The sequence below is a fragment of the Xanthomonas arboricola pv. populi genome, assembly GCF_002939945.1.
GTDB classification, from domain to species: Bacteria; Pseudomonadota; Gammaproteobacteria; order Xanthomonadales; family Xanthomonadaceae; genus Xanthomonas; species Xanthomonas arboricola_A.
The window spans coordinates 1-109,916 of record NZ_MDEB01000004.1; the positions used below are offsets into that span (position 1 = coordinate 1).

The following is a 109,916-nucleotide window of genomic DNA, read 5'->3' on the forward strand; positions in this document are numbered from 1 at the left end:
TGCCCGGAGACCTCTAGTTATGGATGGATCAATTTTACGGGGAGTCGACATGTCGACCCATACCTGATCGGGAAAAACGGTGGCGCGACAGAGCGTACGGATGTGACGCAGTCGTTCTGGGTGCGTGACAACCCGCCCGTTTCGGTGGAACAGCTGCCTGCGGAAGTCGCCCGTCCAACTGCTATCGCAGTGGAGGCGATGAGCTGGGATGACGATCTCGCCTACCGAGTAGCTGGTGGGTCTTATGGCGTCCTACGCAGTGTGGTTGAAGGTGTCGTTGGCATAGGCGTGCTGGCGAAATCGTTTGCCGGTGCCGGCATGTACCAAATGGGCTTGTCAGCGCAGTTGGGTTTGGTAGACGCGCATGCCGCCGACGGTGAGGTTGTCGGCAGAACCGTTGCGGGAATAGTCGACTTTGCGCGCAATCCAATCAACACCACAGTCAACTACGTCAATAACAGCCTCGCTGCGGCAGATCGACTTGAGGCCAGCGGCGATCTATTTGGCGCATCGGCAGAACGCTCCAGCATGGTATTCAACATCGGCACCGCCGCCGTGGACGGTTACGGTTTGGCACGTGTAGCGGCGCCTGTTGCAGGTCGAGTGACAGGACGACTGTTAAGCGACCTGGGAGACAGTATGATGGGTGCAGGATCGCTGCGCTCGCAAATTGGGGCGGTCGGTGATGTGTCTACGGTAAAGCCGTTTGGCGTTTCACCCACAACAGCGACGACTGCAGTCTCTTCTGCAAGCAGTTCAATCCCGAGAAGGTTGTATCATTATACAAACGAGGCTGGGATGAATGGAATATTGGATTCCCAGTCTATGAACCCATCACTTAAAGCATTGAACCCTAACGATGTACGTTATGGAAATGGACAATATTTTTCAGACATTGCGCCAGGGACTATGAACCCTGCACAGTTGTCACGAGCATTCATAAATAACCCATTTCAAGGTGCGCGATACACGCACTTTATTGAGATCGATACTGCGGGCCTGAATGTAATTCAGGGGAGGCCCGGTGTATATGTTGTTCCGAATGAAGTTCCTTTGGATCTGGCTGGAAGAATTCCAAATAACGGAATGGTGGTCATTAAATGAAATACTTAAAAGTAAAATGGATTCATTCATTGGATTCCGAGCCAGTATTTATTTACAGCGAAATTGATGAAAATTCGTTAGAAATTAGGAAGGTTGAAATTTATCTCGATGGTCGAATCGGGTATGCGAGTAAATCTGAGGTGTCAGGAGGGTCAAATTTAAGTATTGAGCCGCTTCCTTCTATGAAGGAAATTTCGAATGATTCACAATTTGAGCCTATCGAAATTAGTTGTGCGGAATTTGAGGGCATTTGGAGTAACAGAAAATTGTAGCTTATCTAATCTTGCCTGTAATGGTAATTATATTGTAAGTGGAATATAATTTCTGATGTAGGGCTAGTTTCAAAAAATGCCTAGCCCTACATTAAATCTCTATTGAGTAGAAGCAATTCGCTCCTGCATCGCATAAATAGTAGTTGTCGCGGATGCCGCGAGCGCACGCGACGCATAGAACAGCCGATCAATCAGATCCCCATCCAACCCAGGCTGTCCACCTTGGTGGGCTCCTTCGCTTGCGTGCAACACCTCCAGTAGTCCATGCAGACCAAGCACGCAGTGGTCCAGATGAGCGCAGTGCAGGGCGAGACCGAAGTTCATCGGGAGCTCCGATCAGTGAATGCCGCTACTTCCTTCCGCACCTCGTGCCTCGGCCAGACGACGGAAGAAAAAACATCCTCTCGTGCGTCGCTGCGGTTGGATTGGACGTCGTCGGTCTCGGTCTGTCGGTCGACAGACGATGGTGATGCGTTATCGCTTGAACGTGCGAATCTAGAGCGCGCCATGCTGGACTCCTCGGATAGGATGGAGTCCGTCACCACGCTGCTAAACGCAGGTGACGGACGATGCGCGGTTAGCAGACCGGTCCGAGGGCCGGCAGACCTTGCGGCCTCCGCGCACCGCCCGCCATAAAACTGGCAAGCATGTGCCCATCGCATAAACAACAGACATAAAAAAACGCCTGTCATCGCTCGATGGGCGCTGGTGCGCCTCGGAGAGTTCGGGCTGCTAAACCCGGCTGCGGGATTGACCACAGCGATAACGATGCTGCTCGCGGGTGCAGATGCTGTCAAGCAGGGACGGCAAGGCGGCGTTTTGTTAGTCCTACGGCATCCCGATGGGCGGGGTGTATCAGCCGGTGGACGAGGACGGCAACCCGCTGCCGCTGCCCGACGATGGCCTGGAAGGGCTGCAGCTGCTCAGCGTGGTCAACTACCAGGACGGCACGCCGGCCACCGGCTACGACGCGGCTGGCCGCCTGCGCGGCTACCGCTACTCGCTGGTACGCAACGAGCAAGGCAGCGGCATGACCACGCCGGAGGGCTACACCCACACCTACCGCTACACCTACCAGGGCGCGGAGACCTACCTCACCCAGCAGGTCATCGGTACCAGCACACACAAGGACTTCAAGACCAGCAACAGCACCAGCACCTACGATACCTGGGGCAAGCTGCTGTCGGTGCGTGAGAACACGCCCGGCGGCAAGGTCGACGACCGGTAGCCGGTGCCGCGTTGGATGTGCCGGACGTCAAGGCAGCTACCGACCATGCCGATACGTTCAAGGAGTTTGATGTCGGGGAGGCGGCAGGCTCGAGGTGCTGCCACCGGCGTCTTACCAGGGTTAAAGCGAGCTGATCAATAGGCGCAGTCTTTGGAAGTGTGACCATTGCCCCGGAAAAATCTTTCATTGCAACCTGTGCCAGCGCTTGACACACCTCCCGGTGGAGGACTTAAGATTCACGCCGTCATCACAGGGGGATGCGACGGGCTCGCTTCGGAGGGGAGTGACTATCAGGATCGATAGTCACGCACGAGCGCTGCAACGGCGGGTCCACAACGAACCAAGGTTTTACCCATCATTCTCTAGGTCGTCTGGCCTGGCATGGTGGTCTGCGTCTCATGGATGTGGCGATGCCGTCTGTCGATAAACTCTCTATCTACTGGGCAAAAGACCCGGCCAATCCGGAACTTGCCTGTCAGCTGTGCGATGCACTGATCGAAACGGGTCAGTCCGCGCGCGCAGAAGATGTGATTGCCGCATTGCCGGCCGATACAGCATCGCTCGCAGGCGTGCAATTTCGCGCAGCGCGACTGGACCTGTTGGCTGGCCGCTACGTGGAAGCAGAAGCGCGCTTGCAGCCACTGGCCGAACGCCATGCCGCGCCTGCCCTGGACCATGACATCGCTTTTGCGCAGCTGTGCCAGCAGAATCTGGACGGCTCCGCCGCCACGCTGCAGAAGGCGCGCGCACGTCACGGCGATAACGCGGAGTTCGCTGTGCTTTCCGCACGTATCGCCCTGATGCGCTCCGATTACGCATCCGCCGACAAGGCGCTTGCCGCCGCATTGGCGTTCACCCCACAGCATCCAACCGCATTGGGCTTGAGTGCGTTGTGCGCACTGGATTCAGGCGATACAACAAGTGCCGTTGAGCAGGCACATCGCTGCCTTACGCTCTTCCCAGATCAGCACGAAGCGCTGCTGACTGCCGGTGCGCTGGCGCTGTACGCGCAAGACGGCGCCGCGGCCGGCATGCATTTCGAGCGTGCGCTTGAGCGCTTTCCCATGTCCGGCCGGGCACTGTCTGGCTTGGGCCAGGCGCAGATGTTGCAGGGCGCCTTGGCACCGGCCAAGGTATTGCTGACGCAGGCAACCCAGGCCATGCCGGACCACATCGGCACCTGGCATGCATTGGGCTGGCTGCATCTGCTGGACGGGGAGCGGTTGGCTGCCGAGGCCTGTTACCGGCGCGCCTACGCGCTGGATCGCAACTTTGCCGAATCGCATGGTGGCCTGGCAGTGGTGGCATTGCTGAACGGGCAGCGCGAAGAAGGCGAAGCGCATCTGCGGCGTTCGCTAAAGCTCGATCCCGGCAGCATCAGTGGCCGCTACGCACAGTCGCTGTCGCTTGCTGACCAGGGCGAGCAGGCGCAATCGGAGGCTGTATTCGCAGCCCTGATGCGCGAAGGTGCGCTTGCAGGTGCGCATGCGCTTGGCGCGCAAACGCCACAAGAGATTGCGCGACGTCTGCGTGCCCGGTTGTCGTCCAACGCTGCAGCAGCGCATTGACGGCCCGCTTGTGGACGCCGATACCGCCATGCATCTGCTGGCCGAGACCTTGCTCGCCTCGGCCAAGATCTCCGCGCCGATTCTGCTGATCACATTAGTGGTCGGATTGGTGATCTCGGTGCTGCAGGTCGTCACCCAGATCCAGGAAATGACGCTGACCTTCATCCCCAAGTTGATCGCGGTGGGTGCGGTGACCATGGTGTTGGGAAGCTGGATGCTGCTGACCGCAGTTGAGCTAGCCAAGCGCATGTTCGATTTTGCGGCAGGCTTGTGACGATGGAAGCGCTGACCGGCTTGGCTCTTCTGTTTGGTTACGCATCGCTGCGCTACCTGCCGGTGATGGTGCTACCCGGGCTATCACCGCTGGCGTGGGCGCCAATGCTGGTGCGCATCACCACCATGCTTGCGTTCGCATGGTTGACGCTGTTGGCCCTGCCAGATGGCTATGTCTTTCCGACCATCGGTCAACCGATGGCGCTGGTGCTGGCAGCCATTGGCGAACTGTTTATCGGCGGGATCTTCGGCCTGGCTTTCATGATTCCCAATGCCGCGTTGCACACCAGCGGCTGGCTGTTGGACATGCAGGCAGGATTGGGCGCTGGCGCCTTGCTGAACCCGGCAAGCGCCGATACGCAGGAATCGCTGCTTGGCCATGCGCTGATGCTGGCGGCCACTGTGTTGTTCTTCTCGCTCGACTTGCACGTTCTGCTGTTCAGGGGTCTGGTTGCAAGTACCACGGTGCTGCCGCTTGGTCGCATGAGCCATCCGATCAGCGCAGAGGCGTTCTTCGCATTGCTTGGAAGCAGCTTTATTGCTGCGCTGATGGTGGTAATGCCCGTCGTCCTGGGCCTGTTCTTTGTCGATGTCGCGGTGGGCTATGCGTCGCGTTCGATGCCGCAAGCCAATGTGTATTTTCTGGCGCTGCCGCTCAAGGTCGCCGTTGCGCTGGGCTTGCTGGCATTGACATTGGCCTATGCGCCAGAACTGATCGGCCGGCTGTTCGGCAGTGCGCTGGACCAGGCGCCGCAGATGCTGGGAGCGCCCTGATGGCAGACGCCGACCAGGACAAGACTGAGCAGCCGACCCAATCCCGATTGGAAGAAGCGCGCCGCAAGGGTGAAGTTGCCAAGAGTCCGGATCTGACCGCCGTGCTGATGCTGGGGATCTTTGTGGTGGTCACGATGTTGACCGGGCGGGACATCGCCGTGGCCCTTGCCAGCGCCACGCGCAACACCATGCAGTTGGCAGGTGTGCAACCACGTATCGGCGCAGACCTGGTTGCCTGGTTGGTCGAAACCTACAGTGGTTTGCTGCAGGCGATGACGCCGCTGATCCTTGCGTTGCTGGTGATCGCTGTAGTGGCCAATCTCGGCCAGACCGGACCGATCTTCAGCACCCATGCGCTTGCACCAAGCCTGCAACGCATGCATCCCATGAACGCGATCAAGCGGCTGTTCTCGATGCGTGGCTTATGGGAGCTTGGGAAGTTGGTCCTCAAACTCTCCTTATTGGGACTGCTAGCCTATATTGCGGTTGGCCATGCGGCGTCCTTTGTCGGGAAAATTGCGTTGTCGTCACCGGCGCTGCTGGTCGAGCAACTGCGCTCAGGTTTCTGGACTACATCGGTCTATGTCTTGCTGGTGCTGCTGATCGTCGCAGTGGCGGACCTGGCATTCATGCGCAAGGATCACGGCAAGAAGATGCGCATGAGTCGGCGCGAAGTCCGCGATGATGCCAAGCGGCGCGACGGCGACCCGGAAGTGAAATCCAAGCAGCGCCGTCAGATCCGTGAGTTGCTCAAGACGGTGCGCTCGCTGCCGCGCGTGGCCGATGCCGATGTCATCCTGACCAACCCCACCCATTACGCCGTGGCAGTGCAGTACCGACCGCGCAGCATGCGTGCGCCGATCGTGCTGAGCAAGGGACGGGGTTTGCTGGCCGCCCGCGTACGTCGTGCTGCGCAGCGCGCCGGCGTGCCGGTGGTCCGCATGCCGGCATTGGCACGTGCGCTGTATCGCGACTGTGCGATCGATGCACCGGTTCCCGAAGACCTGTTCGATGCCTTGGCGCCGGTCTACCGCACCCTATATGCCAACCGCCGCGGCAGTGCTGCCGCATGAAGGGCATCCTGGCCGCCTTCCTGCAGGACAAGCGCGACCTGGCCTTGGTAGGGCTGGTGGTCGGTATCTTGATGGTGCTGTTTGTACCGGTGCCTTCGGCGCTGCTGGACCTGCTGCTGATCATCAACATCAGCCTGGCATTGTTGATATTGCTGGTGACGTTCTTTACCGAATCGCCACTGAATTTTTCGACCTTTCCGACCCTGCTTCTGATTGCGACGATGTTCCGGCTGGCACTAAACGTGTCGGCAACACGCCTGATCCTGGATGGCGCCGATGCAGGTCGCGTCATCGGCGCGATCGGTACGTTCGTGATCCGCGGCAATTACGTGGTCGGTATTGTGGTGTTCCTGATTTTGGTGGTGGTGCAGTACGTAGTGGTCACCACCGGCGCGCAACGCGTGGCCGAAGTAGCCGCGCGTTTTACCCTGGACAGCATGCCTGGCAAGCAGATGAGCATCGACGCCGACATGAACATGGGGTTGATCGACGAGCACGAGGCTCGCCGGCGGCGTAAGCAGATCGAGAAGGAAGCAAACTTCTACGGTGCGATGGACGGCGCCACCAAGTTCGTCAAGGGCGATGCGATCGCCGGCATCGTCATCGTATTGATCAACATCATCGGTGGTCTGGCGATCGGCATCGCGCAGATGGGGATGCCTTGGACCGAAGCGGTGCAGCGTTTTACGTTGCTGACCGTCGGCGATGGCATCGTGACCCAGATTCCGTCGCTGGTGATCGCGGTGGCGACCGGCATCATCATTACCCGTGCTGCGGCCGACGCGCGCCTTGGTGCTGAGATTCCGCGCCAGATTCTGTCCAATCCGCGTGCGCTGGCGGTGGTTGCCGCGGCGTTGCTGTTGATGCTGACATTGCCCGGCTTTCCCAAGCTGCCGGTGGTCGCGGCGCTGATCGGCGTCGCGGTGCTGATCCGATACAGCCTGATCAAACGCGATCCCAACGCGGACGTGGTTGTCGAGGATGCGTCGCAAGGCCTGTCCGCACAGGAAGAACTGCAGCAGGCCATGCGGGTGGAGCCGATCGAAATCCGCATGGGCGCCTCATTGCACGAGCTGCTGCTGGGGCCGGCCGGGGATTTTGCGCTGCGCATCGTTAACTTGCGCAAGCAGGTTGCCGGCGAGCTGGGATTTGTCATCCCGAAAGTGCAAAGCAGCCTGCGTCCAGAATTGGAGCGCAACCAGTACGAATTGCTGGTCGAAGGTAACCGCGTCGGTCAGGGCGAGATTCATCCGGATCGCTTGCTGGCGATCAATCCAGGCGGTACGCGCGTCAAGTTGGAGGGACTGGAAACGCGCGATCCCGCATATGGTCTGCCCGCGCAATGGATCGCACCTGAGACCCGTCAGGCGGCTCGTGCCGGCGGCTACACGCTGGTCGAACCCGACACGGTGCTGGTTACGCATCTCAATGAGCTGGTCAAGCGACATGGGCCGGACCTGCTGAGCCGCAGCGAGACCGAACGCCTGCTGTCGCGCCTGGACGAGCACCGCGCACCGCTGGTCGCCGAGTTGGTTCCCAATGTACTGACGTATTCCGATGTACAGAAGACGCTGCAGTTGTTGCTGCGAGAGCAGGTAAGTATCCGTAATCTGGAAGCCATCGTCGAAGTGCTCCTGGACGCCGGGCGCAATCAGAAGCAGCCTGACGAATTGGTCGAGCGGGTGCGTGAGCGCTTGGGCGCGACCATTTGCCAGCGCTTTCAGGACGCGCGCGGCGAGCTGCATGTATTGACGCTGGAGCCCGGAATCGAACGGACCTTGATGGGCCAGCAGCGTAGCGGCGAAGGCCGTAGCGCATTGTTCACCGACATGGCGCAGCTTGACGGCTTCATTCGGCAGCTCGCCAAACAGGCCGAGGCGATGATGGGACAGAACCGCCTGCCGGTGCTGCTGTGTCCCTCGCCGTTGCGCAAGCCGTTACGTGCGTTGATTCACCGCTCACTGCCCCACGTCGCCGTGCTGGCACTCAATGAAGTCCCTTCCACCGCCCTGGTCCGCTCGTTTGCGGCAGTGGGCACACCCTTGCAGGTTGCAGCATGAACGACACCATCCAGGCGATCAGTCGTAGTCTGAATGCGGATATCGACGCGTTGACTGCGGTCAGCCAGAACGTGGCGAACCTCAACACGCCCGGTTACCAGGGCGTACGCGCACGTGGCGACTTCGCTGCGGCCACTGGCGCTGCGGCAATGATTGTGCAACGTGGCGATGGCGCCCTGCGGGAAACGGGACGTGGGCTGGATCTGGCGCTGCGCGGCAACGGCTTCTTCGTGACACAGCAGGACGGCCAGCAGCGGTTGCTGCGTATGGGTAGTTTCGTGCGTGGCGCCGACGGCAGCTTGCAGACCCGCCAGGGGGCTGCGGTGCTGACCGATGCAGGGGCGTTGACCCTGCCGCAGTCCGATATCCGTGTCGACGAACAGGGTGGTATCTGGGACGGAGATGCGCTGTTGGCGCATCTGCGCATCGTTGACGTGGCCGAACCGGCACGCCTGATTCCCAGCGAGGGCGGCTATCGCTATGACGGCGTGACTGCGCCGTGGAAGGGAACCGTGCAGCAAGGCAGCGTCGAACAATCCAACGTCGATGCGGCTGCCGAAACGCTGCAGCTCATCGAACTCTCGCGCCATGCCGAATCGGTACAGCGCGTGATATCCCTCTATGACCGAGCGATGGATACGGGCATCAACCGTATTGGCGACAACTGACAGGACTGCCCTCATGATCGACGCTCTCTACATCTCATCCACCGGCCTGCGCAGTCAGCAGCAGCAGATCGATGTGATCTCCAACAACGTCGCCAACATGCAGACGCCCGGCTTCAAGCGCGGACGCGTCAACTTTGCCGAGATCGCCAATGCGCCGGTGCCCGGCCAGGGAATCGGCCAGGCAAACAACGTGCATGGCGGCGGCATTCGCGTGAGCTCCACCTCCGTGGAATTCGGCGCCGGTGCGCTGCAACCCACGCGCAATCCCCTGGATCTTGCCATCGACGGCGATGGTTTCTTCGAGATCGAAAATGCCAACGGCGAGCGGTTCTACACGCGCTCGGGTCGCTTTCATGTCGATGCCGAAGGCTATCTGGCCACTTCCAACGGCATGCGCCTGTCGGCGGGAATTCAGATGCCGCAAGGCGCTGCGGATGTACTGATCTCTTCGGCAGGCGAAGTGAGCGCCAGGCTCGATGGCAGCGAGGAGCGAGCGGTACTGGGTAGCATCGACCTGGTCAGCTTCGTATCGACCGAGGGGCTGGAGTCACGGGGGGAAAACGTGTTTCAGGCGGCGGACCGCTCCGGCGAAGCGATTCCGTTGGCTGCGGGCAGCAACGGCGCCGGAAAACTGCAGCAGGGTTATCTGGAAGCAGCCAACGTCGACATGATCGATGAGATGACCGGGTTGGTGCTGGCGCAACGAGCGTATCAGCTCAATGCGCGCGTGTTGCAGGCATCGGATCAGATTCTCGAAACCATCAACAACCTGCGCCGCTGATGACCAGGATGCTTGCCCTGTTGTTGTTGATGTCTTGCGCCAGTGCGCAGGCCAGCAACATCTCGTCCGATCGACTGATCGCGACGGCGCGTGCGTCTTTGGAGGCATTATCCGGCACGCTTCCCGGTGACTTGATCCTGACCGCCGCTGCGCTGCCGGACTCGCAATTGGAAACGCAGATGGCCGCGACCACGCAGATGACGCTGCAAGCCGGACGGATCGGCGGAGCCTGGCCGCGCAAGCGTGTGGGCGTGCCGGTCCGAGTGCTGGTCGACGGTGTGCCGACACAGACCAGGATGGTGTGGTTCACCGTGCAGTGGTGGCTGGAGCGGCCGACCTATACACGTGCATTTGCCAGTGGCACGCCGGGTGAGCAGGTTGTTGTAGTAGCTAAACGCATGGACGTGGCCGGCGTGCTTGCCGTCGACGAAGTGGCAGCGTCAGGCGAGGCACCAGCGGCGGCACGCTTGAAGCACGCAGTGCGCGCAGGCGATCTGGTGCAGGCGCATGACTTTGCCGCCGCGCCAGCGATCGCGCGACGTGATCCGGTGACCTTGCGCATTCGCCATGGTGCGGTTGAACTGCGCTTGCCGGCAACTGCGGTGGCCGACGGGCAACCAGGCGAGGCGATTGCCGTTTTGCCACAGGGCACGCGCACGCCGGTGCAGGCACGTGTGGTTGCCAGTGGTGAGGTATCCATTGAACACTAGAGACACGCTCATGCTCGCTGCGCTGCTGTCGGCGACGACGAGCCAATGTGCCTTCGCGCAGGAAAGCCTCATCAACCCGAATACGTATCGCGGCATCGCTGCCGACCGACGCGCTTATCGCGTGGGCGATGTGTTGACGGTGAACGTGCTCGAAGCTGCCAGGGCACGCTCCGGTGCAGCCACTGATGCCGGTTCGGACGTTCGCCTGAGTGGCACCGCAGGCAATAATGCCTACCGCGGCAGCTTCGACGCCGGTCTGTCAGGTGCCTCCAAGGGCAGCGCGGAAACTTCACGGGTGGGTGAGTTGCGCACGCAATTGTCCGTACAGGTCAAGGATGTGCTGAGCGATGGATCGCTGGTGGTCGAAGGCGAGCAGTCGCTGTTGATCAACAAGGAAGATCAGCGCATCACGCTAAGCGGCATTGTGCGGCCGGATGACATCCTCGCCGATAACACCGTGTGGTCGCATCGGCTCGCCAATGCGCGTGTGGAGTTCAACGGCAAGGGCGTCGTTGCCGAGTCGCAACGTCAGAGTGTGGCCTACCGGCTGCTCAAGTGGCTGAGGGTGCTATGAACCTGCGTTTGCTGGTGCTCTTGCTAGCGCTGTCGGCTGCATCTGCGCATGCCGCCCCGGTCTCCGATGTCAGGATCAAGGACATCGCGCGCATCGCGGGTGTGCGCGAAAATCCGCTGACCGGTTACGGATTGGTGTTTGGTCTTTCCGGTACCGGTGACTCGGCGCGCAACCGCGCGACCGTGCAATCGGTCGGCAATACGCTGCGCAATTTCGGTGTCAGCGTCGAACTGGGTGATCTGTCCAGCCGCAATGTCGCGGCAGTATTGGTGACGGCCAAACTTCCGGCGTTCGCCGAACCTGGTCAGCCACTCGATGTGCAGGTCGCCTCGGCAGGCGATGCACGCAGCCTCACCGGGGGCACCTTAATGCTGGCGCCACTGAGCGGGCCCGATGGCAAGGTCTACGCCATCGCACAGGGGGCGATTTCGGTGGGTGGTTATCAGTTCGAGGCGATCACCGCATCGGTACAGAAGAACCACCCGACTGTGGGCTGGATTCCTTCCGGCGCCACCGTCGAGCGGGCAGCCGCACTGGACGTTGCGGGCGAGCCGGGAACTTTGAGCATCCTGCTGGACGAAGCGGACTTCACCACCGCCAACCGCATCGCGCAGGCGGTGAGCGTCAGTTTGCCTGGCGTCACCGCAGAAGCGGAGCACGCGGGCAAGGTCGTCGTGCGCTACCGGGGCAATCCCAGTCGTGTGGCTCGCATCTCGCAGATCGAGAATGTACGGGTGACGCGCGAGCGGCCAGCACGCGTGATCATCAACGAGCGGACCGGCACTGTGGTGGCCGGTAGCAATATCCGTTTGGGTCAGGTGAGCATTTCCCATGGTGACTTGCGTGTGGAGATTTCCACGCGTTACAGCGTGTCACAGCCCGATGGGCTGCTAGTGCGTCCAGGCGCAGGGGTACGCAGCGTATTGGTACCGGAGAGCACCATCACCACCGAAGAGCCGATCGCTCCGCTGGTGTCGGTCGCAGAAGGCGCAACAGTGGCCGATCTGATTTCCGCGTTACGTACCGCCAAGCTGACCACGCGCGACGTCATTGCGGTCTTGCAGTCCGTCAAATCCGCAGGCGCCTTGGATGGCGACCTGATCATCCAGTAGGTTACCCATGTCACAAGATCTCACCGTCGACGCTGTGCGCATGGCCTTGAGCCTCAATAAGCTCAAGGCCGAAGTCACCAGCTGGAATATCGCCAATGCATCGAGCCCCGACGCGCCGGTGTTTGTCATTGATCAGAGTCGCACGGATCGCGTCTTGAATGCCGCGGCTGGCGCCAGCCCTGACGACGTTGCAGCACTGCTGCGCAATCCGGATTCGCCCACGCTGGCGATCGTGGACCAGTGCTATGACCGTGAACGCGCCAGTCTGGACGACCTGGTTGCCGAGTCGGTATCAGCGGGGCTCAACTATCAGGCACTAACCGAATCGCTGAGCCGGCATTTCGGCTTGATGCGTCTGGCGGTGACTGGACGGAGCGGCGCATGAGCATCGATGCAATCCTGGATGCAAGCCGTGCGGGCATGCAGAACGAGCGGCTACGCATGGACCTGGCCGGGCGGCATATCGCAGTCGCCAATCAGCCGATCGATCCCCGCCAGCTGACTGCATCGGCCTCTGCTTCGTTCGCCGAAACAGTGGGCCTGGGTGATGGCATGGATGCGGCGCGCAGTCTTGGAACGCGCATGGTTCTGGACCCGAAGAATCCGATGGCCGATGCGCAAGGGCAGGTGCACTACCCGGAGGTGGACATGGTGAGGGAAATGACCAGTCTGATGACGGCCAGCCGGGGTTACGAGGCAAATGTGCGCTCGTTCAACGTGCTGCGCAGCATGGTATTGCGCGCTTTCGAGATTGGAGCCAAGTGATGACGATTGCGGCGATTGGAGCGATTGGACCAGCACAGATGGAGGCACTCGGTGCACCGGTAGCTGCAACCGGCGGCGTGAATTTTGGGGATGTGGTCGCACGTGGCATCTCTGGTGCGGATAGCGCCATCCAGACTGCGGACCAGCAGTTGCGTGCGATGGCCGCAGGCCAGGAGGTAGCGCCGCACGATCTGATGATTTCACTGGAAGAGGCACGTATGCACCTCACGTTGTTGGCCGAGGTGCGTAACAAGCTGGTCGAGGGGTATCAGGAACTCTCGCGGATGCAACTGTAAGGACACTGACGTGCTTTCCTCTTTCAAAGCGACTTATTCGACATTGGCACCGATGCGCAAGCTTGGCCTGTTCATCGCCATGGGCGTCTTGCTGCTGCTGACGGCTGCCGCGATCTGGTGGGCCTTGGCACCCCGACAGGCACTGCTCTTCGGTGAGTTGAAGCAAGCCGACGCCGCCGAGGTCTCGGCTGCCCTGGACGAATGGAAGATTCCACACAGCTACACCGCGGACGGGAGCGGCATCCTGGTGGAACAGGGGGAGGTGCATCCATTGCGGATGCGTCTGGTGTCTGCCGGCGTTCCGAAGGGGGGGCATGTTGGATTCGAGTTGTTCGATACTAATGAATTCGGTGTCACCGAGTTCGCTCAGCGCATCAACTATCAGCGTGCGCTGCAGGGTGAAATCGAGCGCACCATCGCCACGATTCCTGGTGTCGAGGCGGTGCGCGTGCACTTGTCGATTCGCCGCCCAGGTGTGTTCTTGGCCGAAGACAGTCAGTCCAAGGCATCGGTGGCGGTGTCGCTGGTACCCGGTGCAACGCTGACTGCCAAGCAGGTCAGCGGAATTCGCGATCTGGTTGCTTCGGCCGTGGATGGGCTGATGCCGGACGCGGTGGTGGTGGTCGGGCCGACCGGTTTGCAGCTAGCAGTAGGAGTCAACGATGCCGTCGGCGGTGCACAGGGCGACCTGGCACGGCAACTGGGAGCCGATTACGAGCGTGATATTCGCAAGATTCTGGAGGCGCAACCGTCCGCGGCAGGGGCATCGATCTCGGTCAATGTCGCACTGAACTTCGACAAAGTGCGCACCACCAGTGAGCGCACCTTGGTGGCGCCTGGCCAGGACCATGGGACGGTGGTGCGGCGTAGCTCGAGTTCCGATCGTGCACCCGAGGGCGGTAGTAGTGGGGTCTTGAACGAGCAGGTCGAGTACGCACACGGCACCGAGAAGCAGGAAATCACCAGGGCTACCGGACGGGTGGAACGGGTCAGCGTTGCGATTGCCTTACGCCAACCGTTGAGCGATATCGAACAAAGGCACCTGCAGCGTTTGGTGATGGCAGCAATCGGTGGAGATGCTGCGCGTGGCGATGTTGTTGAGATTGGCGTTGGATCCACCGCGATACCCAGCCAACCTCTAGGTCAGCCGGCATTGGCAGCACGCAATACCGATCGCCCGGTTGTTGGTGCTCGTGGCGTTACGTCGGCTTGGCAAGCACGCCCGATGATCTGGCTCGTGGTCGCCGTTGTGCTTAGCCTGATTGTCGGGGTGCTGATAGGAAAAGCGGTCACGCGATCACGCAGCAAGCGCTTGAGCCGAGAGCAGAGCGAACAGGCAGCGCAAGAAATTCGGGCGTGGCTGCTGGGGCCTGCACATGAGCGCGTCTGAAGTCATGCGCAAGTCTGCGTTGCTGGCCAGTGTCATGCAGCCTGGCCAACGGCGGCGGTTGCTGGCGTCCTTGCCGGCTGCCATGGCCACGGAACTGCGTGCGCAGATCGCATTCGTTCGTCGTCACGGATGGGACGAGCCAACGCTGGTCGAGCCGGTGCTGCGCGGACCGGGTCTGACCATCGGAGATGCCGACGGCGGACCGGGTCTTGAAGACATCGTGCAACTGTCGCGTACGCTTGGTGCAGCGACCCTGAGCCGCGTGGTCATGGCAACCGCCTCGGCGGACGCATCGTTCATCCTTGCGGCGCTCGAGCCTGCGCTGGCCAAGACGGTTCGCGCAGAACTCACAGCATCCAAGCCACTCCCGCCAGCGCTGGCTGCTGCCGTGCGTAATGCTGCCCACGCCCAGGCAACAGCGGTGTACCCGGCAATGCAGGTAGTGCCATGAAGCGTCTCGCCGTGTCATCCGACTGCCGTCCCTGGTATGCGCCTGTAGCAGGCGACGGTGACGACGCGACGCCTCCCGTCTCGCAAGAGCAATCCGTGATGGAAGATGCGCGTGCGAAGGGGTATCAGGAAGGGCTTGCACGCGCCCATGAGGAAGCCGCCTCGCTGGCACAGCGCGAATTGGAAAAAGTGACGGCGTCCCTGCAGGCCCAGGCTCACGCTGCGCACGAGGCGACCGAGCGGGTGCGCGTACAGCTGCAGAACCTGATCGCCGGCCTGGAGCAAGCCATCGACGAACAGGCGCAACGAAGTCATGAGGTAGCCGTGGAAGTGGCGTTTCACGCGGTTACGCAGGTCATTGGCGCCGCCTATGCAGATGGTCCCCTGCTGACGGAGCTGTGCCAGCGCGCACTGCGGCATGCCGGCCATCAGGCGGTAGCGTTGCACGTATCGGAGCAGGACTTGTCGCTTTTCTCTAATGTCGCGACCTTGCCGATTCATTGTGATCTTGCGCTACGACCAGGCCAGTGCACGCTTGAGACACGCGCTGGCAGAACCGAGTTCGGGCTCGAAGTCCGGCTTTCGGCGCTACAAACCGCGTTGTTGCACGGCCTGTCCACCTACTCGTCCGTGACGCGCTAATGCACCTGGCCCAGCATCTGACGACAGCCATCCAATCGGCATGCTACGTGCGTCGTTATGGCCGTGTCTGTGCATTTAATGGCCTAGTGATCGAAGCCGATGGGCCCGACGCGCGCGTCGGAGATCTTTGTGAGACGGTGGTATCGGCAGACGGACGTCGCGTGGATGCACAGGTGGTGGGGCTTCGAGACGGAAAGCTGCTGCTCATGCCGTATGGAGATATTGCCGGCCTCGCGCCCGGGGCAAGAGTGGAAACCACGACAAGATCATTGAATGTCCCGGTTGGCAATGCCTTGCTGGGACGCGTGATTGATGCGTTCAGTCGTCCTCTGGATAGGCTGGGACCGTGTGCACTTGAGCGACACTACCCCTTGCATGCAGTGCCACCCAACCCACTGGAGCGGCGTGATATCACTCAGGTTCTCGAGACGGGCATCCACGCAGTGGATAGCTTGTTGACGCTGGGAAAAGGGCAGCGCATCGGTATCTTCGCAGGCAGCGGGGTGGGTAAGAGCACCTTGCTGGGCATGTTCGTCCGCCATGTGAAAGCCGACGTGATCGTGCTCGCATTGATCGGCGAGCGTGGTCGCGAGGTCGGTGATTTTGTTCGTCATACGCTTGGCACGGAGGCGATGAAGCGCTGCGTGGTCATGGCTGCCACTGCCGATCAGCCAGCACTGGTACGTACCCATGCTGTCCACGCCGCACACGCCGTTGCGGAGTTTTTCAGGGACCAGGGCAAGTCTGTCCTGTTGGTAGTGGACTCGATGACCCGGTTTGCCATGGCGCATCGCGAGATCGGCCTGGCCAGCGGCGAGCCGCCGACCTTTCGTGGTTACACGCCATCGGTCTTCTCGTGGTTGCCGCGGATTGCCGAACGCTGCGGAAACTTCGAGCACGGCGCAATTACTGCAATCTACAGTGTGCTGGTGGAGGGCGACGACCTTAATGAGCCCATTACCGATCATATGCGCGCCATTCTGGACGGGCACATCGTGTTGGATCGCACGCTTGCCTCTAAAGGACATTATCCGGCAATCAATGTATTGGCCAGCGTGAGTCGTTTGCTCACCCAGCTCGCCACGCGTGAGGACGTAGAGCTCGCGATGCGTGTGCGTCGTGTACTCGCCATCCTGGAAGATTCGCGTGACCTGGTGGAACTTGGCGCGTATCAACCCGGCGCCAACCCTGTGCTGGACCAGGCCCTGGATGCCTGGCCGCAGCTGGAAGCGGTTCTCAAGCAGGCACAGCTCGCCCCGATGACGCGGTGTGAAGCCTTGAACGCATTGCTGCATGCACTGCCGTCGGAAAATGCACGTGTCTGACGACCATGCGCGGCGACAATTGCAACGGCTGACGGTGCTGGTACGCGTGCGCGACTTGCAAACACGCAAGGCGTCGCTGGTTTTGCAGAGAACGTTGCTTGAAAGCCGGCAGGCACAAACCCATCTAGAGGCATGCCAGCAGCGTGTTCATGCTGTCGCCTGCTGGAAACAACGATCAGAAAACGGCCTGCTACAGCTACAAACTTATCAAGCGGCACTGGAAGTCGAAGCTGTCGTGCATGCAGAGCAGGCGCATGCGTTGCTTGATGCGGACGCTCGCGATGCCCGCGTGGGCACAGCGCGGACCGCGCATTGTGGTGCCTTGGCAGAGGAGCGCTCTGTCGACGAACGCCATCGGCGCTTCTCCGAACAGACGCTGCGGTCGCAGGACCGCGCCGAATCGGACACCTGCGCAGAAATCTGGCTTGCAAGGAGAGCATCCGGTGGTAATTGAATCGGCAATACCTTCACCTGCTACGGTTCCGCCAAAGCCTCAGAGCGAGCCGCACGAAGAACGTCCGTCGAAAGACGCGGCAGGATTCGAACGCTGGCTGACCTCCGAGCGCTTACCAAGCGATGTATCTGCCACGACTCCCGGGCAGACGATACAGGCCGGGATTATGTCGACCACGCGGGCGGTACAAGTTGCCGACCAGGCGCTGGTAATCGACTCCATCGTGTTCGAATGGATGGCAACGGCGACGTATCTGATGTCGTATGTGGATCATCGCGGTCGTGGTCATGACGCGGCGGCGCCGAATACTGATACGGTCAATGGAAACGCATTGATGTCAGCAAGTGCTGGATCTGGCTTCAGTGCAATGAGCCTGCAGGATGTGGCGCATCGCCCATCTATTGCGTCGGGATTACATGTGGCCGGCGCAGGCTTGCCGGTTGCGTTGACAGCGCACGCCGAAACCGATGCTACGCACTTGTCCTATCTGTCCTCAACGACCAGCCCTGATGCGTTGGCTGAGTGGATGACGCGCGCAATGAAAAAAATTTCAGACGCAGAAGGTCGCACCACCTGGTGGGTGCGCGACTACCAACTTTCCGCCGCTCAGATACCGGCCCTGCTGGATGCATTGTTGCACTCTGGGCAAAGCCGACCTGACCGAATCATGCTCAATGGCGCGCTCGTTTGGCAGCGCTCTTCCAATGCTCAAGGGGTCAACAATGGCGATTGATTCGATCGGTTCGATCGTGAACAACGGTAGCGCAAGTGCACAATCGAATAACACCATCGACCAGGATGGCTTCATCAAGCTGTTTCTGTCGCAGTTGCAGTTTCAGGATCCATTGGAGCCGGTGGATAACCGCGAGTTCCTGGCGCAGCTTGCGCAGTTCAGCAATCTGGAGCAATCGCGTCAGCTCAGCCTCAACTCCGAAGGGATGTTGAGCATGAATGCCACCAGCCAGAGCTTGAGCCTGTTGAGTCGCCGCATCGAGGTCACCCAGGCAAGCGGCAACACCGCGACCGGGGTGGTCAAGGCAATCGAGTTCAGCGCCTCCGGTCCTCTGTTGACGGTCGAGACCAGTGCCGGTGTCCTGACGGGCATCCGGCTTCCGCAGATCACGCTGGTCCAGCAATAAGGAGTTACCACATGTTTCAAGCGCTCTATAACTCGCTTTCGGGCCTTTTCAGCTTTTCAAAGAGCCTGGATACGGTGAGTAACAACGTTGCCAACATGAACACCCCTGGCTTCCGCGGCAGCGACTCGTTCTTTGAGAATCTGGCTGGAGAACATGGAACGCGGATCGTCGGCACCGGCCTGCGCACTACGGCAGGCGATCTGCGCCAGACCGGCAATGCGACAGACGTTGCGGTCGATGGTTCCGGCTATTTCGTCCTGCGCGACTCCAGCGGAGGGCTGCATTACACCCGCGCGGGCCAATTCATCATCGATGATCGCGGTGTCCTGGTGGACAGCGTCAGCCGCTATGACGTGATGTCGATCAGCAGCACCGGGCAACTGTCGCAGTTGAACCTAGATGGCTTGCGGACCCTGGATGCCAAACCTACGACAAGTGTGCGATTGAGCGGCAACCTGTCGCCTACATCCACCGGCAGTTCCGTTAGCGACATCAAGGTCTATGACGCGACAGGCACGGTCCACACCCTCAAGGTCACCACCAGTGCGCCGGTGGTATCAGTTGGATCGGGCCGCACCTACCGTGTCACCGTGACCGACGAATCGGGAGCGCAGGTTGGCAGCGGCGATCTACGCTTCAGCACCAGCGGCATGCTGGAAACAGGCTCGGGCAACGTCGAGGTCACGCTTTCTGTGGGTTCTAGCAGCCAGAAGGTAGCACTTGGTTTCGGTACACCGGGTACGTTCACGGGGACGACCAGCCTGTCCGGTCTAACCGATAGCCTGACAGCTACGGTGGAGGACGGTAGTCCCGTACTCGGTATCAATGCGCTGGCGTTCGACAACGAAGGCGTCTTGCAGGTCACCTACAGCTCGACGGAAAAACGCCAGGGCGCGCAACTCGCGTTAGCTGCGTTCCAGAGTGAGAGCAACCTGGAGCTATCCGGTGGACGCATGCTGTCGGGTGTGGACAGCCAGCGCAGTGAACTTGGGCGTGCTGGTTCCAGCGTGTTTGGAAATATCCAGGGCGGTAGCCTGGAGATGTCAAATATTGATCTCACCCAAGAGTTTGCCGACATGCTGATCATCCAGCGTGGCTACCAAGCAAGCTCGCGTGTGATGACGGTAAGCAACGAGATGATCGAGCAGCTCTACAACAGCACACGGGGCGGATGATCGATGAAACGTCTCGGATGGATACTCCCTTCCAGCGCACAGGCACTCTATGAGCTGTTGCAAGTGCGTTTTGGTGTATGGCTCACGGACTGGTCGGTTGCTCATGGACAGAGCGATGAAGGGGGCCGGGTAGCGGTCACCGCATCCGCCGAAGACGTTGCGGACGTCCTGCAATGGCAGATCGTAACGACCAGCGCTGGCGGCCTGTTCGGCATGCGCCTGTGCAACAGGACGCCCTCGGCGCTTGGCGCACTGTTGATGGGGCTTTCAGGCGCTGCCGACGAGCAGCTATGTGGAAGGGTCGGTGAGCAGGCGCTGCAAGCTCTGGCGGACACCCTGGCTGGCAGGTCTACCCTCGAAACATCCACACCCGCCCGACCCGTCGATCCGCTCCGTTTCCTGCTAAGGCACGGGGCATTGCACGCCGCTGCAAGGTGGGGCGAATTTGAGGTCGAGTTGATCGCGGATGCGGTGTGGTGCGCTGCGGAAAGCAATGGTGCCGATATGGTGGAGCTGCATGTGTTGACCACTCGCAGCGCGGCATTGCGCAATCAACCAGTTGCATTGCATGCCGAGTTGTTCCTGGGCGAGATAGAGCTTGGTGAGGTTTCCTCGTTGCGCGTGGGAGAGGTGCTGGTCGTCGAAAGTGATGCCTATGCCCCGCTTCAGCTCATGAATGGGACGCACGTTCTGGCTGCTGCACGCTTGGTCCTTGCGGGCGGGCAGCGTGCGCTTGAATTGCACTGAACGACATATCAAATCAAGGAAACGACCGATGAAAATGGAAACAACCACCGTGACGCACGATCTTTCGATCTTCGGTCACGTCAAAGCGAAGCTGGTGGCGCATGTCGGACAGGTAGAGATGAGCGTTGACGAGATCATGGCACTCAAGAAAAGCGATGTTGTCTCGTTGGAAGAGTCATGCGAAGCGTTGGTCACTCTCATGCTCAACGGCAAGGCGGTCGCCAGAGGAGAGCTGATGGCGGTCGGCGACAAATTGGGTGTGCGGATTCAAGAACTGCTTTGAGCACAGACATGCCGTCCGCCATCCCCTACCGTAGCGATACGGTGTTGAGCGCAGCGACGCTCAGTGCCACGCTCATTTGGACCACCGTGTTGTTGGCGGTGTTCGTCGCTGTCCTGCTATGGCTTAAAAAAAAGGGCCTGATCGCACGGTGGCTAGGCGGCACGCGGCTGTCTGTTGCCGCTGGTGCTATCGTAAAACGCGCTGAATACCGGGTAAGTCGCTCCACAGTCGTGCACTTGCTGGAGATCGACGGCGAGAAGGTGGTGGTCGCCGTATCCAAAGGTCAGGTCAGCATTCAACGCCTAGGTCCGGCAACAGGAGCATCCACGTGATGCGCCGGCACGCTGGTCGCCGCCTCTTGGCTGGATTGATCGGAGTGGGCCTGGTCTTTGCGGCCGTCACTGCCTGTGCAGATCCGTTGAGCGAAGCATTGAACGCTGCAGGCAAACAAGAGTTTTCGTCGACGCTACGCGTTTTCGTGCTGATGACGATGCTCTCGTTCATTCCTGTGATCCTGATCGGAATGACATGCTTTACCCGCATCATCGTTGTGCTGGCTTTGCTCAGGCACGCGCTGGGTATCCCGCAGACGCCACCCAATAGTGTATTGATCACATTGGCGATGCTGTTGACGCTGTTTTCGATGGGACCGGTGCTGGATAAGGTCCAGCGCGATGCGCTCTCACCTTATCTGTCCGACCAGATCACTGCGACGGAAGCAGTATCTCGTGCCACGCCCGCGTTACGCGACTTCATGGTGCGCCAGACGCGTGAATCCGATTTGCTGGCAGTCAGTGAAATGGCGCGCGTTAGCCCGCCGAGGACGGTGGAAGAAATCCGCTTCACCCATCTTGCTGCCGCCTTCATTCTGAGCGAGCTCAAGACCGCATTTCAGATGGGATTTGTCATTTTCCTTCCGTTTCTGATGATTGACCTTGTGGTCTCGGCGGTGTTGATGGCACTGGGCATCATCATGCTGCCGCCGGCAACTGTTAGTCTTCCGCTCAAGTTGCTGTTGTTTATCTTGATCGATGGATGGGTGCTCGTCTCCAGGACGCTGCTGGGCAGCATCTGGTCCTGACCTGCGATGGACAGGGAGGCACTTGTTGCCGAGCTTTGGAGAAGATTCAAGGCCGACCACGACCTGCAAGCCAGAGACTTTCTGGTAACGGAGTATTCGCCGTGGGCAAGGATGGTGGCAGCCGACGTCTATCGACGCGTCGGTCGTCGTGACCTCGATTGGCTGGATCACCTGCAGAATGCGCATGTCGGCATGCTAGAAGCGATGGCCCGCTATGACCCGACACGCACGATTCCTTTCACACTCTACGCTAAACGCCGTGTGCGCGGCGCGGTGCTCAATGGGGTGCGCCAGCACAGGCGTTCGATTCGGTTGGAGGATCGGATTGATATAGTTGCCGATGATATCGGCAGGCTCGATGACTTCATCGGCACGATTCTGCAGATCGCCACCCAGCATCTGGTCGAGCACGCAACGGACGCGTGGCCGGGCCAGGGTCTTGTAGAAGAGCAGTCGCGGCATATTCTGGGCCAGGCAATGCTACAGCTGGCTCCGCGCACGCGGGAAATCTTCATGTCGTACTATTACCTGCACAAGCCCTTCGTCCAGATCGCAGGGGAGCTGGGTGTGACCAAGGGTAGAATCTCCCAGTTGCACTCGCAGGGTCTCGAGATCCTGCGCACACACCTAGGCCGGGGAAGCTTTCAGAAAGGTGACTTTTTGTAGTATCCAGCTTTTGTGTGAGCGCTGGGAGCGCCTGGGAGATGTAGGAAGAGGACATTGATGCTGGCGGGTGACGAGTGACAGCTCTGTCACTCTCCAGCCAGGCCGTTCATCTGCTAGGTGCGCGTGAAAGACATAGAGCGCGCCGCAACTAGACGCCAGGCATACATTCCCGCTGCCAAGCTATCCACTCAAAGTATAGTGTGGAGCTGCATCGTGGCGAAGAAAAAGACGTTGGCGCGGTTTCTGGCCGAGACGCTGCAGAGCGCGGGGGTGGAGCGGATCTGGGGATTGACCGGCGATAGCCTCAACGGCCTGACCGATGCCCTGCGCGAGATGCAGACGATCGAGTGGATGCATGTGCGCCACGAAGAAGTGGCCGCGTTCGCCGCCGGCGCCGAGGCGGCGGTGACCGGCAAGCTGGCGGTATGTGCGGGTAGCTGCGGGCCGGGCAACCTGCACCTGATCAACGGGCTGTTCGATTGCCATCGCAGCCGCCAGCCGGTGCTGGCGATCGCCGCGCATATTCCCTCGTCCGAGATCGGGCTGAACTATTTTCAGGAGACGCATCCGCAGGAACTGTTCCGCGAGTGCAGTCACTTTGTGGAATTGGTGACCAATCCGGCGCAGCTCCCGGAAGTGCTGCACCGCGCGATGCGTGCGGCCATCCTGCAGCAAGGTGTGGCGGTGGTGGTGATCCCCGGCGATATCGCACTGCTGGAAGTGGACAAGCACCTCCCAACGGCCTGGCCGCAGCTGCGCCAACCGCGCATGCTGCCGGCCGCCGAAGATGTGCAGCAACTGGCCGAGCTATTGCAGCAGAGCGAAGCGATCACGCTGTTGTGCGGCAGCGGTTGCGCGGGCGCGCACGATGCGGTGGTGGCACTGGCCGACACCCTGGGCGCGCCGATCGTGCACGCGTTGCGCGGCAAGGAACATGTGGAGTGGGAGAACCCGTTCGATGTCGGCATGACCGGCTTGATCGGTTTCAGCTCCGGCTACCACGCGATGCTCAACTGCGACACCTTGATCATGCTGGGTACGGACTTCCCGTATCGGCAGTTCTATCCGAAGGACGCCACGATCGTGCAGGTGGATCGCGACCCGAGCGCGCTGGGACGGCGCACGCCGTTGCAGCTGGGTATCGCAGCGGATGTGGGCGAAACCATCGCCGCCTTGCTGCCGCAGCTGCAGCGGCGTGAGAAGCGCGACTTCCTGGACAAATCGCTGGCGCACTACCGCAAGGCGCGCGAGGGGCTGGACGATCTGGCGGTGCCGGCTGACCCGGGCGAGCCGCTGCATCCGCAGTTCGTGGCGCGCATGATCAGCCAGATCGCCGACCAGGATGCGGTCTTCACCTGCGATGTCGGCACGCCGACGGTGTGGGCCGCGCGCTATCTGCGCATGAACGGACAACGCCGCTTGCTCGGTTCGTTCAACCACGGTTCGATGGCCAATGCGATGCCGCAGGCGCTGGGTGCGCAGTCGGCGTATCCGGGCCGTCAGGTGATTGCGTTGTCTGGCGATGGCGGTTTTGCGATGTTGATGGGCGATTTCATCTCGCTGGCGCAGCTGCGCCTGCCGGTGAAGATCGTGGTGTTCAACAATGCCTCGCTGGGATTCGTGGCGATGGAGATGAAGGCCGCCGGCTATCTGGATACGGGCACCGAGCTGCGCAATCCGGACTTCGCCGCGATGAGCAATGCGATGGGTATCCTGGGCATTCGGGTCGATGAGTCCGCGCAACTGGAGCGGGCATTGCGGCAGGCCTTCGCGCATTCCGGCCCGGCACTGGTGGATGTGCGCATCGCCACGCAGGAACTGGCGGTGCCGCCGGCGATCAAGCTGGAACAGGCCAAGGGCATGGGCCTGTATCTGCTCAAGGCAGTGATGAGCGGGCGCGGCGATGAGGTGATCGATCTGGTCAAGACCAACATGCGCTGACGCCATCGCTGCAGGCCCGCGCCGACCACGCACTGAGACAGTCCGGTGTGTGAAACATGCAGCGCGCCAGGACCGGGCGGACGATGTCGCAGTCAGCCAGTCGTCCGCACTGCCGCGGCTATCGGCCGCCGCTGAAGTCCCACTGGCGCCAGGCTTCGAACACCATTACCGCAACGGTGTTGGACAGATTGAGGCTGCGGTTGTCCGGGCGCATCGGCAGGCGCAGCCGATGCTGTGGCGGGATCGACTCCAGCACGTCGGCGGGCAGGCCGCGTGTTTCCGGGCCGAACAGGAAAGCATCGCCATCGGCAAACTGCGGTGTGTCGTAACGCACGGTGCTGCGCGTACTCAGTGCAAACACGCGCTTGGGCGCGATCGCGGCCAGGGCGGTGGGCAGGTCGGCATGCACCTGCAGGGTGGCGTATTCGTGATAGTCCAGGCCGGCGCGTTTGAGCTGCTTGTCGCTGAGGTCGAAGCCGAGCGGCTCGATCAGGTGCAGGCGCGCGCCGGTGTTGGCGCACAGGCGAATCACATTGCCCGTATTGGGCGGAATTTCCGGTTGGAACAGGATGACATCGAGGACGGGGGCTGACATGCGCGCAGTGTAGCTGCGCGGGTGCTCAAAGGCTGATGGTGGCGTTGACCAGTGCTTCCAGTTCGACCGGCGCCGGCTGCAGCTGCGGCACCGGCAGGTTGACGATGACCTGGCCCATCAGCGCGCCGATGGCAGCAGCAGCCTGACCGGAGGTGCTCTGCGCGGTGGCAGCGGTGCTGCGGGTCACCCGCTCGGCGCGCTGGTCGGCCGACGGACGCACCTGCACCGCAGCGAGGGTGACGACGCGCGGGCCGGCCTGTTCGGCGGCCAAGGCGGCCAGCTGATCGGCGGACGGACGCACCTGCACGGCGGCCAGGGTGCGGATGGCGCTGGTGCGTTCCAGCGTCTGCTGGGCAAGCTGGTCGGCAGACGGGCGGACCTGCACGGTGTCCAGCGTGGTCAGGCTGGCGGCCTGGGCAAAACCGGCCAGGGTGGTGCCGGCCAGCAGGGCGGCGGACAGGGCAATGCGCAGGGTCTGGGTTTTCATGGCGAGGTCTCTTGGTGTGGGCAATCAGTGGTGTGGTAGTAAAGTAGTACACCGTTTCGGTAAGTGCAACGACTTTCGCGGTGCAATTTTATTTATTCAGTTTGCGGTCATTTTCAGGGGTCGAGGCGCACTGCGTGCGCTGCTTGCCCATGACATGGAGCAAACAGCGTGCCAATAGCAGACCATTGTTTTGCAAGGGATTTACGCGCGGTAGCCGTGTCCGCGTCCGGACACCCGGACGTGTGTACGGGCGCCGGACATCGCTGGAAGCGAGAAAACACGACGATCGAAGCGATGTTCAGCGCGCTGAACGAGTGGCGTGCGGCCACGCGGCGCAACCCGATCGCCGGGCGGCAACTGCGGCACAATCCGGCTTCGTCCTCAGGGGTCTACGACTTATGCGCGTGCTGATGCTGTCTGTTCTGGTTGCCGCCACCACCGCGGCCTGCACCTGGGTGCCAATCGAACAAAGCGGCAAAAACGTGCAGGTGCTGCCCGCAGGCCCTGTACCAGCTGGCTGTCAGCAGCAGGGCGAGGTGGTGGTGTCGGTCAAGAGCAAGGTCGGCTTCTACAACCGCAACCCGTTGCGGGTGCAGGAAGAGCTGGAAACGCTGGCGCGCAACGAGGCGCCGGGCGCCAATGCCAACACGGTCCAGGCGCAGGGTCAGCCGGCCGATGGCAGCCAGCGTTTCAATGCCCTCCGCTGCCCGCTGCGCTGAACCGTTGGGCTGGGGTGCGGCCGTTGCAATTGTAAAGATGCGGTAAAACCAGCCAGCGGATAGACTAGCGCCCCCTCGCCTGACGCCATGGCGCTACTTCGATGCTCTTCCAGAATGTCTCCATCGCGGGACTGGCGCATATTGATGCGCCGCACACGCTGACTTCCAAGGAAATCAACGAGCGCCTGCAACCGACCTACGACCGCCTCGGGATTCGGACCGACGTGTTGGGCGACGTTGCCGGTATCCATGCACGGCGCTTGTGGGACCAGGATGTCCAGGCCTCCGACGCCGCCACCCAGGCCGCGCGCAAGGCACTGCTCGACGCCGGCATCGGCATCGAGAAGATCGGCCTGCTGGTCAACACTTCGGTGAGCCGCGACTACCTGGAGCCGTCCACGGCGTCCATCGTGTCCGGCAACCTCGGGGTCGGCGACCACTGCGTCACCTTCGATGTCGCCAACGCCTGCCTTGCCTTCATCAACGGCATGGATATCGCCGCGCGCATGCTCGAGCGCGGCGAGATCGACTACGCCCTGGTCGTCGACGGCGAAACCGCCAACCTGGTGTACGAGAAAACCCTCGAGCGCATGACCTCGCCCGACGTCACCGAAGAGGAGTTCCGCAACGAACTCGCTGCGCTGACCCTGGGCTGCGGTGCCGCGGCCATGGTGATGGCGCGCACCGAGCTGGTGCCCGACGCGCCGCGCTACAAGGGCGGCGTGACCCGTTCGGCCACCGAGTGGAACAAGCTGTGCCGCGGCAACCTGGACCGCATGGTCACCGACACCCGCCTGTTGCTGATCGAAGGCATCAAGCTGGCGCAGAAGACCTTCCTGGCCGCCAAGCAGGCGATGGGCTGGGCAGTGGATGAACTGGACCAGTTCGTCATTCACCAGGTCAGCCGCCCGCATACCGCGTCGTTCGTGAAGTCGTTCGGCATCGACCCGGCCAAAGTCATGACCATCTTTGGCGAACACGGCAACATCGGCCCGGCTTCGGTGCCGATCGTGCTGAGCAAGCTCAAGGAGCTCGGCCGCCTGAAGAAGGGCGACCGCATCGCGTTGATGGGCATCGGCTCGGGGCTGAACTGCTCGATGGCGGAAGTGGTCTGGTAACGAGTCGATAGTGCCCGGCAGTTACTGTCGTAAGCCGGGCAATATCGCCGCTTAGGTAAAAAAGTGGTATCTAAGTTTCCTTGCAGGAACACTTGCGGTCTGTAAGGAAAAGCGATGATTCAGCGCATCACCGGACACTCTGTTGCTGGCGCTCTTGCAGGGAGCCGTTACCAGGCGTTCGTCCCTGATCCGTTGCCGCCATTGCCGGCACTGGATTTCGCACAGGCGGAGCTGGTGACGCGCAAAGAGCGCGCCGACCAGGCATTGGGGCGATTGGATGGCATCACGCTGATGCTGCCGGACCCGGAACTGTTCCTTTATCAGTACATCCGCAAGGAAGCCTTGCTGTCGTCCCAGATCGAAGGAACCCAGTCATCGCTCTCGGATCTGCTGCTGTTTGAAATGGATGCCGCGCCGGGCGTGCCTGTCGACGATGTCGAAGAAGTGTCCAACTATGTCGCGGCCCTCCATCATGGCTTGCGGCGCCTGCGCGAGGACGATTTTCCGCTGTCGCTGCGTTTGATCCGTGAGATGCATGCGTTGTTGCTGCAGGGTGGGCGTGGTGCCGGCAAGCAGCCAGGTGAATTCCGTCGGAGTCAGGCGTGGGTAGGCGGGGCCTCGCCTGCACTTGCACACTTTGTTCCGCCACCGCCAGATGCATTGCCAGACGCGCTGTCGGCACTCGAACAGTTTCTGCATGCGCCGCAGGGGCAGATGCCGCCGTTGGTGAAGGCGGCGCTTGCCCATGTGCAGTTCGAAACCATCCATCCCTTCAACGATGGCAATGGGCGACTGGGACGGCTGCTGATTACCTTGATCCTGTGCAGCGAAGGCGTGCTGCGGGAGCCCAGCCTGTATCTGAGCCTGTATTTCAAGCGCCGTCGTGCCGATTACTACGACCGCCTCAATGCAGTGCGACTCAACGGTGACTGGGAAGGATGGCTGGGTTTCTTTCTGGATGGTGTGGCAGAGACCGCGCAGCAAGCCGTCGACACCGCGCAGCGCCTGCTGGCCCTGTTGGCACGTGACCGTGCCCGCATTGCCGCTTTGGGCCAGCGAGCAGGCAACGTCGGCCTGGTGTTTGAGCAGTTCGCGCGGCGCGTGGTGTTGGCGGTGCCGCAAGTGGCGCCCACGCTGTCACTGAGTGCGCCCACCATCCGTGCTGCGGTACGCACCCTGCAGGAGCTGGAAATCGTCAACGAACTCACCGGCCAGCAGCGGCATCGTATTTTTGCCTATCACGCCTATCTCGACATCCTCAGCGAAGGAGCGCAGCCGCTGTGAGCGATCGGCTTGCGCACGGCCGTTGCCGACGATGCACAGAGACCCAGCGTATTTTCGATATTGTCGTGGCGATGTAGCTGGTGACTTGCAAGACACACCCAGTCCAAGCTTTAGCAAATAGAGAGATCCATGAACTACCCCGGCTATCCCTTCACTCCCCAGCGCCTTGAGGTGCGTCCCGGCATTGCGATGTCGTATCTGGACGAAGGTCCGCGCGACGGCGAGGTGGTCGTGATGCTGCACGGCAATCCGTCGTGGAGTTATCTGTGGCGGAACCTGGTCAGTGGCCTGTCGGATCGTTACCGCTGCATCGTGCCGGACCATATCGGCATGGGGCTGTCCGACAAGCCGGACGATGCGCCCGACGCGCAGCCACGTTACGACTACACGCTGCAGTCGCGCGTGGACGATCTGGACACGCTGTTGCAGCATCTGGGCATCACCGGTCCGGTCACGCTGGCGGTGCACGACTGGGGCGGCATGATCGGGTTCGGCTGGGCGTTGTCGCATCACGCGCAGGTCAAGCGCCTGGTGATCACCAACACCGCTGCGTTTCCGTTGCCGCCGGAAAAGCCGATGCCGTGGCAGATCGCAATGGGCCGGCATTGGGGACCGGGCGAGTGGTTTATCCGCACGTTCAATGCGTTTTCGTCCGGCGCGTCCTGGTTCGGCGTGTCGCGGCGGATGCCGGCGAATGTGCGTCGCGCCTATGTGGCGCCCTACGATAATTGGCGCAACCGCATCTCCACCATCCGCTTCATGCAGGATATTCCGCTGTCGCCCGCCGACCAGGCCTGGTCGCTGCTGGAGCGCTCGGCGCAGGCATTGCCCTCGTTCGCCGATCGCCCGGCCTTTATCGCTTGGGGCCTGCGCGATATCTGCTTCGACAAGCACTTCCTGGCCGGCTTCCGCAAGGCATTGCCGAATGCCGAGGTCACCGCGTTCGACGATGCCAATCACTACGTGCTGGAAGACAAGCACGAAGTGCTGGTGCCGGCGATCCGTGCGTTTCTGGAGCGCACTCCGCTGTAAGCGCTGTTGGCATACTCGCGCAGGCGCTCGGTAGGTGAGTGCAAGCGGCGCACAGAAAGCGGATGCACGAATGGATGGAATCGGCCATGCCGTCGTTGTGTTGGCCGCTGCGTGTGGATGCCGCACCCGCTTGCAGCGATAACCATTACAACGGCGGCAGCGGATTGCGCTGGGCCTCGTCCACGCCCAGCCAATCGGCCTCGGTCAGTGCGTGCAGGCCGTGCGCCAGCCGGGATTTGTCGCACTGCGCGCTGCGCTGGCCGAATTCCAGCGAGGCCGGCACGGCGGCGCAGGCGGAGGGCCGGCGATCATGGATGCTGCAGCGGCTGTAGCGGCCGATGTCCGCGTCCAGCGCGATGCAGCGCGGCTGCGATTGCGAGGTGCCGCGCATGACGCGCTCGTGCGTGCGCAGCGCATCGGTGAGCTCGATCGGCACCCTGCCGCCCATTGCGGGGTCGGCTTCGCTCCAGTGGAAACTGACGCGGAAGTAGGCGCAGCAGGCGCCGCAGGTAAGGCAGGGATGTGCCATGGAATGCCGGGCCTTGCGCGGCGAAACAACGTAGTGAGCGCGGCATTCTGACCGAACCACGCTGCGATACAAGTGGCGGGTTGCCCCGGCAGGCTAGCGATTCATGCGCGTGCGAGTCGGGGAGCGGCGCGCGATGGAGCGGGCAGGTTGGCTGTGGCGTCGGCATCGGCAGCTTGTTTGCCGTCAGAGCACTCACTGGAGATCGGCTAGCATCGTTGACGCGCCTTTTCCAGGTACCCGATCGCGTTGCAATGCGGCGCACCGCAAAGGGTGCAGGCGCGACGTTGACGTTGACGTTCCTCACTTGAGCTACCAGGGCCAGGCCACCCTGCAAGGCAGTGCTGCGCCGCCGCCTGGCTCGCCTTGCATCCGCGACCTCACCAGCGATCCAAGCGGCCGGTGCCGTCGGCGCATGGGTGATAATGCGGCAATGACTATTCTTTGCAATATCGCCGCCACCCTGCCGGAACTCGCGCGCGAGCGCCCCGAGCAGATCGCCATCCGTTGCCCGGGCCGCCGCGCCGCCAATGGATTTGCCGCCTACGATGTGACCTTGAGCTATGCCGAGCTGGACGCGCGCAGCGATGCGATCGCCGCCGGGCTGGCGCTGCATGGCATCGGACGCGGCGCGCGCGCGGTGGTGATGGTGCGCCCGTCGCCGGAATTCTTTCTGCTGATGTTTGCCTTGTTCAAGGCCGGTGCGGTGCCTGTGCTGGTGGATCCGGGCATCGACAAGCGTGCGCTCAAGCAATGCCTGGACGAAGCGCAGCCGCAGGCGTTTATCGGCATTCCGCTTGCGCAGCTGGCGCGTCGCCTGTTGCGTTGGGCGCGTTCTGCAAAGCAGATCGTCAGCGTCGGCGGCCGTTACGGCTGGGGCGGGGTGACATTGGCGCGCGTGGAGCGCGCCGGCGCCGGCGCCGGCAGTCAGCTGGCCAACACCGGGCCGGACGATGTGGCCGCCATCCTGTTCACCAGTGGCTCGACCGGCGTGCCCAAGGGTGTGGTGTACCGGCACCGGCATTTCGTCGGCCAGATCGAGTTGCTGCGCAATGCCTTCGGCATGCAGCCCGGCGGCGTGGATCTGCCGACGTTCCCGCCGTTTGCGTTGTTCGATCCGGCACTGGGGCTGACCTCGGTGATTCCGGACATGGATCCGACCCGCCCGGCCACTGCCGATCCGCGCAAGCTGCACGATGCGATCGACCGCTTCGGCGTGACGCAGTTGTTCGGCTCGCCGGCATTGATGCGCGTATTGGCCGACCACGGCCAGCCCTTGCCCAACGTGCGCCTGGCCACCTCGGCCGGCGCGCCGGTGCCGCCGGATGTGGTGGCCAAGATCCGCGCGCTGTTGCCGGCAGATGCGCAATTCTGGACACCGTATGGCGCCACCGAATGCCTGCCGGTGGCGGCGATCGAAGGGCGCACGCTGGATGCCACCCGCGCGGCCACCGAGGCCGGTGCCGGCACCTGCGTGGGCCAGGTGGTCGCGCCGAACGAGGTGCGCATCATCGCCATCGACGATGCGGCCATTCCCGAATGGAGCGGCGTGCGCGTGCTGGCGGTGGGCGAGGTCGGCGAGATCACTGTCGCCGGCCCCACCACCACCGACACCTACTTCAACCGCGACGCGGCCACGCGGATCGCCAAGATCCGCGAGCGCAACGCGGATGGCAGCGAACGCATCGTGCATCGCATGGGCGATGTGGGGTATTTCGATGCCGAAGGACGCTTGTGGTTCTGCGGGCGCAAGACCCACCGCGTGGAAACCGCCAGCGGCCCGCTCTATACCGAGCAGGTGGAGCCGGTCTTCAACGTGCATCCGCAAGTGCGGCGCACCGCCTTGGTCGGTGTCGGCGCACCCGGACAGCAGCAGCCGGTGCTGTGCGTGGAATTGCAGCCAGGCGTTGCGGCATCGGTGTTTGCGCAAGTGGAAACTGCATTGCGCGCATTGGGTGCGGCGCATGCGCACACCGCAGGTATCGCGCGTTTCCTGCGCCATTCCGGTTTTCCGGTGGACATCCGCCACAACGCCAAGATCGGTCGCGAAACGCTGGCGATCTGGGCGGCGCAACAGCGTGGCTGAGCTGTCGATGCGTATCGCGCAGGCACGTGGCCGCATCGCCAATCCCGGCCATGCCCGTTATCGTGTGCGTCCTTGCGATGGAGGTGGTGCGTGCGCATCCTGGTAACCGGTGGTGGTGGCTTTCTTGGCCAGGCGTTGTGCCGCGGCTTGCGCGCGCGCGGGCACGAGGTGGTGAGTTTCCAGCGCGGTGATTACCCGGTGTTGCAGACCTTGGGCGTGGGCCAGATCCGTGGCGATCTGGCCGACCCGCAAGCGGTGCGGCACGCCTTCGCCGGCATCGATGCGGTCTTCCACAATGCGGCCAAGGCCGGTGCATGGGGCAGCTACGACAGCTATCACCAGGCCAATGTGGTGGGCACGCAGAACGTGCTCGATGCGTGTCGGGCCAACGGTGTGTCGCGCCTGATCTATACCTCCACGCCCAGCGTGACCCATCGCGCCACCAACCCGGTGGAAGGCCTTGGCGCCGACGAAGTGCCATACGGCGAAGACCTGCGCGCAGCGTATGCGGCAACCAAGGCGATCGCCGAGCGCGCGGTGCTGGCGGCCAACGATGCGCAGCTGGCGACGGTGGCGTTGCGTCCGCGTCTGATCTGGGGGCCTGGCGACAATCATCTGTTACCGCGCCTGGCCGCGCGTGCGCGCGCCGGCCGCTTGCGCATGGTCGGCGACGGCAGCAACCTGGTGGACAGCACCTACATCGACAACGCCGCACAAGCGCACTTCGATGCGTTCGCGCATCTCGCTCCGGGTGCTGCGTGCGCGGGCAAGGCGTATTTCATTTCCAACGGCGAACCGTTGCCGATGCGCGAGTTGCTCAATCGCCTGCTGGCCGCGGTGGATGCACCGGCAGTGACACGCTCGCTGTCGTTCAAGACCGCATACAGAATCGGTGCAATCTGCGAGACCATGTGGCCACTGTTGCGTCTGCCTGGCGAAGTGCCGTTGACGCGTTTTCTGGTGGAACAGCTGTGCACGCCGCACTGGTACAGCATGGAGCCGGCCCGTCGTGACTTCGGCTACGTGCCGCAGATCGGCATCGACGAAGGCCTGCAACGGCTGCGATCCTCATCTTGCAACGACATCGCCATCACCCGGTAAAGACCGCTACATCTTCAGGATACGTCTGCGCCGATTCGGCACGACAATTTCTGGAACCCTTGCCATGCTGCATTACGCCATCATCTTCTTCGTCATCGCCATCATCGCCGCCGTGCTGGGCTTCAGCGGTATCGCCGGTGCGGCGACCAACATCGCCTGGATCCTGTTCGTGGTGTTCCTGATCCTGGCAGTGATCTCGATGTTCCGTCGCGGCAAGGTGTAACGCCCACGCTGCGATACGTCACGGCAGCGGCGCTGCCGGTCGACGCTCACATGGCCCGCTTCCGCAAGGAGGCGGGCCATGTGCGTTGTGGGCGATCTACAATTGAATTGCGGCTTTTTTAAAGCAGTTTTTCGAGATATTGCACGTGCTTGCCGTTGCCCAGCAGCGCATCGCCGATCGGCAGGAAACCCAGCTGCAGATGCAGTGCCAGCGATGCCGGATTGGGCGGGAGCAGGTTGACCTCGCAGACCAGGCGCGGTTGTGATGCTGCACGTGCAGCGTGGATGAGTTCGTCATACAACTGCCGGGCAAGCCCGCGCCTGTGCGCATGCGCAGCGATCACGATGCGGTCGATGTAGACGAAGCGCGCGAAGCGTTGCGCCATCCAGGCAAAGTTTGGATTGGCGTACGCGGCGCATTGATCCAACGCGATCAGCAGGCCATCCGCCGGCGCGACGAGGCGTGCGTGCCACGCCAGTTGCAGCAATGCAGCCAGCCCTTCGGCATCCAGCAACGACAGCTCGGTGGCATGCGCATTGTTGAGCGCGAGCAGTGCGCTGTGGTCGTGCCGTTGCACCGCGCGCACATGGGCCTGGCTCATGCGCCTGGACCCACCGCGCTGCGCAACAGTTGATCGTCTGCATGTCGCTGCAATGCCACGTCGATCTGCGCCAGCGCCTGCTCCGGCTGGGTCGGGCGCAGCTGCCGTTGCTGCGCGCCCGGCAGCAGTGCCACGCCGCGACCGCTGCGATGCAAGGCGATGCGGGCCGGGTCGTCGGCATTGAGCAGGAAGCTGTCGGGGTCGTTGACGTGCCACTGGCCCTGCTTGTCGATGCCGATCAGCACCGGCTCGAAGCGTTGCGGATCCAGCGCATCGAGAATGTAGCGCGCCGACTGCAGCGAGACCTCGTGCTCGGCCGATTTGCCGCCGAAGATGAGACCGACCCGGATCTTGCGCATTGCCTGCTCCTGCCACCTGTGTAATGAGGTCGCCAGCATGCCCGCGGCAGGCGCGCCGAAGGAAGTCCTGCATGACCAACGCACGCGGCCTGGCCACCGAAGCGCCCTGCCATGATCGCCACCCCGGCCTCGGGCCTGCACTCGCCACACCACCGTCAAGCAGTGGCGACATGCGGGGACGGTAGAATGCGCCCATGCCCGGATCCCTGTTCAACTCACTCAAGCCGCTCGCCGGCCAGGCCCTGCAAGCCGCGCTCAACCGCGCGCTGGCACTGGACCCCGATACCCGCGACGCCCTGCTGCCACTGGAGGGCCAACGCATCGCACTGACCCTGGAGGCGCCTGCGCTGGCCCTGCAGATCCGCGTGCACGAGCGCCGCTTGCTGGTCGGTCCGGTGGACCAGGCGCAGGAGCCGGATCTGGCCGTGCGCAGCAGTCTGGCCGGCTTGCTCGGGCAGCTGCCGTTCCTGGCCAACGCGCGCCGCAGCGGCGCGCCGGCCGGGCGGCTCAAGGTTTCCGGCGATGCCGAACTGGCGCGCCAGCTGCAGCAACTGGCCGCCCGCTTCGATCCGGATTGGCAGTTGCCGTTCGTGGCGGTGTTCGGTGAGCTCCTCGGCGTGCAGATCGCCAATGCGGTGCGTGCAGCGCTGCAGCAGGCGCGCCGCAGCGCGGTGGATCTGGCGCAGAGCGCGGCCGAATTCGTCACCGAAGAATCGCGTGACGTGGTGCCGCGCGCCGAACTGGACGCCTTCCACGACGATGTCGACGAACTGCGCGACGACGTCGAACGACTGGCCGCACGCGTGGCGCGTCTGCGCGCGGCCGGAGGTGCGGCATGAAGGCGCTGCTGCGGGCCAGCCGCATCGGCCGGGTGATCCTGCGCTATCGCCTGGACGACCTGCTGCAGGACACCCCGGCCGAGCGCTGGCTGCGCCTGGCCAAGCCGTTCGTGCCACGCGCCAGTGCCGAGATCGCCGCGCAATCGCGCGGAGCGCGGCTGCGGCTGGCGCTGCAGGAACTGGGGCCGATCTTCGTCAAGTTCGGGCAGATCCTGTCCACCCGGCGCGACCTGATTCCGGCCGACGTGGCCGATGAACTGACCCTGCTGCAGGATCGCGTCAAGCCCTTCGATGGCGAAGCGGCGCGGCTGATCGTGGAGCGCGCGCTGGGCCTGCCGGTGAGCGTGGCGTTTGCCGCATTCGATACCGTACCGCTGGCCTCGGCCTCGATCGCGCAGGTGCATGCGGCCACCTTGCCGCCGGATGCCAACGGCGTGCGCCGCGAGGTGGTGGTCAAGGTATTGCGCCCGGACATCGAGCGCCAGATCGATGCCGATATCGCCTTGCTGCAGTCGCTGGCCACGTTGGTCGAGCGCACCCACCCGCGTGCGGACAAGATCCGGCCGCGCGAAGTGGTGGCCGAGATCGAAGGCACCTTGTCTGCCGAACTCGACCTGCAGCGCGAAGGCGCCAACGCCAGCGTGCTGCGCCGCTTCTGGGAGGGCTCGGACGATCTGTATGTGCCCGAGGTGATCTGGTCGCACACCGCCGAGCGTGCGCTCACGCTGGAGCGCGTGTACGGCATTCCGTCCGACGACATCGCCAGGCTCGATGCGGCCGGTATCGACCGCAAGGCGCTGGCGGCCAAGGGCGTGCGGGTGTTCTACACGCAGGTGTTCCGCGACAACTTCTTCCATGCCGATGCGCACGCCGGCAACATCTGGGTCGATTCGGATCCGGAGCGCCGGCTCAATCCGCGCTTCATCGCGCTGGATTTCGGCATCATGGGCCAGCTCTCGCAGGAAGATCAGTACTATCTGGCCGAGAACTTCATGGCGATCTTCCACAAGGATTACCGCCGCATGGCCGAGCTGCACGTGGAGGCGGGCTGGATGCCCGACAACGTGCGCATCGACGAACTGGAAGCGGCCGCGCGCTCGGTGTGCGAGCCGTACTTCACCCGGCCGTTGTCGGAGATTTCGCTGGCCGAAGTGCTGATCAAGCTGTTCCGCGTCGCGCAGCGCTACGAATTGACGCTGCAGCCGCAGCTGATCCTGCTGCAGAAGACCTTGCTCAACATCGAAGGCGTCGGCCGCCAGCTCGACCCCAGGCTGGACATCTGGGCAGTGGCGCGGCCGGTGCTTGAACGCATCCTGCGCGAGCGTTACAGCCCGCGCCGCGTACTCGGCGAGTTGCGCAAGCGGCTGCCGGAAATCATGACGCATGCGCCGGACATGCCGCGCCTGGTGCACAGCTGGTTGAAGCAGCAGGTCGAGGGCCGCCACCAGCTCGACATCCGCTCGGCCGAGCTGCGCGCGCTGGACCTGAGCCTGCGCAAGCTGCAGACGCGCGTGGTCACCGCCATCACCGGCAGCGGCCTGCTGGTGGTGGCCGCGGTGCTGTATGGCCTGCATCCGGATGGCTGGTACCTGGGTACGGTGCCGATATGGAGCTGGGTCAGCGGCGCGGCCGGCTCGGTGGCCCTGCTGGTCGCCTGGCTGCGGCGCTGAAGCACTAGTACTGAAGCACTGCGACAGGTGGCCCGCCGCATCCGGCTGGGTAGCGGCAGTGCCTGCAGCAGCACGATGACGAAGCCGTTCCCGGCGAGGTGGTGATGATCGATCTGCAGGCGTTGAAAGACGAACTGGCGCGGTTCGGTAGCGACAACGATGCGCAGCAGCTGGCGCGCGACCGGCGCATGCTCAACATCACGCCCGACACCGGGCAGTTGCTGGCGGTGCTGGTGCGTGCCACCGCTGCGCGGCGCGTTCTGGAGATCGGCACCTCCAACGGGTATTCGACGCTATGGCTGGCCGAAGCGGCGGTGGCGATCGGTGGGCATGTCACCACGGTGGAACATGCGGCCGACAAAGTGGCCCTGGCGCGGGCCACGCTGGCACGCAGCGGCCTGGCTGCATCGGTGGAGCTGGTGCACGGCGATGGCGGCGCGTGGCTGACCCAGGCGGCCAGCGGCAGTATCGATCTGGTCTTTCTGGATTCGGCGCGTGGCGAGTATGTGCGTTGGTGGCCGGCACTGCGCCGCGTGCTGCGCGGCGGTGGCCTGCTGGTGGTCGACAATGCGCTGTCGCATGCCGACGAACTGGCGCCGTTCACCGCGCTGCTGGCTGCCGATCCGGCGATCACCTGCAGCGTGGTGCCGGTGGGCAAGGGCGAATTGCTGGCGGTGTGCGGCGCGGCCTGAGCGTGCACCGCTGACCCGCCACGACCTCACGCCCCAAGGCGTGTGACTGGTGGGCGCCACATGCTCTGCCAGCGCCGGGGTGCGGTCAATCGCGTAGTGGCGCGGCGATGCAGTGGCAAGCAGTGCCCACGACGCGGATAATCCGCCGGTGAGCACATCCCCGAAGCAATTGCAGATTCTCTATCAGGACGAGCTCCTGGCCGTCGTCGACAAACCGGCGGGCCTGATGGTCCACGACAGCAAGCTGGCGCGTGGGGAGGACGACTTCCTGGCCGACCGCCTGCGCGAACAACTGGGCCGTCCGATCTTTCTGGTGCACCGGCTCGATCGCGCGACCAGCGGCTGCCTGCTACTGGCGTTCGACCGCGAGGCTGCCAGCGCGCTGGGCAAGGCCTTGATGGCCGGCGAATTGGAAAAGGACTATCTGACCGTGTGCCGCGGCTGGCCGGCCGAGCAGCGCTTCAGCGTCGACCACGATCTGGATGGCGGCCCCGGCAAGCCGGTCAAGAAGCCAGCGGTGACCCACTTCCAGCGCCTGGCCACCGGCGAGCTGGAGATCCCGTCCACCGGCTTTGCCACCTCGCGCTATGCATTGCTGCGCTGCCAGCCGCAGACCGGGCGGTTCCGGCAGATCCGCCGGCACATGAAACACCTGTCGCACCACATGATCGGCGACACCAGCCATGGCGATGGCCGGCACAACCGCAGCTTCCGCATGCTCGGCATCCATCGCATGCTGCTGCACGCCGAGCGCCTGGGGTTTCCGCATCCGGCCGATGGACGGCGCATCAGCGTCACTGCGCCGCTGGATGTGGAGTTTGCGAAAGCCTGCGCGTTGTTCGGGTGGGAGATGGCGGGATTGGGAGTCGTGCCGACGGCGTGATGTGGCGTGCCTGGTCCAGAGATCGAGACGTCCACTCGGCATGCAAGAAATCTGCGCGAGCGTCCCCTCACCCCAACCCCTCTCCCGCGGGCGGGAGAGGGGCTCAAGCGCGACGCTCACTGCTCGCCTTCCCCCGCGTTCCCGCCTTCCCTGCTCGCCTTCCGGGTTGCTTCCTTCCCTCGCTTGCGGGGGAAGGTGCCCGAAGGGCGGATGGGGGCCTGATCGCCACCGAGCCTCAGGACCGCGGCTCTCCCCGACGGGGGAGGGCTGCTTCGGTCAGCGAAAAGTTGAAGCACTGCGGTAACCGGCGACGCACTCAAACCGGATCCGCAACCGGCGCAGCGAGCACGCCGTTCCGATTCCCCAATCCCCGCCCTTCAGGGCTTCTGCCCAGCCGCCGGCTCATTGACGATCTTCTCCAGATCCTTCTGCAGATCGGCAAACAGCGGCAGCATCTTCTGCTGGATCGCGCCCATCAGGTTCTGGGTCAGTGCCGGGGTCTTGTCCAGCAGGCTCTGGCCGGCCGAGCTCTCGTAGAACTCGGCCATGGCCAGCACGTCCTCGCGCGAGAACGAGCGCTTGTAGATGTCCACATACATCGGGCGCAGCTCCGACCACGACAGCGCCTTGCGCACGGTCTGGCGGGTGCGCTCCTGGATGCGCTGCAGCTGCGCCTGCTGGTCGGCGTCGAGCTGGCGCTGGGCGGTGAGCTGGGCGAACTGCTGCTGCTGCATCGCTTCGATCTGCGGCAACATCGTGTCCAGCATGGTCTGCGCGCGTGAGGCGGCCAGCAGGCGGTTGATGTCGGCATCGCTGGGCGCCTGCGCAAACGCGGCGGGCGTGGCCAGCGCCAGCGCGGCCAGCACGATCAGGCGACGCGCCAAGGCGCGGGCGGCGGCAACGGAACGGGGCGGTGTCATCGGAGCATCCTGCACAGTCGGGGAACCGGCCGCAGCATACGGGAAGCCGGCGTTCGCGCGCGCGTCCATGCCGGTGCCGATACAATCGGCCCGATGGCCAGCGACCCGATCCAGATCACCCCCAGCCTGACGATCCCGCCCAGCGAGATCGTCGAGCGCTTCGTGCGCGCCAGCGGCGCCGGCGGGCAGAACGTCAACAAGGTCTCCACCGCGGTGGAACTGCGTTTCGACGTGGCCGCCTCGCCGTCGCTGCCCGAACCCCTGCGCGCGCGGCTGCTGTCGCGGCGCGACCGGCGCATGACTGCCGATGGCGTGCTGGTGATCGACGCGCAGCGCTTCCGCACCCAGGACCGCAACCGCGAGGATGCGCGCGAGCGGCTGGTCGAGATCATCAGTGCCTGCCTGTCGGTGCCCAAGCGCCGGGTCGCTACCAAACCGAGTCATGGTGCGAAGCTGCGGCGGCTGGATGCCAAGCGTGAGCGCAGCCATATCAAGCGTGGACGCTCTGCGTCCCACTGGGAGTAAGCGTGAGTCACACCGACCCGTCGTTGCCACCGGTAACACAGGCCAACATCCTGCTGCAGCCCTCTCCACCCAGAATGCCACGCGCCCACGGCCGCTTCGGCCGCTGGCTGGGGCGCACGGCACTGCGTCTGACCGGCTGGCGCCTGCTCGGGCGGCTGCCCGACGAACCCAAGCTGGTGATGATCGTGGCCCCGCATTCGTCCAACTGGGACGGCTTCCTGGGCTTTGCGGCCAAGTTCGCGCTGGGCTTCGATGTGCGCGTGCTGGGCAAGGCGCAATTGTTCTGGTGGCCGCTGGGCCCGCTGCTGCGCAAGCTCGGCGCCATCCCGCTGGACCGCAGCTCGCCGCAGGGCACCATCGGCCAGGCGGTGCGGCTGATCCGCAACTCCGAGCAGATGTGGTACGTGATCACCCCAGAGGGCACCCGCAAGCGGGTGGAGCACTGGAAGGCCGGCTTCTGGAAGATCGCCTCCGATTCCAAGGTGCCGATCCTGCCGGTGTATTTCGACTATCCCAGCAAGACCGTGGGCATCGGCGAGCCGTTCTGGACCGGCACCGACATGGCCGCCGATATCGCCGCCATCCGCATCTGGTACCGGCCGTGGCGCGGCAAGCATCGCGATACGTTGTGAGCGTGCCGCCGCGGCCGGCAAGTCGCTCACGCACCTCACGCACCGCTGTCGAAGGGCGGGATGTGCGCGCGCAGGTGCTGGCAGGCACGACCTTGCATGCCGATCCCGAGTGCCGATGACCGATCGCCAGGACCGCGTCCGTTTGCCGCCGCGCCGGGGTTTTTGTCGCTCCCGGTCGCCTGCATCCATGCCTGGCGTCGCCAGGCACGTTGCGACCTCCATCGAGGGAACACCATGATTGGCCTATCCGCACGTGCACTGTGTCTGTCTATCTCTCTCCTGCTCGCCGCCGGCCCGGTATGGGCGGCCACGCCGATGCTGGTGATCCACGGCGGCGCCGGCGTGGAGAAAGCCGGCCTGTCTGCAGACGAACAGGCGCAGGCGCGCGAGGCGATGCAACGCGCGCTGCGTGCCGGGCACGCGGTGCTGCAACGCGGTGGCAGCGCAGTGGATGCGGTGGCCGCCACCATCACCGTGCTGGAGGATGCGCCGCAGTTCAACGCTGGGCGCGGTGCGGTGTTCACCCATGACGGCAAGAACGAGCTGGATGCCGCGATCATGGACGGCGCCACCGGCAAGGCCGGTGCGATTGCCGGCGTGCACACGGTGAGGAACCCGATCCAGCTGGCGCGCAGCGTCATGGACCATTCCAGGCACGTGATGCTGGTCGGCGATGGCGCCGAACAATTCGCGCGCGAACAGGGCGTCACGCTGGTCGACCCGGGCTATTTCCGCACCGACAAGCGCTGGCAGCAGCTGCAAAAAGCGCGCAAGGCCGAGGCCGGCGACCACCAGGCCCAGGCCGAACTGGATCTGGAAACCGCCAAGCATTTCGGCACCGTGGGCGCGCTGGCGCTGGATCGCGCAGGGCATCTGGCCGCCGGCACCTCCACCGGCGGCATGACCAACAAGCGCTACGGCCGCGTCGGCGATGCGCCGATCGTCGGCGCCGGCACCTACGCCAACAGCCAGTGCGCGGTGTCCGGCACCGGCTGGGGCGAGTTCTACATCCGCGCGGTGGCCGCCTACGACATCTGCGCACGCATGAAATATGCCGGGCAGACCTTGCAACAGGCGGCCGACACGGTGATCGACCAGGAGATTCCCAAGGCCGGCGGCGACGGCGGCGCCATCGCGCTGGATGCGCAGGGCAATGCCGCGTTTCCGTTCAATACCGAGGGCATGTACCGCGGCTGGATCGGCGCCGACGGTACCCCGCACGTGGCGATCTTCAAGGACGAGACGCTGTAGCGCACGCATCCTCAACCGCACCCATCTTCCCAATCCAACGGCACATGCCGACGCTGCGCAAACCCGCTAGCGTGGCCGGCTGCACTACCCACTCAGGAATCACACGCCATGTCGCGTACCGTCGTTCTGGCCGCTGCCATCACCCTGGCACTGGCTGCTTGTTCTGGAAAAGATTCGTCCGGTAAGGAGTCCACCACCGTGCCCGAAAAGACCGCCATCACCCCGGCCGCGGATGCCGCGCCGAACCCGCTGCTGACCGCCAGCGCGCTGCCGTTCCAGGCGCCGCCGTTCGACAAGATCAAGGACGCCGATTACCTGCCGGCCTTCGAAGAAGGCATGCGCCTGCACCTGGCCGACATCCGCAAGATCGCCGACAACCCCGAGCCGCCCAGCTTCGACAACACCATCGAGGCGATGGAGCGCAGCGGCGAAACGCTCACGCGCGTGTCGCGCATCTTCTTCGGGCTGGTGCAGGCCGATACCAGCGAGGCACGCCAGAAGATCCAGGAAGAGATCGCGCCCAAGCTGGCTGCGCATCAGGACGAGATCAATCTCGACCCGAAACTCTTCGCCCGCGTCAAAACCCTCTACGACCAGCGCGACACGTTGAACCTGGAGCCGGAGCAGAAGCGTCTGCTCGAGCGCGACTACGAAGAGCTCGTGCACGCCGGCGCACAGCTGTCCGAGGCCGACAAGGCCAGCCTGCGCAAGCTCAATATCGAAGAGACCACGCTCTCCACGCAGTTCCATACCCGTCTGGTCGCCGCCTCGGCCGCTGGCGCGGTGGTGGTGGACGACAAGGCCAAGCTCGATGGCCTGAGCGAGGGCGACATCGCCGCCGCCGCCGATGCGGCCAAGGCGCGCAAGCTCGACGGCAAGTATCTGCTCACCCTGCAGAACACCACCCAGCAACCGGTGCTGGCCTCGCTGAAGGACCGCCAGCTGCGCGCCGAGGTGCTCAAGGCCTCGGAAACGCGCGCGGAAAAAGGCGATGCCAACGACACCCGCCAGACCATCCAGCGCCTGGCGCAGCTGCGCGCGCAAAAGGCCAAGCTGCTCGGCTTCGACAACTACGCCGCCTACAGCCTGGGCGACCAGATGGCCAAGACCCCGGACGCCGCACTCAAGCTGCTGACCGACACGGCGCCGGCCGCCACCGCCAAGGCACGCCGCGAAGTGGCCGAAATGCAGAAGGTGATCGACGCACAGCGCGCGGATACGAAGACCGGCGATTTCAAACTCGCCGCGTCCGATTGGGACTTCTATGCCGAGCAGGTGCGCAAGGCCAAGTACGACCTGGACGAGGCGCAGATCAAGCCGTATTTCGAACTGGACAACGTGCTGCAGAACGGTGTCTTCTACGCGGCCACACAGCTGTACGGCATCACCTTCAAGCAGCGCACCGACATCCCGACCTATCACGCCGACATGAAGGTGTATGAAGTGTTCGATGCGGACGGCACCTCGATGGCGCTGTTCTACACCGACTACTTCAAGCGCGACAGCAAGTCCGGCGGCGCCTGGATGGACGTGTTCGTCGAGCAGGACGGCCTGACCGGCGCCAAGCCGGTGGTCTACAACGTCTGCAACTTCACCAAGCCGGCCGCCGGCCAGCCGGCGCTGCTGAGCTTCGACGACGTCACCACCTTGTTCCACGAGTTCGGCCACGCGCTGCACGGCATGTTCTCCAAGGTGAAGTACCCCTCGATCGCCGGCACCAGCACCTCGCGCGACTTCGTCGAGTTCCCTTCGCAGTTCAACGAGCACTGGGCCTCCGATCCCAAGGTCTTCGCCAAGTACGCCAAGCACTACCAGACCGGCGCGGCGATGCCGGCCGAGCTGGTGGAGAAGATCAAGAAGGCCAAGACCTTCAACAGCGGCTACGCCACCACCGAGTACCTGTCGGCCGCGCTGCTCGATCTGGCCTGGCACACCCAGCCGGCCGACGCGCCGTTGCAGGACGTGAGCAAGTTCGAAGCCGATGCGTTGAAGCGCTTCAAGGTGGACCTGGCCGAAGTGCCGCCGCGCTACCGCAGCAGCTATTTCGACCATATCTGGGGCGGCGGTTATTCGGCCGGGTATTACGCGTATTTCTGGTCGGAAGTGCTCGACGACGATGCGTTCGAATGGTTCAAGGAAAACGGCGGCTTGAACCGCAAGAACGGCGACATCTTCCGCGCCAAGATTCTCTCGCGCGGCAATACCGTCGATCTGGCGACGTTGTATCGCGATTTCCGCGGCAAGGATCCCAGCGTCAAGGCGCTGCTGGAGAATCGCGGTCTGACGGAGTGAGCGATGGGATGACGCACGTGCGTCGTTGGCGCATGCGTGTGCAGTCGCTGCAGTCAGCAATCGAAACGGGATGGCCACGTGCCATCCCGTTTTTTGTTTGTGGATGCGTGCATCAGGTGATGGTGCTGCGACTGCCTTTGCCGGTGGTGTTTTGCCGTTGCCCTTGGGGCCGCCACCCCGCAGCGGAACTGGCGATAGCGGCGCAATGACCGAAGCAGCATCCGAAGTAACGATCCAGCGGGTGCCATGCCTTTCGTCACTTCCACCCGCCCGGCGCGCAGGCGCATCTTCATCGGGCCATCGCCCGCCACCCCCTTCACACCAACAGGTGCCTCATGAGCCAAGTCACTCCGACCGCCTCACGTCTGCAACGCGCCGCGCGCTGGTCGCGCAAGGAACTGCTGCCGTTGTTGGTGCTGCTGGTGTTGATGACCGCAGCGCGTTCCTCGTTCGCCAATCACTACCAGGTGCCGAGCGGCTCGATGCAGCCCACCCTGGAGCCGGGCGATCGCGTGGTGGTGGACATGCATGCCTACGGCTGGCGATTGCCGTTGAGCAACCGCATCCTCGTCGATGGCGATCGACCGCAGCGTGGCGAGGTGGTGGTGTTCGACTCGCCGCGCGATGGCACACGCCTGATCAAGCGTGTGGTGGCAGTGGCAGGCGACCGGGTCGACTTGATCGACGGTCATCTGCAGATCAACGACAAGCCGTTGGGAGTGGAAGGTGGCGACGCCGAACGCTTCGGCGCGCACCTGGCGCAGTTGAATCTCGGCAATGGCGGCGGCCCGAACATCGCCGGGCTGACTGTGCCGCCCGGCAAGCTGCTGATGCTGGGCGATCACCGCGGCAACAGCCTGGACGGACGTTACTTCGGATTGGTCGATGCAGCGGCTGTCTACGGCAAGGCGGTGGCGGTGTATTACCGACGTGGCGAAGGGCTGGAGTGGCAGCGCCTGTGATGCCTGATGTGGGCTTCCACGCCAGCGGTAGCCACGGGATTAGCGCCCCACGCTAGCGAAGCAGCGCAGTGTTTTATCGGCAGTTATCGCGCACTTTGCTGCGATGGCGATGGCGATGGCCCAGGGCAACGCGCAAACGCCCGCCGCTCATGTGCCAACGCCAGCAAGCACCGCGCTGCACTGGCTAGCGCGTCGTCACCAAGCCATCCGACGCCTGCGTTGCAGCATCCTGTCGCCACCAGCGCAGGCGATTGCCGGGCGCATTCAAATCCACCCGCTCGCCCATGCGCGGCGTTGCCAGCGCAACGCCTGCGCTGTCGGCCAACGCCACGATCCGGTCCAGCGGTTCCTGCCACGCATGCATGGCCAGGTCGAAGGTGCCGTTGTGGATCGGCAGCAGCGTCTGCGCGCCGATGTCCAGATAGGCCTGCAGGCTCTGCTCCGGCTGCATGTGCACATGCGGCCATTGCTGGTCGTAGGCGCCGTTTTCGATCAGCGCCACGTCGAACGGGCCGAGCTGCTGGCCGATGGTCTTGAAGTGCGGGCCATAGCCGCCGTCGCCGCTGAAGAACACGCGTAGCTCGCGGTCCTGGATCGCCCAGGAACACCACAGCGACCGCCCGCTATCGAACAGGCCGCGCCCGGAAAAATGCTGCGACGGGGTGGCGGTGAGTTGCAGGCCATTGAGGGTGATCGCCTCCCACCAGTCCAGCTGGCGCACCTTGGCCGGGTCCACGCCCCAGCGCACCAGCAGATCGCCCACGCCCAGGGGCGCGATGAACACGCCGACGCGGTCGGCCAGTGCGCGGATGCTGGCGCGGTCGAGGTGGTCGTAATGGTTGTGCGAGAGGATCACCCCGGCCAGCGGCGGCAGCTCGTCCAGCGCGATCGGCGGCGCATGAAAGCGCTTGGGCCCGGCGAAGGGTATCGGCGAGGCGCGCCTGGAGAACACCGGGTCGGTCAGCCACAGGCCACCGGCCAGCTTCATCAGCACGGTGGAATGGCCCACGCGATACAGGCTGCGATCGGGCGCGGCAAGCAGCTGCGCGCGTGTCAGCGGCTGTACCGGCAGCGGCGCGGACGGCACCGTGGTGCTGGGCTTGGCGAAGAGGAACGTCCAGATCAGACCGATCTGCTTGCGCAGGCTGAGCACGGTGGTCGGCAGCGGCAACGCATTGCGGAACCGGCCATCGCGAAACTGGGGCGAAGCGGCATAGCGGGAAGAGCGAGAGGAAGCCATTGGGGAGTCCGACCGGGCAGGGGGTGACAACAGGGAAAAGTTACACTGAACAGTGTAGTTTCATCGGGCTGAAAGTAAACTGTCCGGTGTAAAATGACCCGATGTCGACTGCATCTTCCCCCCCGACTGCGCCGCAACGGCTGACCGACCGCAAGCGCCTCGCCATCGTCGAGGCGGCCATTGCCGAGTTCCGCCAGCATGGCTTCGAGGCCACCAGCATGGACCGCGTGGCGGCCACCGCGGGCGTATCCAAGCGCACCGTCTACAACCACTTCCCCAGCAAGGACGCGTTGTTTGGCGAGATCCTGCGCGGGCTGTGGCAACGCAGCGCCGATGCGGTGAATCTTGTTTACCGGCCCGATCAGCCGCTGCGTGCGCAGCTGATCCAGTTGCTGCAGCAGAAACTGCACCTGCTCGGCGACCCGGCGTTTATCGACCTGTCGCGTGTCGCCATTGCCGAAAGCATCCATTCGCCCGAGCGCGCGCGTGCGCTGATCGCGCAATTGGGCAGCAAGGAAGAAGCCACCACCACCTGGGTGCGCGCCGCACTGGCCGACGGCCGGCTGGCGGGCGTGGAGCCGGACGTCGGCGCGCAGCAACTGCAGGCACTGATCAAGGGCTTCGCGTTCTGGCCGCAGATCGCCATGGGCCAGCCGCCGCTGTCGCCACAGCAACGCACCCAGGTGGCCGAATCGGCAGTGGCGATGTTCCTGGGTTTGTACGGGCGCGCCTGATTGCCTGCGATGCGCGTGCCGGCGCGACGCGCCACGTCGAGCGACACCGCGCCGTGTTTCAGCGCTGCATCGTCAATGCGGCGACTGACCCGCACCCAGCCCGCTGGCGGTGGCGGTCTGCCGGCCGCGTTGACACCAGGCCACCATCGGCGAGGCCATCACCGTGGTCGCCAGCGTCATGCCGAACAGCAGGGTGAACAGGTCCGGCCCGATCACACCACTGTCCAGGCCGATCTTGATCACCACCAGCTCCATCAGGCCGCGTGCGTTCATCAGCGAACCCACGCTCAGGCTATCGCGCCAATTGTGGCCGCTCAGGCGCGCGCCCAGGGTGCAGCCGACCAGCTTGCCGGTCACCGCCACGCCGACCACCAACGCAAAGCCGGCCATACCTGCGCCGACGAAGACGCCAGGGCTGGTGGCCTGGCCGGCGACCGCAAACAGCACCGGCATCAGCAGGGTGATCGCCAGGGGTTCGATGCGCCCGGCCAGGTGTTCCAGCAGGCGGTCGTCGCGCGGCACGCAGATGCCGAACAGGAATGCGCCGAAGATCGCATGCAGGCCGATCCACTCGGCCACTGCGGCGCAGGCCAGCACACCGATCAGCACCCACACCAGCGCAGTTGGCGCATAGCCTCCATCGCTTGCGCGCGGCTTGAGCACACGCGCAGACACCGGCTTCAACACGCCGAACACCACTGCAATCAATACCACCGCACCGGCCGCAGTGAACGCAACACCGCCATGGCTGTTGCCGCCGGTCAGCGTGAGCACGATCGCCAGGAACATCCACACCGTGGCATCGTCGATCACCGCCGCGCCCAGAGCCAGGCGGCCGGCAGGCGTGCGGGTCATGTTGCGGTCCTTGAGGATGCGCGCCAGCACCGGAAACGCGGTCACCGACATCGCCGCGGCAATGAACAAGGCGAACGGCCAGAAACCGATCCCCTGCGGTGCAAAGCGCGCAAACAACCAGGGTGCGGCAGCCAGTCCAAGCAGCAACGGCAGCACGATGCCGGACAGGCCCACCAACACCGACGAGCGCACCTGCGCGGTGGTGCCCTCCGGCGCGCGCAGCTCCACGCCGACGATGAACATGAAAAGCACCACGCCGATGTTGGCCAGTCCCGACAGCGGCGGCAAACTGCTGGAGGCGAACAACACGCCATGCAACTCCGGCAGCCACGCGCCGAATGCGATCGGCCCGAGCAGCAGGCCGGCAGCCATCTCGCCGATCACCGGCGGCTGCCCGACGCGCTGCAGCAGCGCGCCGCATGCACGCGCCGCGCCCAGGATCACCGCCAACTGCACCAGCAACAACGTGGTCGGATTCATTGCGTCAGCCCTTGCATTGGTTGAGTCGGCTCGCCCCCCGCAGCGCAGGACGGCTGGGCATCTGGTCAGTGCCTTCCCCCGACTGACCCGCTGTCGATGACTGCAGTGATACCCATCCACAGCATCGGCCTAGTCTATGACGACAACCACCGTGCAGTGGCATCGAGGCGACATGATGCGGCGCAATGCGGAGTGGTCCGCGCTGCACGCCGGAACCAACCGTCAGCGCTGCCTTGCGTGCGCCTGCATGGTTCGATCGAACGACGCCTTCAATGGCGACCCGCACGCCGCACACGGCATCGCCGACGGAGGACGCATGGCGATCTCATGCGTCGTGCCGGCGAGCAAGCTCAGGCGCGATTTGAACTCACGCGCGCGCAGCAGGCAGAAGACTCACCGCTCCGAGTCGCCACTTTCGTCGTACCCGCGTGGGGTAAACAGGTCCGGCTGGATCAGCTCGATAAAGGCGCGTGCCTGCGGCGAGAGATATTTGCCCTTGCGCACCACCACGCCATAACTGCGCGTGGGGAAATAGTCCTTCAGCGAGCGGGTGGCCAGTTTGTCGCGATCGGCCTCGGTGACGCAGATCGCGGTGACGATGGAAATGCCCATGTCCATCGCAACGTATTGCTTGATCACTTCCCAGCCGCCCACCTCCAGCGCCACGGTGTAGGGCACGCGTGCCTGCTGGAAGATCAGATCGACCAGCCGATAGGTCACCTGCCGGCGCGGCGGCAGGATCAGCGGATACGGCGACAGATCCTGCAGGGTGACCGTGGGCTTGTTGGCCAATGGGTGATCGGGCGGGGTGATCAGCAGTTGTTCGAAGCGATACACCGGCGCGTAGTTGAGGTCGGCCGGCACGTCCAGCATCGAGCCGATCGCCAGGTCCACTGCGTCTTCGCGCAGCAGGTCGGTGCCGTCGGCGCTGATGGCGTTATGCAGGGTCAGGCGCACGTCCGGGTGACGCGCGCGGAAGTTCGCCACGATGCGCGGCAGCAGGTACAGGATGGTGGAGCTGTTGGCGGCGATATTGAGCTCGCCGGCATCCAGGCCGCGCACCTTTTCGCGAAAGCTGGCCTCCAGCCCGTCCAGGCTCTCCACCAGCGGCAGCGCCATGTCGTAGAGCAGCTGGCCCTCGCGGCTGGGCGCCATGCGTCGCCCCGAGCGCTCGAACAACGCCACGCCCAGGTCGCGTTCCAGCGCCTGCAGCTGCAGGGTCACTGCAGGCTGGCTCACATATAGCGCCTCAGCCGCCCGTGAGACCGATCCCAATCGTACTGTCTGGCAGAACGCACGCAGCGGCTTGAGCCGGTCGGATTTGTAGGAAAATCGCGGGGTTGGCGCCATCTGGATGTGTGCAACGACGCTGTATAAGCCTGCCTTATTTACAGCATTGATAAAACTGCTTTGTCAAATAGTTTCGTGCGGCGCACGGTGCAGGTCCGGATGCACAAGGACTCCCGACATGTCTGCCACCGCTTTCGCCCCACGTCCCACTGAACGCGCCACGCCCGGTCTGTCGCTGACCACGCAGGTCACAGGCCAGACCGACCTCCTGCCGGCCGCTGCGCTGGCCCTGCTGGTGTCGCTGCACCGCGCGATCGAACCCGGCCGCCAGCAGCGCCTGGCCCAGCGACGCGTCCGCCAGGCCGAGTTCGATGCCGGCCAGTTGCCGGACTTCCGCCCCGACACCCGCGCTATCCGCGATGGCGACTGGCGCGTGGCCGCACTGCCGTCGGCGCTACAGGACCGCCGGGTGGAGATCACCGGCCCTACCGATCCGAAGATGGTCATCAACGCGCTGAACTCCGGTGCCAAGGTGTTCATGGCCGACTTCGAGGATTCCACTGCGCCGACCTGGCGCAACCTGCTGGCCGGCCAGCGCACGCTGGCCGCTGCGGTGCGCGGCGATCTCAGCTTCGATGCGCCCAACGGCAAGCATTACGCGTTGCGCCCGGAAGCCGAGCGCGCGGTATTGATCGTGCGTCCGCGCGGCTGGCATCTGGATGAGAAGCACGTGCTCATCGATGGCCAGCCGCTGGCCGGCGGCCTGTTCGATGCGGCGGTGTTCGCCTTCCATAACGGCCGCGCGCTGCTGGCCAGGGATCGCGGCCCGTATCTGTATCTGCCCAAGTTGCAGAGCATGGAAGAGGCCGCGCTGTGGGAAACCGCGCTGGCGCATATCGAAGCGATGCTCGGCCTGCCGCATGGCCAGATCAAGGTGACCGTGCTGATCGAGACGCTGCCGGCGGTATTCGAGATGGACGAGATCCTGCACGCGCTGCGCGAGCGCATCGTCGGGCTCAATTGCGGACGCTGGGACTACATCTTTTCGTACCTGAAAACCTTCCGCGCGCATCGCGACCGCGTGCTGCCCGAACGTGGTCAGGTCACCATGACCCAGCCGTTCCTGAAGGCGTATTCGGAACTGCTGATCAAGACCTGCCATCGCCGCGGCGCGCATGCGATGGGTGGCATGGCCGCGCAGATTCCGATCAATCACGACGAGGCCGCCAACGAGCAGGCAATGGCACGGGTGCGTGCCGACAAGTTGCGCGAGGTCAGCGCCGGGCACGATGGCACCTGGGTGGCGCATCCGGCGTTGATTCCGGTGGCGATGAAGATCTTCAACGAACACATGCCCGCCGCACATCAGCAGCATGTCTTGCGCAACGACGTGCAGGTGACGCGCGACATGCTGATCGCACCCTCGCCGGGCACCGTCACCCGCGCCGGTTTCCAAGGCAATGTCGAAGTGTGCGTGCGTTATCTGGCCGCCTGGCTGGACGGCAATGGGTGCGTGCCGATCCACAACCTGATGGAAGACGCCGCCACTGCCGAGATCAGCCGCGCGCAGCTGTGGCAGTGGTTGCATCACGGCCAGCATCTGGACGACGGCACGGCGATCGATCAGCCCTTGTTGCAGGCCACATTGCGTGCGCTGCCGGCCCGTCTGGGCGCGACCGATGCACTGCCGGGCGCCGCGCGCATCGACGAGGCCATTGCATTGCTGGACACGCTCAGCCGTGCCGATGCGCTGGCCGACTTCCTCACCGTGCCGGCGTATCGCCTGATCGATTGAGCCAACGCTGCAGCGATACGCCAGCGCAAGCGTGCTGTCGCTGCAATCCATCAACGTCATGCACCACACCGCCCGTTGCGCCCACGCCCGCAACGACGGCCTTGCCATGCCCGGCGCGCGTCAATGCGCCATTCCTTCCTCGTTGCATCCGCCGTATCCCCGCCAGGAGAACGCACCATGAGCAGCACACTGCAGACCGCCGAACAGATCCAGCAAGACTGGGCCAGCAACCCGCGCTGGGCCGGCATCACCCGTAACTACACCGCCGCCGATGTGGTGCGCTTGCGCGGCACCGTGCATGTCGAGCATTCGCTGGCGCGGCTGGGCGCGGACAAGTTGTGGAACGCGTTGCACGCCACGCCGTTCGTCAATGCATTGGGTGCACTGACCGGCAACCAGGCGATGCAGCAGGTCAAGGCCGGTTTGAAGGCGATCTACCTGTCCGGCTGGCAGGTCGCCGCCGATGCGAACCTGGCCGGGCAGATGTACCCGGACCAGTCGCTGTATCCGGCCGACTCGGTGCCGGCGGTGGTCAAGCGCATCAACAACACCTTGTTGCGGGCCGATCAACTGCATCACGCCGAAGGCAACGACGACATCGACTTCCTGCAGCCGATCGTGGCCGATGCCGAAGCCGGCTTCGGCGGCGTGCTCAACGCCTTCGAGTTGATGAAGGCGATGATCGAAGCCGGCGCGGCCGGCGTGCACTTCGAAGATCAACTGGCATCGGTGAAAAAGTGCGGACACATGGGTGGCAAGGTGCTGGTGCCCACCCGCGAGGCGATCGAAAAGTTGAATGCCGCGCGTTTGGCGGCCGATGTGCTGGGCGTGCCCACGTTGCTGATCGCACGCACCGACGCCGAGGCGGCCGATCTGATCACCAGCGATGTGGATGTCAACGATCAGCCCTTCACCACCGGGCAGCGCACCGTCGAAGGCTTCTTCAAGACCCGCAGCGGGCTGGATCAGGCGATCAGCCGCGGGCTGGCCTATGCGCCGTACGCGGATCTGATCTGGTGCGAGACCGGTAAACCGGATCTGGAATTTGCGCGCGCCTTTGCGCAAGCCATCCATGCCAGATTCCCCGGCAAATTGCTGGCCTACAACTGCTCGCCGAGCTTCAACTGGAAGAAGAACCTGGACGACGCCACCATCGCCAGATTCCAGACCGAGTTGGCGAGCTATGGCTATAAATTCCAGTTCATCACCCTGGCCGGCTTCCACGCCCTGAACTACGGCATGTTCAACCTGGCGCACGGCTACGCACGGCGCCAGATGAGCGCCTTCGTCGAGTTGCAGCAGGCAGAGTTCGCGGCGGCCGAGATGGGCTTTACCGCAGTCAAGCATCAGCGCGAGGTGGGCACCGGCTATTTCGACGCGGTGACGCAGGCGATCCAGCAGGGCCAGTCGTCCACCACCGCGCTGCGTGGCTCGACCGAGGAAGAGCAGTTTCACGGCGAAAAGGCGGCGTAACGCAGCGCACATGCGCCGCGAGCGCTTGCCAGCTGGCTGCGTGAAGGATCGGAGCGTGCGGTCTTTGCCCTCTGGCAAACCCGCAGCAGTACCGTAAAACAGCGCTGGCCCTCCACGTTGCCTGCTTCAGGCCGTCGGTGCGCCACTGCCAGGAGGGGAGGTGGGCTCGGTAAACCGAGCCCACTTTTTTAGCCAATACCGGTCATTTAGAGCGGCTAACAAAACCACTGCGCGGCCGCCAGGCGGGCGCGGTAGGTGCCCGGAATCGGCATGTGCCACGCATACACTCCGATCCTGAGCGCGCCGCCCGCACCTACCTGATGACCGCTCGCTACAGGTTTGTTGGCCGCTCTTAATCTCGAGCGTCGTGAGAACGAGTGTGACCTGGTGCTGAACAAAACGCTCCTGTACGATGCTAGGGCGGGCCGGCGCTGCAGGTCGGTGTAAGGGATTTGGATGACGTGCCATAACACTGCCGGCGCAGTGGAGCCGACGGGGAGCGCTGCAAAGACGCTGTCGGACGGGCTGCATGCGCTGATGACTGCCGAGGAACTGGCGTTTTTCGCCCGCTTTGGCCGTGCCCGCGAATTGGCTGCCGGCCAGGAGCTGTTCGAGCGCGGGGCGGTGGGCACGCAGATGTTCATCGTGGTCAGTGGCCAGATCGATCTGGATTTCGGCGAAGACCTGATGCTCAAGCACCTGGGCCCGGGCGAATTCTTCGGCGAACTTGGCCTGCTGATCGGCGGCCATGCGCGCAGTGCCGGCGCCAGTGCATCCACCGACACCGGCCTGATCGAGCTGGCGCATGAGGACTTCCAGCGGCTGGTCGATCACGATCCGTCGATGGTGGCGCATTTTCTGCGGCGCTCCATCGTGCGTGTGGTCAATAACGAGCAGTTGCTGATCCGCCAGTTGCGCCGGCGCAACCACGATCTGGAAGCGGCGCTGGACAACCTCTACGTCACTTCGCACCAGCTCAACCACACCGAAGAACTCAGCCGCACCGACGAGCTCACCGGCCTGCACAACCGCCGCGGGCTCGCCCTGCATCTGCAGGAATGCCGACGCGCCGGCCGCGTGCCCGGGGTGGGCCTGATCCTGATCGACTGCGAACGTTTCAAGCGCATCAACGACGAATTCGGCCATCTGGCCGGCGACCGCGTGCTGCAGAACGTCGCCCATGCGCTGCGTTCGGTGATCGCCGACGGCGACCTCGCCTGCCGGCTCGGCGGCGACGAATTCTGTGTGCTGGTCGCGCAAGGCACCCAGGAGCTGCTGCACCACATCGGCGAATGCATCGTGCGCGCGGTGGAAGCACGCCTGTGTAACGGCCAGAGCGAGCAGGGCTGCTCGGTCAGCCTGGGGCTATGCATGATCGACGCCGACGCGGCATGGAACGATTGGTACACGCTGGCCGACAGCGCGTTGTACGAGGCCAAGCGACAGGGCGGCAACGTGCTGTGCATGCATGAAACGCTGGCGTCGGGCATCACGCAGCCATCCGGCAATGCCACCGCGTCGGACAATCGCTGAGCAATGAGCGCCCGCACCCACGCACGCAAGGATGCGTCGTCGGAAGCGATCCAGGCACCACGCTTGCGTACCTTGTTGTTGACCGACCTGTGCGATTCGACCGCGCTGGTCGAACGCATCGGTGACAACGCCGCCGCCGCGCTGTTTCGCGAGCACGATCGGCTGGTCGTCAAACTGCAGCAGCAGTGGCGCGGCCGGCTGATCGACCGCTCGGATGGATTGCTGCTGCTGTTCGATCGCCCCATCGACGGTCTGGGCTTTGCGCTGGATTACGCACGCGGCCTCAAGGCGATGGGCGATGCCCGCGCGCTGACGCTGCGCGCGCGCCAGGGCCTGCACGTCGGCGAAGTGCTGACCTGGCGCAACAGCGACGAAGCTGTGAGCATCGGTGCCAAACCGCTGGAAGTCGAAGGCCTGGCCAAGCCCACCGCCGCACGCCTGATGTCGATGGCGCGGCCCGGGCAGATCCTGTTGTCGGCGGTGGCCGAGTCATTGACCCACCGCGCCGCACGTGAACTGGGCGACCGCGGCGAACGCATCCTGTGGAAATCCCACGGCCGCTGGCGCTTCAAGGGCGTGCCTACGCCGATGGAGATCTATGAGGTTGGTGAAGTCGGCCTGACACCGTTGCGCACGCCGAAGCATTCGCCGAAGGCATGGCGGGATATTCCGCTGTGGCGGCGGCCGGCGGCATTAGTCGCAGAGTTAGGGGTGGTCCTCGGAATCAGTCTTGCTGTCTGGCTGTTTGCACGCCCACAGCCGGCGCTTGCGTTCGCCGAGCGGGACTGGGTAGTTGTGGGAACAGTACGTAACCTTACCGACGACGTCATGCTGGAAAGTTCGCTGGATCAGGCTTTTCGGATCAGTCTGGAGCAGTCGCGCTACGTCAATGTGCTGAGTGAGGATAGAACGCTCAAGCTGCTGGCGCTGATGCGTAAGGATCCTTACAAGGAGCCTTTGGATCGCATAAACGCCTCAGACGTCGCGCTTCGGAGTGGCGCACGTGCGGTGTTGCTTCCTTCGGTTGGTTACGTTGGTGGACGCACGCGTTTTGTTGTGGAAGTCGTCGACCCGAAGACACAGCAGACAGTAGCAGTAAGCACTGCTTTCGGTTCCAATCCTTCTATTCTTGCTGCTGTTGACAAGGTTACCGGCGAATTAAGAAGCCAGCTCGGCGAAAACCGAGAGAGCATCCGCAACAATAGTCCTGCTTTGCCGGATGTAACGACCTCCAGTCTGGATGCACTGCGTGCGTATGCGCTTGGGCAAAAGCGTTATGCAGAGGGGAAATATGCCGCCTCACTGGATTTCTTCCAGAAAGCAGTAGAGATAGATCCTCACTTCGCATTGGCTTGGCTGGGGCAAGTGCGTGCTCACTTTGCCAATGTCGATTACAGAAAAGCGACCGAGACGCTGAGGGTCGCTGAAAGATTGAAATCCAGGCTTCCACCGCGTGAGGCTCTTTACGTCAAGAGTTGGGGTGTACAGATTCTTGACCCGGCGCAGGCAGCCGATTCCTGGGTTCAGATGGCAGAGCTGTATCCAGACTATGCTCCTGCTCAAGCCAATGCAGCGATGGATCTATTTGTTGCAAACCGGTTTACTGAAGCATTGCCTCATGCGCGTATGTCGACGCAGAGCAAGTACGATCTCTCCAGCATATCGTTCGATATGCATGGACGCATCCTGCTTGCTCTGGGGCAATACGATCAGGCCGATCACGCAGTGGCGCAAGCAGTGAACGCGGGTTGGAATGGCGCGCTGCTCCGCCAGGCCGCCGTAGCCGCCGCCAAACATGATTTTTCTAGTGCACGCATGGCGCTTGCAAAAGTGGAGACAACCAACTTTCATGCCGGCATCACCCGGGCGACTGTCGCTCTGGACGAGGGTGATCTGCGTGGCGCAATTGCGCACGCCCAAGCCGGCGTGAACGCAGGCCTGACCAAGCAAGGGACGGACCGCATCAATTACTACGTTCCACTGGCGACTGCATTGTTGGTGTCGGAGCAGCGCGTTAAAGCTGTAGAGGTAGCCAAAGAAGGTGCACAGCTAGCGCTGCACGACGTAAGCAAGAACGTACCAATCGATATCATCGACAATCTGTCCACTGCTCTGGCCGCAGCGTTGGTGATGGTGCGCGCGGGAGACACATCGAGCGCGGCGAAGGTTCGGGAACAGGTCCGAACAGCGCCGCTGGCCTATGCCAACCGCTTGATCATCGAACTGGGCGCAGTAGTGGATGCCGAAATTCTGCTGGCCAATCAGAGACCGGACGACGCATTTCGCTCGCTCACGCCCTATCTGGATTCGGCATCGCGCTTCCAGACACGGGCGACCGCAATGCGCGCTGCGCGACTAGCGCAGCGTCATGGAGATGCGCGCATCCAAAATGACTGGATGCGGCAGCGCCGGGGCCTGGCCTACGCGGAAATCGAGTGTGGATACTGCTTGCAGTCGCTCAACGTAGTGGATCTGAAAGCTGCGGAAGCCTCCTGGATCGCGGAGGCACAGGGCTGACCCTGCTACTTGTGTCGCAAATCCATCGAATTATTTGAGAGTTCTATCGCCGTCATAGCCAGCATCCAGCTGGGGAACGATATGGGATGTTCCTGACGTAAGCATGGTGTTGATTTGCGCACGGGCACTCGCGATCACATCCTTGTCGGCAAGCTGGATGCTGCTTGCGCAATCGCGCACAAAGGCCTCAAGGTCGTCTTCAGGTGCGGCGGTGTGCCCGACCTGCTGTAATGCTGTCATCGTGTTTGAGACGAATAACGCGCGAAAGGCGTCGTCCGTGGACAGCAGGTCGATCAATTTGCTTGCAACTGCAGGATCAAGCTTCAGCGTTGGCATCTTTGAATTATTCAAGTGGGTGAAGTATCACTTAGCGGCGCTAGCGTTGTCGGCTTGAGGGCTGTCGTGCAACGGACTCAAGTTTGGGCAGCTGGGAGACGCTATAGCTACCTCAGGTACACCTGCGTAAGGTGCACTTCATTTCGCTGGAGAAGCTGATGCGGATCAGACGTTGTGCAGTTGTCATGCTGGAGCCACGGGAAACCGTGTTCTATACGTTGGACAGTCTTTTGCAGGGCGGCAATGGGCTACAGCATGTCATGGAGTGGTTTGCGCTGGCACCCCATCTCGATGCACCAGTGGCAGTGACGCAAGATCAGCGCCAGTTATTGGGTGAACTCAGCCCTTCGCATTGGACGGACCGATCACATTTCGAGCAGGAAGCATTGGAGGGGTTGATTGACCAAGGTCTGGTGCTGGATGAGCGAGCACCAGACGCGTCCTTTGCCCAAAACGATGAGCGCCTCAGGGCATCGCATTGGCATCCGCTCGCAGCCGTGCTGCATGCTTTTACGCGTTGGGATGGTGTGGATGCGGTCAAGAACACACGGGACTCTGGAACCGAAACGGCTGTAGCAATGCGTCGGGTCCTCGGCCCCGCACCTGCGGAGGTGCAGAGGACCGTTGATAACGACGCATTGATCGACTTGCCATCGGTGCCCCGGAACGACTTCGACGATTTACTGGGGCGCCGGGTCACATGCCGTAACTTTGACCGGAACAAAGCAGTTCCCTTTCAGATGTTTTCCCACATGCTGCAGAGGGTTTTTGCCGCACAGGCGCAGGTAAAGGTCGGCGACGATCTGGTCTTCTTGAAAAAAAACGTCCCGTCCGGCGGCGGCCTGCATCCGATCGAGGCTTACATCCTGGTCAGGTGTGTGGAAGGGTTGCCGGCAGGCGTTTATCACTATCGTGCAGATGTTCACGCACTCGAGCTTGTGGCAGGGGTTGAATGCTCGGATGATTTCGTCATGCAGGCTGTCGGGCAGCAGCAGTGGTTTGCAGATGCGCATGTACTGATTGCGCTGGTTCCGCGTTTCGATAGAACTTTCTGGAAATACCGGCAACACGCCAAAGGTTATCGTGTGGTCGCATTGGAGGCCGGTCACCTCTCGCAGACACTCTACCTTGCGGCTACCGATCTTGGCCTGGGTGCATTCATCACCGGCGCCGTCAACGAGAAACATCTTGAACGTTCATTGGGACTGGACCCGATATCGCAAGGTGTTTTAGCTGTCTGTGGCTTTGGTTGGCGCGCACAAACCATGGTCACTACAGAGCTGGATCCGGTTGGTGCGATCTGGACTGGAGCAAGCGATTCCGATCAACTCAATCAGCAATAGCTCCGTGTAGGAACACGCATGCTATTGAACTAGCCATCTTATTTTGATTGAAGAGCCTTCAAGTCAAAGACCGACGGCCAAGCTGCCGGTCCGACAAAAGGTGCAGATGCCAATGCGACGCCAACGCGTCCTTGGCGGATGGCGCCACGACTGCAGCTTTACCGCCGAATCGCCTGCGTATGCGTCTTCAATGCATCGCTCAGACCGTTCACCTTGTCGGTGCCTTCCGGCACGGTGATGCTGGAGCCGGCCAGGTTGTTGCCGATCGGTTGCACGCGGCCACCCAGGTATTGGCTCAGGAAACCCTCGGTCACCGCGTTGAAGGCCTTGCTGTTTTCCGGGCGGCGGAAGCCGTGGCCTTCGTCCGGGAACAGCACGTAGGTGACCGGAATGTTCTTGGCGGTCATCGCGTTGACGATCTGGTCGCTCTCGGCCTGTTTGACGCGCGGGTCGTTGGCGCCCTGGCCGATCAGCAGCGGCTTGCTGATCTTGTCGACATGGCTGAGCGGGGAGCGCTCGGTCAGCCACTGCTTGCCGGCCTCGGTGACCGGGTCGCCCATGCGTCTGGTCAGCTGCTTATAGAAGCTGGCCCAGTAAGGCGGCACGGTGCCGAGCAAGGTGTTGAGGTTGGCCGGGCCGACGATTTCCACGCCGCACTTGAATGCGTCCGGAGTAAAGGTCAGGCCGACCAGCGTGGCGTAGCCGCCGTAGCTGCCGCCCATGATCGCCACGTCCTCGGGCCTGGTCACTCCTTGCTTGACCGCCCATTGCACCGCGTCGAGCAGGTCGTCGTGCATCTTGGCGGCCCACTCGCCGTTGCCGGCGTTGGTGAAGGCCTTGCCGAAGCCAGTGGAGCCGCGGAAGTTCACCGCCAGCACCGCATAGCCGCGATTGGCCAGCCATTGCTCATACGGCCCGTAGCCGTAGCTGTCGCGCGCCCACGGGCCGCCATGCACGAACAGCACCAGCGGCACCGGCTTGTCGGCCTTGCCGTCGTGATTGGCGTCGGCCTCGGCGGGCAGGGTGAGATAGCTGACCAGCTTGAGGCCGTCGCGCGCGGTCAGTTCCTGCGGCCCCATTGGGACCAGCGGTTTGCCGTCTAGCGCGGGGCGGGCGGAGAACAATTTGGTCAGCTTGCCGCCGTCTGCACGGTCGTAGCGGTAGTAGGCCAGCGGTGTCTCTGCCGCCGAATACCTCACGATCCAGATGCGATCGCGAGCGTGCGTGCGGCAACGCTGGTATCGCCGCTGCCGAGCGACTTGAGCTTGTGCAGGTCGGCGGCAATGCCGTTGTCCAGTGCCTTCCATTCCTCGCGCAGATAGTCGGTGGACACGGCCTGCACCACGCCGGTCCTGGGGTCGTTCAAGGTGGCGCCGACATCGGTGCGCGGGTTTTCGAACAGCAGCGTGCGCGCATTGCTGGCGGTGTCGATGGCATAAAGCGCCGCGGTGTCGCGATTGCGCGAATCCTGCATGTACAGCGTCTTGCCGCCGTCGGTCAGTCTGTCGGGCGAGGTGTTGCTGACATCCTCGAACGGGATGCGGTCCACGCTCTTCCAGCGATTGCCGTCCGGCACCAGCAGCTCTTTGCCCGCATCGTCGGTGGCGCGCGTGGCGTAGCGCAGCTGGTAGTTGCCGTCGAGCAGGTAGGAATCCAGGCTGTCGGTGTTCCGCTGCACCAGACTGCGCTTGCCCGAGGCCAGGTCTACCCGATACAGGTCATGCCATTTGGGATCGCGGTCGTTCATGCCGACCATGATCGATTCGGGGTGCTGCGCGCTGACGCGATACACCTCGGCGTTGGTCTTCTTGAACAGGATGAGGTCCTTGCTGCTGCCCTCGGTCAGATTCACCGAGAACAGATGGAAATCTTCGTCGCCGCCGTTGTCGCGCAGGTACAGCAGCGTGTTGGGTTGATAGGTCCAGAAATAAGTGCGGATGCCACGTGCGGTGTCCTTGGTGATCGCGCGCGCCTTATCCGGCGCATCCACCGGGGCGACCCAGACATTGAGCACGCCCTCCAGCGGCGCGACCCGGCTGAGGTATTTGCCGTCCGGGCTGATGCTCACGTTCGCCCGTTCCGGGTTGCCGAACAGCGCATCGCGGGTGATCAGTTCGGGTGGTGCCGCGGGTGCTTGCGCAGCGGCCGGGGCCGGCATGGCGGCCTTGTCGGTGGTGGGCGTGGCGTTATCGCTGCAGGCAGACAGCGCGAGCAGCATGCTGGAAACAAGAAGCAGGCGTTGCATGGACGTCTCCGGTCTGGGGCGCGGCCACTCCAGCCGCTTTCTCCACGCTAGAACCAAGGCCCGTTCCTGCGGACGTGCCGTTGGTCGCGCCGCGAGATGCCGCTACGCAGACGCGGACACGAATTCCACCAGCGCGACACCCTCGGCGACCAGCTCACCTTCGGCCACCAGATACGCCGCTACCGTGCCGTCGCCGGGCGCGTGCAAGGTGTGCTCCATCTTCATCGCTTCGAGCACCACCAGGGCCTGCCCGCGGGTGACGGACTGCCCCACCCGGGCGACCAGCGACACGATGCGGCCCGGCATCGGTGCGGTCAGGCCGCCGGCGTCGTGCGCGGGCTGATCGGCTTCGAGCAGCGCATCATGGTGGCGGAATGTCGCCCGCTGCGTGGCATCGCGCAATGTCAGCGTGTTGCCGTCGCGCAGGGCCTGCATCCGCCATTGCCGGCCATCCATTTCCACGCGCAGTGCGTCGTCCTGCAGGTGGCAGCGCAGCGTGTGAGTGTCTCCCGCAGTCGTGACCTGCCAGCCATCGCCAAGCGGGCGCACGCCGAACTGGCGTCGCTCGCCTGCGGTCTCCAGCGTCATGGCGTGCGGCGCATGCGCGCCGATGCGCCAACCATCGGTGTGCTGCCATGGCGAAAACGGGTCGGCTGGATCGGCGGCGGCCTTCGGCAACGCTTCGGCGATTAAGGCCGCTGCCAGGCACCACCAGGCAGTGGGCGGACTGACCGCCTCGGGAAACAGCACAGCCTGCTCGCGTTCGATCAGTGCGGTATCCAGATCGGCAGACGCAAACGACGTTGTGCCGATCAGACGCGCAAGGAATGCGCTGTTGGTGGTGACGCCCACCGCATGGAACTGCGCCAGCGCCTGGCGCATGCGTGCCAGCGCAGCGGGGCGATCCACGTCCCATACGATCAACTTGGCAATCATCGGGTCGTAATACGGGCTGATGCTGTCACCTTGCTCCACCCCGGCATCGATACGCACATGCGCGCTGGGTGCGGGAAACTGCAGCTGCCGCAGCGTGCCGGTCGACGGCAGAAAGCCGCGTTCGGCATCTTCGGCATACAGGCGCGCTTCCAGCGCATGTCCATGGATGTGCAGTTCCTGCTGACGCAGTGGCAACGGCCCGCCTGCGGCAACACGCAATTGCCACTCGACCAGATCGGTGCCGGTGATCAACTCGGTCACCGGGTGCTCGACCTGCAGCCGGGTGTTCATTTCCATGAAATAGAAATCGCCATCCGGGCCTGCAATGAATTCCACCGTGCCGGCACCGACATAGCCCACGGCGCGGGCGGCATCCACGGCGGCCTTGCCCATCGCGGCGCGGCGCTGTCCGCTCATGCCGGGGGCGGGCGCTTCTTCCAGCACTTTCTGATGCCGGCGCTGCACCGAGCAATCGCGTTCGAACAGATAGACGACCTCGCCCTGCGTATCGCCAAAGACCTGAATCTCGATATGGCGCGGCCGCTCGACATACTTTTCCACCAGCACCTGCGCATTGCCGAAAGCCGACTGCGCCTCGCGCTGGCAACTGGCCAAGGCTTCTTCGAACGCAGCGCCGGCATCCACCCGGCGCATGCCCTTGCCGCCGCCACCCGCACTGGCCTTGATCAGCACTGGATAGCCGATCGCATCGGCCTGCGCACGCAGGAAGGCCGGTGCCTGTTGGTCGCCGTGGTAGCCCGGCGTCAGCGGCACGCCGGCGCGTTGCATCAGCGCCTTGGCCGCGCTCTTGTCGCCCATCGCGCGGATGGCTGCCGCCGGCGGACCGATGAACACGATACCGGCCTGCGCGCAGGCATCGGCAAACGCCGCGTTTTCCGACAGAAAGCCATAGCCGGGATGGATCGCCTGCGCGCCGCTCGCGCGTGCCGCATCCAGGATCGCATCGCCACGCAGATAACTTTGCTGCGCCGGTGCGGCGCCGATATGGATCGCTTCATCGGCCATCCGCACATGCCGCGCATCGCGATCGGCATCCGAATACACCGCCACCGTCGCAATGCCGAGCTTGCGACAGGTGGCGATGACACGACACGCGATCTCGCCGCGATTGGCGATCAGGATCTTGTCGAAATAGTGCAGGTTTGCGGCGGCGGAGTCGCGCTGGGTCATGACGAAGTTCTCTGTACGCCGCGATGGTGGCGGGCACTACGATGGAAAAACGGTTGCATGGATTGCGCGACAAGTCGTGGGATGGCAGCTGACATCGCTGCGCTCCAACGCGATTGGCTGCTCGACGCAGGCAACGCACGCGCACGCATGCCATGCCCCAGACAACACGCGACACTCTGCTGGCACCTACATGTGCTGTGCCCGACAATGAAGAGCAGCACGTGCAAACGAACATCACCACCTCACATCCGGAACACGCCAAAGCGTGTCGTCTCGATCGGTGCATTCAACGCGGCCGACAGTCCCAGCCCCAGCACGCGACGGGTATCGGCCGGATCGATGATGCCGTCGTCCCACAAGCGCGCGCTGGCGTAATACGGATGCCCCTGCTGCTCGAACTGGGCACGGATCGGTGCCTTGAACGCATCTTCCTCTTCGCCCGACCATGCGCCGCCCTTGGCTTCGATGCCATCGCGGCGCACGGTGGCCAAGACGCTGGCGGCTTGTTCCCCGCCCATCACGCCGATGCGCGCATTCGGCCACATCCACAGGAAGTTCGGCGAGTACGCACGGCCGCACATGCCGTAATTGCCGGCACCGAACGAGCCGCCGATCACCACGGTGAACTTGGGCACCTTGGCACAGGCCACCGCCATCACCAGCTTGGCGCCGTCCTTGGCGATGCCGCCGTGTTCGTATTTGCGCCCGACCATGAAGCCGGTGATGTTCTGCAGGAACACCAGCGGAATGCCGCGCTGCGTGCACAGCTCGATAAAGTGCGTGCCCTTGAGCGCGGACTCGGAAAACAGGATGCCGTTGTTGGCGATGATGCCGACAGGGTAGCCATGCAGATGCGCAAAGCCGGTGACCAGGGTGCTGCCGTAGCGCGGTTTGAATTCGTCCAGCTGCGAGTCGTCGACGATGCGGGCGATCACCTCGCGCACATCGAAGGGTTTGCGCGTATCGGCGGGAATCACGCCATACAGTTCGTCCGCGGCGTAGCGCGGCAGCAGCGGCGCCTGCAATGCCAGGGAAGCAGCTGGCTTGCGCCAGTTGAGCTGCGCGATGATGGCGCGCACGCGTGCCAGGGCCTGCAGATCGTTGTCGGCAAAATGATCGGCCACGCCCGAGATGCGCGTATGCACATCCGCACCGCCGAGTTCTTCGGCACTGACTTCTTCGCCGGTGGCCGCTTTGACCAGCGGTGGACCGCCGAGGAAGATGGTGCCTTGCTCGCGCACGATCACCGTTTCATCGCTCATCGCCGGCACGTAGGCACCGCCAGCGGTGCACGAGCCCATCACGCAGGCGATCTGCGGGATGCCGTTGGCCGAGAGGTTGGCCTGGTTGTAGAAGATGCGCCCGAAGTGATCGCGGTCGGGAAACACTTCATCCTGCAGCGGCAGGAACGCGCCGCCGGAATCGACCAGGTAGATGCACGGCAAGCGGTTCTGCTGGGCGATTTCCTGCGCGCGCAGATGCTTCTTCACCGTCATCGGGTAATAGGTGCCGCCCTTGACGGTGGCATCGTTGGCCACGATCACGCATTCCACCCCGGACACGCGGCCGATACCTGCGACCACACCGGCGCATGGCACCTGATCGTCGTACATGCCGTGCGCGGCCAATGGCGCGATTTCCAGCAAGGCGCTGCCCGGATCCAGCAGGGCATCGATGCGCTCGCGCACCAGCAACTTGCCGCGCGCGGTGTGCTTGGCACGCGCGGCCTCGCTGCCGCCCAGCGCGGTCTGCGCCAGCGTGCGGCGCAGATCCTCGATCACCGTGCGCATGGCCGCAGCGTTATGTTGGAAGCTTTCGCCGCTGACCTGCAGCTGGCTGGTGATCACGCTCATGGTGGCTCCCTCAGGCGGTGCGTTCGAACAGCTCGCGGCCGATCAGCATGCGTCGGATCTCCGAGGTGCCCGCACCGATCTCGTACAGCTTGGCATCGCGCCACAAGCGCCCGGTGGGGTAGTCGTTGATATAGCCGTTGCCGCCCAGCACCTGGATCGCCTGACCGGTGAGCCAGGTGGCTTTTTCGGCGGCGTAGAGAATTGCGCCGGCCGCATCCTGGCGCGTGGTCAGCCCCGCGTCGCAGGCGCGCGCCACTGCATACACATACGCGCGACAGGCGTTGAGACCGACGTACATGTCGGCCAACTTCGCCTGCATCAACTGGAAGGTGCCGATCGGCGCGCCGAACTGCTTGCGCTCGTGCACGTACGGCAGCACCACATCCATCGCGGCGGCCATCAGGCCCAACGGGCCGCCGGCCAGCACCACACGTTCGAAATCCAGCCCCGACATCAGCACGCGCACGCCACCGTTGAGCGTGCCCAGCACATTCTCGGCCGGCACTTCGCAATCGCTGAACACCAGCTCGCAGGTGTTGGAGCCGCGCATGCCCAGCTTGTCGAGTTTCTGCGCGGTGGAGAATCCCTGCATGCCCTTCTCGACGATGAAGGCGGTGATACCGCGTGCGCCCGCATCCGGGTCGGTCTTGGCGTACACCACCAGCACATCGGCGTCCGGGCCGTTGGTGATCCACATCTTGCTGCCGTTGAGCACATAGCGGCCGCCGCGCGCATCGGCGCGCAGCTTCATCGACACCACATCCGAGCCGGAGCCGGCCTCGCTCATCGCCAGCGCGCCGACGTGCTCGCCGGTGCACAGCTTGGGCAGGTAGCGCTGTTTCTGCTCGGGCGTTGCGTTCTTGCGTAGCTGGTTGAGGCACAGGTTGGAATGCGCGCCGTACGACAGGCCGATCGCCCCGCCAGCCCGCGAGATTTCCTCCATCGCCACCACATGCGCCAGGTAGCCCATGCCGCTGCCGCCGTACTCTTCCTCCACGGTCAGCCCGAGCAGGCCTTGCTCGCCGAACAGGCGCCACAGTTGGGCGGGAAAGACATTGTCCTGATCGGCTGCGGCCGCGAGCGGGGCAATATGGTGGCTGGCGAAGGCTGCCACGCTTTCGCGCAGCAGATCGATGTCTTCGCCAAGCGCAAAATTCAGGGACGGCACGTGCATGGAGCGACTCCGCAGGGATCGGGATGTGCCGGGGTGGGAGCGGGTAAGCCGCACGGCGTTTGTGCGCAGCCTAGCGGTCCGCAGTAAAAAAGTGAACTAAAATTCAACTATTGAACTCAGAATCACACCATGGCTTATCGACGCTCCGCCCTGATGGAAGAACGCCTGGCCGGCAACCGCGAACGCATCCTGCACGCGGCCCGCGCCCTGATCGCCGAAGGTGGTTATCGCAATGCACCGGTGACCGCCGTCGCCGCCGCCGCCGGCGTGTCCACTGGGCAGATTTATCGTCACTTCCCGTCCAAAGCCGAGCTTTTCGTGGAAGTTCTCAACGAGGCGGTGCAGCGCGAGATGACCATCCTGCGCGCCATCGCCACTACGCAGGCCAGTGCCGCCGAGCGCCTGCGCAGTGCGATCGCCACGTTCGTGCGGCGCGCGCTGGCCGGTCCTGCGTTGGCGTACGCCTTCATTGCCGAGCCGGTGGAAAGCGAGGTGGATGCCGAGCGCATCCGTGGCCGGCGCCTGTTCGGCGAGGTGTTCCGGCAGTTGCTCGCCGACGGCGTTGCGGCTGGCGAGTTCCCGCAGCAGTCGCTGGACGCGGCGGCGGCCTGCATCGTCGGCGCCTTCACCGAGGCCCTGGTGGGACCGATCGCCCCCAGTCGCAGCGACCCGCAGCAGGGCGAGCAGCTGGTCGAGGCGATCTGCGGGTTCTGCCTGCGCGCGGTGGGGGCGCGCCAGACGACGGCCTGACAGTGCACTGATTGAGTGTCCAACTGGGCTGTATGGATGTCGCTGGCTGTGCATATACTGTGCGCTCACCCCGCTGGAGCCCTGCGATGGTCGCCGTTCTCAATCCCCTGGCCCTGACCGAACGTCTGCGCGTGCCGGATCGCACCATCCTGTCGCCTTCGGCCATGGCCGGCCTGCTGGATCTGTCGCAGCAGGAGCTGGCCGAGCTGGCCGGCGTGCATCGCAACAGCCTGCGCGTGCATCCGGAAAGCCCGCGCGTGCAAGACTTGCTGCGCAACCTGTCGCGTCTGCTGGTGGCGATGACACAAGTCCAGCCGGACGAACGCCAGGTGGTGTTCCATCTCAAGAACACCCCGATTCCGGCGTTCGAATTCGCCACCCTGCTGGAAGTGGTCAAACAGGGCCGCACCGACGATGCGCTGACCTATCTGCGCACCGTCGCCTCGGGGGCCGCCGGTTGAAGCTGAGCGCCCCGGCGCACTGCACGCTGTATCGCGCCTTCACCCCGCGTTGGGCCGCCGAACCGCTGAGCGGCGCCGGTGCCGCGCGCTCAGGCGGGCGCTTCAATCGCTTCGGTCAACCAGCCTTGTATCTCTCGCAGCAACTGGAAACCGCCGCTGCCGAATACGCGCAGGCCGCGCCGTTTCTACCGCCGTTTACGTTGGTCAGTTACGCCGCCGATCTGCCCGCGCTGGCCGACCTGCGCCTGCTCGATGCAAGCTGGGATCCGCTCTGGGCCGATTGGGCCGAGGACTGGCGCAAGGCCCTGGTCAACAAGATCGAACCGGTGAGCTGGGTACTCGGCGACCTGCTGCGCGAGGCGCAGATCCCCGGCGTGATCTTTCCCAGCATGGCGTTGCCGGACGGCACCAACGTGGTGTTGTTTGTGGACATGCTGCAGCCCGAAAACGTGCTGCGCGTGCACGACGATGGGCGCCTGCCGCGCGACGGGCGCAGTTGGGGCGATCCGCCGATCGTAGCGTAGCGACGTCCTTCAGCTCACCAACAGCTGCAGCGCACCCGCCAGCAGCGGCGCGGCCACTGCCGTGGGCAGAATCAATCCACGCCGATACGGCAGCAACCACAGCGACAGCAACGCGATAGCGCCGGTCAACGTGCCCAGCCACAACACCGGGCCGATGCCCCAGCCCTGCGCGTGTACCGCCAAGCCGAAGGTAAGCAGCAACAGCAGCCAACCCAGCAGGCGCAGTTGCCGCGAACGCGCGGCGCCCAGCGTGCGGCCACGTACTTCCTGCTGATGCTTGTCAATCGCCAGGCACAGCGCGGCGAATCCGGAAAAATTCAGCGCCAGCAACAGCCACACGCTCATGCGCTTTCCTGCATCGGCACGCTGCCTTGCGCAGGCGCGGCGGCAGTGGCGCGGGCACGTCGCGCCGATGCCGGTTGCGGTGCCTTCCACTGCTGCAAACGCCAGCCCGCCACGCCCAGACACACGCCAAGGAACAGGCAGACCAGATCGACTCCGGCCAACGTCCATTGCCCGGCCGGTAGCGTCACGCCCAGGTGCACATCGGTGGTGATCGCATTGACCACCGGCACCAGTGCGAACAAGGCCGCGCCCAGATACAGCTGCCAGCTCCACATCGCGCGCCGCGGCCACACGAACGCGGCCAGCAATGCAACGGCCCATGCGACGAAGAACAGGTTCGCCTCCATCGTCGCGCGCGCCTCCAGGTTCACCGGCAATAACCGGTTGGCCCAGAAAAAGCTGGAAAATGCGATCGGCAGGCCGGCGACCGTGCCGATGTTGAGCGCATCCACCAGCCGCAGCCCGAAGCCGATACGTCCGGCCTTCAGATGTTTGGGGCGTTCTTTCACTGCCCACATCACCACGCCGCTGGCCACCATCAGACAACCGAGCAAGCCGGAGCCGAAGAACAGCGCGCGCATCCATGGCCCGGCGAAGTGGGCGATATGCAGGCCTACCATCACCCCGCGCGTCTGGCTGGCGCCACCTGGCGGTCCGCTGCGCTGCAGGCGCTGGCCGCTGACCGCATCGAACAGGATCGACGGCGCATTGGTGGACAGATGATCGGCCAGCTGGGTGACGCCGACCGCCGCGTGCGCATCGTTGGGAAGCGACACCGCCACGTTGCCGACCTCACCGCCGCGCCAGTCGCTGCGCGCACGCGCCACGAACTGTTCCAGCGGCAGCATGCGCGCCGGGGTACCCGAGGCGTTTCGCGTATCGGCAACCCGGTTGGCGGCCTCTTCGTAGAAACGCATTTCGTTGTCGGAGTACTGCGCCTTGATGCCCCACGGCAGGTACATGAACATCAGGGTCACGATGCCGGTGTAGGTGATCATCGCGTGGTACGGCAACGCGGTCACCGCGCTGACATTGTGGAAATCCAGCCACGAGCGCAGGCCCTTGCCCGGGCGAAAGGTGAAGAAATCCTTGAAGATCTTCTTGTGCGTGATCACGCCGCTGATGATCGCCACCAGCATGAACATCGCGCAGAAACCCACGATATAGCGCGACCACATCACCGGCAGATAATGCAGGTCGAAATGCAGCCGGTAGAAGAATTCGCCGCCCAGGGTGTCGCGCGCGGCGATTTCCTTGCCGGTGGCCGGGTCGATGATGGCGTTGCCGTACATCTGGCGGCGACTGGCCGGTTTGCCATCGGCTGGCACAGGGTTTTGCCAGTACATGCTGACCACCGGATTGCGCGTGTCCGGCAAGGTGATGTTCCAGCTCTGCGCATCGGCGGCATGCGTCTGCAGATACTGCTCGGCACTGCGCAACGCGGTCGCGTTGCTCACCGTGGTGGTGGGTAGTTCCGGGCGCATCCAGCGGCTGATCTCGTCGCGGTAATAACTCGCCGTGCCGCCCATGAAGATCAACAGCAGCACCCAGCCGACCAGCAGCCCGGTCCAGGTGTGCAGCCACGCCATCGACTGGCGGAATCCCTGCTTCATGCCGCGCCCCGTTGCAGCCATGCGGCCAGTGCGAACATCAGCGCCGCCGGCACCGCGATGCCTGCCCAGGCGCGCCACACGCTGGCGGTGGCGAACGCCCATAGCGGCGCGCAGGCGCACACTACGATGCCGACCAGCATGCTGGTCAACACGGCCTCGCTGCGTGGCATCGGCAACACCAGCGCCAGCAGCAGATTGGTGGCGCTGGCGAGCGCATAACCGCCAAACATCGCCGCCAGCGTGCGCGCAAGCACGCCCAGCCAGGGACGCCTGAACCAGGGAAGCGGCAGGGATGGTGCGGTAGGCATCGGATCAGCCAGGCGTGTGGCCGACTTACTCGGCCAGGAAGGTCAACGTGCTGATGTGATGGATCATCGCCACCTGCTTGCCGGCGATCTCACGCGTCACCGCCTCCTTGTTGGTGGCGACCACGATGTGCCGGCCGGCGCGCAGCTTTGGCAGGGTCACCTGGCCGTTGGCATCGGAGGTCAGCGTCTTCTGCCACTTCTGCGGGTCGATCACCGTCACCTCGACCTTGGGCAGCGGCTTGTTGCGATAGAGCACGGTCAGCGTATTGCTGTTGGCAGCGGTGGGCACCAGCTCGAAATCGAGCTTGGCCGACGGCGTGGCGCGCCCGGCGCGTGCGTAGTAGCTCACCGTCTCGAAGCTGCCGGCTTCGCCCTTCCACGGCTCGAACACGCTGTCGTCGCCCAGCCACGCATCGCCGGTGCCGGACAACGGCGCGGTGAGGAACGCGCTGCCGCGCTGCAGGGCGCCGGCCTTGCCGGCGGTGCCGAACACGGTCGGCTTGACCACGCGCTTGATCTCGTCTTCGCCGTGGTCGGGGGTTTCCTGCGCCGGCTCGCCGAAGTAGATGCGCACCGGGCCGCTGCCGTCGCGCTCGATCCAGATCTCGTGAGCCTGGGCAGACAGGCTGATGCTGGCCAAGGCCAGGCAGGACAGCAGGAAGGACTTCATCGCGGCGACTCCTGGTAAGCGGGACCGGGCGAGGCGAGAACCGCGTCACCGTGGATTGATGGGAATGATACGCAATTCCCTCAAGCGAGACCAACGTCTCATGCGGCATTGCGGCAATTCATCCGCGTGTGCCGGCGGGCGTGCGGGCCAGAGCCACAGCGCGGCAGGGCGCAGCGCACACCGCTGCAATAACTGTCATGCACAGTGGCCAGACGGGCGCGAACTGTGCTCTATACTCCGGCGCTAGCAGAGGTCTTCGACCAACAGCCAGGGGTGAGCGCGTGCGGAATTACGACCTCGAGTTCCTGAAGAAATTCTCGATGGTGATCGGACTACTGGTGGTGATCACCCTGGGCCTGATTGCCCTGGCAGCCTATTTGCAACGCGCCATTCCCGACGAAGTCTCGCCCACCGCAGCCAAACGCGTGCAGCAACGCATCGCCCCGGCTGGCGCGGTCTATGCCGGCACCACCGGTGCGTCCGCACAGGCTGCAGCCCAGGCCGCAGCGCTGGCCAAGGCCGCCTCGCAGTCCGCCTACGGTGGCAGCACCGACGGCAAGACCATCTTCGACAATCTCTGCACCGCCTGCCACACCACCGGCGTGGGCAAGGCGCCGACGCTGGACCATGTGCACTGGGACGCGCGTATCGCCCAGGGCAAGGACACCTTGTACAAGCATGCGATCGAGGGCTACACCGGCCCGGACGGCGGCATCATGCCGCCCAAGGGCGGCAACCCGGCGCTGACCGAAGAGCAGGTGCGGGCCACGGTCGATTGGATGCTGAGCAATCTGAAGTAAGCGCCTGAAGCAGCAGCGAGCGCCCGCAACCAGCGGCTGCAATCAAGCGGTCGGTGTGCGGCCAGGTAGCAGCGCCTGCCGTACGCGGGTGCGTTCGCGTTTCGCTGCACGGCCCCGTACGCCAGCCTTGGGCGTGCACGTCAGCGCCATCTCTTCAGGGAATGCTCGCAATTGTGCCGGCACCTGTAGACCGGCCACGTTATCCACGCAGCAGCTGGTCGGCGCTTGCAGCGTTTTGCTAGCCTGTCAGGGTTCTCACGCGTCGCCTTCGGGTGGCGCTCGCATGTGGTCTACGTCTTTTTCCGGAGTGTCTCGATGTCGCGTTGCTCGCTGGTTGTGCTCGGTGTGATCGGTCTGTTGGCGCCACTGCTGGGCAGTGCCGCCGAGGGCGCGCCGCAACGTCTGTCGATCGCCGACGTCCAGGGCGAAGACACCCGTAGCCCCCACGACGGCCGTGTAGTCGAAGTGGAGGGTATCGTCACCGCCGATACGCGTGCCGGCCTGGCCGGGCTGTTCGTGCAGCAGCCCGGCTTTGAACCGCGGCGCTCGCATGGCCTGTTCGTCACCGGTGCCGGCAATGCCGAGGTGGCGGTGGGCGACCGCGTGCGCATCGTCGGCACCGTGCGCGAGGTGTCGGCAGGTGGCGAGGCGAGTCTGACCACATTGGATGCCAGCAACATCGAGCGACTCGCCAGCGGCCAGCCGGTGCCGGTGCGCATGCTCAGCGGGCCGCCGGCCAGCTGGGAAGCGCTGGAAGGCGAGCATGTGCGCATCGCCGCACTGACGCTCAACGGCAGCGACCGTCTGGACACCTACGGCGAGCTGGTCGCCGCCTTCGGCGGTCGGTTGTGGCAGCCCAGCGAAGTGGCCGCCGCCGGCACCCCGGCCTTCGCGCAGGTGGAGGCCGACAACGCCCGTCGCCAAGTGTTGCTGGACGACGCACGCAATGGCCGCAGCCCCAAGACGGTGGCCTATCTGCCGGCCGATCCTGTGCTGCGCAGTGGCAGCCTGCTCAAGTCGGTCGACGGCATCGTCGACCAGCGTTACGACGGCAACTACCGCATCCAGGTGCTGAGTCCATTGATGCTGCCGGCCATGCCAACCGCGGTGGCGCCACAGGTGGGCGGCGATCTGCGTATCGCCGCGTTCAATCTGGAAAACTTCTTCAACGGCAATGGCCGCGGCGGCGGGTTCCCGACCAAGCGCGGTGCGCGCACGCAGGAGCAGTTCCAGGCGCAGCTGACCAAGCTGGTGTCCACCATCGTGCCGTTGCGCGCCGATGTGGCCGCGTTGATGGAGCTGGAAAACGACGGCAATGGCGCCGATGCGGCCGTGGCGCAACTGGTCGCCGCGCTCAACGCGGCCGACAAGGACAAGGACTGGCAGTTCGTCGACACCGGCAGCGGCCCGGGCGATGACGCGATCCGGGTCGGCATCGTGTACCGCAGTTCGCAGGTCACCCCGGTCGGCAAGCCGGCCACGCTGACCGGCGGGCCGTTCGACAGCCATAGCCGGGTGCCGCTGGCGCAGGCGTTTCGCAGCACCCGCGGGGCGACCTTCGTGGTGGTCGCCAATCACTTCAAGTCCAAGGGCTGCGGCAGCGCCAGCGGCGCCGATGCCGATCAGCGCGATGGCCAGGCCTGCTGGAACGCCACCCGCACCGAATCGGCCAAGCGCCTGCACCAGTGGCTGCAGGCCGACCCCACCGGCGCGCAGACCAAGCTGGTCGTGTTGCTGGGCGATTTCAACGCCTACGCGATGGAAACCCCGATGCGCAGCCTGCGTGCCAGCGGCTGGCAGGACGCCTTTGCGGTGGCTGGCGTGAAGCAGCCTTACAGCTACGTCTACGATGGCATGAGCGGACGGCTGGACCACGCTTTGCTCAGCCCGGCGATGGCCAAGCAACTGCGCGGCGCGGTGGAATGGCATATCAACGCCGATGTCATGGACGACGCCGGCTACGCCAAGCGCAACCTGCCCGGCCCGTGGCGCAGTTCCGATCACGACCCGGTCTTGCTGGGCTTTTCGCTGTAGCACGGCCTGGGGTCGGCCGTGCCCCTAGCCCGCGCACTTTCCATGCCGGCGACGTAGCCGCTCAGCGAGCACGGACTGCGCCAGGGTCCGGCGCAATGGCAACCGCTGGACGGTCCGTTTCCGCACTGGCAGCGTTGAGGCCGCCACGCAATGCGTACGTGAGAGTTGCGCAGGCGCCGTGCAGGACCGTATGCACGGCGCGTCAGCGCGAGCCCCAGGCGATCAGCGCGATCGCCAGCACCGCCAATGCCAGCCCCGCACGCGTCCAAGTGGTGGTGCGCTCGCCAAACACCGCAATGCCGACCAGCGCGCCGAGCGCCACCACACCGATGTTCATCGTCGCAAATACGGTCGCCGGGCTATGCGGCAGGGTTTGGTGCGCACGCACGTAAAACAGGATGTTGCCGAAATTGAGCACGCCCAGCAGCAGCCCTGCGGCGATGCTGCGCAAATGCAGGCGATGGCCGCGCCGGATGCGCTCCAACTGCGCGAGCAGCAGCAATGCGAACGCGATCGCAAAGCACAGCGTCAGCGCGGTAAGCGATGGCGTGCCGGAAAGCGCGATGGTCTTGAGCAACACATCGATCAGCGCGAAGCCGGCCCACACGCAGAGCAACCACGGCCACGCGCGCGCCTGGTTGTCGGCATTCGATGCGGACTCGACCGCAGCCGCAGCACGCGGGCGCTGCACGATACCGACGATTGCCAGCAGCCCGACGCCCAGGCCGGCCAGCTTCCACGGCCCGGTGGTTTCGCCGAAGACGCTGAAGGCAGCCGCCAGCGACAACAACAGCGACAGGCGTTGCGCCACATCGGTGCGCACGATGCCGGCAACGCGTATCGAGCGCGCGAGGAGCAGGAAAATACTCGGCAACGCGAGCGCAAGCCCCAGCAGCGCAAGCCACGGCGTGGTCGGCCCGCCCAGACTGGCAAACGACGGCTTGAGCAGTGCAACAGCCAACACGCTGGCGGTGGCGTAGTTCCAGGTAATGGCCTGAAACACGTCGATGTCGCGACGCGGCGCGAGCTTCAACAGCACCGACACCAGGACACTGCAAACGACGGCAAACAACAGAAAATGCATGGGCAACGCAACGAAGTGTGCAGGCAGGGCGATGAACGCGGCCGGCGGGGCGGCTATTATGACGGTATGTCCAATCCCTTATTTCCCACCGAATCGGCTGCATTGACGTTGGATGGGCCGGTCGGCCCGCTCGATGTCGCGGTCGATCTGCCCGAGCCGGATGTTGCCGCGCAACCGGTCACCGCCATCGTCTGTCACCCGCTCTCCACCGAAGGCGGCAGCATGCACAACAAGGTCGTCACCATGGCTGCACGCGCGCTGCGCGAGCTGGGGATCACCGTGGTGCGCTTCAATTTCCGCAGCGTCGGCAATTCGACCGGCGCGTTCGATCATGGCGATGGCGAGCAGGACGATCTGCGCACGGTCGCTGCGTGGGTGCGCAGCCAGCGCCCGGGCGACACGCTATGGCTGGCCGGTTTCAGCTTCGGTGCGTATGTGTCGTTGCGCGCCGCCGGCTCGCTCGAACCGCAGGTGCTGATCTCGATCGCGCCGCCGGCCGGGCGCTGGGATTTCAGCGACGTGCAGCCGCCGGCGCAGTGGTTGGTGGTACAGGGCGATGCCGATGAGATCGTCGACCCGCAGGCGGTGTATGAGTGGCTGGAAACCCTGGAGCAGCAGCCCGAGCTGGTCCGTATGCCCGACACCAGCCACTTTTTCCACCGCAAGTTGATCGACCTGCGCGGTGCGATCCAGCATGGTGTCCGGCGCTGGTTGCCGGCCGCCGTCTGACCGCGGCATGGCCCATGCGTATCGCCCGGCGATGCGCCGTTGAGCGGGCGAGGCAGCAGCCGGCCCGCGGAGAGCACGATGAGTGAGATGACCCCGTCGCAGCGCTACGCCGCCGGCGTACAACGCGGCGATTGGCGCGCCGACCCCGCGCAGCGGGCGGCCCTGGCGGAACTGGACCGTATCCACGAGGCATTGGTGGACAGTGCGCAGGACGGCTGGCTGGACCGGCTCTCGGCGTTCTGGAAGAAGCCCGAGCCGGTGCGCGGCCTGTACTTCTGGGGCGGGGTGGGGCGCGGCAAGACCTTTTTGGTCGACCTGTTCTACGACGGGCTGCCGATCAAGCAAAAATACCGCACCCATTTCCATCGCTTCATGCGCGGGGTGCACGAGCAACTGCGCGAGCATGCCGGGCAAAGCGATCCGCTGGCCAAGATCGCGCAGCAGTGGCGCGAGAATCTGCGCGTGCTGGTGCTGGACGAATTCTTCGTCACCGACATCGGCGATGCAATGTTGCTGGCGCGCCTGCTGGAACGTCTGTTTGCCGAAGGTGTGACCCTGGTGACCACCTCCAACACCGCGCCGGAAAACCTCTACGCCAATGGTCTGCAGCGCGACAGTTTCATGCCGGCGATCGGCCTGCTGCAGAAGTTCTGCGTGGAACTCTATGCCGAAGGCACCGAGGATTACCGCATGCGTGCGCTGACGCGCTCGCCGGTGTATCGCGCGCCCCTGGATGCGCAGGCCGATGCGTGGCTGATGCAGCGGTGGGGCGAACTGAGCGGAAATTCCGATGCGCGCAGCGGCAATATCGAAATCGAGACGCGCAAGATTGCCGTGCGTGCGCGCGGCAAGAGCATTGCCTGGTTCGATTTTGCCGCGCTGTGCGAGGGGCCGCGTGGCCCGGGCGATTACATCGAAATCGCACGCGAATTCACCACCGTGTTGCTGGGCGGCATCCCGCACTTCGACCGCATGAACGAGGACGCCGCGCGCCGCTTCGTCAATCTGATCGACGAGTTGTACGACCGCCACGTCAATCTGGTCTGCACCGCGCAGGACGCCCCGCCCGCGTTGTACAGCGGCCAGCGCCTGGCCGGGGCGTTCGAGCGCACCGCCTCGCGTCTGATCGAGATGCAGAGCACCGCGTATCTGGCGACCGCGCATCGGGCATAAACATGCACACGCGTCCGGGGCCTGGATTGCACAAGATCGTTGTTACCGACGAAGACGGCGGCTTGGGCCAATTCGGCGGCGGTGCCTGGTTGCACGATGCAGCGCTATGGCCATTGGATCCATCGACCGGCCGGCCGATGCTGCCCATCGTCATGCTCACCGCGTTGTTTTTGCCCACGCCCTATCTGCCCGACGATATGGTGCTGACGGTCTTCGCCTCGATCGAGCGGTCCGGCGGCGCTTATGGCCGGTCGTCGCTGCGTAGGCTCGCCGTCAATCAGCAAAGCGAGTTCGACAAAATCGCGCAGGGCCATAGCAAGGTGCTGCTGCATCGACGTGCGACGCAGGAGGTGTACGTCGGTGACAGTGCGCCGTTGCTCGGGCGTCATTTCCTCGGGCTACAGCCATTGGATGACCACGACATGGCCGAAGAGCTGGAAGATGAGGACAGCGGCGCAGGAATGAGCAAACAACTCGGCCGACCGCGTTGGTTGCAGGACCCCATCTATACAAGCCCGCGCTACTACTTTCTTGCCCAGTTTGTAGAGTCCGAGCTACGTCGCATCGATCCCGGTTACGCCGGCATTTTCGGTGATGGCACCGGCTATCTGTTTGCAGACCAGCGCGCCAGGAAGCTGGGCGAAGGCGCTGCGGCGGGACATTTCCTCATCCAGTTCACCTGAGTCGTGGCGTAGCGGGGGGGGTGTCGCGCGGCAGCGGCAGTGGTACAGCCGCTCCCCCGTAAAGGCGATAAGCGAAAAAATCGCTTGCAATCAAATAGTGCGCTATGTAAATTGCAGCCATGGACACCGCCACAGCCACCAACGCCCGGACCGACGCGCTGCTGCAGCTCGACAACCAGCTGTGCTTTGCGCTGTATTCGGCCAATCTGGCGATGCATAAGCTCTACCGCGGGCTGCTGAAGACGCTGGACCTGACCTATCCGCAATATCTGGTGCTGCTGGTGCTGTGGGAAACCGACGGCCGCAGCGTGTCGGAGATCGGCGAGCGCCTATATCTGGACTCGGCCACGCTGACCCCGCTGCTCAAGCGCCTGCAGGCCGCCGGACTGGTCACCCGCACGCGCGCTGCCAGCGACGAGCGCCAGGTGATCATTGCGCTGACCGATAGCGGCCGCGCGCTGCGCGCCAAGGCCGGCGCGGTCCCCGAGCAGGTCTTCTGTGCCTCGGCGTGCTCCCTGGACGAATTGCGTCACCTCAAGCAGCAGCTGGAGACATTACGCTCCAACCTCGGCGCGGGGTGAGGCGATCAGCATTGCCCACGCGCCATGCAACATGTCGCACACGATTCAATCGTCAACGATTCATCTACATCACGCGCTGACAGCGCTCACCTGGAGAACCACCATGGCCTCACCTGAAAAAGTCCTCTACACCGCCCACGCCACTGCGACCGGTGGCCGCGAAGGCCGTGCCGTGTCTTCCGACAAGGCGCTGGACGCCAAGCTGTCCACCCCGCGCGAGCTGGGCGGCGCCGGCGGCGACGGCACCAACCCGGAGCAGCTGTTCGCTGCCGGCTACGCTGCCTGCTTCATCGGCGCGATGAAGGCTGTCGCGGGGCAAGAAAAGCTCAAGCTGCCGGGCGAAGTGAGCATCGACAGCAGCGTCGGCATCGGCCAGATTCCGGGCGGCTTCGGCATTGCAGTGGAGCTGCGCATCGCAGTGCCGGGCATGGACCAGGCCGAACTGCAGGCGCTGGTCGACAAGGCCCACCAGGTCTGCCCTTACTCCAACGCGACCCGCGGCAATATCGACGTCACCCTGACCCTGGCCTGATTCACGCCAGCACCACCGCGCGCAATACGTGGTGGAGTCAGAAACGGCCCGGCGCTTGCGTCGGGCCGTTTTGTTGCAGGAGCAGGAGCGCTGCTCTGTAGAAACATAGGCGACGGCATCGCCGACAGCGCAGTCTGGTACGTCCGCGGGACAACACGACAGACGGGTCGACGTCACCCGCGTCCGGATGCGCATGCACGCGCTGGCGATGGGCGTCACCGCGCGGCACACTGTTGCGATGACAGTGCCAGCTTCTGCGACCTCGATCGGACTTTTCCGCGCATGAGCGCAACGCGTCCCACCTTGTTGCTGCTCCCCGGTCTGCTCAACGATGCGCAGCTGTGGCACGCGCAGCGCGTGGCACTGGCCGACGTTGCCGACTGCGTGGTCGGCGACATCACCCAGGGCGAGCGCATGCGTGCGCTGGCGACACAGCTGCTGGCGCAGATGCCGCCGCGCTTTGCATTGGCGGGGTTTTCGTTGGGTGGCTACGTCGCGCAGGAAATCCTGCGTATCGCCCCTGAGCGCGTCGAGCGGCTGGCGTTGCTGGATACCTCTGCACGTGCCGATTCGCCCGAGCGCGCGGCACAACGGCGCGCGCAGGAAGCGAGCGTGCGTGGCGCCAGTGCCTTCCACGGATTCGGCGAACGGCTGCTGCGGCACTATGTGCACCCCTCGCGCTGGCACGACGAGGCCTTGCTGGAGCGGGTGCGAGGCATGACCCAGCGTCTGGGCGTGGAGGTATTCCTGCGGCAGAACCGGCTGGAGCGGGAAGACGGCCGCGCGCTGCTGCGCGCCTATGCCGGCCCGCTGCTGGTGCTGTGCGGTGAGGACGATGCGATCACTCCGCCTGCATTGCACGAGGAAATGGCCGCACTCGCAGCACAGGCGCGGCTGGTAAAAGTACCTGCCTGCGGGCATCTGTCGCCACTGGAGCAGCCGCAGGCGGTATCGGATGTGCTGCGGCAATGGTTGCTCGCCTGACGCTGCGCCAACCGATTTGCAGTTCCGCCAATGCCGTTTGCAACGCATCGTCGCTGTCAGTGCGCCGCCGTCACCACAACACTGTTGGACACCGGCGCATCGGGTTGGTCTTTTTCGTCTTTGTGCTGGCGCGTGTTGAGTTCCAGCATCTGCAGCCGCTCGCCCTGGAAGCGATATTCCAGCGCCTGCTGCACCCCATACAGCGCATGCGCTTGCGTGCACAGCCTCTGTGCCTGTGCTCCCAGCGCCTGGCTGCGTGCCTGCATCTGCTGCTCCATGCGCGCGTCCAGTTGCTCGCCGCGTCGCTCCATTTGCGCAGCGCGTCCGGTCATCACCGTCCACATCACGCTGCGGGTCAGGCTGCCGGCCAGGTCGTCGGCAGCGCGTTCGACACTGGCTTCGAAACGTTCGTCGAACAGTGCCTGTTCCCAGCGTCCACGCCCCAGCGTGGCATCGACCTGCGTAAGCGCGGTGCCGCGCAGCCGCTCCACCTTGCGCTCCTGGCGTGCGCTGTCGGTCAGCATCTGCACCACGCCGGCCAGTGCGTCGAAGCTGATGTCGACCACCGAGCGGGCAATGGCGGTCACGGCCGGCATCAGTGCGCGGGCACCTTGCTCGAGTTCGCGCAGGCGTTGCGCATCGGCCGAGCTGACCGGTTGCGGTTGGCGATCGATGTTGAGTTCGCCACCGTGGAAGAAAATCTCGCGCGGCACGCCTTGCTTGCGACGCAGCCAGATGCCGCCGCTGTCGGTCAGCACGTCGTAGGAGATACTGACCTCGCACTGCTGGGCGGACACCTGCGGCCTGGCGGTTGTTGCCCGTGCGCTACAGGCCGCCAGCAGCAGCAACGAGCCCAGGACAACGTGAAAGCGCATGACGGATGCCTGGAAGCGGGGATGCGGCAGCATGGGGCGCCGCTGCGCGCCTGACCATGGGCAGGAAGTCAGGGTGCCGCAGCGTCCTGGCTCAACCGCGCAAAGCGTGAACCGGGTCGAGCATCGCTGCGCCGACATCTTCCAAACGCTTGGCTCACCTGATACTCACGGGGTATGGTGTGAATTATGTTGCACAGCAGCATCGGAGCTCAGCAATGCGCGACTCACGCATCGAAAAGGTTGATCTGGCACTCACCGAAATTGCCAAGGACCCATCGGAGAAGGTGGCGCTGTGGCAGTGGGCGTGCCGCGAGATGCTGCACGAGACGCTGATCGGCATGCACCAGCTCTCGCACCTGGCCGGCATTTCCCAGCAGGTTGCCAACGACTGGCGCGCACCGGTGGACGTGATCGCACCGGAAAAGCCGTACCTGGCCGCGTCCGCCCTGGCCGACCGCCGTCTGCCGCAGGTGCTCGATGGCCTGGGCAATACCCAAGACGACAACGCCCGTGCCACGCTGTGGCGGCTGCGCTACGCCAGCCTGATCGCCGCCACGCTGCAGGGCATGCAGGCACTGGCCGACAAGCACCGCATCGATCGCCAGGCGATGGCGCTGGGGCAGTGAGCTGAGGCGCTGCGCGGCCGCACGGGCTGCGCAGTGGTCGCAGTGGTCGCGTTACGTCAGAACGCTCGTTTCAATGCCGGACGGCGGATTCTTCCAGATGCCGCCACGCATGCCGCGCGATCCAGCGCGCCTGGTCCCAGGGCACCGACAGCAGCGGTCGATAGTGGTAATAGCCGTCCTGCAGCACGCGATACAGTTGCGCTTCGGTCGCGCGTGGATAGGCCAGATAGATGTCGTAGCCGAGCGTCAGTAGCCGGGCGTAATCGGCAAAGGCGTAACCACCCAGATGGCCTTCGGCGTGGACATCGCGCCAGTAGGCGATCTCTGTATCGAGATTGACGGTGCGGCGGGTCAAGACGGATGCGCTTTGCATGAGTAGGACTCCGTTGCCGAGGCTACCCCCTGTGCCTGGCACCGTAGCAGCGCCTGCCGTGTGCAAACCAGCACGCGACGACGAGCGGTCGTCGCGGTGGCTGCGCCACGGGCCGGACAGCGCCGATCCGTGGCAACCCCGGGACCTCAATCCCAGTCGGGTGCGATGGCCTTCGGATTGGCCAGGCGCTGACCGCGGTCCAGTGCGGCGATCTCGGTCATGTCCTGCTCGCTCAACCGCAGCGTCTGCGCCTTGAGATTGCTTTCCAGATTGTCGCGCTTGGTCGAGGACGGAATCACCGAATACCCTTGCTGCAATGCCCAGGCCAGGGTGATCTGCGCCGGGGTGGCGTCGTGGCGCGCGGCGATCGCCTGGATCACCGGGTCCTTCAGCACCTCGCCCACGGCCAGTGTCATGTACGAGGTGACATGGATGCCCTGCTCGCGCAAGAACGCGATCAGGCTGCGGTTCTGCAGGTACGGATGCACTTCGATCTGATTGGTGGCGATGGCATCGGCACCCAGGATCTCGATGGCCTGCCTGATCAGCGCGATGGTGAAGTTGGACACGCCGATCGCACGGGTCAGGCCCTGCTGCCGGGCCTCGTTCAAGGCTTCCAGGTAGTCGCGCATCGGTACCTGATCCTTCGGCGAAGGCCAGTGGATCAGGGTCAGATCGACATAGTCGGTGCCTAGTTTGCGCAGGCTTTCCTGCAGGCTGGGCAGCAAGGCGCTGCGTTCGAACTTGTCGACCCAGATCTTGGTGGTCAGGTACAGCTGGTCGCGCGGCAAACCGGATGCGGCAATGGCCTGGCCGACCTGCTCTTCGTTGTCGTAGATCTGCGCGGTATCGACGGCGCGGTAGCCCAACTCCAGTGCATTACGCACCGAGTCGATGACGACCTGGTCCTTGAGACGGAAGGTGCCGAGGCCGAATGCGGGGACTGTCATTGTGTTCCTTTGGTAATCGGGAATGGGGAATCGTAAAAGCGGGGAGCGTATCCGGCGCTGCGAGTCGAGCTAGTCGAGGGCGACGACGGCCTTGCCGAAGTTTTCGCCGCGCAGCAGGCTGATCAGGCCCTGCGGGGCGCTGTCCAGGCCGTGCAGGACGTGCTCGCGGTACTGGATCTGGCCGTCGCGCAGCCACTGGCCCATCTCACGCAGGAAGACGGGCATCAGGCGGATGAAGTCGTGCTGGATGAAGCCACGCACGGTCAGTCGCTTGCGCAGCACCTGGCCCATGAACTCCGGCAGGCGATCCGGCCCCGGCGAGGCCTGGCCGCGACGGTTGTAGGTGGCGATCACGCCGCAGACCGGGATGCGCGCAAAGTCGTTCAATTGCGGCAATACCGCGTCGAAGACCTTGCCGCCGACGTTCTCGAAGTAGATGTCGATCCCGTCCGGCGTGGCAGCGCGCAGTTGCTCGGCAAAGTCGTCGGCGCGATGGTCCAGTGCTACATCCACGCGCAGCACTTCGCGCAGATAGCGCACCTTTTCCTCGCCACCGGCAATGGCCACCACGCGCAAGCCCCGCAGGCGCGCCAGCTGGGCCACGGTGGCGCCGACCGGCCCGCTGGCCGCCGCCACCACCAGGGTTTCGCCGGCCTGCGGCTTGCCGATTTCGTGCAGGCCGGCGTAGGCGGTGAAGCCAGGCATGCCGTACACACCGAGCGCAGTGCTGAGCGGCAGGGCATCGTCCTTGGGCAGCTTGCGCAACGGCGCGGTGGGCGTCAGCAGGCTATGGCTCTGCCAACCGCCGGGCAGCACCAGCAAGTCGCCGGGCTGATAGCCGGCATGATGCGATTCGAGCACTTCGCCGACGGTGCCGCCTTCCATCACCGCGTCGATCTCCACCGGTGCGGCGTAGGACGGGCCGTCGTCCATGCGTCCGCGCATATACGGGTCCAGCGACAGGAAGCGGTTGCGCACCAGGATCTGCTCGTGCCCGGTGGGCGGCAGGGCGACGTCTTCGATGCGGAAATTGTCGGCGCCGGGCTCGCCGTGCGGGCGCGAGGCCAGCACGATGCGGCGGTTGGTGATCGATGTCATGGGGATTCCTTGCGGAAGGGGCCGCGCGTACGCGACCGGAAGGCACAGCCGCGCTGGCGGCTGCGCGCGGGAAGACGTCTGTCCGTCTTTGCAATGCGCGCGTGCTGCGAACCGATGCGTCAGGCCGCGTCGGCCGGCTCGGGGGCGCTTGCGGCATCGAGCTGTGCGATCTGATCGGCGCTCAGCGATACCTGCGCGGCGGCCAGCACATCGTGCAATTGGGTCACGCTGGTGGCACTGACGATCGGTGCGGTCAGGCCCGGTCGTGCGATCAGCCAGGCCAGGGCGATCTGGGCCGGCGTCGCGTTGTGAGTGACCGCCAGATCGTCCAGCGCCTGCAGGATGCGCAGACCGCGCGGATTGACGTATTGCTTGACTACCGAGGCGCCGCGCGCGCTGCTCTTGCCGGCATCGTCGGCGCTGCGGTATTTGCCGGTCAGAAAGCCGCTGGCCAGCGAGTAGTAGCTGATCACGCCGAGCTCGCGTTCGCGCACCAACGGCTCCAGCTCGGCTTCATAGCCGGCGCGGTCGTAGAGGTTGTATTCCGGTTGCAGGCTTTCGTAACGCGGCAGCTTGTACTGCTCGGAAACATCCAGTGCATCGCGCAGGCGTGCGGCGCTGTAATTGGACGCGCCGATGGCGCGCACCTTGCCCTGTTCGATCAAGCGGCCGAACGCGGCCAGCGTGGCTTCCAGCGGAATCGATGCGTCGTCTTCGTGCGCCTGGTACAGATCGATCACATCGGTCTGCAGACGGGCGAGCGAATCCTCCACCGCAGCGGCGATGTTCTCCGGCGACAGGCCCGGATGCTCGCTCCATTTGGCCACCTTGGTGGCGATCAACACCTTGTCGCGTTTGCCGCTGCGTGCGAGCCAGCGGCCGATGATGGTTTCCGACTCGCCACCGCGATTGCCCGGCACCCAGCCGGAGTACGCATCGGCGGTGTCGATCAGATTGAAACCGGCATCGACGAAAGCATCGAGCAACGCGAACGAGGTCGCCTCGTCGGCGCTCCAGCCAAACACATTGCCACCGAATACGATCGGTTGAACCTGCAGGCCGGAGCGGCCTAGCGCGCGGGAGTGGGTCATCACGGTTGCTCCTGATTCGAACTGCCGACAGGATAGTCATGCGTGTCGATGTTGCGTGTGACACCTGCGTGGATTCAGCGTTCCGCAGATCGCCCTCATCGACTCACACCATTTGAACATGTCGCCTGCCGCACCTGGTGCGGCGCGCGGATCCCCTGCACATGGCAGGCTTCGGGCCGCATGCTAGGCTCGCGCTACTTTTTCCCGCAAAGGGCGCTGCGATGATCCGCAACAGGCTGGTGTGTGCATGTGTGGTGGGGATGGCAGTGGCGATAGGCGCGCCGCTGGCAATGGCAATCAAACCGGCCGATAGCGCCAGCCTGCCGGCGCCCGATGCGGCGCTGCAAAAAGCCATCGACGGCAACTGGCGCGATCGCGTCTACGTGCAGCGCGATGTCTATCGTCATCCCGGCCAGACGCTGGCGTTCTTCGGCATCAAGCCCACCCAGACCGTCATCGAAATCACGCCGGGCAGCGGCTGGTATTCGGAAATCCTGGCGCCGTACCTGCGCGACAAGGGCAAGTATGTTGCCGCGGTGGTCGACCCGGCCGGCGTGCCGGAGGGGCGCGGCCGCGACTCGGCGCAGCGTGGGCGCGACGAGCTGGAGAAGAAGTTCGCTGCCAAGCCGCAGGTGTATGGCAAGCCGTCGTTCGTTTCCTATATGCCCAAGACGCCGTCGTTCGGCGTGGACAACTCGGCCGATCTGGTGCTGACCTTCCGCAACGTGCACAACTGGCGCATGGCCGGCAATGCCGAGGCGATGTTTGCCGGCTTCTACAAGGTGCTCAAGCCCGGCGGTGTGCTCGGCGTGGTCGAGCACCGTGCCAAGGCCGACGTGCCGGCCGACGACAAGAGCGGCTATGTCGGCCAGGCGCAGTTGATTGCGATGGCCGAAGCGGCCGGATTCAAGCTCGCCGGCAAGAGCGAGGTCAACGCCAATCCGCGCGACAGCAAGGACTATGCCGGTGGCGTGTGGACCCTGCCGCCGAGCAACAACCATGACAAGGCCGACGATGCCAAGTACCAGGCGATCGGCGAGAGCGACCGCATGACCTTGAAGTTCGTCAAGCAGTGAGATGCCGCCTGCATACCGACGCATCGCGCGTCGGTATGCAGGTCTTGGCTATCCGCTGCGATGTGTCGATGCTGGGATGACGCGCGGCATACGAGGACGGCGCGACCAGGCGCACGGCCGCACGACTGCACGACCGGCGCGGTCAGCGCAATGACGGCCAGCCAGCCGGCTCTGGGTTTGTCCGCAGCGCCAACGTTGCAGAACTGCTAGTGAAGCGATGCTCGCTGCGTCAGCGTTCAACGCCGTTACAAGCAGGGCAGCGCATCGCCTGTCGCGCGTGGCGAGACCTCTTCAACTCGGTGCACGACATCACGCGCCGCGCGCATGTCCTGCAACGACCTTGCGCAACAGGATTGGCATGTTGGTGTTGTTGAACAAACCCTATGGCGTGCTGTCGCAATTCAGCGACCGCTCGCAGCCGCCCAAACGCACGCTGGCCGAATTCGGCCTGCCGGCCGACGTCTACGCGGCCGGTCGTCTGGATCACGACAGCGAAGGCTTATTGCTGCTGACCGACGATGGCGCATTGGCGCATCGCTTGACCGACCCGCGCCACAAGCAGCCCAAGACCTATTGGGTGCAGGTGGAAGGCGAGCCGGCGCCTGCGCAACTGCAGGCCTTGCGCGATGGCGTGCTGCTCAACGACGGCCCGACCCGCCCGGCCAAGGTGCGCGGTCTCGATCCGGCACCGCAACTGTGGCCGCGCGATCCGCCGGTGCGCGTGCGCAAGACCGTGCCCGATGCCTGGCTGGAGCTGCAGATCACCGAAGGCCGCAATCGCCAGGTGCGGCGCATGACCGCCTCGGTGGGTCTTCCGACCCTGCGTCTGATCCGCGTGGCGATCGGCGACTGGACCTTGGATGCGCTAGCGCCGGGCCAGTGGCGCAGCGAACAAGCGCATGGCCCGCGCCCGACCAGGACCCGACGCTGAGCCTGAGGCATTCGGTATAGCGGTCGCTTCACCGCACGCGACGCTGAGCTTGATGCATTTTGTATAGCGTCGCTTACCGCACCGCCCATGCAGCATTACCAGCAGGATTGGTAACGCAAACAGAGATGCAACGGTTGCGTGTCTGCGTGGCCTATCCGGTCTGCGAAGCACCGACTCGCTGTGCTTCAGGACATGCATGGTGATCAAAGAGCGCGAGTGTGGACAGGCAACGCGATCACGCACGATCGTTAATCGCTGCGGACCTGCACATGCAATGCCGCATTCTTCGGTCACGCGAGTGGGTGTCGATGAATTAGCGATTTGATAGTCGCACCGATGGTCGTCCACAAACAAAAACGCCACGGCGCAGGGCCGTGGCGTTTTTGTTTGTGCGTGGAGGGACGGCTTATTCGATGCCGTCGCTCGGCGTCACTGCACCACGGCGCTGGTAGGCCGCGCGACGTGCGCTGGCATTGCCGGCGTTTTCGCGGTCCAGACGGTGCACGTTGCCGCCGAGCACCTGCTGGTCACGCTGGCGCTTGCGATACACGGCATAGCCGATCAGGCCCAGGCCGGCGACGGCAGCGGCCACGGTGACGGCCGGGTTGCGCTTGACCACCTTGCCGACGACCTTGCCGCCGGTGCGCACGGCACCCAGTGCTGCGCCGGTCTTCAACCATTCGCTGGCGCCCGGGCCGAAATGACGCAGGCTGCTGCCTGCATGACGGGCCTGATCGCCAGCGTTGGAGGCGGCGTGACGCAGGTGGTCGCCAGCATTTCCAGCCAGTTCCAGGGCACGCTCCAGGGCGCGTTCGGTGATCACAGTCAGCTTGCTCATTGGAGGCGTTTCCTTTCTGAGTACGTGGGTTGCAGTGTGTGGGCTGGTGCGTATAGACAGTGTTAGCGGTGGTGGAGCTTGTTTGGCTTGCGGTTAAGTAATGATGTGGGGCGACGCTGTGATCAGTGTTTGCCTGGATCCGGTATTGGATCCGGTATTTGGATGCGGCAGAGGCCTGACTTGGCTGGTGCCGACGCTGACTTCCCTTCTCCCGCCGGGAGAAGGTGCCCGAAGGGCCTCACCCCAACCCCTCTCCCGAGGAGAGAGGGGCTCACATCAGGTGCCACGCGGTTTTGCTCTATGGGTTGCAGTCGCGGTCCATGGATCGTCCGGCCACGGATGTCTGGGATACCGCCCCTTCATCTCCTTCCTGACATCCGGATAGGTCGTGACCCAGAAGCTTTTCAGATCCTGCGTCACCTGCAACGGGCGCCCGCCGGGCGAGAGCAGATGCAGGGTCAACGGGATGCGGCCGTCGGCGATGCGCGGGGTTTCGGCCAGGCCGAACAGTTCCTGCAACTTGACCGCCAGCACCGGCGGCACCGGCTGCTCGGCGTGATCGAGGGCGTAGACGATCTGCCGCTCCATGCCCGAGGGCACGCTGATGCGGGTGGGCGCGTGGCGGTCGATCAGCTGGCGGCGGTCCCACGGCAAGGCGGCCTTGAGCGCTTCGCCCAGATTGGATTCGTCCAGCGCATCCAGGCGGGTCTTGCCGGCGAAGGCCGGGCGCAGCCAGCTGTCCAGCGTCTCCAGCAACGCGGTGTCGGACAGGTCGGGCAGCGCAAGCTCGGGCATCCAGGCGCGCAACGACTGCAGGCGTGCACGCCACTGGCGCAGGCCGTCGGTCCACGGCAAGGCATCCAGGCCCAGCTGACGCACTGCCTCGGTCAGTGCGCCGGCGGCTTGCGCCGGATCGACGCGGCCGGCCGGGCGGCTGTCGAGCACGATGCGGTCGAAGCTGGATTGCCGGCGCGCGACCAGGGCGCACTTGTCCGCGTCCCATTGCACCAGGTCCTGCTGCACGAAGCGCTCGGGCACGCTGCGGCGCAGATAGCCTTCGTCCACCGGCGCGGCGCGCAACAGCAGCGCGTCCTTGGCTTCGTAACGCAGTTCGGTGGCAACCAGCCAGGGTTCGCCGCGCAGGTCGCTGTGGTCGAACAGGCGCGCGCTGCGGCCGTTGGCGAGCAGGTAGCGCAACGGGTCGTTGGGATGGCGTGCGGCAATGCGGTCGGGGAAGGCATGCGAGAGCAGGTCGCCGAGTGCGTGCGCTTCCACGCTGGCAGGCGGAGCGCTGTCGCAGCGCAGCCGGCGTCGCCATTGCTTGGCGGCGCTGTCGATCGCGGCCAGGCCGCCGCGGTTGGCATCGTGTGCGCTGCGGCCTTGCCGGAAGGCAGCCAGTGCGCGCCAGCGCGTGGCCAGCCCATCGCCGCCCTGACGCAGCGGGTCGCGCGCTTCGAGCAAGGCGGCCAGGTCGCAGGCCAGCGCCACGCGTGTCGCATCGCCGGCCTGCGCCAGCATCGCGGCCAGGCGCGGATGGGTGCCCAGCGCGAGCATGCGCCGGCCCAGCGCGGTGATACCGCCGCTGCCGGTGAGCGCGCCCAGCCGCTGCAGCAACGCGTGCGCGGCGGCCAGCGCGCCGGCCGGCGGTGCATCGACGAAGCGCAGTGCGGCACTGCCCCAGGCGGCCAGTTCCAGCGCCAGGCCGGCCAATTCCACCTGGGTGATTTCGGCGCGCCGCTGCGGTTCCAGCCGTTGCGATTGCGGCCACAGCCGGTACGCCCAGCCGCTGGCCACGCGCCCGGCGCGGCCGGCGCGCTGGTCGGCCGAGGCCTGCGCAATGGTGGTGATATCCAGCCGCGAGAAACCGCTGTTGGGATCGTAGTGCGGTTCGCGCGCCAGCCCGCTGTCGACGACCACGCGCACGCCGGGCAGGGTGACCGAGGACTCGGCGACGTTGGTCGCCAGCACCACGCGGCGGCGCCCTGACGGGTCGGGTTGCAGGACCTGGCTTTGCGCCTCGACCGACAGCTCGCCGTGCAGCGGCAGCACCTGCACCGCCGGGTCCAGCACGTCCTGCAGCGCGCTATGCACGCGTGCGATCTCGCGCTGACCGGGCAGGAACACCAGCACATCGCCCGGATGGGTGGCCAAGGCGTGTTCCACCGCGCGCCGGGTCTGCGGCTCCAGCGCTTCGTCGCGGTGCGCGGGAAAGTGCGCGATCTCCACCGGGAAACTGCGCCCGGCGCTGCTCAGGCGCGGTGCGTCGAGAAAGCCGGCCAGGCGCTCGCCATCGAGCGTGGCCGACATCGCCACGATGCGCAGGTCCTCGCGCACCTGCGCCTGCACGTCCAGCGCCAGCGCCAGGCCGAGGTCGCCAGCCAGATGACGTTCGTGGAATTCGTCGAACAGCAGCGCGCCGGTGCTCTCCAGCATCGGGTCGTCCTGGATCAGCCGGGTCAGGATGCCTTCGGTGACGACCTCGATGCGGGTACGCGCGGAGGTCTTGTTCTCGAAGCGGATGCGGTAGCCCACCGTCTCGCCGACCGGCTCGCCCAGCTGGCGGGCCATGAACACGGCGGCGCTGCGGGCGGCCACACGCCGCGGTTCGAGCATCACGATCTTGCGACCGGCCAGCCACGGCGCGTCCAGCAAGGCCAGCGGTACCTGGGTAGTCTTGCCGGCGCCAGGCGGGGCTTCCAGCACCAGCCGCGGATGGGCGGCCAGGCTGTCGCACAGCTGCGGCAGCAGGGGAGAGATCGGAAAGGCAGGCTCGGTCATGCGCGGGAAGGATACGGGCACGCCACAGATGGCGCGACGGTCGGGCCGCCGGGTGAAGCCTGTCGGGGAATCCGGAAGTGCTCAGCTTTTGGGTATGCAAGGCCGACTTTGGGCGCCGGCGCCGCTTCAGATCGGTACGACACATGTCGATAACCGGTGTAATCCCCGATCTGGATTGACCATGTCTGCTGCCACCCCGAAATTCGTCAGCCTGCAAAGCAAGCTGCTCGGCGCGCTCGCGCTGGGTCTGTCGGTCATCCTGCTGTGCGCCCTCGGTGGTTTGGGCACGGCGTGGCTGAGTCTGTCGGGCAAGGTGCCGCAGGAGGTGGCGCAGGCTTCCAGCAGCGAAGAGATCACCCGCGATTTCCGCCTGCAGGTGCAGGAATGGAAGAACGTGCTGATCCGCGGGCGCGATCCGGCGCTGCTGGACAAGCACCTGAGCGCGTTCCGCGAGCAGGGCAAGAAGGTGCAGGCAAGCACCGAGGCGCTTGCCAAGGCCATCCAGGACCCGCAGGCGCGCATGCTGGCGCAGGCCTTTGCCAAGGCGCATCTGGGTTTGCAGCGCAATTACGAAGCGGCGCTGGGCAAGTTTGCCGAGGCCGGTTACGACACCCAGGTGGGCGACCAGCTGGTCAAGGGCCAGGACCGCGCGCCCAGCCAGACGCTGGAAGCGCTGGTGACGCGCAGCAAGACCCTGGCCGATGCCGCGGTGCTGGCCAGTTCGCAATCGGCGCAGCACAAGCTGGTGCTGTCGGCAGTGGCCACGATCGCCGCGGCGCTGTGCCTGGTGGCGGTGCTGGGCTGGTGGATCCGTCGCTCGATCGTGCGCCCGATCGAAAACGTCGCACGTGCGGCACGCCAGGTGGCCGCCGGCGATCTGTCGGCGCGTGCGGCGGTCAGCAATCGGGATGAAATCGGTCTGCTCGGCCAGGCCATGGGCCAGGTGGTCAACACGCTCACCGATGTCTCCACCGCGCAGGCCGATATGGCGCAGCGCCACGAGGCCGGGCAGATGAGTTACCGCATGGACGCGCAGGCATTCCCGGGCGCGTACGGCCGCATGGTCGACGACACCAATGGCTTGATCGGCGCGCAGGTCGGTCTGATCGGCGACATGCTGCAGGTGATGCAGCATTACGCGGTCGGCGACATGTCGGTGGACATGCCGCGCCTGCCGGGCGAGAAGGCGCAGATCACCGAGGCGATGGACACCACCAAGCGCAACCTGGCGGCCATCAATGGCGAAATCCGTGGCCTGGTCGACGCGGCTGCGGCCGGCGACTTCGCCACGCGCGGCAATGCCGAGGCCTACCAGTTCGAATTCCGCGCCATGGTCAGCGGCGTCAACGGCCTGATGCAGAACGTGGATCAGAATCTGGCCGAGCTGTCGCAGCTGCTCAAGGCAATCGCCGATGGCGATCTGACCGCGCGCATGCACGGCAACCAGCAAGGGGTGTTCGCGCGCATGCGCGACGATGCCAACGCCACCGTGCAGCGCCTGACCGATATCGTCGGCGACATCACCGTGGCCGCACAGACCATTCGCACCGCCTCGGCAGAGATTGCCGCCGGCAACAACGACCTGGCGCAGCGCACCGAGCAGCAGGCCGCCAATCTGGAGGAAACCGCCGCCTCGATGGAAGAGCTCACCTCCACCGTGCGCCAGAACGCCGACACCGCGCAGCAGGCCAGCCGGGGCGCGCAGGCTGCGGCCGAGATTGCCGGCCGCGGTGGCGAGATGGTGGCCAGCGTGGTCGACACCATGGGCGAGATCGAGGTGTCGTCGAAGAAGATCGCCGAGATCATCAGCGTCATCGACGGCATCGCGTTCCAGACCAACATCCTGGCGCTGAACGCGGCAGTGGAAGCGGCGCGTGCCGGCGAACAGGGCCGGGGCTTTGCCGTGGTCGCCTCGGAAGTGCGCGCGCTGGCGCAGCGCTCGGCCGGCGCGGCCAAGGAGGTCAAGCACTTGATCGACGCCTCGGTGGACAGCGTGGAGCGCGGTAGCGCGCGCGTGGATCAGGCCGGGCGGACGATGCAGCAGATCGTGCAGTCGGTGCAGCAGGTCACCACGTTGATCGCGGAGATTTCCGCCGCATCGCGCGAACAGTCGTCCGGCATCGAACAGGTCGCCCGCACTGTCAACGACATGGACGAAACCACCCAGCGCAATGCCGCACTGGTGGAAGAAGCTTCGGCGGCGGCACGTGCGATGGAAGAGCAGGCGGTGGAACTGAGCGAAGCGGTATCGGTGTTCCGCCTGGATGCACGCCGGCCGCGCATGGCGGCTGCGGCTTGATTAAGTGCTTTGCAGCTGCGGTTGGCGCGAGGGAGCTCCTGGTCGGGCTCCTTCGCGCCGACGTATTTAGAACAGCAGTCGTCAGCGCGTCGGCTTGTGCACACCCGTCAAGGCGCTCATGCATGGCTGCGTGTGATGAGCTTTGTGACGGTGCGACATAGGCGTGCCCGGCGTGCGACTGCGGGCAGTGGCCTAATCAAGTAAAGGTTTACGTGGCCCGATGGGTTCGTGGCCAGATGCGGTAATCACGTCACTTCTGGTTTCGTTGATCAAACAACCTAGACAGACTTGCGTTCGAGCAGACTCCGCTGTCACTCACTTCACTTGCATTACTGGCGGATCCACATCGCCCTGGTACTGCTTTCCAAAGCATCTGCGCAACCGCTGATCACGCTCGCGTTGGTTGCAGGGTTGCTCCAGTGCGCCTGTCAGCGACAGCGCGGCGCCGGCGAGTCTGGAACGGAAGGCCCAGGTCTGCTGGATCTCGCCGCCATCCGGCGTCCAGTCGCTGGCAAAGCGGGTGGCCTGATAGTCCACCGGCGCGGTGCGTTGCATGAACGTGCGTGTGGGCGTTGCCGTATCGACGGCGGTGGCCGGTAGTGAAAGATTCAACGACTGCAAGGTATTACCAGATGTAGCGGCGCGGCTGTCGGATGAGTGTGCTGGTCGCTGCATGTCTGCCTGTGACAGTGTTTGCGTGCTGCGAGGCATCGCCGCGTTCGCTGTGTTTGCTGCGCGCAGCCCCGCTGTCGACCGAGTGATCATGCTGGGCGGTGGTGCCTGTGGACCGGCTGCTTGCAGCGGGCGCGGTAAAAACACCAGCGTCATGCGCGGCGAGTAGCTGCGCGGGCGATGGATTACAGCGTCCGACGGTGTGCGGCTTAGCCAGAGCGCGAACACACCATGCAGTGCAAGCACCACCAAGATGGCGAAGGCGTGTTCGCCTTGCCGATCGCCGGGACGGTGCTGTGTTGCAGAGTCCATCCGATCACATCCGTGTGTGCAGAACCCGAGCGTATCGACAGCCCCATTGGATTTGCGTTACGCGCTGCGGTAAGCGGGCGCACATCGCCTGCAATCTCAACTGGTCCTTGACCGCCCCACCATCGCGGGGACCTTGAGCGGCATGGATGCCGCGCCAGAGCCTACAACGACGTACTTGCGGCGTGTCTCGCGATGGTGGGCGGGCAAGGGCCCTGCAACCAACCTGCAGATAGACTGCGCTAGATCGACCGCTCCACGATCGATCTATCCGTACGATCCAATCACTTCGAGACACAAGACAACTGCGCTACAACTGCGAATTCAAGTCGCAGCGTCGTCGGACGATCAGGCCAAACCAGCCCGACCTCAGTATCAGGTCATCAACCCGCTTCGCGCATCCGGGCGGTCAGGCCCTTGAGGAAGGCGCGCAGCAACTGGTCGCCGCAGGGGCGGAAATTCTTGTGGCCGGGCTGGCGGAACAGTGCGGACAGTTCCGGCTTGGACAGCGGGAAGCCGGCGCTGGCGAAGATGGCGTGCATGTCCACGTCTTTCAGCTCGAAGGCCACGCGCAGTTTCTTCAGCACCAGGTTGTTGCCGACGCGGGTTTCCAGCGGGCGCACCGGCTGGCTCTCGTCGCGGCCGCGGAAACGCAGCACGAGGCCGTCGAGGAAGCGCGCCAGCATCGCGTCGGTGCATGGCTCGAAACCGGGCTCGTCTTCCTTCTTCAGCCAGGCCTGTACCTGCGGCTTGTCGAGCGCGAACTCCGGGTCGGCCAGGTGGGCGATCTCCACCACCTTGTCGTCGCTGAGGTCGAGCATGTAGCGGATGCTGCGCAGTACATCGTTGTGGATCATGACAATTCCGGGGCCCCGGCCTGTCGCCGGAAAGGCGCCATTCTACGGGGCCGATACCGAACGCGGCGTGTGCCCAGCCGATCCGTTGCCGAACCGGCGGCCGCTCAGCTGCCGCGATAGGTGGAATACCCGTATGGCGAGAGCAGTAGCGGCACGTGGTAATGGCCGTCGTCGGCGATGCCGAACGCGATCGGGACCTGTTCCAGGAACGGCGGGTCGGCCAACGCGGTGCCGGCGGCCCGCCAATAGCCGGCCACCTCGAATTCCAGCCGGTAACGGCCGGGGTGCAGCGTGAGCGCCGCCAGTTCCGGGCAACGCCCGTCCTGGTTGGTGACCCCGGCGAAGTGCAGGATGGCGTCGGCGAACAGGCGCAAGGCGATGCCTGCGGCGGGGCGGCCCGTGGCCGTATCCAGCACATGGGTGGACAGCGTGCTCATGCCACCGCCTGGGTCGGTTGCGGCCATTGGCCGACGAACTCGGGCTGGTCGTAAGCCAGATAGCTGTCGACGATGGCCTGGCGGTCGTCCAGGAACAGCTGATCGGCCACTGCGCGGGCCAGCCGCGGCAGCGCGACCTTGAGCCCGGAAAGGGCCGCCGCCGACGGGCCGTGGTTGATCAGCGCCGAATAGTTGAAGGCGAACAAGCCGTGCAGCAGCGCGGCATCCTCGGGCGTGCGCGGCAGCAGCTCGAAGCCCGGCCCCAGATAGGGATGCGCATCCAGCACCGGATTGGCCTGGCCTGGCGGCGGCTGGTAGCGGTCGGCCCAGCAGGCGATGCGCCCGGACAGCGCGGCCAGTTCCGGGCGCAGCTGCGGGTCGGTGACCAAGCCGGTGGCCACCGCCAGAAAATCGAAGCGGTGCTCGCCCTGCGGCGTACGCACCACCACCGCGCCATCGCGTTCGATCACCTCCAGCCATGGCGCGCCCAGATGCAGCGCGAAGCCGGCATGCGCGCAGGCGCGCTGAAAGGTGTCGTTGGTCGGCGGCTGATTGTGCGCGAAGAAGCTGGCCATCATCCGGTACTTGTCCGCATCCGGCAGCGCGAGAAAGCGCGGAATGATGCCGGCCTGTTCCATGTGGCGGAATGGATTGATGCGCGGTAATTCGCTGCGGCGCACGAACACCTCGGCGCTGGCGACGCCTTGATCCAGCGCGAAACAGGCGTTGTCGAACGCCGAGGCGCCACCGCCCAGGATGCCCACGCGCTTGCCGGCCAGTGCGGCGAAGTCGATATGGCCGGAAGTGTGCGCGTAGCGCTGTGCGGGCAGGGCGCGGCTGATCCAGTCCGGCACCATCCATTGGCCACCGCCCTGGATGCCGGTGGCCAGGATCAGCTTGCGCGTCAGCAACGGCGCACCCATGGCCAGATGCAGGCGGTGGATGCCCGGCGCCACGTGCGGCTCCACCCGCGCCAGTTGGGTGGCATTGCGCACCGGCAGGCGCAGCACCGCGCGGTACCAGCGCAGATAGTCCATCCAGCTGCCGCGCGGAATCTTGTCCAGCGCGTCCCAGCCGGCGATGCCGTGCTGGGCTTCCCACCAGGCGCGGAACGTCAGCGACGGCACGCCCAGATCGATCGAGGTGATCTGCTTGGGCGTGCGCAAGGTCTGCATGCGCGCATAGGTCACCCACGGGCCTTCCTGCCCCGCGGCGTTTTCATCGATCACCAGCACGTTGTGCACGCGTTCGCGTTGCAGCGCGAACGCCGCGCCCAGGCCGCTCTGGCCGGCGCCGACGATGACCACGTCGTACACATGGCCTGCCGGATGCACGCGCGGCGGCACCCACCCATCGCCGCCATGGGCCAGGCGCTGCAGATCGTGGTGGAGCTCGCGTTCGAGTTGGGCCAGGCTCATGGCAGTGCCTCCAGGCGCAGTTGCACGATCTTGCCGATCTCGGCGAGGGCGGTGGACAGTTCTTCGCTGCGCGATGCATCCAGCCGACGTTCCAGCGCGGCCAGGATGTCGGCCTTGTCGTGCAGCCGCACGCAGATCACGAACGGAAATCCGAATCGGTGGCGATAGGCCTGATTGAGCGCGTGGAAGCGCTTGAACTCGGCTTCGCTGAGCCGGTCCAATCCGGCCGAGGCCTGCTCGGCCGCCGACGCGGCGGTGAGCGTGCGGTCGATCGCCGCCTTGCCGGCCAGCTCCGGATGGGCGCGGATCAATGCAACCTGGTCCTCCTGCGACGCGTCGAACACCACCTGCATCAGCCCGCGATACACATCGGCGAACGGGCGCCGCCGCGCAGCGCGTTCGACCACCCACGGCGAATGCTCGAACAGCTCGCGATAGCGCGCCACGAAGGCGGCATCGTCCAGCATGCTGTCGTCGATCACGCTCATGCATGCGTCCCCTGCAGCGAGACATGCGCGGCCACCACTTTCCAGCCGTCGGCAAAACGCACCCAGCTCTGGCTCTGGCGGCCGCGCGCGCTGCTGCCGGCGCGAACGAATTCCGCATGCGTGGTAGCGAAGTCGTGGCCGAAGCCGTGCACCTGCACCCGCACGAGCTGGCGTTGCGGCGAGCCGCCGCGTCCGATGCGAAAGGCGCGGATCGCCTCGATGCCGTACAGCACTTCGCCCACGCCGTAGCGCACCGTGCTGGGTGCGGGGTGGAACAGCGCGTCCATTGCGGCGATGTCGTCGTCCATCAGGGCCTGTTCGTAGGCGTGGAAGGCCGCGGTCACTTGCGCGATCACCTCGGGCAGGTCGATGTCGGTGGTGTCGATGCTCATGCCGGATGTACCTGCAGCCAATGCCGCGCGATATCGATGCGGCGCGCAATCCAGGCATCGCCGCTGGCCAGCACGTGATCGACAAACCGTGCCAGGGCCGCGGCGCGCGCCGGCTTGCCGACGATGCGCCCGTGCAGGCCGATCGACAGCATGCGGCCACCTTCGCCGCGCAGTTGCTCGAAGCCATCGTGCAGATAGCGGAAGAACGGCTCGCCATCGGCAAAGCCGTTGTAGGCGACGAACTTCATGTCGTTGGCATCCAGCGTGTACGGCACGATCAACTGTGCGTGGCCGTGGCGCGTGTCGTAATACGGAACGTCGTCGGCATAGCTGTCGGCGTCGTAGACGAAGCCGCCTTCCTCGGCGACCAGCCGCGCGGTGTTGGGGCTGGTGCGGCCCTGGTACCAGCCCAGCGGGCGGCTGCCGGTGACGCGGGTGTGCACGGCGATGGCTTCGGCGATATGCGCACGCTCGGTGGCCTCGTCCACATGTTGATAGTCAATCCAGCGCAGGCCGTGGCAGGCGATTTCCCACTCGGCAGCCTGCATTGCGGCCACCGCGTCGGGATTGGAGGCCAATGCGTGTGCGACGCCGAACACGGTCACCGGCACGTTGCGCGTGGTGAACAGCCGATGCAGCCGCCAGAAGCCGGCACGGCTGCCGTATTCGTACAGGCTCTCCATCGCCATGGCGCGCGCGCCGGGCTGCGCTTGCGTGCCGACCATCTCCGACAAAAAGGCCTCCGAGCCGGCATCGCCGTTGAGCACGCAATTTTCCGCGCCCTCTTCGTAATTGATGACGAACTGCACCGCGATGCGTGCGCCACCGGGCCACCGCGCCGCAGGTGGGGTGGCGCCATAGCCGACCAGGTCGCGCGCTGTGCTCATGCACGCGGCTCCGCATGCCAGGCCGCCAGTGCGGCGTCCACCGCCAGCCCTGGTGTGCAGGCGTAGCCTTCGGCGCGCAGCACCGCTTCCAGTGCGGCCAGGGTGATCAGCACCTTGTGCTTCATCGCGTTATAGCCCATCGCGCCGATACGCCAGATCCTGCCCTGCAACGGGCCGAACGCGGTGCCGATCTCGATTTCGAAATCCTCGCGCATACGCCGCCGCACCGCATCGCTGTCGATGCCGTGCGGAATCACCACGCCGGTGACATTGGTCATGCGGTGCGCATCGTCGCCGAACACTTCCAGCCCCAGCGCGCGGATGCCGGCACTCACCGCACGCCCGGCGGCGGCGTGGCGGGCGAAGCGTGCGTCCAGGCCTTCCTGTAGCGCCACGCGCGCGCATTCGCGGGCGCCGTACAACATGGTGGTGGCTTCGGTGTGGTGATTGAGGCGCTTGTCGGACCAGTAATCCATGATCATCGCCAGATCGAAATAATTCGAGGCGATGCGCGCCCCGCTGCCGTTGACGATGTCGGCGCGCACGATGCCGCGTTCGACATGGCGGCGCGCGAAGATCGCCTCGGCCGCTGCGTTGGAGACGGTGATCGGTGCCGAGCCGGACGGCCCGCCCAGGCATTTCTGCAGGCCGCCGGTGACCACGTCCACGTCCCAGCGATCGCTGGCGATGGGCATGCCGCCGATGGTGGCGGTGGCATCCACGTAACTCAGTGCGCCGGCCGCGCGGCATAGCGCGCCCACGCCATCCAGCGGCTGGGCCATGGTGGTGGAGGTGTCGCCGTGCACGGTGGCGACCAGTTTGGGTGCCACGCGCTCGATCGCCTCGGCAATCGTCGCCAGCGGTACCACTTCGCCCCACGGCGCATCCACGGTGTGCACGTCGGCACCTAGCCGGCCGAGGATTTCGGTGAGCAGCAGGCCGAAGCGGCCGAAGTTGATCACCAGCACGCGGTCGCCCGGGCTGACCAGCGACACCAGCGCCGCTTCGATACCGGCGCGCGCGGTGCCATCGACCAGAAACGTCCAGCGATTCTCGGTGCCGAACAGCGGCCGGTACAGCGCCATCACCTCGTTCATGTAGGTGGTCATTTCCGGGTCGAACTGGCCAAGCAGATCGGCGGCCATCGCGCGCAGCACGCGCGGATGCGCGTTGACCGGGCCCGGGCCCATCAACAAACGCTGCGGGGGATCGAGTTCGCCGAACGGCAGCGACGGCGGGGCGTGGCGGGACAGGTCAGGCGGCAAGGGGGTCTCCCAGGTGTTCGATGAAGTGCTGCATCGCCGCCAGCGCCACGTCGGCATCGGCGGCGTCCACGTGTTCGGCCGGATGGTGGCTGATACCGCCGGCGCAGCGCACGAACAGCATCGCGGTGGGGCACAGCGCGGCCATCACCATCGCATCGTGCCCGGCGCCGGACACCAGCCGCCGCGGCGCCACGCCCTGCGCGGCAACGGCGCGCTCCAGCCGCGCCACCAGCTCCGGCGCACACGGGCTGGCCGGCAGGTCCTGCACCGGCTCCAGCTCGATCCGCACCCCGCGCGCCACAGCGATGGCCGCGAAACGGTGGCGGATCTCGGCGGCGGCCGCATCGCGCACCGCGGCCTCGCCGGCGCGCACGTCCAGCGAGAACGTCGCCTGCCCCGGCACTACGTTGGTCGCACCGGGACGTAGCGCCAGCCGGCCCACGGTGGCCACCAGGTCGCCACCGTCGGCGCGCGCCACCGCTTCGGCCGCCAGCACGCATTCGGCGGCGGCGGCCAGCGCGTCGCGGCGCAGCGGCATCGGGCAGGTGCCGGCATGCCCGGCGTGGCCGTGCACGGTCGCCTGCAGGCGCAGCTGCGCGGCGATGCCGGTGACGATGCCGACCGGCAGGCCCTCCGTCTCCAGTACCGGGCCCTGCTCGATATGCGTCTCGAGGTAGCCGACCACCTCGTGCGGGCGGCGTGCGGCCTCCGCGAGCCTGGTTGCGTCCAGCCCCCAGGCCGCCAGCGCCTGCGCCACGTCGAGGCCGTCGGCATCGATCACGCCGTCCAGCGCTTGCGGCGCCAGCGTGCCCGCCACCGCGCGGCTGGTGAACATCGACGCCGGGAAGCGCGAGCCCTCCTCATCGCCGAACGCCAGCACCTCCACGGCGAACGGCAGCCGCCGCCCACGCGCGTGCAGCGCGGCCACGCACTCGATGCCGAGCATGACGCCCAGCGGGCCGTCGTAGCGGCCGGCATCGCGCACGCTGTCGAGGTGGCTGCCGATCAGCAATGCGGGGGCGCCCGGGCGCGTGCCCTCGTAGCGGCCGACCAACGTGCCGAGCGCGTCCAGCCGCACCTGCAGGCCGGCGGCCTGCATCCAGCCGCGCACTGCCGCCAGCGCGGCGCGATGGGCCGGGCTGAGCCAGGCGCGGAACAGGCCGGTGTCGCTGTCGCTGTAAGGCGACACGCCCAGCGCATCGCAGCGCGCCACCGCCCGCGCGCCGGCAGTGGCGGCGCGGTCGGCGGTGGAGGGCAGCGAAGGGGGCGCGGCAAGCATCGTGCGAAAGGACCGGCTGGGTGCCCGTAACGCCAGCGGCATTCCGGGAACGGGGCGAGAGTGGCGTTTCGACTATAGGGAGCCTGCCCTGTCGCCATCAAAGAGTTTTTTCGCAGTTTGGTGTTGCAAAAAACGCAACATTGCGACGCGCAGGCGGGACACCTCCCACGGACGGGCATCGAACCGGGCCGGGCGTGGCGACGGACCGGTCGGGGCGATCAGGGGCGACGCAGCAGCGACAACGGCGCTACGCCGAACGCCCGACGGAACGCATGGCTGAAATGCGAGAAATCGGAGAAACCCGATTCCAGCGCCGCCTGCGACACGCTGCGGACCCGTCCGCACTCGATCGCCTCGCGGCTGGCCTGCAGGCGGGCCTGCCACACTGCCGCCATCGGCGAGGTCTGGTGGCGCGCGAACGCACGGGTGACGGTCCGGATAGAAACATGGTGAGCGCGGGCGAGACGCTCCACGTCCAGGTCCGGCTCGGCCAGGTGACGTTGCACGTACGCCATGATCCGCCCGTACAGGTCCTGCTCGGCCCCTGCCCGGGCGGGATCGTGCGTTTCCAGGCTGAGGACCAGCAGGTCCAGCAGGGTCTGCGCGACGCGTCCGGCAAGCGGCGCGTCGCGCAGCCAGGCCGGCGTGGTGCCGGCCTGGCGCATCAGTTCGCGCAGCGGCCCTACGCCGGGCTGGCGCTCGTCCAGCACGATGGCGGTCTGCTCGCCGGCCCGCGGCAGACGCCGGCTCAGCAGCGGGCGGGGAATGCGTAGCAGGTGGTTGTCGTGGCCTCCGAGCCGGAAGCGGAAGGTCTGGGCGGCGTCGTACAGCACCAGGTTGTCCGCCGCCAGTGCGGTCCGGCGCCCTCCCTGTTCCAGCTGGCCGTAGCCGTGTTCGGTGAAGCCCAGCCAGAGATCCTCGTCCGGTCCGCTGCGCAGGTGGCGGGGCGTCCGTTCCCAGTAATGCAGCGGCGCGGACAGCGAGCAGAGGTCGAGCGGTCCCATCGGTCGAACCTGCAAGTGCGCGTCGAAATCCTGTCCGGCCAGCGGCTTGCTGGTGGCGGGAATGCAGTGGCGGCAGACCACCTCCTTCCAGTACTCGAAACGGCGCGGCGCGGCGACGGCGGCGGTGGAGTATTGAGTGGTATCCATGGCGTTCACCTCTTGCGGGTTGGCGGCAGGCAAATCCCGAGCACCGACGCAAATGCCGTGCCACCTGCAGGGTGCGCGGCCCGACGTGCCCGATCCGGGCGCTTGCGGCCAGCTGCTGCGTGCGCTGCGCGCGCTCGCATCGGAGAACCCGATGCGCCCAGGGCCGCAGTCATGTGCGCGTAGACGCACCTGCGGCGTGCGTCATGCACCACGACGGTTCGCCCATGCCGACGCTCGCCCTCTGTCCCGTCCAGCAAAGCGGTTGTCCGTCCGAGACAGGCCGGGCATGAATCGTGCCGGGTAACGTCGATCGCATCGGCAGGCACGCCCGGCCGCTCTCCCACGCCCCGCAACCGCCCCAGGAGTTCCCCCATGGAATCCGCGATCGACACCCATCTGCGTTGCCCGCGCACGCTTACCCGCCGCGTGCCGGACGATTACCGGCCGCCGTTCCCGATGTGGGTGGGACGCGCCGACGCCGGCCTGCAGCAGGTGGTGATGGCCTACCTGGGCGTGCAGTTCCGCGGCGCCGAGCGGCGCGCGGCGGCCTTGCAGGCGATGCGCCGCATCGTCGCCAGTTTCGCCCTGCCCGACGGCCCCGTGCAGCACGACCTTACCCATCACGTCGACACGCAGGGTCACGACAACCTCATCGTGGTCGGCTACTGGAAGGATCCGGCCAGCCACGACCGCTGGAGCCGCCTGCCGGAGGTGGCGGACTGGTGGGACGCGGACGCGCGGCTCGGCGAGGGCCTGGGCTACTTCCGCGAGATCCTCGCCCCGCGCGCCGAACAGTTCGAGACCCTGTACGCGTTCCGCGACGACCTGCCCGGGGTCGGTGGCGTGATGGACGGCATCAGCGACGAGGTCGAGGAGCACGGCTACTGGGGGTCGATGCGCGACCGCCTGCCGGCCTCGCAGACCGACTGGCTGCAGCCGGCGGGCGAACTGCGGGTGGTTTCGGGCGACCCCGACGCGGGTGGACGGGTCCGCGTGAGCGGGCACGACCACATCGCCCTGATCCGCTCCGGCCAGGACTGGGCGGGCGCCGAGGCCGAAGAGCGCGCGCTGTATCTGGAGCAGATCCTGCCAACCCTGCGCGACGGCATGCAGTTCCTGTGCGACAACGGCCCGGCGGTGGGCTGCTACAGCAACCGCTTCGTGCGCAACATCGATCTCGACGGCAATCCGCTCGACCTCAGCTACAACATCGGCCACTGGCGCTCGCTGGAGAGGCTGGAACGCTGGGCCGAATCGCACCCCACCCATCTACGCATCTTCACCACGTTCTTCCGGGTCGCCGCCGGCCTGTCCAAGCTCAGGCTCTACCACGAGGTTTCGGTGGCGCACGCGCGCGACCAGCGGTTCGAGTACATCAACTGCCACCCGCAGACCGGGATGCTGCGCGACGCGCAGCGCTGACCGGCAGCGGCCGGCCGCCTGCCCGCGACCGGTCGCGACCCTGCGCCCTTCCCCGACCCAAGGAGCAACACTCATGCACGTGCTGCGCCCGCTGCTCGCTGTCTTCGGCTTCTGCGCCTTCCACGCCCAGGCCATCGAGGTGGCGCCCGGCGACTACGAACAGTTGCCGGCCGGCACCACCGCCGCCCTGGTCTACTACCAGCACTCCACCACCGATGCGCTGTATACCCGCGGGCGCAGGGCACGCAACGACTTCGACCTGACCTCGGATGTGGGCATCCTGCGGTTGCTGCACGTGTTTCGGCTCGGCGAGCGGGTGACCGTGGACCCGCAGGTCCTGCTGCCGTTCGGGCACGTGTCCGGCGGTGGCGATGCCGCGGCGCTGGGGAGCGCCGAGGGCGTCGCCGACCTCATCCTGGCGGCTCCGCTGCGCTATCGCCTCAATGCCGCTGGCGACGTGCTCGCGCTCACGCCCTACCTTTACCTGCCCACCGGGCGCTACGACCGCAACGATGCGCTCAACCTGGGCGAGAACCGCTGGAAGCTGGATCTGCAGGCCGCCTACGTCCGGCACTTCTCGCCGCGCTGGGCGCTGGACCTGGTGGGCGACGTGATCTGGTACGGCGACAACGACGATCTCGGCGCCAGCTCCTCCCGCCTGGAGCAGGACGTGTCCTACAGCGTGCAGGCGATGGGGCGCTACATGCCCACCGCCGCGACCGCCTTCGGCCTGGGCCTCAACTACGGCCACGGTGGACGCAGCCGCGTGGACGGGATCGATCAGGACGATCGCCGGCAGACCACCCAGGTGCGCTTCACCGTCACCCAGTTCGTCAGCCCCAAGGACCAACTGCAGCTGCAGCTGGGCCGGGACGTGGCGGTGGACAACGGGCCGCGCGAGGACTTCCGCATGAACCTGCGCTACCTGCGGGTGTTCTGAGGCGGCCGCCATCTTGTCCGTGCCAGCCAAGCCGGTGGCGCGCACAGCCACGCCTGCGGCGGCCCGCACCGCTACGGTTGAGACCATCGACGGGCGAGGGGCCGGCCAACGAACGGTGCCCGCGCCCCGACGCATCACCCCGCTCCTCTCCATCCTCCGGCCGCGCCGGAAAAGGGATTCCGCTCCATGGCCATCGTTCGACCCGACACCGACCAGCTGCAGGCGCTCGCCGCCGGCCTGCACATGCGCCTGACCCCGGCGCAGGCGGGGGACTACCTGGCGCTCATGCAACCCAGCTTCGAGGCCTACGACCTGATCGATGCGCTGCCCGACGAAGTGCCCGAGGTGCGCTACCCGCGCGCGGCCGGCCACCGTCCCGCCGCGGCAGACAACCCGTACAACGCCTGGTACTACCGCACCGAGATCAAGGGCGCCGCCGAGGGCCCGCTAGCCGGCCGTAGCGTCGTCCTCAAGGACAACGTCGCCGTCGCCGGCGTGCCGATGATGAACGGCGCCGCCTCGCTGGAAGGCTTCGTTCCGGCCTTCGACGCCACCGTGGTCACGCGCCTGCTGGACGCCGGCGCCACCGTGCTGGGCAAGGCCACCTGCGAACACTTCTGCCTGTCCGGTTCCAGCCACACCTCCGAGCCGGCGCCGGTGCACAACCCGCGCCGTCACGGCTACATCGCCGGCGGTTCCTCATCCGGCAGTGCCGCACTGGTGGCGGCCGGCGAGGTGGACCTGGCGATCGGCGGCGACCAGGGCGGCTCGATCCGCATTCCCTCCGCGTTCTGTGGCACCTACGGCATGAAGCCCACCCACGGCCTGGTGCCCTACACCGGCATCATGCCGATCGAGGCCACGATCGACCACGCCGGCCCGATCACTGCCAACGTGCGCGACAACGCGCTGATGCTGGAAGTCATCGCCGGCGCCGATGGGCTCGACCCCCGCCAGTACGCGCCGCCGGTGACGGCCTACACCCAGCGCCTGGACCGCGGCGTGGCCGGCCTGCGCATCGGCGTCCTCGCCGAAGGCTTCCGGCTGCCCAACCTCGACCCCCGGGTGGACGACGCGGTGCGCCAGGCCATTGCCCGCCTGGAGTCGCTCGGCGCGGCAATCGAGGATGTCTCGGTACCCGAACACACCCTGGCCGGCGCGCTGTGGTCGCCGATCGGCTGCGAAGGGCTGACCGTGCAGATGATGCATGGCAACGGCATGGGCTTTAACTGGAAGGGCCAGTACGACGTCGGCCTGCTGGACAAGCACGCCGGCTGGCGCGACCAGGCCGACGGGCTGTCCGCCTCGCTCAAGCTCTGCATGTTCGTCGGCCAGTGGGGGCTGGAGCGCTACCAGGGCCGCTATTACGCCAAGGCGCAGAACATCGCCCGCCGCGCGCGTGCCGGCTACGACCGGGCGCTGGCGCGCTACGACCTGCTGGTGATGCCGACGCTGCCGATCGTCGCCCAACCGCTGCCGGCGCCCGACTGTTCGCTGGCCGACTACATCGGCCGCGCGTTCGAGATGATCGGCAACACGACCCCGTTCGACGTCACCGGCCATCCCGCCCTGTCCATTCCCTGCGGCCAGGCCGACGGGCTGCCCGTCGGCCTGATGCTGGTGGGCCGCCACCACGACGAAGGCACCGTCTACCAGGCCGCCGCGGCGTTCGAGGCCGCGGTGGACTGGCAGACGCTGTGAGCCGATGCCGATCACGTTCCAGGAGGCTGTGAGATGACCCATACCCACGATCACGATCACGACCATGACCACACCGAACCACCGGAAGACGTCGCCCTGCGCGTCAAGGCGCTGGAATCGCTGCTGGTGGACAAGGGCCTGGTGGACCCCCCGGCGCTGGAAGCGCTGATCGAGACCTACGAGCATCGGATCGGCCCGCGCAACGGCGCCCGGGTGGTGGCGCGAGCCTGGGCCGATCCGGATTACCGCCAGCGGCTGCTGGTGGATGCCACCGCGGCCATCGCCGAGCTGGGCTTTTCCGGCGTACAGGGCGAGGACATGGTGGTGGTGGAGAACACGCCGGCGGTGCACAACGTAACGGTGTGCACCCTGTGCTCCTGCTATCCGTGGCCGACCCTGGGCCTGCCACCGGCCTGGTACAAGTCCGCGGCCTACCGCTCGCGCGTGGTGATCGACCCGCGCAGCGTGCTGGCCGAGTTCGGCCTGGAGATCGCCGCCGAGCGCGAAGTGCGGGTCTGGGACAGCAGCGCCGAGCTGCGCTACCTGGTCCTGCCCGAGCGGCCTGCCGGCACCGAGGGCTGGACCGAAGAACGCCTGGCCACCCTGGTCACCCGCGATTCGATGATCGGCACCGGCATCCCCGCCGGCCCGGAGACCACCGCATGAAAAGGAGCACGCACGCATGAACGGTATCCACGACCTGGGAGGCGGCCACGGCTTTGGCCCGGTGCCCATCGAGCATGACGAGCCGTACTTCCACCACGCCTGGGAGCGGCAGATCTTCCCGCTGTTCGCCGCGTTGTTCGCCGGCGGGCACTTCAATGTCGACGAGTTCCGCCACGCCATCGAGCGCATGGACCCGGCGCACTATCTGCAGTCCAGCTACTACGAGCACTGGCTGCACGCCTTCGAGACCCTGCTGGTGGAAAAGGGCACGCTCACGCCCGCCGAGCTGTGTGGCCGCGCCGGCCCGGTGCTGCCCGCCCCTGCGCCCACCGTGCTGACCGCAGCGAACGTGGAGCCGGTGGTCCGGACCGGCGCGTCGGCCCGCGTCGAGCATGCCGTGGCCGCCCGTTTCAGGGTAGGCGACCGGGTGCGCGCGAAGAACCTCAACCCGACCACGCATATCCGCCTGCCCCGCTACGTGCGCGGCAAGACCGGGCGCATCGCCCTTCACCACGGCGTGTTCGCCACCCCCGACGCAATGGCCCACGGCCAGGGCGAACAACCGCAGCACGTCTACAGCGTGCACTTCACCGCGCAGGAACTGTGGGGCGCAGCCCGCCCGGACACGCTGCGCATCGACCTGTGGGACAGCTACCTGGAGGCGGCATGAGCACGATCCCCACCCCCGACAGCGGGCCCGGCCTGCCGCGGGATGACGTCGAACCGGTCTTCGACACGCCCTGGCAGGCCCAGGCGTTTTCCCTGATCGTGCAACTGCACCGGGCCGGGCGGTTCGCCTGGCGGGACTGGGTGCAGGTCTTCAGCGAGCAGATCCGCACCGCCCCCGCGCAGCCCGGCGAGAGCGCGAACGACGCGTATTACCGGCAGTGGGTGGCCGCAATGGAGCGCATGGTCGGCGGGCTCGGCCTGGCCGGCAAGCACGACATCGACCAACGCGCCGCGCAGTGGCGGCAGGCCTACCTCAACACGCCGCACGGGCATCCGGTGGCGCTGGCGCACGCCGACTGCCCCCCCGCGCACGCGCACCCGCACCGGCCGCAACGCACACCGGTGGCCACCAGTCCGGCATGCCGGCCCTGAAGCCGGCGCGCTCCGGCTTCTCCATCGATCCCGTCCTGCCCCAACGCCAACGGAGACTTCCCATGCACATCGAACCCGGACTCGTGGACGCCACCAAGCTCTGGCTGGGCCACGCCACCGCCACCGCCACCGGCGTGGCGACCCTCGCCCTGGCAGCGCAGGGACTGCGCGACAGCGGCCCGCTGCGCCTGGCCACCCGCGTGCTGGCGGTTGCCGCGTTGGTGCTGTGCCTGTTCGAACTGCTTCCGCACCCGGCGGTGGGCGTCTCGGAAGTCCATTTCATCTTCGGCTCGACCCTGTTCCTGCTGTTCGGGGCCGCGCCGGCGGCCCTCGGGCTGGCGCTGGGCCTGCTGGTCCAGGGCCTGCTGTTCGCGCCGCAGGACCTGCCGCAGTACGGCATGAACCTGACCACCCTGGTGGCGCCGCTGCTGGCGGTGTCGGTGCTGGCGCGGCACATCGTTCCGGCGCACACCCGGTACGCCGACGTGGGCTATCGCCAGGCCCTGGCGCTGTCGGCGGCTTACCAGGCCGGCATTGTCGCGTGGGTGGCATTCTGGGCGTTCTACGGGCGTGGACTCGCGGCCGGGAACGGCGCCGCGGTCGTGTCCTTCGGCGGCGCCTATGCGATGGTGCTGCTGCTGGAACCCCTGCTGGACCTTGCCGTACTCGCCCTGGCCAGGCAGGCCGGTCGCGCCGGCGACGGCCTGCTGCTCCAGCGCCGGCTGCACCAGCCTGCCCGGGCCATCGCACCCGTGTCGTGAGCGGCCCTGGCGCGCACTGCGCCGGGATCGCCCGGCGGCCGGGTCAGGGTTTCACGCCATCGTCCGCGGCTGCCGCCTCCACCACGCCCGGCACCGGCGTGGCCGCAGGGAAGCTCGCACGCAGCGCGTCCACGCCCTGTTGCGGCCTGGCCAGGGCGGTGAGGTCCTGGCGGTCGGCGCGGCGCTGGGCGGTGCTGTAGGTGGCGGCGCGGTCGCGGCGGGCGATCAGCGCCGGGTCGGCCTCGCCGTCGCGGTTGAACGACCACGCCAGCATCGGCTCGCCCAGCGGCAGCGCATCGCCCGGCGCCACCCCGTCGGCCGAGTGCCAGGTGTGCCAGGTCTTGCCGTAGCTGTTCATTTTGCCGCGCATCAGCTGTTTCTCGGCGGCCAGCGGCAGGTTGGGGGCCGACAGCTGGCCGGTCAGGATCTCGCCGTTGTGCGGGTGCCAGTAACGGCGTTCGGCCGCGGGCAGCTTCAGGAACTGCGCCTCGGAGATGATGTACTCCACGCCGGTGAGGTTGGCCTGCGTGCCGTCGCCGTCGAACAGCGCGCACTGCGCGAAGTCCTCGTTGACCTGCCGGCAGAAGTGGTGCGCTTCCATCTGCCGGTGCGGATCGTCCTTCATCGGGTGGAACCCCACTAGATGGATGTCCATCCCGGCCAGCGGCGCAGTGCGCTGCAGTACCTGCGCGCCGACCTCCAGCGCCTGCGTGTGCGGCGTCTCCGCCCGGCCGGGCGGCGCCACCGCCGGTGCGGGGGACTGGCGCGAACACGCCAGCAGCGAAAACGAAAGAGCGATCAGGATCGACGTGCGCATGCGGGTGCTCCATGGTGGCGGGTGTGCAGACACCGGCAGTCCCCTCCACCGCTTCCGCAGACGGCAGCATTGGCCCGCGGTCGTCAATGCGGGGTTAAACCATGCAAGACAGCTGGGGCGTGGTCACACATCCCAAGCCCATCAACGACCAGGACGAAGCTGAGGAATTCGAGGAACATGACATCCAGCTTCTCGAAGCGAGAGAAAAGCCGGCGGTGGCCTTTCAAGCGTCGGAACAGCCTCTCCACTTCGTTGCGCCGCTTGTACATCTCCCGGTTGTATTCCCAAGGCTCGACCCGATTGGATTTCGGCGGGACCACCGGCACGAAGCCAAGATCGAGCGCCAACTGGCGGGTGTCGTTGCCTTCGTGAGCACGGTCCATCAACGAATGAATCGGCCGCTCCACTGGCCCCAGACGTTCAAGCAACGTGCGGCCTGCCGGTGCGTCATGCGCGTTGCCAGGCGTCAATCCGAAGGTGATGGCTGTTCGAGCATCTGCGGCAAGCCCGATGAATTTTAGAGCGGCCAACAAAACGACTGCGGCCGCCAGGCGGGCGCGGTCGGTGCTCGGAATCGGCATGGACCACTCTTGAATCTTACCCTCCGGTTCTGAGCGCGCCGCCCGCACTCACCTGACCACCGCTCGCTAAGTGTTGTCAGCCGCTCCAAGATCCAGCCATCACCATCCAGCTACCGTTCCGTCGGATCGCGGGTCGCTTGCCCCGCTGATCACACCGTCCACTTCGCGTACCAACGCGCCTGCGTGCCCCATCACCGGGGTATATGCGGGCGACAACTCCACC

Annotated in this window: 110 protein-coding genes, 2 other RNA genes and 4 pseudogenes (1 of these 116 running past the window's edge); 76 read left to right on the forward strand and 40 right to left on the reverse strand. The window is 65.1% G+C overall.

All coding sequences use genetic code 11. The features are described 5' to 3' along the window. Positions 1-1,104 (forward strand): HYD1 signature containing ADP-ribosyltransferase family protein (locus XaplCFBP3123_RS21595; RefSeq protein ID WP_216361732.1); only part of this gene is annotated, 1,104 nt, incomplete at its 5' end. Next, complete coding sequence (locus XaplCFBP3123_RS12090; protein ID WP_104534272.1) at positions 1,101-1,376, forward strand: DUF6881 domain-containing protein; 276 nt, start codon at positions 1,101-1,103, stop codon at positions 1,374-1,376. The genes XaplCFBP3123_RS21595 and XaplCFBP3123_RS12090, both read left to right, overlap by 4 nt. A 99-nt stretch (positions 1,377-1,475) precedes the next feature. Here the strand turns inward: XaplCFBP3123_RS12090 and XaplCFBP3123_RS12095 are convergent. Beyond that, positions 1,476-1,802: pseudogene (locus tag XaplCFBP3123_RS12095) on the reverse strand (hypothetical protein). Positions 1,803-2,217: 415 nt separating this feature from the next. On the opposite strand from XaplCFBP3123_RS12095, the gene XaplCFBP3123_RS12100 reads away from it, so the two are divergent. The 28 genes from XaplCFBP3123_RS12100 to poxB all read left to right on the forward strand — a co-directional run bounded on the left by XaplCFBP3123_RS12100 (position 2,218) and on the right by poxB (position 24,551). Further along, on the forward strand, positions 2,218-2,604 hold the full coding sequence (locus tag XaplCFBP3123_RS12100; RefSeq protein ID WP_104534273.1) for a hypothetical protein: 387 nt from the start codon (positions 2,218-2,220) through the stop codon (positions 2,602-2,604). 410 nt (positions 2,605-3,014) lie between these two features. After that, the gene (locus XaplCFBP3123_RS12105) at positions 3,015-4,172 is read left to right on the forward strand and encodes a tetratricopeptide repeat protein (protein WP_253254195.1); all 1,158 of its coding nucleotides are present in this window, start codon (positions 3,015-3,017) and stop codon (positions 4,170-4,172) included. Positions 4,173-4,200: 28 nt separating this feature from the next. Beyond that, positions 4,201-4,446 carry a flagellar biosynthetic protein FliQ gene (locus XaplCFBP3123_RS12110; RefSeq protein WP_039530202.1) on the forward strand — a complete coding sequence of 82 codons (246 nt, stop codon included), beginning with the start codon at positions 4,201-4,203 and terminating at the stop codon, positions 4,444-4,446. Between the two features lie 2 nt (positions 4,447-4,448). Beyond that, complete coding sequence (locus tag XaplCFBP3123_RS12115; protein WP_104534275.1) at positions 4,449-5,219, forward strand: flagellar biosynthetic protein FliR; 771 nt, start codon at positions 4,449-4,451, stop codon at positions 5,217-5,219. After that, positions 5,219-6,292, forward strand: coding sequence for an EscU/YscU/HrcU family type III secretion system export apparatus switch protein (locus XaplCFBP3123_RS12120; protein ID WP_104534276.1), 1,074 nt, complete (start codon positions 5,219-5,221; stop codon positions 6,290-6,292). The genes XaplCFBP3123_RS12115 and XaplCFBP3123_RS12120 overlap by 1 nt, the downstream gene beginning before the upstream one ends. Further along, positions 6,289-8,352 (forward strand): flagellar biosynthesis protein FlhA, encoded by a 2,064-nt coding sequence (locus tag XaplCFBP3123_RS12125; protein ID WP_104534277.1) that lies wholly within the window; start codon positions 6,289-6,291, stop codon positions 8,350-8,352. The genes XaplCFBP3123_RS12120 and XaplCFBP3123_RS12125 overlap by 4 nt, the downstream gene beginning before the upstream one ends. Continuing rightward, entirely contained in the window at positions 8,349-9,020 is a 672-nt protein-coding gene (locus XaplCFBP3123_RS12130; protein ID WP_104534278.1) for a flagellar basal body rod C-terminal domain-containing protein, read from the forward strand. The genes XaplCFBP3123_RS12125 and XaplCFBP3123_RS12130 overlap by 4 nt, the downstream gene beginning before the upstream one ends. 13 nt (positions 9,021-9,033) lie before the next feature. Next, on the forward strand, positions 9,034-9,801 hold the full coding sequence (gene flgG, locus XaplCFBP3123_RS12135) for a flagellar basal-body rod protein FlgG (RefSeq protein ID WP_104534279.1): 768 nt from the start codon (positions 9,034-9,036) through the stop codon (positions 9,799-9,801). Continuing rightward, positions 9,801-10,511 (forward strand): flagella basal body P-ring formation protein FlgA, encoded by a 711-nt coding sequence (locus XaplCFBP3123_RS12140; RefSeq protein WP_104534280.1) that lies wholly within the window; start codon positions 9,801-9,803, stop codon positions 10,509-10,511. Before flgG ends, XaplCFBP3123_RS12140 begins: the two co-directional genes overlap by 1 nt. 10 nt (positions 10,512-10,521) lie before the next feature. Further along, entirely contained in the window at positions 10,522-11,085 is a 564-nt protein-coding gene (locus tag XaplCFBP3123_RS12145; RefSeq protein WP_104534281.1) for a flagellar basal body L-ring protein FlgH, read from the forward strand. Beyond that, positions 11,082-12,197, forward strand: a complete 1,116-nt coding sequence (locus XaplCFBP3123_RS12150; protein WP_104534282.1) for a flagellar basal body P-ring protein FlgI — start codon at positions 11,082-11,084, stop codon at positions 12,195-12,197. Before XaplCFBP3123_RS12145 ends, XaplCFBP3123_RS12150 begins: the two co-directional genes overlap by 4 nt. Before the next feature lie 40 nt (positions 12,198-12,237). Then, positions 12,238-12,582: a hypothetical protein gene (locus XaplCFBP3123_RS12155; protein ID WP_253254197.1), complete on the forward strand. Its 345-nt coding sequence runs from the start codon at positions 12,238-12,240 to the stop codon at positions 12,580-12,582. Further along, positions 12,579-12,962, forward strand: a complete 384-nt coding sequence (locus tag XaplCFBP3123_RS12160) for a flagellar basal body rod protein FlgC (protein WP_104534284.1) — start codon at positions 12,579-12,581, stop codon at positions 12,960-12,962. Before XaplCFBP3123_RS12155 ends, XaplCFBP3123_RS12160 begins: the two co-directional genes overlap by 4 nt. Next, positions 12,962-13,258, forward strand: coding sequence for a flagellar hook-basal body complex protein FliE (fliE, locus tag XaplCFBP3123_RS12165; RefSeq protein WP_104534285.1), 297 nt, complete (start codon positions 12,962-12,964; stop codon positions 13,256-13,258). The genes XaplCFBP3123_RS12160 and fliE overlap by 1 nt, the downstream gene beginning before the upstream one ends. A 10-nt stretch (positions 13,259-13,268) precedes the next feature. Beyond that, positions 13,269-14,648 (forward strand): flagellar basal-body MS-ring/collar protein FliF, encoded by a 1,380-nt coding sequence (fliF, locus tag XaplCFBP3123_RS12170; protein ID WP_253254198.1) that lies wholly within the window; start codon positions 13,269-13,271, stop codon positions 14,646-14,648. Between the two features lie 4 nt (positions 14,649-14,652). Further along, positions 14,653-15,099, forward strand: a complete 447-nt coding sequence (locus XaplCFBP3123_RS12175) for a hypothetical protein (RefSeq protein WP_253254199.1) — start codon at positions 14,653-14,655, stop codon at positions 15,097-15,099. After that, positions 15,096-15,740 (forward strand): FliH/SctL family protein, encoded by a 645-nt coding sequence (locus XaplCFBP3123_RS12180; protein ID WP_104534288.1) that lies wholly within the window; start codon positions 15,096-15,098, stop codon positions 15,738-15,740. The genes XaplCFBP3123_RS12175 and XaplCFBP3123_RS12180 overlap by 4 nt, the downstream gene beginning before the upstream one ends. Beyond that, a complete protein-coding gene (locus XaplCFBP3123_RS12185) occupies positions 15,740-17,065 on the forward strand; it encodes a FliI/YscN family ATPase (RefSeq protein ID WP_104534289.1) in 1,326 nt (441 codons plus the stop codon). The genes XaplCFBP3123_RS12180 and XaplCFBP3123_RS12185 overlap by 1 nt, the downstream gene beginning before the upstream one ends. Beyond that, positions 17,052-17,519: a hypothetical protein gene (locus XaplCFBP3123_RS12190; RefSeq protein WP_104534290.1), complete on the forward strand. Its 468-nt coding sequence runs from the start codon at positions 17,052-17,054 to the stop codon at positions 17,517-17,519. Before XaplCFBP3123_RS12185 ends, XaplCFBP3123_RS12190 begins: the two co-directional genes overlap by 14 nt. After that, positions 17,509-18,252 (forward strand): hypothetical protein, encoded by a 744-nt coding sequence (locus XaplCFBP3123_RS12195; protein ID WP_253254200.1) that lies wholly within the window; start codon positions 17,509-17,511, stop codon positions 18,250-18,252. The genes XaplCFBP3123_RS12190 and XaplCFBP3123_RS12195 overlap by 11 nt, the downstream gene beginning before the upstream one ends. Beyond that, a complete protein-coding gene (locus XaplCFBP3123_RS12200) occupies positions 18,224-18,658 on the forward strand; it encodes a flagellar hook assembly protein FlgD (RefSeq protein WP_231103855.1) in 435 nt (144 codons plus the stop codon). Before XaplCFBP3123_RS12195 ends, XaplCFBP3123_RS12200 begins: the two co-directional genes overlap by 29 nt. A gap of 11 nt (positions 18,659-18,669) precedes the next feature. Next, positions 18,670-19,833, forward strand: a complete 1,164-nt coding sequence (locus XaplCFBP3123_RS12205) for a flagellar hook-basal body complex protein (RefSeq protein WP_104534291.1) — start codon at positions 18,670-18,672, stop codon at positions 19,831-19,833. A 3-nt stretch (positions 19,834-19,836) separates the two neighbouring features. Further along, on the forward strand, positions 19,837-20,580 hold the full coding sequence (locus tag XaplCFBP3123_RS12210; protein WP_104534292.1) for a FliM/FliN family flagellar motor C-terminal domain-containing protein: 744 nt from the start codon (positions 19,837-19,839) through the stop codon (positions 20,578-20,580). A 28-nt stretch (positions 20,581-20,608) separates the two neighbouring features. Then, the gene (locus tag XaplCFBP3123_RS12215) at positions 20,609-20,863 is read left to right on the forward strand and encodes a FliM/FliN family flagellar motor switch protein (protein WP_104534293.1); all 255 of its coding nucleotides are present in this window, start codon (positions 20,609-20,611) and stop codon (positions 20,861-20,863) included. A gap of 8 nt (positions 20,864-20,871) precedes the next feature. After that, on the forward strand, positions 20,872-21,195 hold the full coding sequence (locus XaplCFBP3123_RS12220) for a hypothetical protein (protein ID WP_104534294.1): 324 nt from the start codon (positions 20,872-20,874) through the stop codon (positions 21,193-21,195). Continuing rightward, a complete protein-coding gene (gene fliP, locus XaplCFBP3123_RS12225) occupies positions 21,195-21,944 on the forward strand; it encodes a flagellar type III secretion system pore protein FliP (protein ID WP_172453262.1) in 750 nt (249 codons plus the stop codon). The genes XaplCFBP3123_RS12220 and fliP overlap by 1 nt, the downstream gene beginning before the upstream one ends. A 6-nt stretch (positions 21,945-21,950) precedes the next feature. Then, positions 21,951-22,610 (forward strand): sigma-70 family RNA polymerase sigma factor, encoded by a 660-nt coding sequence (locus XaplCFBP3123_RS12230; RefSeq protein WP_104534296.1) that lies wholly within the window; start codon positions 21,951-21,953, stop codon positions 22,608-22,610. 231 nt (positions 22,611-22,841) lie between these two features. After that, entirely contained in the window at positions 22,842-24,551 is a 1,710-nt protein-coding gene (poxB, locus tag XaplCFBP3123_RS12235; RefSeq protein ID WP_172453263.1) for a ubiquinone-dependent pyruvate dehydrogenase, read from the forward strand. 118 nt (positions 24,552-24,669) lie between these two features. Here poxB and XaplCFBP3123_RS12240 read toward each other — a convergent pair whose 3' ends face one another. Continuing rightward, on the reverse strand, positions 24,670-25,146 hold the full coding sequence (locus XaplCFBP3123_RS12240; RefSeq protein WP_104534297.1) for a tRNA (cytidine(34)-2'-O)-methyltransferase: 477 nt from the start codon (positions 25,144-25,146) through the stop codon (positions 24,670-24,672). A gap of 25 nt (positions 25,147-25,171) precedes the next feature. Next, positions 25,172-25,633: a hypothetical protein gene (locus XaplCFBP3123_RS12245; protein WP_104534298.1), complete on the reverse strand. Its 462-nt coding sequence runs from the start codon at positions 25,631-25,633 to the stop codon at positions 25,172-25,174. 398 nt (positions 25,634-26,031) lie between these two features. Here XaplCFBP3123_RS12245 and XaplCFBP3123_RS12250 point away from each other — a divergent pair, with 398 nt between their 5' ends. The 4 genes from XaplCFBP3123_RS12250 (at position 26,032) to XaplCFBP3123_RS12265 (ending at position 29,786) form a co-directional block, all read left to right on the forward strand. Continuing rightward, positions 26,032-26,352 (forward strand): DUF4156 domain-containing protein, encoded by a 321-nt coding sequence (locus XaplCFBP3123_RS12250; RefSeq protein ID WP_104534299.1) that lies wholly within the window; start codon positions 26,032-26,034, stop codon positions 26,350-26,352. A 101-nt stretch (positions 26,353-26,453) separates the two neighbouring features. Further along, positions 26,454-27,470: a 3-oxoacyl-ACP synthase III gene (locus XaplCFBP3123_RS12255; protein ID WP_016903994.1), complete on the forward strand. Its 1,017-nt coding sequence runs from the start codon at positions 26,454-26,456 to the stop codon at positions 27,468-27,470. A gap of 114 nt (positions 27,471-27,584) precedes the next feature. Next, the gene (locus tag XaplCFBP3123_RS12260) at positions 27,585-28,754 is read left to right on the forward strand and encodes a Fic family protein (RefSeq protein ID WP_172453239.1); all 1,170 of its coding nucleotides are present in this window, start codon (positions 27,585-27,587) and stop codon (positions 28,752-28,754) included. Positions 28,755-28,883: 129 nt separating this feature from the next. Next, positions 28,884-29,786: an alpha/beta fold hydrolase gene (locus XaplCFBP3123_RS12265; protein ID WP_104534300.1), complete on the forward strand. Its 903-nt coding sequence runs from the start codon at positions 28,884-28,886 to the stop codon at positions 29,784-29,786. 145 nt (positions 29,787-29,931) lie between these two features. Here the strand turns inward: XaplCFBP3123_RS12265 and XaplCFBP3123_RS12270 are convergent, their stop codons facing one another. Next, complete coding sequence (locus tag XaplCFBP3123_RS12270; RefSeq protein ID WP_104534301.1) at positions 29,932-30,315, reverse strand: YkgJ family cysteine cluster protein; 384 nt, start codon at positions 30,313-30,315, stop codon at positions 29,932-29,934. A gap of 430 nt (positions 30,316-30,745) precedes the next feature. On the opposite strand from XaplCFBP3123_RS12270, the gene oleC reads away from it, so the two are divergent. From oleC to XaplCFBP3123_RS12285, 3 genes are all read left to right on the forward strand, one after another. Further along, positions 30,746-32,398, forward strand: a complete 1,653-nt coding sequence (gene oleC / locus XaplCFBP3123_RS12275; RefSeq protein ID WP_104534302.1) for an olefin beta-lactone synthetase — start codon at positions 30,746-30,748, stop codon at positions 32,396-32,398. Between the two features lie 90 nt (positions 32,399-32,488). Then, a complete protein-coding gene (gene oleD / locus XaplCFBP3123_RS12280; protein ID WP_104534303.1) occupies positions 32,489-33,499 on the forward strand; it encodes a 2-alkyl-3-oxoalkanoate reductase in 1,011 nt (336 codons plus the stop codon). 64 nt (positions 33,500-33,563) lie between these two features. Next, positions 33,564-33,722, forward strand: coding sequence for a DUF1328 domain-containing protein (locus XaplCFBP3123_RS12285; RefSeq protein ID WP_003468167.1), 159 nt, complete (start codon positions 33,564-33,566; stop codon positions 33,720-33,722). 118 nt (positions 33,723-33,840) lie between these two features. Here the strand turns inward: XaplCFBP3123_RS12285 and XaplCFBP3123_RS12290 are convergent, their stop codons facing one another. Continuing rightward, positions 33,841-34,323, reverse strand: a complete 483-nt coding sequence (locus XaplCFBP3123_RS12290) for a GNAT family N-acetyltransferase (protein WP_104534304.1) — start codon at positions 34,321-34,323, stop codon at positions 33,841-33,843. Between the two features lie 56 nt (positions 34,324-34,379). Further along, positions 34,380-34,682: pseudogene (locus XaplCFBP3123_RS12295) on the reverse strand (D-alanine--D-alanine ligase A); the annotation flags it as partial. Positions 34,683-34,876: 194 nt separating this feature from the next. Between XaplCFBP3123_RS12295 and XaplCFBP3123_RS12300 the strand changes: the two are divergent. The 4 genes from XaplCFBP3123_RS12300 to XaplCFBP3123_RS12315 all read left to right on the forward strand — a co-directional run bounded on the left by XaplCFBP3123_RS12300 (position 34,877) and on the right by XaplCFBP3123_RS12315 (position 38,766). Further along, positions 34,877-35,521: a ubiquinone biosynthesis accessory factor UbiJ gene (locus XaplCFBP3123_RS12300; RefSeq protein ID WP_104534305.1), complete on the forward strand. Its 645-nt coding sequence runs from the start codon at positions 34,877-34,879 to the stop codon at positions 35,519-35,521. Then, the gene (gene ubiB, locus XaplCFBP3123_RS12305; RefSeq protein WP_104534306.1) at positions 35,518-37,191 is read left to right on the forward strand and encodes a ubiquinone biosynthesis regulatory protein kinase UbiB; all 1,674 of its coding nucleotides are present in this window, start codon (positions 35,518-35,520) and stop codon (positions 37,189-37,191) included. The genes XaplCFBP3123_RS12300 and ubiB overlap by 4 nt, the downstream gene beginning before the upstream one ends. A gap of 104 nt (positions 37,192-37,295) precedes the next feature. After that, entirely contained in the window at positions 37,296-37,883 is a 588-nt protein-coding gene (locus tag XaplCFBP3123_RS12310) for an O-methyltransferase (protein WP_104534307.1), read from the forward strand. A 112-nt stretch (positions 37,884-37,995) separates the two neighbouring features. Next, positions 37,996-38,766 (forward strand): pseudouridine synthase, encoded by a 771-nt coding sequence (locus XaplCFBP3123_RS12315; RefSeq protein ID WP_104534308.1) that lies wholly within the window; start codon positions 37,996-37,998, stop codon positions 38,764-38,766. A gap of 377 nt (positions 38,767-39,143) precedes the next feature. On the opposite strand, the gene XaplCFBP3123_RS12320 is transcribed toward XaplCFBP3123_RS12315, so the two are convergent. Further along, positions 39,144-39,686, reverse strand: coding sequence for a DUF2059 domain-containing protein (locus tag XaplCFBP3123_RS12320; protein ID WP_104534562.1), 543 nt, complete (start codon positions 39,684-39,686; stop codon positions 39,144-39,146). 93 nt (positions 39,687-39,779) lie between these two features. On the opposite strand from XaplCFBP3123_RS12320, the gene arfB reads away from it, so the two are divergent. From arfB to lepB, 5 genes are all read left to right on the forward strand, one after another. Then, a complete protein-coding gene (gene arfB, locus XaplCFBP3123_RS12325; RefSeq protein ID WP_104534309.1) occupies positions 39,780-40,211 on the forward strand; it encodes an alternative ribosome rescue aminoacyl-tRNA hydrolase ArfB in 432 nt (143 codons plus the stop codon). Between the two features lie 2 nt (positions 40,212-40,213). Beyond that, positions 40,214-40,843 (forward strand): lysophosphatidylcholine acyltransferase, encoded by a 630-nt coding sequence (locus XaplCFBP3123_RS12330; RefSeq protein WP_104534310.1) that lies wholly within the window; start codon positions 40,214-40,216, stop codon positions 40,841-40,843. Between the two features lie 234 nt (positions 40,844-41,077). After that, the gene (locus tag XaplCFBP3123_RS12335) at positions 41,078-42,094 is read left to right on the forward strand and encodes an isoaspartyl peptidase/L-asparaginase family protein (RefSeq protein WP_172453240.1); all 1,017 of its coding nucleotides are present in this window, start codon (positions 41,078-41,080) and stop codon (positions 42,092-42,094) included. Between the two features lie 108 nt (positions 42,095-42,202). After that, a complete protein-coding gene (gene dcp / locus XaplCFBP3123_RS12340) occupies positions 42,203-44,386 on the forward strand; it encodes a peptidyl-dipeptidase Dcp (protein ID WP_172453241.1) in 2,184 nt (727 codons plus the stop codon). 335 nt (positions 44,387-44,721) lie between these two features. Then, complete coding sequence (gene lepB, locus XaplCFBP3123_RS12345; RefSeq protein ID WP_104534312.1) at positions 44,722-45,348, forward strand: signal peptidase I; 627 nt, start codon at positions 44,722-44,724, stop codon at positions 45,346-45,348. Between the two features lie 184 nt (positions 45,349-45,532). Here the strand turns inward: lepB and XaplCFBP3123_RS12350 are convergent, their stop codons facing one another. Beyond that, a complete protein-coding gene (locus XaplCFBP3123_RS12350) occupies positions 45,533-46,588 on the reverse strand; it encodes an MBL fold metallo-hydrolase (RefSeq protein WP_104534313.1) in 1,056 nt (351 codons plus the stop codon). A gap of 101 nt (positions 46,589-46,689) precedes the next feature. Between XaplCFBP3123_RS12350 and XaplCFBP3123_RS12355 the strand changes: the two genes are divergently transcribed. Continuing rightward, positions 46,690-47,322 carry a TetR/AcrR family transcriptional regulator gene (locus XaplCFBP3123_RS12355; RefSeq protein WP_104534314.1) on the forward strand — a complete coding sequence of 211 codons (633 nt, stop codon included), beginning with the start codon at positions 46,690-46,692 and terminating at the stop codon, positions 47,320-47,322. A 72-nt stretch (positions 47,323-47,394) separates the two neighbouring features. Here XaplCFBP3123_RS12355 and XaplCFBP3123_RS12360 read toward each other — a convergent pair whose 3' ends face one another. Both XaplCFBP3123_RS12360 and XaplCFBP3123_RS12365 read right to left on the reverse strand, forming a co-directional pair. Then, positions 47,395-48,657: a cation:proton antiporter gene (locus XaplCFBP3123_RS12360; RefSeq protein WP_104534315.1), complete on the reverse strand. Its 1,263-nt coding sequence runs from the start codon at positions 48,655-48,657 to the stop codon at positions 47,395-47,397. A gap of 393 nt (positions 48,658-49,050) precedes the next feature. After that, complete coding sequence (locus XaplCFBP3123_RS12365; protein WP_104534316.1) at positions 49,051-50,007, reverse strand: LysR family transcriptional regulator; 957 nt, start codon at positions 50,005-50,007, stop codon at positions 49,051-49,053. A gap of 118 nt (positions 50,008-50,125) precedes the next feature. Here XaplCFBP3123_RS12365 and aceB point away from each other — a divergent pair, with 118 nt between their 5' ends. The 5 genes from aceB to XaplCFBP3123_RS12390 all read left to right on the forward strand — a co-directional run bounded on the left by aceB (position 50,126) and on the right by XaplCFBP3123_RS12390 (position 57,265). Continuing rightward, complete coding sequence (gene aceB, locus XaplCFBP3123_RS12370; protein WP_104534317.1) at positions 50,126-51,742, forward strand: malate synthase A; 1,617 nt, start codon at positions 50,126-50,128, stop codon at positions 51,740-51,742. Positions 51,743-51,919: 177 nt separating this feature from the next. After that, positions 51,920-53,215 (forward strand): isocitrate lyase, encoded by a 1,296-nt coding sequence (gene aceA, locus XaplCFBP3123_RS12375; RefSeq protein WP_104534318.1) that lies wholly within the window; start codon positions 51,920-51,922, stop codon positions 53,213-53,215. A 270-nt stretch (positions 53,216-53,485) separates the two neighbouring features. Further along, positions 53,486-53,563, forward strand: a non-coding RNA gene (locus XaplCFBP3123_RS12380) — sX9 sRNA. 108 nt (positions 53,564-53,671) lie between these two features. Next, positions 53,672-54,748 (forward strand): GGDEF domain-containing protein, encoded by a 1,077-nt coding sequence (locus tag XaplCFBP3123_RS12385; RefSeq protein ID WP_104534319.1) that lies wholly within the window; start codon positions 53,672-53,674, stop codon positions 54,746-54,748. A 3-nt stretch (positions 54,749-54,751) separates the two neighbouring features. Next, positions 54,752-57,265 carry a putative peptide modification system cyclase gene (locus XaplCFBP3123_RS12390; RefSeq protein ID WP_104534320.1) on the forward strand — a complete coding sequence of 838 codons (2,514 nt, stop codon included), beginning with the start codon at positions 54,752-54,754 and terminating at the stop codon, positions 57,263-57,265. Between the two features lie 30 nt (positions 57,266-57,295). Here the strand turns inward: XaplCFBP3123_RS12390 and XaplCFBP3123_RS12395 are convergent, their stop codons facing one another. Next, a complete protein-coding gene (locus XaplCFBP3123_RS12395) occupies positions 57,296-57,601 on the reverse strand; it encodes an NHLP-related RiPP peptide (protein ID WP_104534321.1) in 306 nt (101 codons plus the stop codon). Positions 57,602-57,759: 158 nt separating this feature from the next. On the opposite strand from XaplCFBP3123_RS12395, the gene XaplCFBP3123_RS12400 reads away from it, so the two are divergent. After that, positions 57,760-58,944, forward strand: a complete 1,185-nt coding sequence (locus XaplCFBP3123_RS12400) for a putative peptide maturation dehydrogenase (protein ID WP_104534322.1) — start codon at positions 57,760-57,762, stop codon at positions 58,942-58,944. Positions 58,945-59,102: 158 nt separating this feature from the next. On the opposite strand, the pseudogene XaplCFBP3123_RS12405 reads toward XaplCFBP3123_RS12400, so the two are convergent. The 4 genes and pseudogenes from XaplCFBP3123_RS12405 to XaplCFBP3123_RS12420 all read right to left on the reverse strand — a co-directional run bounded on the left by XaplCFBP3123_RS12405 (position 59,103) and on the right by XaplCFBP3123_RS12420 (position 66,343). Further along, positions 59,103-61,189 (reverse strand): annotated as a pseudogene (locus XaplCFBP3123_RS12405) (alpha/beta hydrolase family protein). A gap of 102 nt (positions 61,190-61,291) precedes the next feature. Then, the gene (locus XaplCFBP3123_RS12410) at positions 61,292-63,316 is read right to left on the reverse strand and encodes an acetyl/propionyl/methylcrotonyl-CoA carboxylase subunit alpha (protein ID WP_104534323.1); all 2,025 of its coding nucleotides are present in this window, start codon (positions 63,314-63,316) and stop codon (positions 61,292-61,294) included. A gap of 242 nt (positions 63,317-63,558) precedes the next feature. Then, a complete protein-coding gene (locus XaplCFBP3123_RS12415) occupies positions 63,559-65,169 on the reverse strand; it encodes a carboxyl transferase domain-containing protein (RefSeq protein WP_104534324.1) in 1,611 nt (536 codons plus the stop codon). A 10-nt stretch (positions 65,170-65,179) separates the two neighbouring features. Further along, entirely contained in the window at positions 65,180-66,343 is a 1,164-nt protein-coding gene (locus XaplCFBP3123_RS12420) for an isovaleryl-CoA dehydrogenase (RefSeq protein WP_104534325.1), read from the reverse strand. 129 nt (positions 66,344-66,472) lie between these two features. Here XaplCFBP3123_RS12420 and XaplCFBP3123_RS12425 point away from each other — a divergent pair, with 129 nt between their 5' ends. The 3 genes from XaplCFBP3123_RS12425 (at position 66,473) to XaplCFBP3123_RS12435 (ending at position 68,078) form a co-directional block, all read left to right on the forward strand. Beyond that, entirely contained in the window at positions 66,473-67,093 is a 621-nt protein-coding gene (locus XaplCFBP3123_RS12425; RefSeq protein ID WP_104534326.1) for a TetR/AcrR family transcriptional regulator, read from the forward strand. Positions 67,094-67,179: 86 nt separating this feature from the next. Beyond that, the gene (locus tag XaplCFBP3123_RS12430) at positions 67,180-67,554 is read left to right on the forward strand and encodes a DNA-binding protein (RefSeq protein WP_172453242.1); all 375 of its coding nucleotides are present in this window, start codon (positions 67,180-67,182) and stop codon (positions 67,552-67,554) included. Continuing rightward, complete coding sequence (locus tag XaplCFBP3123_RS12435; protein ID WP_104534327.1) at positions 67,551-68,078, forward strand: RES family NAD+ phosphorylase; 528 nt, start codon at positions 67,551-67,553, stop codon at positions 68,076-68,078. The genes XaplCFBP3123_RS12430 and XaplCFBP3123_RS12435 overlap by 4 nt, the downstream gene beginning before the upstream one ends. Before the next feature lie 9 nt (positions 68,079-68,087). Here the strand turns inward: XaplCFBP3123_RS12435 and XaplCFBP3123_RS12440 are convergent, their stop codons facing one another. From XaplCFBP3123_RS12440 to XaplCFBP3123_RS12455, 4 genes are read right to left on the reverse strand one after another with little or no spacing between them, the layout of a single operon-like run. Continuing rightward, positions 68,088-68,423 (reverse strand): DUF3325 domain-containing protein, encoded by a 336-nt coding sequence (locus XaplCFBP3123_RS12440; protein WP_104534328.1) that lies wholly within the window; start codon positions 68,421-68,423, stop codon positions 68,088-68,090. Then, positions 68,420-70,036, reverse strand: a complete 1,617-nt coding sequence (locus XaplCFBP3123_RS12445; RefSeq protein ID WP_104534329.1) for a PepSY-associated TM helix domain-containing protein — start codon at positions 70,034-70,036, stop codon at positions 68,420-68,422. The genes XaplCFBP3123_RS12440 and XaplCFBP3123_RS12445 overlap by 4 nt, the downstream gene beginning before the upstream one ends. Then, entirely contained in the window at positions 70,033-70,344 is a 312-nt protein-coding gene (locus XaplCFBP3123_RS12450; RefSeq protein WP_104534330.1) for a DUF3649 domain-containing protein, read from the reverse strand. The genes XaplCFBP3123_RS12445 and XaplCFBP3123_RS12450 overlap by 4 nt, the downstream gene beginning before the upstream one ends. Positions 70,345-70,369: 25 nt before the next feature. After that, positions 70,370-71,014, reverse strand: a complete 645-nt coding sequence (locus XaplCFBP3123_RS12455) for a DUF4198 domain-containing protein (protein WP_104534331.1) — start codon at positions 71,012-71,014, stop codon at positions 70,370-70,372. 281 nt (positions 71,015-71,295) lie between these two features. On the opposite strand from XaplCFBP3123_RS12455, the gene XaplCFBP3123_RS12460 reads away from it, so the two are divergent. Further along, positions 71,296-71,814 (forward strand): c-type cytochrome, encoded by a 519-nt coding sequence (locus XaplCFBP3123_RS12460; protein WP_104534332.1) that lies wholly within the window; start codon positions 71,296-71,298, stop codon positions 71,812-71,814. 315 nt (positions 71,815-72,129) lie between these two features. Further along, entirely contained in the window at positions 72,130-73,848 is a 1,719-nt protein-coding gene (locus XaplCFBP3123_RS12465; protein WP_104534333.1) for an ExeM/NucH family extracellular endonuclease, read from the forward strand. Between the two features lie 202 nt (positions 73,849-74,050). Here XaplCFBP3123_RS12465 and XaplCFBP3123_RS12470 read toward each other — a convergent pair whose 3' ends face one another. Beyond that, on the reverse strand, positions 74,051-74,932 hold the full coding sequence (locus XaplCFBP3123_RS12470) for a hypothetical protein (protein WP_104534334.1): 882 nt from the start codon (positions 74,930-74,932) through the stop codon (positions 74,051-74,053). A 66-nt stretch (positions 74,933-74,998) separates the two neighbouring features. Here XaplCFBP3123_RS12470 and XaplCFBP3123_RS12475 point away from each other — a divergent pair, with 66 nt between their 5' ends. From XaplCFBP3123_RS12475 to XaplCFBP3123_RS12500, 6 genes are all read left to right on the forward strand, one after another. Continuing rightward, complete coding sequence (locus XaplCFBP3123_RS12475) at positions 74,999-75,661, forward strand: alpha/beta hydrolase (protein WP_104534335.1); 663 nt, start codon at positions 74,999-75,001, stop codon at positions 75,659-75,661. A gap of 78 nt (positions 75,662-75,739) precedes the next feature. Next, positions 75,740-76,834, forward strand: a complete 1,095-nt coding sequence (gene zapE / locus XaplCFBP3123_RS12480) for a cell division protein ZapE (RefSeq protein ID WP_104534336.1) — start codon at positions 75,740-75,742, stop codon at positions 76,832-76,834. A gap of 26 nt (positions 76,835-76,860) precedes the next feature. After that, positions 76,861-77,517, forward strand: a complete 657-nt coding sequence (locus XaplCFBP3123_RS12485) for a hypothetical protein (RefSeq protein WP_253254201.1) — start codon at positions 76,861-76,863, stop codon at positions 77,515-77,517. 119 nt (positions 77,518-77,636) lie between these two features. Further along, on the forward strand, positions 77,637-78,098 hold the full coding sequence (locus XaplCFBP3123_RS12490) for a MarR family winged helix-turn-helix transcriptional regulator (protein WP_104534337.1): 462 nt from the start codon (positions 77,637-77,639) through the stop codon (positions 78,096-78,098). Between the two features lie 103 nt (positions 78,099-78,201). Further along, complete coding sequence (locus XaplCFBP3123_RS12495; protein WP_104534338.1) at positions 78,202-78,630, forward strand: organic hydroperoxide resistance protein; 429 nt, start codon at positions 78,202-78,204, stop codon at positions 78,628-78,630. 282 nt (positions 78,631-78,912) lie between these two features. Further along, a complete protein-coding gene (locus XaplCFBP3123_RS12500; protein ID WP_104534339.1) occupies positions 78,913-79,614 on the forward strand; it encodes an alpha/beta fold hydrolase in 702 nt (233 codons plus the stop codon). A 56-nt stretch (positions 79,615-79,670) separates the two neighbouring features. On the opposite strand, the gene XaplCFBP3123_RS12505 is transcribed toward XaplCFBP3123_RS12500, so the two are convergent. Continuing rightward, the gene (locus XaplCFBP3123_RS12505; RefSeq protein WP_104534340.1) at positions 79,671-80,522 is read right to left on the reverse strand and encodes a DUF2884 family protein; all 852 of its coding nucleotides are present in this window, start codon (positions 80,520-80,522) and stop codon (positions 79,671-79,673) included. A gap of 182 nt (positions 80,523-80,704) precedes the next feature. Here XaplCFBP3123_RS12505 and XaplCFBP3123_RS12510 point away from each other — a divergent pair, with 182 nt between their 5' ends. Next, complete coding sequence (locus XaplCFBP3123_RS12510; RefSeq protein WP_172453243.1) at positions 80,705-81,115, forward strand: hypothetical protein; 411 nt, start codon at positions 80,705-80,707, stop codon at positions 81,113-81,115. A gap of 70 nt (positions 81,116-81,185) precedes the next feature. Here XaplCFBP3123_RS12510 and XaplCFBP3123_RS12515 read toward each other — a convergent pair whose 3' ends face one another. The 4 genes from XaplCFBP3123_RS12515 to XaplCFBP3123_RS12530 all read right to left on the reverse strand — a co-directional run bounded on the left by XaplCFBP3123_RS12515 (position 81,186) and on the right by XaplCFBP3123_RS12530 (position 84,627). Further along, positions 81,186-81,488 carry a hypothetical protein gene (locus tag XaplCFBP3123_RS12515; RefSeq protein ID WP_104534341.1) on the reverse strand — a complete coding sequence of 101 codons (303 nt, stop codon included), beginning with the start codon at positions 81,486-81,488 and terminating at the stop codon, positions 81,186-81,188. 146 nt (positions 81,489-81,634) lie between these two features. Further along, the gene (gene dkgB / locus XaplCFBP3123_RS12520; RefSeq protein WP_104534342.1) at positions 81,635-82,438 is read right to left on the reverse strand and encodes a 2,5-didehydrogluconate reductase DkgB; all 804 of its coding nucleotides are present in this window, start codon (positions 82,436-82,438) and stop codon (positions 81,635-81,637) included. A 69-nt stretch (positions 82,439-82,507) separates the two neighbouring features. Further along, positions 82,508-83,536, reverse strand: a complete 1,029-nt coding sequence (locus tag XaplCFBP3123_RS12525) for an NADP-dependent oxidoreductase (RefSeq protein ID WP_104534343.1) — start codon at positions 83,534-83,536, stop codon at positions 82,508-82,510. Between the two features lie 119 nt (positions 83,537-83,655). Further along, the gene (locus tag XaplCFBP3123_RS12530; RefSeq protein WP_104534344.1) at positions 83,656-84,627 is read right to left on the reverse strand and encodes an aldo/keto reductase; all 972 of its coding nucleotides are present in this window, start codon (positions 84,625-84,627) and stop codon (positions 83,656-83,658) included. A gap of 221 nt (positions 84,628-84,848) precedes the next feature. Between XaplCFBP3123_RS12530 and XaplCFBP3123_RS12535 the strand changes: the two genes are divergently transcribed. Continuing rightward, positions 84,849-85,703 (forward strand): class I SAM-dependent methyltransferase, encoded by an 855-nt coding sequence (locus XaplCFBP3123_RS12535; protein WP_104534345.1) that lies wholly within the window; start codon positions 84,849-84,851, stop codon positions 85,701-85,703. 358 nt (positions 85,704-86,061) lie between these two features. Next, positions 86,062-86,634: a pseudouridine synthase gene (locus tag XaplCFBP3123_RS12540; protein WP_104534346.1), complete on the forward strand. Its 573-nt coding sequence runs from the start codon at positions 86,062-86,064 to the stop codon at positions 86,632-86,634. 406 nt (positions 86,635-87,040) lie between these two features. Here XaplCFBP3123_RS12540 and XaplCFBP3123_RS12545 read toward each other — a convergent pair whose 3' ends face one another. Both XaplCFBP3123_RS12545 and hrpB read right to left on the reverse strand, forming a co-directional pair. Beyond that, positions 87,041-87,472: a hypothetical protein gene (locus tag XaplCFBP3123_RS12545; RefSeq protein ID WP_104534347.1), complete on the reverse strand. Its 432-nt coding sequence runs from the start codon at positions 87,470-87,472 to the stop codon at positions 87,041-87,043. A 276-nt stretch (positions 87,473-87,748) separates the two neighbouring features. Then, positions 87,749-90,250 (reverse strand): ATP-dependent helicase HrpB, encoded by a 2,502-nt coding sequence (gene hrpB, locus XaplCFBP3123_RS12550; RefSeq protein WP_104534348.1) that lies wholly within the window; start codon positions 90,248-90,250, stop codon positions 87,749-87,751. A 181-nt stretch (positions 90,251-90,431) separates the two neighbouring features. Here hrpB and XaplCFBP3123_RS12555 point away from each other — a divergent pair, with 181 nt between their 5' ends. After that, positions 90,432-92,549 (forward strand): methyl-accepting chemotaxis protein, encoded by a 2,118-nt coding sequence (locus XaplCFBP3123_RS12555; protein WP_172453244.1) that lies wholly within the window; start codon positions 90,432-90,434, stop codon positions 92,547-92,549. A gap of 315 nt (positions 92,550-92,864) precedes the next feature. Here the strand turns inward: XaplCFBP3123_RS12555 and XaplCFBP3123_RS21600 are convergent, their stop codons facing one another. From XaplCFBP3123_RS21600 to XaplCFBP3123_RS12610, 10 genes are all read right to left on the reverse strand, one after another. After that, positions 92,865-93,377: a hypothetical protein gene (locus tag XaplCFBP3123_RS21600; RefSeq protein ID WP_216361734.1), complete on the reverse strand. Its 513-nt coding sequence runs from the start codon at positions 93,375-93,377 to the stop codon at positions 92,865-92,867. Positions 93,378-93,913: 536 nt separating this feature from the next. Beyond that, positions 93,914-94,387, reverse strand: a complete 474-nt coding sequence (locus tag XaplCFBP3123_RS12570) for a DUF1456 family protein (RefSeq protein ID WP_104534351.1) — start codon at positions 94,385-94,387, stop codon at positions 93,914-93,916. A gap of 104 nt (positions 94,388-94,491) precedes the next feature. Continuing rightward, positions 94,492-94,851, reverse strand: a complete 360-nt coding sequence (gene uraH, locus XaplCFBP3123_RS12575) for a hydroxyisourate hydrolase (protein ID WP_104534352.1) — start codon at positions 94,849-94,851, stop codon at positions 94,492-94,494. Further along, positions 94,821-96,242: an FAD-dependent urate hydroxylase HpyO gene (gene hpyO / locus XaplCFBP3123_RS12580; RefSeq protein ID WP_104534353.1), complete on the reverse strand. Its 1,422-nt coding sequence runs from the start codon at positions 96,240-96,242 to the stop codon at positions 94,821-94,823. The genes uraH and hpyO overlap by 31 nt, the downstream gene beginning before the upstream one ends. Next, positions 96,239-96,730: a 2-oxo-4-hydroxy-4-carboxy-5-ureidoimidazoline decarboxylase gene (uraD, locus tag XaplCFBP3123_RS12585; RefSeq protein WP_104534354.1), complete on the reverse strand. Its 492-nt coding sequence runs from the start codon at positions 96,728-96,730 to the stop codon at positions 96,239-96,241. Before uraD ends, hpyO begins: the two co-directional genes overlap by 4 nt. Next, entirely contained in the window at positions 96,727-97,122 is a 396-nt protein-coding gene (hpxZ, locus tag XaplCFBP3123_RS12590; RefSeq protein ID WP_104534355.1) for an oxalurate catabolism protein HpxZ, read from the reverse strand. Before hpxZ ends, uraD begins: the two co-directional genes overlap by 4 nt. Next, positions 97,119-98,009, reverse strand: a complete 891-nt coding sequence (gene puuE, locus XaplCFBP3123_RS12595) for an allantoinase PuuE (protein WP_104534356.1) — start codon at positions 98,007-98,009, stop codon at positions 97,119-97,121. Before puuE ends, hpxZ begins: the two co-directional genes overlap by 4 nt. After that, entirely contained in the window at positions 98,006-99,274 is a 1,269-nt protein-coding gene (locus XaplCFBP3123_RS12600) for a pyridoxal-phosphate-dependent aminotransferase family protein (RefSeq protein WP_429001627.1), read from the reverse strand. Before XaplCFBP3123_RS12600 ends, puuE begins: the two co-directional genes overlap by 4 nt. After that, positions 99,264-100,487, reverse strand: coding sequence for an allantoate amidohydrolase (locus XaplCFBP3123_RS12605; protein ID WP_253254209.1), 1,224 nt, complete (start codon positions 100,485-100,487; stop codon positions 99,264-99,266). Before XaplCFBP3123_RS12605 ends, XaplCFBP3123_RS12600 begins: the two co-directional genes overlap by 11 nt. Positions 100,488-100,771: 284 nt before the next feature. Next, complete coding sequence (locus XaplCFBP3123_RS12610) at positions 100,772-101,737, reverse strand: helix-turn-helix domain-containing protein (RefSeq protein WP_253254202.1); 966 nt, start codon at positions 101,735-101,737, stop codon at positions 100,772-100,774. A 339-nt stretch (positions 101,738-102,076) separates the two neighbouring features. On the opposite strand from XaplCFBP3123_RS12610, the gene oxdA reads away from it, so the two are divergent. The 7 genes from oxdA (at position 102,077) to XaplCFBP3123_RS12645 (ending at position 108,295) form a co-directional block, all read left to right on the forward strand. Then, the gene (gene oxdA, locus XaplCFBP3123_RS12615) at positions 102,077-103,126 is read left to right on the forward strand and encodes an aliphatic aldoxime dehydratase (RefSeq protein WP_104534358.1); all 1,050 of its coding nucleotides are present in this window, start codon (positions 102,077-102,079) and stop codon (positions 103,124-103,126) included. Between the two features lie 73 nt (positions 103,127-103,199). Then, positions 103,200-104,066 (forward strand): transporter, encoded by an 867-nt coding sequence (locus XaplCFBP3123_RS12620; RefSeq protein ID WP_104534359.1) that lies wholly within the window; start codon positions 103,200-103,202, stop codon positions 104,064-104,066. Positions 104,067-104,252: 186 nt separating this feature from the next. Next, positions 104,253-105,767: an amidase gene (locus tag XaplCFBP3123_RS12625; protein ID WP_104534360.1), complete on the forward strand. Its 1,515-nt coding sequence runs from the start codon at positions 104,253-104,255 to the stop codon at positions 105,765-105,767. A 33-nt stretch (positions 105,768-105,800) separates the two neighbouring features. Then, complete coding sequence (nthA, locus tag XaplCFBP3123_RS12630; protein ID WP_104534361.1) at positions 105,801-106,433, forward strand: nitrile hydratase subunit alpha; 633 nt, start codon at positions 105,801-105,803, stop codon at positions 106,431-106,433. A gap of 16 nt (positions 106,434-106,449) precedes the next feature. Continuing rightward, the gene (gene nthB, locus XaplCFBP3123_RS12635) at positions 106,450-107,103 is read left to right on the forward strand and encodes a nitrile hydratase subunit beta (protein WP_104534362.1); all 654 of its coding nucleotides are present in this window, start codon (positions 106,450-106,452) and stop codon (positions 107,101-107,103) included. Next, entirely contained in the window at positions 107,100-107,534 is a 435-nt protein-coding gene (locus XaplCFBP3123_RS12640) for a nitrile hydratase accessory protein (RefSeq protein ID WP_104534363.1), read from the forward strand. The genes nthB and XaplCFBP3123_RS12640 overlap by 4 nt, the downstream gene beginning before the upstream one ends. Positions 107,535-107,596: 62 nt before the next feature. Next, the gene (locus XaplCFBP3123_RS12645; protein ID WP_104534364.1) at positions 107,597-108,295 is read left to right on the forward strand and encodes an energy-coupling factor ABC transporter permease; all 699 of its coding nucleotides are present in this window, start codon (positions 107,597-107,599) and stop codon (positions 108,293-108,295) included. A 43-nt stretch (positions 108,296-108,338) separates the two neighbouring features. Here the strand turns inward: XaplCFBP3123_RS12645 and XaplCFBP3123_RS12650 are convergent, their stop codons facing one another. Both XaplCFBP3123_RS12650 and XaplCFBP3123_RS12655 read right to left on the reverse strand, forming a co-directional pair. Beyond that, the gene (locus tag XaplCFBP3123_RS12650) at positions 108,339-109,112 is read right to left on the reverse strand and encodes an OBAP family protein (protein ID WP_104534365.1); all 774 of its coding nucleotides are present in this window, start codon (positions 109,110-109,112) and stop codon (positions 108,339-108,341) included. An 83-nt stretch (positions 109,113-109,195) separates the two neighbouring features. After that, a pseudogene (locus XaplCFBP3123_RS12655) lies at positions 109,196-109,658 on the reverse strand (transposase); the annotation flags it as partial. A gap of 53 nt (positions 109,659-109,711) precedes the next feature. On the opposite strand from XaplCFBP3123_RS12655, the gene XaplCFBP3123_RS12660 reads away from it, so the two are divergent. Then, positions 109,712-109,775, forward strand: a non-coding RNA gene (locus XaplCFBP3123_RS12660) — sX9 sRNA. Between the two features lie 17 nt (positions 109,776-109,792). Here XaplCFBP3123_RS12660 and ggt read toward each other — a convergent pair. After that, on the reverse strand, positions 109,793-109,916 hold the final stretch of the coding sequence (ggt, locus tag XaplCFBP3123_RS12665; RefSeq protein ID WP_104534366.1) for a gamma-glutamyltransferase. The gene runs 1,457 nt beyond the window's last position; the window shows 124 of its 1,581 coding nt (coding positions 1,458-1,581); its start codon lies off the right edge, out of view; it ends in the stop codon at positions 109,793-109,795.

Excerpts from the sequence above, each read along its gene's own strand:
- XaplCFBP3123_RS12090 (WP_104534272.1), top strand. The coding sequence starts at position 1,101 with ATGAAATACTTAAAAGTAAAATGGATTCATTCATTGGATTCCGAGCCA.
- XaplCFBP3123_RS12100 (WP_104534273.1), top strand. The coding sequence starts at position 2,218 with ATGGGCGGGGTGTATCAGCCGGTGGACGAGGACGGCAACCCGCTGCCG.
- XaplCFBP3123_RS12105 (WP_253254195.1), top strand. The coding sequence starts at position 3,015 with ATGCCGTCTGTCGATAAACTCTCTATCTACTGGGCAAAAGACCCGGCC.
- XaplCFBP3123_RS12110 (WP_039530202.1), top strand. The coding sequence starts at position 4,201 with ATGCATCTGCTGGCCGAGACCTTGCTCGCCTCGGCCAAGATCTCCGCG.
- XaplCFBP3123_RS12115 (WP_104534275.1), top strand. The coding sequence starts at position 4,449 with ATGGAAGCGCTGACCGGCTTGGCTCTTCTGTTTGGTTACGCATCGCTG.
- XaplCFBP3123_RS12120 (WP_104534276.1), top strand. The coding sequence starts at position 5,219 with ATGGCAGACGCCGACCAGGACAAGACTGAGCAGCCGACCCAATCCCGA.
- XaplCFBP3123_RS12125 (WP_104534277.1), top strand. The coding sequence starts at position 6,289 with ATGAAGGGCATCCTGGCCGCCTTCCTGCAGGACAAGCGCGACCTGGCC.
- XaplCFBP3123_RS12130 (WP_104534278.1), top strand. The coding sequence starts at position 8,349 with ATGAACGACACCATCCAGGCGATCAGTCGTAGTCTGAATGCGGATATC.
- flgG (WP_104534279.1), top strand. The coding sequence starts at position 9,034 with ATGATCGACGCTCTCTACATCTCATCCACCGGCCTGCGCAGTCAGCAG.
- XaplCFBP3123_RS12140 (WP_104534280.1), top strand. The coding sequence starts at position 9,801 with ATGACCAGGATGCTTGCCCTGTTGTTGTTGATGTCTTGCGCCAGTGCG.
- XaplCFBP3123_RS12145 (WP_104534281.1), top strand. The coding sequence starts at position 10,522 with ATGCTCGCTGCGCTGCTGTCGGCGACGACGAGCCAATGTGCCTTCGCG.
- XaplCFBP3123_RS12150 (WP_104534282.1), top strand. The coding sequence starts at position 11,082 with ATGAACCTGCGTTTGCTGGTGCTCTTGCTAGCGCTGTCGGCTGCATCT.
- XaplCFBP3123_RS12155 (WP_253254197.1), top strand. The coding sequence starts at position 12,238 with ATGGCCTTGAGCCTCAATAAGCTCAAGGCCGAAGTCACCAGCTGGAAT.
- XaplCFBP3123_RS12160 (WP_104534284.1), top strand. The coding sequence starts at position 12,579 with ATGAGCATCGATGCAATCCTGGATGCAAGCCGTGCGGGCATGCAGAAC.
- fliE (WP_104534285.1), top strand. The coding sequence starts at position 12,962 with ATGACGATTGCGGCGATTGGAGCGATTGGACCAGCACAGATGGAGGCA.
- XaplCFBP3123_RS12175 (WP_253254199.1), top strand. The coding sequence starts at position 14,653 with ATGCGCAAGTCTGCGTTGCTGGCCAGTGTCATGCAGCCTGGCCAACGG.
- XaplCFBP3123_RS12180 (WP_104534288.1), top strand. The coding sequence starts at position 15,096 with ATGAAGCGTCTCGCCGTGTCATCCGACTGCCGTCCCTGGTATGCGCCT.
- XaplCFBP3123_RS12185 (WP_104534289.1), top strand. The coding sequence starts at position 15,740 with ATGCACCTGGCCCAGCATCTGACGACAGCCATCCAATCGGCATGCTAC.
- XaplCFBP3123_RS12190 (WP_104534290.1), top strand. The coding sequence starts at position 17,052 with ATGCACGTGTCTGACGACCATGCGCGGCGACAATTGCAACGGCTGACG.
- XaplCFBP3123_RS12200 (WP_231103855.1), top strand. The coding sequence starts at position 18,224 with ATGCTCAAGGGGTCAACAATGGCGATTGATTCGATCGGTTCGATCGTG.
- XaplCFBP3123_RS12205 (WP_104534291.1), top strand. The coding sequence starts at position 18,670 with ATGTTTCAAGCGCTCTATAACTCGCTTTCGGGCCTTTTCAGCTTTTCA.
- XaplCFBP3123_RS12210 (WP_104534292.1), top strand. The coding sequence starts at position 19,837 with ATGAAACGTCTCGGATGGATACTCCCTTCCAGCGCACAGGCACTCTAT.
- XaplCFBP3123_RS12215 (WP_104534293.1), top strand. The coding sequence starts at position 20,609 with ATGAAAATGGAAACAACCACCGTGACGCACGATCTTTCGATCTTCGGT.
- XaplCFBP3123_RS12220 (WP_104534294.1), top strand. The coding sequence starts at position 20,872 with ATGCCGTCCGCCATCCCCTACCGTAGCGATACGGTGTTGAGCGCAGCG.
- fliP (WP_172453262.1), top strand. The coding sequence starts at position 21,195 with ATGCGCCGGCACGCTGGTCGCCGCCTCTTGGCTGGATTGATCGGAGTG.
- XaplCFBP3123_RS12230 (WP_104534296.1), top strand. The coding sequence starts at position 21,951 with ATGGACAGGGAGGCACTTGTTGCCGAGCTTTGGAGAAGATTCAAGGCC.
- XaplCFBP3123_RS12240 (WP_104534297.1), bottom strand. The coding sequence starts at position 25,146 with ATGTCAGCCCCCGTCCTCGATGTCATCCTGTTCCAACCGGAAATTCCG.
- XaplCFBP3123_RS12245 (WP_104534298.1), bottom strand. The coding sequence starts at position 25,633 with ATGAAAACCCAGACCCTGCGCATTGCCCTGTCCGCCGCCCTGCTGGCC.
- XaplCFBP3123_RS12250 (WP_104534299.1), top strand. The coding sequence starts at position 26,032 with ATGCGCGTGCTGATGCTGTCTGTTCTGGTTGCCGCCACCACCGCGGCC.
- XaplCFBP3123_RS12255 (WP_016903994.1), top strand. The coding sequence starts at position 26,454 with ATGCTCTTCCAGAATGTCTCCATCGCGGGACTGGCGCATATTGATGCG.
- XaplCFBP3123_RS12260 (WP_172453239.1), top strand. The coding sequence starts at position 27,585 with ATGATTCAGCGCATCACCGGACACTCTGTTGCTGGCGCTCTTGCAGGG.
- XaplCFBP3123_RS12265 (WP_104534300.1), top strand. The coding sequence starts at position 28,884 with ATGAACTACCCCGGCTATCCCTTCACTCCCCAGCGCCTTGAGGTGCGT.
- XaplCFBP3123_RS12270 (WP_104534301.1), bottom strand. The coding sequence starts at position 30,315 with ATGGCACATCCCTGCCTTACCTGCGGCGCCTGCTGCGCCTACTTCCGC.
- oleC (WP_104534302.1), top strand. The coding sequence starts at position 30,746 with ATGACTATTCTTTGCAATATCGCCGCCACCCTGCCGGAACTCGCGCGC.
- XaplCFBP3123_RS12285 (WP_003468167.1), top strand. The coding sequence starts at position 33,564 with ATGCTGCATTACGCCATCATCTTCTTCGTCATCGCCATCATCGCCGCC.
- XaplCFBP3123_RS12290 (WP_104534304.1), bottom strand. The coding sequence starts at position 34,323 with ATGAGCCAGGCCCATGTGCGCGCGGTGCAACGGCACGACCACAGCGCA.
- XaplCFBP3123_RS12300 (WP_104534305.1), top strand. The coding sequence starts at position 34,877 with ATGCCCGGATCCCTGTTCAACTCACTCAAGCCGCTCGCCGGCCAGGCC.
- ubiB (WP_104534306.1), top strand. The coding sequence starts at position 35,518 with ATGAAGGCGCTGCTGCGGGCCAGCCGCATCGGCCGGGTGATCCTGCGC.
- XaplCFBP3123_RS12310 (WP_104534307.1), top strand. The coding sequence starts at position 37,296 with ATGATCGATCTGCAGGCGTTGAAAGACGAACTGGCGCGGTTCGGTAGC.
- XaplCFBP3123_RS12320 (WP_104534562.1), bottom strand. The coding sequence starts at position 39,686 with ATGACACCGCCCCGTTCCGTTGCCGCCGCCCGCGCCTTGGCGCGTCGC.
- arfB (WP_104534309.1), top strand. The coding sequence starts at position 39,780 with ATGGCCAGCGACCCGATCCAGATCACCCCCAGCCTGACGATCCCGCCC.
- XaplCFBP3123_RS12335 (WP_172453240.1), top strand. The coding sequence starts at position 41,078 with ATGATTGGCCTATCCGCACGTGCACTGTGTCTGTCTATCTCTCTCCTG.
- dcp (WP_172453241.1), top strand. The coding sequence starts at position 42,203 with ATGTCGCGTACCGTCGTTCTGGCCGCTGCCATCACCCTGGCACTGGCT.
- lepB (WP_104534312.1), top strand. The coding sequence starts at position 44,722 with ATGAGCCAAGTCACTCCGACCGCCTCACGTCTGCAACGCGCCGCGCGC.
- XaplCFBP3123_RS12350 (WP_104534313.1), bottom strand. The coding sequence starts at position 46,588 with ATGGCTTCCTCTCGCTCTTCCCGCTATGCCGCTTCGCCCCAGTTTCGC.
- XaplCFBP3123_RS12355 (WP_104534314.1), top strand. The coding sequence starts at position 46,690 with ATGTCGACTGCATCTTCCCCCCCGACTGCGCCGCAACGGCTGACCGAC.
- XaplCFBP3123_RS12360 (WP_104534315.1), bottom strand. The coding sequence starts at position 48,657 with ATGAATCCGACCACGTTGTTGCTGGTGCAGTTGGCGGTGATCCTGGGC.
- XaplCFBP3123_RS12365 (WP_104534316.1), bottom strand. The coding sequence starts at position 50,007 with ATGGCGCCAACCCCGCGATTTTCCTACAAATCCGACCGGCTCAAGCCG.
- aceB (WP_104534317.1), top strand. The coding sequence starts at position 50,126 with ATGTCTGCCACCGCTTTCGCCCCACGTCCCACTGAACGCGCCACGCCC.
- aceA (WP_104534318.1), top strand. The coding sequence starts at position 51,920 with ATGAGCAGCACACTGCAGACCGCCGAACAGATCCAGCAAGACTGGGCC.
- XaplCFBP3123_RS12385 (WP_104534319.1), top strand. The coding sequence starts at position 53,672 with ATGACGTGCCATAACACTGCCGGCGCAGTGGAGCCGACGGGGAGCGCT.
- XaplCFBP3123_RS12390 (WP_104534320.1), top strand. The coding sequence starts at position 54,752 with ATGAGCGCCCGCACCCACGCACGCAAGGATGCGTCGTCGGAAGCGATC.
- XaplCFBP3123_RS12395 (WP_104534321.1), bottom strand. The coding sequence starts at position 57,601 with ATGCCAACGCTGAAGCTTGATCCTGCAGTTGCAAGCAAATTGATCGAC.
- XaplCFBP3123_RS12400 (WP_104534322.1), top strand. The coding sequence starts at position 57,760 with ATGCGGATCAGACGTTGTGCAGTTGTCATGCTGGAGCCACGGGAAACC.
- XaplCFBP3123_RS12410 (WP_104534323.1), bottom strand. The coding sequence starts at position 63,316 with ATGACCCAGCGCGACTCCGCCGCCGCAAACCTGCACTATTTCGACAAG.
- XaplCFBP3123_RS12415 (WP_104534324.1), bottom strand. The coding sequence starts at position 65,169 with ATGAGCGTGATCACCAGCCAGCTGCAGGTCAGCGGCGAAAGCTTCCAA.
- XaplCFBP3123_RS12420 (WP_104534325.1), bottom strand. The coding sequence starts at position 66,343 with ATGCACGTGCCGTCCCTGAATTTTGCGCTTGGCGAAGACATCGATCTG.
- XaplCFBP3123_RS12425 (WP_104534326.1), top strand. The coding sequence starts at position 66,473 with ATGGCTTATCGACGCTCCGCCCTGATGGAAGAACGCCTGGCCGGCAAC.
- XaplCFBP3123_RS12430 (WP_172453242.1), top strand. The coding sequence starts at position 67,180 with ATGGTCGCCGTTCTCAATCCCCTGGCCCTGACCGAACGTCTGCGCGTG.
- XaplCFBP3123_RS12440 (WP_104534328.1), bottom strand. The coding sequence starts at position 68,423 with ATGAGCGTGTGGCTGTTGCTGGCGCTGAATTTTTCCGGATTCGCCGCG.
- XaplCFBP3123_RS12445 (WP_104534329.1), bottom strand. The coding sequence starts at position 70,036 with ATGAAGCAGGGATTCCGCCAGTCGATGGCGTGGCTGCACACCTGGACC.
- XaplCFBP3123_RS12450 (WP_104534330.1), bottom strand. The coding sequence starts at position 70,344 with ATGCCTACCGCACCATCCCTGCCGCTTCCCTGGTTCAGGCGTCCCTGG.
- XaplCFBP3123_RS12455 (WP_104534331.1), bottom strand. The coding sequence starts at position 71,014 with ATGAAGTCCTTCCTGCTGTCCTGCCTGGCCTTGGCCAGCATCAGCCTG.
- XaplCFBP3123_RS12465 (WP_104534333.1), top strand. The coding sequence starts at position 72,130 with ATGTCGCGTTGCTCGCTGGTTGTGCTCGGTGTGATCGGTCTGTTGGCG.
- XaplCFBP3123_RS12470 (WP_104534334.1), bottom strand. The coding sequence starts at position 74,932 with ATGCATTTTCTGTTGTTTGCCGTCGTTTGCAGTGTCCTGGTGTCGGTG.
- XaplCFBP3123_RS12475 (WP_104534335.1), top strand. The coding sequence starts at position 74,999 with ATGTCCAATCCCTTATTTCCCACCGAATCGGCTGCATTGACGTTGGAT.
- zapE (WP_104534336.1), top strand. The coding sequence starts at position 75,740 with ATGAGTGAGATGACCCCGTCGCAGCGCTACGCCGCCGGCGTACAACGC.
- XaplCFBP3123_RS12490 (WP_104534337.1), top strand. The coding sequence starts at position 77,637 with ATGGACACCGCCACAGCCACCAACGCCCGGACCGACGCGCTGCTGCAG.
- XaplCFBP3123_RS12495 (WP_104534338.1), top strand. The coding sequence starts at position 78,202 with ATGGCCTCACCTGAAAAAGTCCTCTACACCGCCCACGCCACTGCGACC.
- XaplCFBP3123_RS12500 (WP_104534339.1), top strand. The coding sequence starts at position 78,913 with ATGAGCGCAACGCGTCCCACCTTGTTGCTGCTCCCCGGTCTGCTCAAC.
- XaplCFBP3123_RS12505 (WP_104534340.1), bottom strand. The coding sequence starts at position 80,522 with ATGCTGCCGCATCCCCGCTTCCAGGCATCCGTCATGCGCTTTCACGTT.
- XaplCFBP3123_RS12510 (WP_172453243.1), top strand. The coding sequence starts at position 80,705 with ATGCGCGACTCACGCATCGAAAAGGTTGATCTGGCACTCACCGAAATT.
- XaplCFBP3123_RS12515 (WP_104534341.1), bottom strand. The coding sequence starts at position 81,488 with ATGCAAAGCGCATCCGTCTTGACCCGCCGCACCGTCAATCTCGATACA.
- dkgB (WP_104534342.1), bottom strand. The coding sequence starts at position 82,438 with ATGACAGTCCCCGCATTCGGCCTCGGCACCTTCCGTCTCAAGGACCAG.
- XaplCFBP3123_RS12525 (WP_104534343.1), bottom strand. The coding sequence starts at position 83,536 with ATGACATCGATCACCAACCGCCGCATCGTGCTGGCCTCGCGCCCGCAC.
- XaplCFBP3123_RS12530 (WP_104534344.1), bottom strand. The coding sequence starts at position 84,627 with ATGACCCACTCCCGCGCGCTAGGCCGCTCCGGCCTGCAGGTTCAACCG.
- XaplCFBP3123_RS12535 (WP_104534345.1), top strand. The coding sequence starts at position 84,849 with ATGATCCGCAACAGGCTGGTGTGTGCATGTGTGGTGGGGATGGCAGTG.
- XaplCFBP3123_RS12540 (WP_104534346.1), top strand. The coding sequence starts at position 86,062 with ATGTTGGTGTTGTTGAACAAACCCTATGGCGTGCTGTCGCAATTCAGC.
- XaplCFBP3123_RS12545 (WP_104534347.1), bottom strand. The coding sequence starts at position 87,472 with ATGAGCAAGCTGACTGTGATCACCGAACGCGCCCTGGAGCGTGCCCTG.
- hrpB (WP_104534348.1), bottom strand. The coding sequence starts at position 90,250 with ATGACCGAGCCTGCCTTTCCGATCTCTCCCCTGCTGCCGCAGCTGTGC.
- XaplCFBP3123_RS12555 (WP_172453244.1), top strand. The coding sequence starts at position 90,432 with ATGTCTGCTGCCACCCCGAAATTCGTCAGCCTGCAAAGCAAGCTGCTC.
- XaplCFBP3123_RS21600 (WP_216361734.1), bottom strand. The coding sequence starts at position 93,377 with ATGACGCTGGTGTTTTTACCGCGCCCGCTGCAAGCAGCCGGTCCACAG.
- XaplCFBP3123_RS12570 (WP_104534351.1), bottom strand. The coding sequence starts at position 94,387 with ATGATCCACAACGATGTACTGCGCAGCATCCGCTACATGCTCGACCTC.
- uraH (WP_104534352.1), bottom strand. The coding sequence starts at position 94,851 with ATGGCCGCAACCGACCCAGGCGGTGGCATGAGCACGCTGTCCACCCAT.
- hpyO (WP_104534353.1), bottom strand. The coding sequence starts at position 96,242 with ATGAGCCTGGCCCAACTCGAACGCGAGCTCCACCACGATCTGCAGCGC.
- uraD (WP_104534354.1), bottom strand. The coding sequence starts at position 96,730 with ATGAGCGTGATCGACGACAGCATGCTGGACGATGCCGCCTTCGTGGCG.
- hpxZ (WP_104534355.1), bottom strand. The coding sequence starts at position 97,122 with ATGAGCATCGACACCACCGACATCGACCTGCCCGAGGTGATCGCGCAA.
- puuE (WP_104534356.1), bottom strand. The coding sequence starts at position 98,009 with ATGAGCACAGCGCGCGACCTGGTCGGCTATGGCGCCACCCCACCTGCG.
- oxdA (WP_104534358.1), top strand. The coding sequence starts at position 102,077 with ATGGAATCCGCGATCGACACCCATCTGCGTTGCCCGCGCACGCTTACC.
- XaplCFBP3123_RS12620 (WP_104534359.1), top strand. The coding sequence starts at position 103,200 with ATGCACGTGCTGCGCCCGCTGCTCGCTGTCTTCGGCTTCTGCGCCTTC.
- XaplCFBP3123_RS12625 (WP_104534360.1), top strand. The coding sequence starts at position 104,253 with ATGGCCATCGTTCGACCCGACACCGACCAGCTGCAGGCGCTCGCCGCC.
- nthA (WP_104534361.1), top strand. The coding sequence starts at position 105,801 with ATGACCCATACCCACGATCACGATCACGACCATGACCACACCGAACCA.
- nthB (WP_104534362.1), top strand. The coding sequence starts at position 106,450 with ATGAACGGTATCCACGACCTGGGAGGCGGCCACGGCTTTGGCCCGGTG.
- XaplCFBP3123_RS12640 (WP_104534363.1), top strand. The coding sequence starts at position 107,100 with ATGAGCACGATCCCCACCCCCGACAGCGGGCCCGGCCTGCCGCGGGAT.
- XaplCFBP3123_RS12645 (WP_104534364.1), top strand. The coding sequence starts at position 107,597 with ATGCACATCGAACCCGGACTCGTGGACGCCACCAAGCTCTGGCTGGGC.
- XaplCFBP3123_RS12650 (WP_104534365.1), bottom strand. The coding sequence starts at position 109,112 with ATGCGCACGTCGATCCTGATCGCTCTTTCGTTTTCGCTGCTGGCGTGT.